96 protein-coding genes, 3 tRNA genes and 3 rRNA genes (2 of these 102 only partly in view) are annotated in these 115343 nt (G+C 53.3%); 61 read left to right on the top strand and 41 right to left on the bottom strand.

Translation table 11 applies throughout. The features are described from left to right. The 4 genes from lpxC to mutT all read left to right on the top strand — a co-directional run. Positions 1–594, top strand: the 3' portion of a protein-coding gene (gene lpxC / locus ACUY4Q_RS20175; protein ID WP_437431186.1) for a UDP-3-O-acyl-N-acetylglucosamine deacetylase. It extends 324 nt beyond the left edge of the window; 594 of the gene's 918 nt are visible here — the last part of the coding sequence; its start codon lies beyond the left edge, outside the window; it ends in the stop codon at positions 592–594. A gap of 286 nt (positions 595–880) precedes the next feature. Next, positions 881–1381 carry a secA translation cis-regulator SecM gene (gene secM, locus ACUY4Q_RS20170; RefSeq protein ID WP_458044461.1) on the top strand — a complete coding sequence of 167 codons (501 nt, stop codon included), beginning with the start codon at positions 881–883 and terminating at the stop codon, positions 1379–1381. Between the two features lie 57 nt (positions 1382–1438). Next, positions 1439–4144 (top strand): preprotein translocase subunit SecA, encoded by a 2706-nt coding sequence (gene secA, locus ACUY4Q_RS20165; protein ID WP_458044460.1) that lies wholly within the window; start codon positions 1439–1441, stop codon positions 4142–4144. Between the two features lie 58 nt (positions 4145–4202). Beyond that, on the top strand, positions 4203–4604 hold the full coding sequence (gene mutT, locus ACUY4Q_RS20160; protein ID WP_458044459.1) for an 8-oxo-dGTP diphosphatase MutT: 402 nt from the start codon (positions 4203–4205) through the stop codon (positions 4602–4604). 46 nt (positions 4605–4650) lie between these two features. Here mutT and yacG read toward each other — a convergent pair whose 3' ends face one another. Genes yacG through coaE form a run of 3 tightly spaced genes read right to left on the bottom strand, consistent with a single transcriptional unit; the run spans position 4651 to position 6218 of the window. After that, a complete protein-coding gene (gene yacG / locus ACUY4Q_RS20155; protein ID WP_458044458.1) occupies positions 4651–4845 on the bottom strand; it encodes a DNA gyrase inhibitor YacG in 195 nt (64 codons plus the stop codon). A 9-nt stretch (positions 4846–4854) separates the two neighbouring features. After that, a complete protein-coding gene (gene zapD / locus ACUY4Q_RS20150; RefSeq protein ID WP_458044457.1) occupies positions 4855–5598 on the bottom strand; it encodes a cell division protein ZapD in 744 nt (247 codons plus the stop codon). Further along, positions 5598–6218: a dephospho-CoA kinase gene (gene coaE, locus ACUY4Q_RS20145; RefSeq protein WP_458044456.1), complete on the bottom strand. Its 621-nt coding sequence runs from the start codon at positions 6216–6218 to the stop codon at positions 5598–5600. The genes zapD and coaE overlap by 1 nt, the downstream gene beginning before the upstream one ends. A 329-nt stretch (positions 6219–6547) precedes the next feature. Between coaE and ACUY4Q_RS20140 the strand changes: the two genes are divergently transcribed. Beyond that, positions 6548–7591: a GMP reductase gene (locus tag ACUY4Q_RS20140; protein ID WP_458044455.1), complete on the top strand. Its 1044-nt coding sequence runs from the start codon at positions 6548–6550 to the stop codon at positions 7589–7591. Positions 7592–7622: 31 nt separating this feature from the next. Here ACUY4Q_RS20140 and hofC read toward each other — a convergent pair whose 3' ends face one another. From hofC to nadC, 4 genes are all read right to left on the bottom strand, one after another. Next, positions 7623–8825, bottom strand: a complete 1203-nt coding sequence (hofC, locus tag ACUY4Q_RS20135; protein ID WP_458044454.1) for a protein transport protein HofC — start codon at positions 8823–8825, stop codon at positions 7623–7625. Further along, positions 8815–10200 carry a type II secretion system protein GspE gene (gene gspE / locus ACUY4Q_RS20130; protein WP_458044453.1) on the bottom strand — a complete coding sequence of 462 codons (1386 nt, stop codon included), beginning with the start codon at positions 10198–10200 and terminating at the stop codon, positions 8815–8817. Before gspE ends, hofC begins: the two co-directional genes overlap by 11 nt. Before the next feature lie 10 nt (positions 10201–10210). Beyond that, positions 10211–10660, bottom strand: coding sequence for a prepilin peptidase-dependent pilin (gene ppdD, locus ACUY4Q_RS20125; protein ID WP_458044452.1), 450 nt, complete (start codon positions 10658–10660; stop codon positions 10211–10213). 180 nt (positions 10661–10840) lie between these two features. Continuing rightward, positions 10841–11734, bottom strand: coding sequence for a carboxylating nicotinate-nucleotide diphosphorylase (gene nadC / locus ACUY4Q_RS20120; protein WP_458044451.1), 894 nt, complete (start codon positions 11732–11734; stop codon positions 10841–10843). Positions 11735–11876: 142 nt separating this feature from the next. Here nadC and ampD point away from each other — a divergent pair, with 142 nt between their 5' ends. Both ampD and ampE read left to right on the top strand, forming a co-directional pair. Further along, positions 11877–12440, top strand: coding sequence for a 1,6-anhydro-N-acetylmuramyl-L-alanine amidase AmpD (gene ampD, locus ACUY4Q_RS20115; RefSeq protein WP_458044450.1), 564 nt, complete (start codon positions 11877–11879; stop codon positions 12438–12440). Then, entirely contained in the window at positions 12437–13291 is an 855-nt protein-coding gene (gene ampE / locus ACUY4Q_RS20110) for a beta-lactamase regulator AmpE (protein ID WP_458044449.1), read from the top strand. The genes ampD and ampE overlap by 4 nt, the downstream gene beginning before the upstream one ends. 141 nt (positions 13292–13432) lie before the next feature. Here the strand turns inward: ampE and ACUY4Q_RS20105 are convergent, their stop codons facing one another. From ACUY4Q_RS20105 to aroP, 3 genes are all read right to left on the bottom strand, one after another. Further along, positions 13433–14383: a glycoside hydrolase family 43 protein gene (locus ACUY4Q_RS20105; RefSeq protein WP_458047400.1), complete on the bottom strand. Its 951-nt coding sequence runs from the start codon at positions 14381–14383 to the stop codon at positions 13433–13435. After that, positions 14380–15783 carry a glycoside-pentoside-hexuronide (GPH):cation symporter gene (locus tag ACUY4Q_RS20100; RefSeq protein WP_458044448.1) on the bottom strand — a complete coding sequence of 468 codons (1404 nt, stop codon included), beginning with the start codon at positions 15781–15783 and terminating at the stop codon, positions 14380–14382. Before ACUY4Q_RS20100 ends, ACUY4Q_RS20105 begins: the two co-directional genes overlap by 4 nt. Before the next feature lie 169 nt (positions 15784–15952). Further along, positions 15953–17326 (bottom strand): aromatic amino acid transporter AroP, encoded by a 1374-nt coding sequence (aroP, locus tag ACUY4Q_RS20095; RefSeq protein ID WP_458044447.1) that lies wholly within the window; start codon positions 17324–17326, stop codon positions 15953–15955. A 534-nt stretch (positions 17327–17860) separates the two neighbouring features. Here aroP and pdhR point away from each other — a divergent pair. From pdhR to ACUY4Q_RS20055, 8 genes are all read left to right on the top strand, one after another. After that, positions 17861–18628, top strand: a complete 768-nt coding sequence (gene pdhR / locus ACUY4Q_RS20090; RefSeq protein ID WP_458044446.1) for a pyruvate dehydrogenase complex transcriptional repressor PdhR — start codon at positions 17861–17863, stop codon at positions 18626–18628. Between the two features lie 284 nt (positions 18629–18912). Beyond that, positions 18913–21576, top strand: a complete 2664-nt coding sequence (gene aceE, locus ACUY4Q_RS20085) for a pyruvate dehydrogenase (acetyl-transferring), homodimeric type (RefSeq protein ID WP_458044445.1) — start codon at positions 18913–18915, stop codon at positions 21574–21576. A gap of 14 nt (positions 21577–21590) precedes the next feature. Continuing rightward, entirely contained in the window at positions 21591–23498 is a 1908-nt protein-coding gene (aceF, locus tag ACUY4Q_RS20080; RefSeq protein ID WP_458044444.1) for a pyruvate dehydrogenase complex dihydrolipoyllysine-residue acetyltransferase, read from the top strand. Positions 23499–23694: 196 nt separating this feature from the next. Then, a complete protein-coding gene (gene lpdA, locus ACUY4Q_RS20075; RefSeq protein ID WP_458047399.1) occupies positions 23695–25119 on the top strand; it encodes a dihydrolipoyl dehydrogenase in 1425 nt (474 codons plus the stop codon). A 156-nt stretch (positions 25120–25275) separates the two neighbouring features. Then, positions 25276–26700: a hypothetical protein gene (locus ACUY4Q_RS20070; protein WP_458044443.1), complete on the top strand. Its 1425-nt coding sequence runs from the start codon at positions 25276–25278 to the stop codon at positions 26698–26700. Positions 26701–26968: 268 nt separating this feature from the next. Further along, positions 26969–29566: a bifunctional aconitate hydratase 2/2-methylisocitrate dehydratase gene (gene acnB, locus ACUY4Q_RS20065; RefSeq protein WP_458044442.1), complete on the top strand. Its 2598-nt coding sequence runs from the start codon at positions 26969–26971 to the stop codon at positions 29564–29566. Between the two features lie 290 nt (positions 29567–29856). Beyond that, positions 29857–30219, top strand: coding sequence for a protein YacL (gene yacL / locus ACUY4Q_RS20060; RefSeq protein WP_458044441.1), 363 nt, complete (start codon positions 29857–29859; stop codon positions 30217–30219). Positions 30220–30361: 142 nt separating this feature from the next. Next, a complete protein-coding gene (locus tag ACUY4Q_RS20055; protein ID WP_458044440.1) occupies positions 30362–30535 on the top strand; it encodes a hypothetical protein in 174 nt (57 codons plus the stop codon). Between the two features lie 81 nt (positions 30536–30616). Here the strand turns inward: ACUY4Q_RS20055 and speD are convergent, their stop codons facing one another. The 3 genes from speD to ACUY4Q_RS20040 form a co-directional block, all read right to left on the bottom strand. Then, positions 30617–31411, bottom strand: coding sequence for an adenosylmethionine decarboxylase (speD, locus tag ACUY4Q_RS20050; protein ID WP_458044439.1), 795 nt, complete (start codon positions 31409–31411; stop codon positions 30617–30619). A 15-nt stretch (positions 31412–31426) separates the two neighbouring features. Continuing rightward, a complete protein-coding gene (gene speE, locus ACUY4Q_RS20045; protein WP_458044438.1) occupies positions 31427–32293 on the bottom strand; it encodes a polyamine aminopropyltransferase in 867 nt (288 codons plus the stop codon). Between the two features lie 96 nt (positions 32294–32389). Further along, positions 32390–32737, bottom strand: a complete 348-nt coding sequence (locus ACUY4Q_RS20040; RefSeq protein ID WP_458044437.1) for a YacC family pilotin-like protein — start codon at positions 32735–32737, stop codon at positions 32390–32392. 155 nt (positions 32738–32892) lie between these two features. On the opposite strand from ACUY4Q_RS20040, the gene cueO reads away from it, so the two are divergent. After that, positions 32893–34461 (top strand): multicopper oxidase CueO, encoded by a 1569-nt coding sequence (cueO, locus tag ACUY4Q_RS20035; protein ID WP_458044436.1) that lies wholly within the window; start codon positions 32893–32895, stop codon positions 34459–34461. A gap of 281 nt (positions 34462–34742) precedes the next feature. On the opposite strand, the gene ACUY4Q_RS20030 is transcribed toward cueO, so the two are convergent. Continuing rightward, positions 34743–37133 carry a glucose/quinate/shikimate family membrane-bound PQQ-dependent dehydrogenase gene (locus ACUY4Q_RS20030; RefSeq protein WP_458044435.1) on the bottom strand — a complete coding sequence of 797 codons (2391 nt, stop codon included), beginning with the start codon at positions 37131–37133 and terminating at the stop codon, positions 34743–34745. A 208-nt stretch (positions 37134–37341) separates the two neighbouring features. On the opposite strand from ACUY4Q_RS20030, the gene hpt reads away from it, so the two are divergent. Then, complete coding sequence (gene hpt / locus ACUY4Q_RS20025) at positions 37342–37878, top strand: hypoxanthine phosphoribosyltransferase (RefSeq protein WP_458044434.1); 537 nt, start codon at positions 37342–37344, stop codon at positions 37876–37878. A gap of 65 nt (positions 37879–37943) precedes the next feature. Here the strand turns inward: hpt and can are convergent, their stop codons facing one another. Next, positions 37944–38606 (bottom strand): carbonate dehydratase, encoded by a 663-nt coding sequence (gene can, locus ACUY4Q_RS20020; protein WP_458044433.1) that lies wholly within the window; start codon positions 38604–38606, stop codon positions 37944–37946. 107 nt (positions 38607–38713) lie between these two features. On the opposite strand from can, the gene ACUY4Q_RS20015 reads away from it, so the two are divergent. The 4 genes from ACUY4Q_RS20015 (at position 38714) to ACUY4Q_RS20000 (ending at position 42272) form a co-directional block, all read left to right on the top strand. After that, on the top strand, positions 38714–39640 hold the full coding sequence (locus ACUY4Q_RS20015; protein WP_458044432.1) for an ABC transporter ATP-binding protein: 927 nt from the start codon (positions 38714–38716) through the stop codon (positions 39638–39640). Beyond that, a complete protein-coding gene (locus ACUY4Q_RS20010; RefSeq protein WP_458044431.1) occupies positions 39637–40407 on the top strand; it encodes an ABC transporter permease in 771 nt (256 codons plus the stop codon). Before ACUY4Q_RS20015 ends, ACUY4Q_RS20010 begins: the two co-directional genes overlap by 4 nt. A 117-nt stretch (positions 40408–40524) precedes the next feature. Then, complete coding sequence (locus ACUY4Q_RS20005; protein WP_458044430.1) at positions 40525–40965, top strand: PTS sugar transporter subunit IIA; 441 nt, start codon at positions 40525–40527, stop codon at positions 40963–40965. A gap of 62 nt (positions 40966–41027) precedes the next feature. Then, positions 41028–42272, top strand: coding sequence for a polysaccharide deacetylase family protein (locus ACUY4Q_RS20000; protein ID WP_458044429.1), 1245 nt, complete (start codon positions 41028–41030; stop codon positions 42270–42272). 378 nt (positions 42273–42650) lie between these two features. Here the strand turns inward: ACUY4Q_RS20000 and panD are convergent, their stop codons facing one another. From panD to thpR, 9 genes are all read right to left on the bottom strand, one after another. Further along, entirely contained in the window at positions 42651–43031 is a 381-nt protein-coding gene (gene panD / locus ACUY4Q_RS19995) for an aspartate 1-decarboxylase (RefSeq protein ID WP_039078406.1), read from the bottom strand. 137 nt (positions 43032–43168) lie between these two features. Continuing rightward, positions 43169–44020, bottom strand: a complete 852-nt coding sequence (panC, locus tag ACUY4Q_RS19990) for a pantoate--beta-alanine ligase (RefSeq protein WP_458044428.1) — start codon at positions 44018–44020, stop codon at positions 43169–43171. An 11-nt stretch (positions 44021–44031) separates the two neighbouring features. Further along, positions 44032–44826 (bottom strand): 3-methyl-2-oxobutanoate hydroxymethyltransferase, encoded by a 795-nt coding sequence (gene panB, locus ACUY4Q_RS19985; protein WP_458044427.1) that lies wholly within the window; start codon positions 44824–44826, stop codon positions 44032–44034. Between the two features lie 116 nt (positions 44827–44942). After that, positions 44943–45428: a 2-amino-4-hydroxy-6-hydroxymethyldihydropteridine diphosphokinase gene (folK, locus tag ACUY4Q_RS19980; RefSeq protein WP_458044426.1), complete on the bottom strand. Its 486-nt coding sequence runs from the start codon at positions 45426–45428 to the stop codon at positions 44943–44945. Positions 45429–45495: 67 nt separating this feature from the next. Then, entirely contained in the window at positions 45496–46890 is a 1395-nt protein-coding gene (pcnB, locus tag ACUY4Q_RS19975) for a polynucleotide adenylyltransferase PcnB (protein WP_458047398.1), read from the bottom strand. 54 nt (positions 46891–46944) lie between these two features. Further along, positions 46945–47841 carry a tRNA glutamyl-Q(34) synthetase GluQRS gene (gluQRS, locus tag ACUY4Q_RS19970; protein WP_458044425.1) on the bottom strand — a complete coding sequence of 299 codons (897 nt, stop codon included), beginning with the start codon at positions 47839–47841 and terminating at the stop codon, positions 46945–46947. Between the two features lie 126 nt (positions 47842–47967). Then, positions 47968–48423: an RNA polymerase-binding protein DksA gene (gene dksA, locus ACUY4Q_RS19965; RefSeq protein WP_012016093.1), complete on the bottom strand. Its 456-nt coding sequence runs from the start codon at positions 48421–48423 to the stop codon at positions 47968–47970. Positions 48424–48596: 173 nt separating this feature from the next. Then, positions 48597–49301 (bottom strand): DNA/RNA nuclease SfsA, encoded by a 705-nt coding sequence (gene sfsA / locus ACUY4Q_RS19960; protein WP_458044424.1) that lies wholly within the window; start codon positions 49299–49301, stop codon positions 48597–48599. 13 nt (positions 49302–49314) lie between these two features. Then, positions 49315–49845, bottom strand: coding sequence for an RNA 2',3'-cyclic phosphodiesterase (thpR, locus tag ACUY4Q_RS19955; protein ID WP_458044423.1), 531 nt, complete (start codon positions 49843–49845; stop codon positions 49315–49317). 141 nt (positions 49846–49986) lie between these two features. Between thpR and hrpB the strand changes: the two genes are divergently transcribed. From hrpB to fhuB, 6 genes are all read left to right on the top strand, one after another. Beyond that, the gene (gene hrpB, locus ACUY4Q_RS19950) at positions 49987–52416 is read left to right on the top strand and encodes an ATP-dependent helicase HrpB (RefSeq protein ID WP_458044422.1); all 2430 of its coding nucleotides are present in this window, start codon (positions 49987–49989) and stop codon (positions 52414–52416) included. 379 nt (positions 52417–52795) lie between these two features. Next, positions 52796–55339, top strand: a complete 2544-nt coding sequence (mrcB, locus tag ACUY4Q_RS19945; protein WP_458044421.1) for a bifunctional glycosyl transferase/transpeptidase — start codon at positions 52796–52798, stop codon at positions 55337–55339. Between the two features lie 256 nt (positions 55340–55595). Next, the gene (fhuA, locus tag ACUY4Q_RS19940; protein ID WP_458044420.1) at positions 55596–57857 is read left to right on the top strand and encodes a ferrichrome porin FhuA; all 2262 of its coding nucleotides are present in this window, start codon (positions 55596–55598) and stop codon (positions 57855–57857) included. Between the two features lie 47 nt (positions 57858–57904). Beyond that, positions 57905–58702, top strand: coding sequence for a Fe3+-hydroxamate ABC transporter ATP-binding protein FhuC (gene fhuC / locus ACUY4Q_RS19935; protein ID WP_458044419.1), 798 nt, complete (start codon positions 57905–57907; stop codon positions 58700–58702). Next, positions 58702–59592 (top strand): Fe(3+)-hydroxamate ABC transporter substrate-binding protein FhuD, encoded by an 891-nt coding sequence (gene fhuD, locus ACUY4Q_RS19930; protein WP_458044418.1) that lies wholly within the window; start codon positions 58702–58704, stop codon positions 59590–59592. The genes fhuC and fhuD overlap by 1 nt, the downstream gene beginning before the upstream one ends. Then, positions 59589–61571, top strand: a complete 1983-nt coding sequence (gene fhuB / locus ACUY4Q_RS19925; RefSeq protein ID WP_458044417.1) for a Fe(3+)-hydroxamate ABC transporter permease FhuB — start codon at positions 59589–59591, stop codon at positions 61569–61571. The genes fhuD and fhuB overlap by 4 nt, the downstream gene beginning before the upstream one ends. Before the next feature lie 513 nt (positions 61572–62084). On the opposite strand, the gene hemL is transcribed toward fhuB, so the two are convergent. Continuing rightward, a complete protein-coding gene (gene hemL, locus ACUY4Q_RS19920; RefSeq protein WP_458044416.1) occupies positions 62085–63365 on the bottom strand; it encodes a glutamate-1-semialdehyde 2,1-aminomutase in 1281 nt (426 codons plus the stop codon). Between the two features lie 193 nt (positions 63366–63558). Between hemL and erpA the strand changes: the two genes are divergently transcribed. Then, a complete protein-coding gene (gene erpA, locus ACUY4Q_RS19915) occupies positions 63559–63903 on the top strand; it encodes an iron-sulfur cluster insertion protein ErpA (protein ID WP_458044415.1) in 345 nt (114 codons plus the stop codon). A gap of 46 nt (positions 63904–63949) precedes the next feature. Here the strand turns inward: erpA and ACUY4Q_RS19910 are convergent, their stop codons facing one another. Genes ACUY4Q_RS19910 through mtnN form a run of 3 tightly spaced genes read right to left on the bottom strand, consistent with a single transcriptional unit; the run spans position 63950 to position 66079 of the window. Beyond that, positions 63950–64573: a TRIC cation channel family protein gene (locus ACUY4Q_RS19910; protein WP_458044414.1), complete on the bottom strand. Its 624-nt coding sequence runs from the start codon at positions 64571–64573 to the stop codon at positions 63950–63952. A 14-nt stretch (positions 64574–64587) separates the two neighbouring features. Beyond that, positions 64588–65388: a vitamin B12 ABC transporter substrate-binding protein BtuF gene (btuF, locus tag ACUY4Q_RS19905; protein WP_458044413.1), complete on the bottom strand. Its 801-nt coding sequence runs from the start codon at positions 65386–65388 to the stop codon at positions 64588–64590. Continuing rightward, positions 65381–66079: a 5'-methylthioadenosine/S-adenosylhomocysteine nucleosidase gene (gene mtnN / locus ACUY4Q_RS19900; RefSeq protein WP_458044412.1), complete on the bottom strand. Its 699-nt coding sequence runs from the start codon at positions 66077–66079 to the stop codon at positions 65381–65383. Before mtnN ends, btuF begins: the two co-directional genes overlap by 8 nt. Positions 66080–66187: 108 nt before the next feature. Between mtnN and dgt the strand changes: the two genes are divergently transcribed. From dgt to cdaR, 3 genes are all read left to right on the top strand, one after another. After that, positions 66188–67702: a dGTPase gene (dgt, locus tag ACUY4Q_RS19895; RefSeq protein ID WP_458044411.1), complete on the top strand. Its 1515-nt coding sequence runs from the start codon at positions 66188–66190 to the stop codon at positions 67700–67702. 136 nt (positions 67703–67838) lie between these two features. Then, on the top strand, positions 67839–69278 hold the full coding sequence (gene degP / locus ACUY4Q_RS19890) for a serine endoprotease DegP (RefSeq protein ID WP_458044410.1): 1440 nt from the start codon (positions 67839–67841) through the stop codon (positions 69276–69278). Positions 69279–69437: 159 nt separating this feature from the next. Then, the gene (gene cdaR, locus ACUY4Q_RS19885; RefSeq protein ID WP_458044409.1) at positions 69438–70595 is read left to right on the top strand and encodes a DNA-binding transcriptional regulator CdaR; all 1158 of its coding nucleotides are present in this window, start codon (positions 69438–69440) and stop codon (positions 70593–70595) included. Between the two features lie 100 nt (positions 70596–70695). Here cdaR and ACUY4Q_RS19880 read toward each other — a convergent pair whose 3' ends face one another. The 4 genes from ACUY4Q_RS19880 to map form a co-directional block, all read right to left on the bottom strand. Beyond that, complete coding sequence (locus ACUY4Q_RS19880; protein WP_458044408.1) at positions 70696–71085, bottom strand: DUF3461 family protein; 390 nt, start codon at positions 71083–71085, stop codon at positions 70696–70698. A 121-nt stretch (positions 71086–71206) separates the two neighbouring features. Then, a complete protein-coding gene (gene dapD / locus ACUY4Q_RS19875; RefSeq protein ID WP_458044407.1) occupies positions 71207–72031 on the bottom strand; it encodes a 2,3,4,5-tetrahydropyridine-2,6-dicarboxylate N-succinyltransferase in 825 nt (274 codons plus the stop codon). Between the two features lie 32 nt (positions 72032–72063). Further along, positions 72064–74739 (bottom strand): bifunctional uridylyltransferase/uridylyl-removing protein GlnD, encoded by a 2676-nt coding sequence (gene glnD / locus ACUY4Q_RS19870; RefSeq protein WP_458044406.1) that lies wholly within the window; start codon positions 74737–74739, stop codon positions 72064–72066. A gap of 276 nt (positions 74740–75015) precedes the next feature. Then, the gene (gene map / locus ACUY4Q_RS19865; RefSeq protein ID WP_458044405.1) at positions 75016–75807 is read right to left on the bottom strand and encodes a type I methionyl aminopeptidase; all 792 of its coding nucleotides are present in this window, start codon (positions 75805–75807) and stop codon (positions 75016–75018) included. Positions 75808–76207: 400 nt separating this feature from the next. Here map and rpsB point away from each other — a divergent pair, with 400 nt between their 5' ends. The 20 genes from rpsB (at position 76208) to tilS (ending at position 99655) form a co-directional block, all read left to right on the top strand. Next, the gene (gene rpsB / locus ACUY4Q_RS19860) at positions 76208–76933 is read left to right on the top strand and encodes a 30S ribosomal protein S2 (protein WP_437433359.1); all 726 of its coding nucleotides are present in this window, start codon (positions 76208–76210) and stop codon (positions 76931–76933) included. A 117-nt stretch (positions 76934–77050) separates the two neighbouring features. Then, complete coding sequence (gene tsf / locus ACUY4Q_RS19855) at positions 77051–77902, top strand: translation elongation factor Ts (protein ID WP_437433358.1); 852 nt, start codon at positions 77051–77053, stop codon at positions 77900–77902. Between the two features lie 146 nt (positions 77903–78048). After that, entirely contained in the window at positions 78049–78774 is a 726-nt protein-coding gene (gene pyrH, locus ACUY4Q_RS19850) for a UMP kinase (RefSeq protein ID WP_035891961.1), read from the top strand. Between the two features lie 151 nt (positions 78775–78925). Next, positions 78926–79483 carry a ribosome recycling factor gene (gene frr, locus ACUY4Q_RS19845; protein ID WP_458044404.1) on the top strand — a complete coding sequence of 186 codons (558 nt, stop codon included), beginning with the start codon at positions 78926–78928 and terminating at the stop codon, positions 79481–79483. A gap of 93 nt (positions 79484–79576) precedes the next feature. Further along, the gene (gene ispC, locus ACUY4Q_RS19840; RefSeq protein ID WP_458044403.1) at positions 79577–80776 is read left to right on the top strand and encodes a 1-deoxy-D-xylulose-5-phosphate reductoisomerase; all 1200 of its coding nucleotides are present in this window, start codon (positions 79577–79579) and stop codon (positions 80774–80776) included. A gap of 182 nt (positions 80777–80958) precedes the next feature. Beyond that, positions 80959–81717 carry a (2E,6E)-farnesyl-diphosphate-specific ditrans,polycis-undecaprenyl-diphosphate synthase gene (ispU, locus tag ACUY4Q_RS19835; RefSeq protein WP_458044402.1) on the top strand — a complete coding sequence of 253 codons (759 nt, stop codon included), beginning with the start codon at positions 80959–80961 and terminating at the stop codon, positions 81715–81717. A 12-nt stretch (positions 81718–81729) separates the two neighbouring features. Then, positions 81730–82587 carry a phosphatidate cytidylyltransferase gene (cdsA, locus tag ACUY4Q_RS19830; protein ID WP_458044401.1) on the top strand — a complete coding sequence of 286 codons (858 nt, stop codon included), beginning with the start codon at positions 81730–81732 and terminating at the stop codon, positions 82585–82587. 11 nt (positions 82588–82598) lie between these two features. Continuing rightward, a complete protein-coding gene (rseP, locus tag ACUY4Q_RS19825) occupies positions 82599–83948 on the top strand; it encodes a sigma E protease regulator RseP (protein ID WP_458044400.1) in 1350 nt (449 codons plus the stop codon). Between the two features lie 31 nt (positions 83949–83979). Next, the gene (bamA, locus tag ACUY4Q_RS19820; protein ID WP_458044399.1) at positions 83980–86394 is read left to right on the top strand and encodes an outer membrane protein assembly factor BamA; all 2415 of its coding nucleotides are present in this window, start codon (positions 83980–83982) and stop codon (positions 86392–86394) included. A gap of 108 nt (positions 86395–86502) precedes the next feature. Continuing rightward, on the top strand, positions 86503–86997 hold the full coding sequence (gene skp / locus ACUY4Q_RS19815) for a molecular chaperone Skp (RefSeq protein WP_458044398.1): 495 nt from the start codon (positions 86503–86505) through the stop codon (positions 86995–86997). 3 nt (positions 86998–87000) lie between these two features. Continuing rightward, entirely contained in the window at positions 87001–88029 is a 1029-nt protein-coding gene (gene lpxD / locus ACUY4Q_RS19810; RefSeq protein ID WP_458044397.1) for a UDP-3-O-(3-hydroxymyristoyl)glucosamine N-acyltransferase, read from the top strand. 102 nt (positions 88030–88131) lie between these two features. Next, positions 88132–88587: a 3-hydroxyacyl-ACP dehydratase FabZ gene (fabZ, locus tag ACUY4Q_RS19805; RefSeq protein WP_006173598.1), complete on the top strand. Its 456-nt coding sequence runs from the start codon at positions 88132–88134 to the stop codon at positions 88585–88587. A gap of 3 nt (positions 88588–88590) precedes the next feature. Continuing rightward, on the top strand, positions 88591–89379 hold the full coding sequence (lpxA, locus tag ACUY4Q_RS19800) for an acyl-ACP--UDP-N-acetylglucosamine O-acyltransferase (protein WP_458044396.1): 789 nt from the start codon (positions 88591–88593) through the stop codon (positions 89377–89379). Beyond that, positions 89379–90527 (top strand): lipid-A-disaccharide synthase, encoded by a 1149-nt coding sequence (lpxB, locus tag ACUY4Q_RS19795; RefSeq protein ID WP_458044395.1) that lies wholly within the window; start codon positions 89379–89381, stop codon positions 90525–90527. Before lpxA ends, lpxB begins: the two co-directional genes overlap by 1 nt. Beyond that, on the top strand, positions 90524–91120 hold the full coding sequence (rnhB, locus tag ACUY4Q_RS19790; RefSeq protein WP_458044394.1) for a ribonuclease HII: 597 nt from the start codon (positions 90524–90526) through the stop codon (positions 91118–91120). Before lpxB ends, rnhB begins: the two co-directional genes overlap by 4 nt. Positions 91121–91152: 32 nt before the next feature. Beyond that, a complete protein-coding gene (gene dnaE, locus ACUY4Q_RS19785; RefSeq protein ID WP_458044393.1) occupies positions 91153–94635 on the top strand; it encodes a DNA polymerase III subunit alpha in 3483 nt (1160 codons plus the stop codon). A 12-nt stretch (positions 94636–94647) separates the two neighbouring features. Then, positions 94648–95607, top strand: a complete 960-nt coding sequence (accA, locus tag ACUY4Q_RS19780) for an acetyl-CoA carboxylase carboxyl transferase subunit alpha (RefSeq protein WP_437433345.1) — start codon at positions 94648–94650, stop codon at positions 95605–95607. A gap of 104 nt (positions 95608–95711) precedes the next feature. Beyond that, on the top strand, positions 95712–97850 hold the full coding sequence (locus ACUY4Q_RS19775) for a lysine decarboxylase LdcC (RefSeq protein ID WP_458044392.1): 2139 nt from the start codon (positions 95712–95714) through the stop codon (positions 97848–97850). A 56-nt stretch (positions 97851–97906) separates the two neighbouring features. Then, a complete protein-coding gene (locus tag ACUY4Q_RS19770) occupies positions 97907–98296 on the top strand; it encodes a VOC family protein (RefSeq protein ID WP_458044391.1) in 390 nt (129 codons plus the stop codon). A 63-nt stretch (positions 98297–98359) separates the two neighbouring features. Beyond that, entirely contained in the window at positions 98360–99655 is a 1296-nt protein-coding gene (tilS, locus tag ACUY4Q_RS19765) for a tRNA lysidine(34) synthetase TilS (protein ID WP_458047397.1), read from the top strand. A gap of 30 nt (positions 99656–99685) precedes the next feature. Here the strand turns inward: tilS and rof are convergent, their stop codons facing one another. After that, positions 99686–99946 carry a Rho-binding antiterminator gene (rof, locus tag ACUY4Q_RS19760; protein WP_458044390.1) on the bottom strand — a complete coding sequence of 87 codons (261 nt, stop codon included), beginning with the start codon at positions 99944–99946 and terminating at the stop codon, positions 99686–99688. Further along, positions 99933–100133 carry a YaeP family protein gene (locus ACUY4Q_RS19755; protein ID WP_458044389.1) on the bottom strand — a complete coding sequence of 67 codons (201 nt, stop codon included), beginning with the start codon at positions 100131–100133 and terminating at the stop codon, positions 99933–99935. Before ACUY4Q_RS19755 ends, rof begins: the two co-directional genes overlap by 14 nt. Before the next feature lie 193 nt (positions 100134–100326). Between ACUY4Q_RS19755 and ACUY4Q_RS19750 the strand changes: the two genes are divergently transcribed. From ACUY4Q_RS19750 to nlpE, 3 genes are read left to right on the top strand one after another with little or no spacing between them, the layout of a single operon-like run. Beyond that, on the top strand, positions 100327–100872 hold the full coding sequence (locus tag ACUY4Q_RS19750) for a YaeQ family protein (RefSeq protein ID WP_458044388.1): 546 nt from the start codon (positions 100327–100329) through the stop codon (positions 100870–100872). Further along, positions 100869–101291, top strand: coding sequence for an alternative ribosome rescue aminoacyl-tRNA hydrolase ArfB (arfB, locus tag ACUY4Q_RS19745; RefSeq protein ID WP_458044387.1), 423 nt, complete (start codon positions 100869–100871; stop codon positions 101289–101291). Before ACUY4Q_RS19750 ends, arfB begins: the two co-directional genes overlap by 4 nt. Before the next feature lie 35 nt (positions 101292–101326). Continuing rightward, positions 101327–102025 (top strand): envelope stress response activation lipoprotein NlpE, encoded by a 699-nt coding sequence (nlpE, locus tag ACUY4Q_RS19740; RefSeq protein WP_458044386.1) that lies wholly within the window; start codon positions 101327–101329, stop codon positions 102023–102025. A gap of 42 nt (positions 102026–102067) precedes the next feature. Here the strand turns inward: nlpE and proS are convergent, their stop codons facing one another. From proS to metN, 6 genes are all read right to left on the bottom strand, one after another. Further along, complete coding sequence (proS, locus tag ACUY4Q_RS19735) at positions 102068–103786, bottom strand: proline--tRNA ligase (protein ID WP_458044385.1); 1719 nt, start codon at positions 103784–103786, stop codon at positions 102068–102070. Positions 103787–103898: 112 nt separating this feature from the next. Beyond that, positions 103899–104606 (bottom strand): tRNA (N6-threonylcarbamoyladenosine(37)-N6)-methyltransferase TrmO, encoded by a 708-nt coding sequence (gene tsaA / locus ACUY4Q_RS19730; protein WP_458044384.1) that lies wholly within the window; start codon positions 104604–104606, stop codon positions 103899–103901. Beyond that, positions 104603–105007, bottom strand: a complete 405-nt coding sequence (rcsF, locus tag ACUY4Q_RS19725) for an envelope stress sensor lipoprotein RcsF (protein WP_458044383.1) — start codon at positions 105005–105007, stop codon at positions 104603–104605. Before rcsF ends, tsaA begins: the two co-directional genes overlap by 4 nt. A gap of 106 nt (positions 105008–105113) precedes the next feature. Further along, on the bottom strand, positions 105114–105929 hold the full coding sequence (gene metQ, locus ACUY4Q_RS19720; protein ID WP_458044382.1) for a methionine ABC transporter substrate-binding lipoprotein MetQ: 816 nt from the start codon (positions 105927–105929) through the stop codon (positions 105114–105116). 40 nt (positions 105930–105969) lie between these two features. Further along, a complete protein-coding gene (locus ACUY4Q_RS19715; protein WP_458044381.1) occupies positions 105970–106623 on the bottom strand; it encodes a methionine ABC transporter permease MetI in 654 nt (217 codons plus the stop codon). Then, positions 106616–107647 (bottom strand): methionine ABC transporter ATP-binding protein MetN, encoded by a 1032-nt coding sequence (metN, locus tag ACUY4Q_RS19710; protein ID WP_458044380.1) that lies wholly within the window; start codon positions 107645–107647, stop codon positions 106616–106618. Before metN ends, ACUY4Q_RS19715 begins: the two co-directional genes overlap by 8 nt. A 189-nt stretch (positions 107648–107836) precedes the next feature. Between metN and gmhB the strand changes: the two genes are divergently transcribed. The 7 genes from gmhB (at position 107837) to ACUY4Q_RS19675 (ending at position 114200) form a co-directional block, all read left to right on the top strand. Then, entirely contained in the window at positions 107837–108403 is a 567-nt protein-coding gene (gmhB, locus tag ACUY4Q_RS19705; RefSeq protein ID WP_458044379.1) for a D-glycero-beta-D-manno-heptose 1,7-bisphosphate 7-phosphatase, read from the top strand. Positions 108404–108775: 372 nt separating this feature from the next. Beyond that, positions 108776–110315, top strand: a 16S ribosomal RNA gene (locus ACUY4Q_RS19700). A gap of 71 nt (positions 110316–110386) precedes the next feature. Continuing rightward, positions 110387–110463, top strand: a tRNA-Ile gene (locus ACUY4Q_RS19695). 111 nt (positions 110464–110574) lie between these two features. After that, a tRNA-Ala gene (locus tag ACUY4Q_RS19690) sits at positions 110575–110650 on the top strand. Positions 110651–110858: 208 nt separating this feature from the next. Further along, positions 110859–113764 (top strand): 23S ribosomal RNA (locus tag ACUY4Q_RS19685). 191 nt (positions 113765–113955) lie between these two features. After that, positions 113956–114071, top strand: a 5S ribosomal RNA gene (gene rrf / locus ACUY4Q_RS19680). Together the 16S, 23S and 5S rRNA genes with 3 tRNA genes alongside form the textbook arrangement of a ribosomal RNA operon. Positions 114072–114123: 52 nt before the next feature. Beyond that, positions 114124–114200: transfer RNA gene (locus tag ACUY4Q_RS19675), tRNA-Asp, on the top strand. Between the two features lie 104 nt (positions 114201–114304). Here ACUY4Q_RS19675 and fabF read toward each other — a convergent pair. After that, on the bottom strand, positions 114305–115343 hold the 3' portion of the coding sequence (gene fabF / locus ACUY4Q_RS19670) for a beta-ketoacyl-ACP synthase II (protein ID WP_458044378.1). Its footprint extends 239 nt past the window's final position; only the last 1039 of its 1278 coding nucleotides appear in the window; its start codon lies beyond the right edge, outside the window; its stop codon occupies positions 114305–114307.

The following is a 115343-nucleotide window of genomic DNA, read 5'->3' as shown; positions in this document are numbered from 1 at the left end:
GCACCGTTCGTTTATCTTCTGCTGGATGCCGGCGTTGAAGAGCTGCGAAGTGCGAAGAAATTCGTCCGTATCAAAGAGACGGTGCGTGTTGAAGACGGCGATAAATGGGCAGAGTTCAAACCGTACAACGGTTTCTCTCTGGACTTTACTATCGACTTTAACCATCCGGCGATCGATGCCAGTACTCAGCGTTATGCGATGAACTTCTCTGCCGATGCATTCATGCGCCAGATTAGCCGTGCGCGTACGTTTGGTTTCATGCGCGATATCGAATACCTGCAGTCACGTGGTTTGTGCCTGGGCGGGAGCTTCGATTGTGCCATCGTTGTTGACGATTATCGCGTACTGAACGAAGACGGTTTACGTTTCGAAGATGAATTTGTGCGCCATAAAATGCTGGATGCAATTGGTGACTTGTTCATGTGTGGTCACAATATTATCGGTGCATTTACCGCGTTCAAATCCGGTCATGCCCTGAACAACAAATTGTTGCAGGCAGTCCTGGCAAAACAGGAAGCCTGGGAATACGTGACTTACGAAAACGATGCTGAACTGCCACTGGCATTTAAAGCGCCTTCACTGGTTCTCGCATAAATCTAACGTAACACGTTAGATATAAATTCGACTGGTCTTTCTGGCAAACTCTCTCCTGCCAGAAAACCAGTCGTTTTTTTATTTCCTTCCCGTTTAATTTTTACTTGTCATGCCCAACATGCTCTCTAAGGCATGAACGCGTTCGATTGCTGGTTTCCTGGCCAATTTATCCCGCTTAGCGCCTTATTATCGCTGCCGTTGTTGTGCATTAATGGTAATATCGGTGCGCAAAATAACGCGTTCCGAAGTTAATACGGGCAAGTTTGAATCATTTTTGGTGGATTGAGTGAGCGGAATACTGACGCGCTGGCGACAATTTGGCAGACGTTATTTCTGGCCGCATCTCTTATTAGGGATGGTCGCGGCAAGCTTTGGCTTGCCTGCGCTCAGCAGCACCGAACACACCGAGCCTGCGAGAGCGACTACCCGTAATCATGAAGGCTCAGGCACGGTCAACTTTACCAATCTGGCACTGCTGGAAGGTAGCCGTCGTCCTAACTTTACCGTGGATTACTGGCATCAACATGCCATTCGAACCGTTATACGTCATCTCTCTTTCGCGATGGCGCCTCAAGCGCTGCCGGTCGTGGAAGAAGCCTTACCCATTCAGGCACATCATCTCGCCCTGTTGGACACGCTCAGTGCTCTTCTGACTCAGGAGCGCAGACCGCCGACTGCCGTTAATCAGCCATTTTATGCTGATTTCTCATCGCACTCCGTTTTTACCGTCCGTGCCTGGATAAGCCAGGTGCAGGGCATCCGCGCCGGACCTCAACGCCTTAGCTGAAAAAATAACCTTCAACTAATTTTTGCCTCCGCAGAGCGGAGCGTTTGAGATTTTATTATGCTTATTAAATTATTAACAAAAGTATTCGGTAGCCGTAACGATCGTACATTGCGTCGTATGCGCAAAGCGGTCACATTAATCAACTCCATGGAACCTGCCATGGAGAAGCTCACTGATGATGAGCTGAAAGGCAAAACTGCAGAATTTCGTGCGCGTATCGAAAAAGGTGAGACGGTTGAGAGCCTGATCCCGGAAGCCTTCGCGGTTGTACGTGAAGCCAGTAAACGTGTGTTCAATATGCGTCACTTTGACGTGCAACTGCTCGGCGGTATGGTATTGAACGAACGTTGCATCGCAGAAATGCGTACCGGTGAAGGTAAAACGCTGACCGCGACGCTGCCAGCTTACCTCAACGCCCTGAGTGGTAAAGGCGTACACGTGGTAACGGTCAACGACTACCTTGCCCAGCGTGATGCAGAAAACAACCGCCCTCTGTTTGAATTCCTCGGTTTAACCGTCGGTATTAACTTACCTGGAATGCCTGCCCCGGCGAAGCGCGCTGCCTATGCTGCAGACATTACCTACGGAACGAACAACGAATACGGCTTCGACTACCTGCGTGACAACATGGCGTTTAGCCCGGAAGATCGCGTTCAGCGTAAGCTGCATTATGCGCTGGTCGATGAGGTGGACTCCATTCTGATCGATGAAGCGCGTACGCCGCTGATTATCTCCGGTCCGGCGGAAGACAGCTCTGAGCTGTACCGTAAAGTGAACAAAATCATTCCTCATCTGGTGCGCCAGGAGAAAGAAGATTCTGACACCTTCCAGGGTGAAGGCCACTTCTCGGTTGACGAAAAATCTCGTCAGGTAAACCTGACCGAACGCGGTCTGGTAATGATTGAAGAGCTGCTGGTCAATCAGGGCATTATGGATGAAGGCGAGTCTCTCTACTCCCCGACTAACATTATGCTCATGCATCATGTGACGGCGGCATTGCGTGCCCATGCACTGTTTACTCGCGACGTTGACTACATCGTAAAAGATGGCGAAGTCATTATCGTTGATGAACATACCGGTCGTACCATGCAAGGCCGTCGCTGGTCAGATGGCCTGCACCAGGCTGTTGAAGCGAAAGAAGGGGTGGATATTCAGAACGAGAACCAGACGCTCGCCTCCATCACCTTCCAGAACTATTTCCGTCTGTATGAAAAACTGGCCGGTATGACCGGTACAGCGGATACCGAAGCCTTCGAGTTCAGCTCTATCTATAAACTCGATACCGTCGTGGTACCGACAAACCGCCCGATGATCCGTAAAGATATGCCGGATCTGGTCTACATGACTGAAGCTGAAAAAATTCAGGCGATTATCGAAGACATCCGTGAACGCACCGCGGCGGGTCAGCCGGTTCTGGTGGGGACCATCTCCATCGAGAAATCCGAAGTGGTTTCTAATGAACTGACCAAAGCAGGCATCAAGCACAACGTACTGAACGCCAAATTCCATGCGAAGGAAGCCGATATCGTTGCGCAAGCCGGTTATACCGCAGCAGTGACCATCGCAACCAACATGGCGGGTCGTGGTACTGACATCGTGCTGGGCGGGAGCTGGCAGTCCGAAGTCGCTGAACTGACCGACCCGACGCCAGAGCAGATTGCTCAGATCAAAGCCGACTGGCAGATTCGCCATGACGCCGTACTGGCGGCTGGTGGCTTGCACATCATCGGTACCGAGCGCCATGAATCTCGCCGTATTGACAACCAGCTGCGTGGCCGTTCTGGCCGTCAGGGCGATGCCGGTTCTTCACGCTTCTACCTGTCTATGGAAGATGCGCTGATGCGTATTTTTGCCTCGGATCGCGTGTCGGGCATGATGCGTAAACTGGGGATGAAACCAGGCGAAGCCATTGAGCACCCGTGGGTCACCAAGGCCATTGCCAATGCGCAGCGTAAGGTGGAAAGCCGTAACTTTGATATCCGTAAACAGCTGCTGGAATACGATGATGTGGCGAACGATCAGCGTCGTGCGATCTACACTCAGCGTAATGAGCTGCTGGATGTTTCTGATGTTAGCGAAACCATCAACAGTATCCGTGAAGATGTCTTTAAAGCGACCATTGATGGTCATATTCCGCCGCAGTCACTGGAAGAGATGTGGGATATTCCCGGCTTGCAAGAGCGTCTGAAAAACGACTTCGATCTTGATCTGCCGATTGCCGAATGGCTGGACAAAGAGCCAGAACTGCATGAGGAGACGCTGCGTGAGCGTATTCTGGAGCAGGCCGTCGAGGTTTATAAACGCAAGGAAGAGATCGTTGGCGTAGAAATGATGCGTCACTTCGAAAAAGGCGTCATGCTGCAAACGCTGGATTCCCTGTGGAAAGAGCATCTGGCGGCGATGGATTACCTGCGTCAGGGCATCCACCTGCGTGGTTATGCACAAAAAGATCCGAAGCAGGAATACAAACGTGAATCCTTCTCGATGTTTGCGGCGATGCTGGAGTCATTGAAATATGAAGTGATCAGCACGTTGAGCAAAGTCCAGGTGCGTATGCCGGAAGAAGTTGAAGCAATGGAGCAGCAGCGCCGGGAAGAAGCAGAGCGTCTGGCACAGATGCAACAGCTCAGCCACAGCGATGACCATGCAGAAGCGGCGGCGGATCTGGCCGCGCAAACGGGCGATCGTAAGGTGGGGCGTAACGATCCTTGTCCTTGTGGGTCCGGTAAGAAATTCAAACAGTGCCATGGCCGCTTGAGCTAAAAGGTACGAATAAAAAGAGAGGCGCAGAAATCTGCGCCTTTTTTATGGAGTTATCACCATGAAAATACTGCAAATTGCTGTGGGAATCATTCGCAACCCACAACATGAAATCTTTATCACCCAGCGTGCTGCTGATGCCCATATGGCAAATAAATGGGAATTCCCTGGCGGGAAAATTGAGCAGGGAGAGACTCCTGAGCAAGCGGTTATCCGTGAGCTTGAAGAGGAAGTGGGAATTATCGCACGTGCTCCGCAACTGTTTGATACCCTGGAATATGCATTCCCGGATCGCCACATTACGTTATGGTTCTATCTGGTTGAACAGTGGGAAGGGGAACCCTGGGGAAAAGAAGGACAACCCGGCAGTTGGGTTGTACTGACTGAAGACGATGCTGAAAAGTTTCCCCCGGCAAATGCACCCATCATCACAAAATTAATGCAGCAACGATTGGGCAACTGATTCATGAAACCGTACGGGCTATCATTACCCGTACGGTAACCCTGTCTTAGCGCTGTTCTTCACTCCAGTCATCGCTATCGGTAAGGTCCCCTGAGCTGGGGATACGCTTCTCTTCTGCCGCCCATTCGCCTAAATCGATCAACTGACAACGTTTCGAGCAGAAGGGGCGAAACGGGCTGGTTTCGTTCCACACCACGGATTTGCCACAATTGGGGCAATTAACGTGCATAATTTCAGACATTTCAGCTCCTTAGCAGCAGGCCAGTTCGAAATCCAGTCGTTCCGGGACGACACCGTGTTCGCTGTCGAGCGGCAAGAAACGAATAGCAAAACGGCTTTTATGACCTGAGATTTGAGGGAAGAGTTGAGTGGCCAGATCCAGCTTCAGGCGCAGCAGATCGGCATCTTCACCGTTGTCCTGGTAGAAACCATTGAGGCTGGTCTGTTTACGAAACTCGGCCGAATTACGAATAAGATCCAGAATCAATGACAGGGTATGCATAAGCGGTGCGAGGCTATCAAGCCAAACTTTAACCTGAGCGTCGCGGTGCTCCTGGGGCATATGAAGCCAGACATGAAGCGTAGGCAGGTCAAAGCTACAGCAACCGCCGGGGATACTTAAGCGCTGGCGCACAAGGCCAATCAGCCTGTCTTCACGCATCAGTTGCCCCACGCGTGGGGCGCTCATCAGCATACTACTCATCTCTTTCAATTGCAGGCGAATAGCCTCAATCCTGCTTAAATCAACACCAGGGACTTCAACCCAGGCTTTCAGCTTTCTCTGCTGGCGCTCAAGTTCTTTTAGCAACTCGGTACGGATATCACCGCGCTCAAACACATCCAACAGTTCCCCTGCATTACGGAAAAAATGTAACGCATCGGCATGATCGGCGAGAGGCAGACGGACGGTGAGTTGCTGGAGTAAAAACTCGATACGCAGCCAGGTACGCATCTTTTCATTAAGGGGGTGTTCAAATAATACGTCGGTCTGCATTAGGGAGTTTCCTGTGATACAGCCTGTGATGCAAAACCCAGATAGGTTGCATGCAGGCGGGCAACATCCGATGCGATTGCATCTGGTGCGCCATTATTGTCAATAACATCATCCGCGACGGCGAGCCGTTCTTCACGGGTGGCCTGCGCGGCAAGAATTTGCTCAGCATGCTCCCGGCTTACGCCGTCACGCTGCATGGTTCGTTGGATTTGTACTTCAGGCGAGACATCAATCACCAGGACTCTGTCGGCTTTTGTTTGTAATTGATTTTCAACCAGTAAGGGCACAACCCAAAGTACGTAAGGCGAAGTGGCTTCAGCCAACAGGCGTTGCGTCTGCTGATGAATAAGCGGATGCAGCAGCCCGTTGAGCCAGCTTTTTTCGAAAGGAGAGGCAAATACCCGGTCACGCAGTGCACGACGGTTAAGCGTGCCATCCTGATGAAGGATTTCTGTACCGAAATGTTTTTCGATTTCTGCTAGTGCTGGCGTTCCGGGTTCCACGACCTCGCGAGCAATAACGTCGGCATCCACAATATTGATGCCCTGTCTGGCAAACGCATCGGCAACCGTACTTTTTCCGCTGCCAATCCCGCCGGTTAATGCGACCGTGTAACCCATTGCGTTCTTTCTCAAAAAAATGTCTGCCCTGAAAATTAAACTGGCCTGTTTTTCACATCATCCGGTTGGCAATATAGCCAGCGTGAACAAGCGAAGCGCGGGAAGGGAATATGTATTTCCATGTTGAATCAATAGGTTGTAATTTAATCAATACAACACGATGTAATAACCCGAACAACCGCTCTTTCAACAGGTAAATTTATAGGATTGTAGCGTAAAAAAAGAGAATTTCGCAGTCTTGCGGAGTCCTTATTAGTGCGTATGATAGCGTCACTGGAGTTGTGTGTTTGCAAGTCTGCATTGTTCGCCATTAACCCCAGGAATCCGAAATGCGTATTGAAGAAGATCTGAAATTAGGTTTTAAAGACGTTCTTATCCGCCCTAAACGTTCTACCCTCAAAAGCCGTTCCGATGTTGAGCTGGAGCGCGAATTTACCTTTAAGCATTCAGGCATGCGCTGGTCTGGCGTACCGATTATCGCGGCCAACATGGATACCGTGGGTACCTTTGCGATGGCGAAAGCGCTGGCATCCTTTGATATCCTGACTGCGGTACATAAGCACTACTCTGTTGAAGACTGGAAAAGCTTTGTACAAAGCGAAACCGAATCCGTGCTGCGCCATGTGATGGTCTCTACGGGGACTTCTGATACGGATTTCGAAAAAACTAAACAGATTCTGGCACTGCATCCGCAACTGAACTTTGTCTGTATTGACGTTGCTAACGGCTATTCAGAGCACTTCGTACAATTTGTGGCAAAAGCGCGTGAGGCCTGGCCAACCAGAACCATCTGCGCGGGCAACGTTGTCACCGGCGAGATGTGTGAAGAGCTGATACTGTCGGGTGCTGATATTGTCAAAGTGGGTATTGGCCCAGGGTCCGTGTGCACCACACGTGTTAAAACGGGCGTCGGCTATCCACAGTTGTCTGCGGTCATCGAGTGTGCTGATGCGGCGCATGGCTTGGGTGGTCAGATTGTCAGTGATGGTGGCTGTACCGTGCCTGGTGACGTGGCGAAAGCTTTCGGCGGCGGCGCTGATTTCGTTATGCTCGGCGGTATGCTGGCAGGTCATGAAGAGAGTGGCGGCACCGTGGTTGAAGAAAACGGTGAAAAAGTCATGCTCTTTTATGGCATGAGCTCTGAGTCTGCGATGAACCGCCATGTTGGTGGGGTTGCGGGTTATCGTGCTGCGGAAGGCAAAACGGTCAAACTGGTTCTGCGTGGACCGGTGGAGAATACCGCCCGCGATATTCTTGGTGGTCTGCGCTCCGCCTGCACGTATGTAGGGGCCTCCCGCCTGAAAGAACTGACCAAACGTACAACCTTTATTCGCGTTCAGGAGCAGGAAAACCGCGTTTTCAATAGCCTCTGACCGTTCGCAGGCGTAGCGCTCTACGCCTGCTTCACCCTACGCCGCTCATTGCATCTCCTAAATGAAATATCGGCAGATACATCGCCACTACCAGTGTTCCAATGATGATGCCCGTCACTACGAGAAGCAGGGGTTCAAGCAGTGACGCCAGATTATCTGCCTGATGTGAGGTTTGCTCACTATGATGTTGCGCCAGATTTTGCAGCATAGTATCCAGCGCACCTGACGCTTCTCCCGTTCTCACCAATTGAATACAAAGCGGTGTAAACATGCCGCTGGCGTTCAGTGCTGTCGAAATGGCCTGGCCCTGCACAATCTCCTGATGTACCTCCCGGATTTTGTCCTGCCACCAGGGGCAGGTCAGGGTATTCACCACGCTTTCAAGGCCTTGCAGGAAGGTGATGCCCGAGCGCTGGGTCAGCGCCAACACCGTGAAAATCTGGCTTAATCGTTGCCCGCGAATCAACTGACCCATCTGCGGGCAGGCGAGAAGCACGCGCTGTCGATAACGCCGCCATCCCTGATGACGCCTTAACCCTGACAGTACGCTCACTCCCACGATGGTCAATAGCAGCAGCGGGATGCTGCACTGTTGCATAAGATCTGCAAAGGCGATGACACCGCGCGTCAGGGCAGGGAGGGGCGTATTGAAGGTCTGATAAATGGTGGCAAACTCCGGAAGCACCAGGTACACCATCGCCAGCACGACCACGAACGCCAGCGTGAGAATAATCAACGGATAACGCAGGGCTTTTTTCACTTTTCGGGAAAGCAGAAGTTGGGCTTTTTGCTGATCCGCAAGCTTAAAGCAACATTCGTCCAGGTTACCCGTTAACTCGCCCGTGTTCACCATCGTCAGGTAAAGAGGCGGAAAGACATCGGGCCACTGCGCCAGGGCCGTAGAAAAAGGTTCGCCCATCTCCAGTTTACTCGCCAGGGTATGCAGCAGTGCCTGCCATTGTAAAGAGGACTGCTGATTTGCCAGTAACGTCAGGCCTTCGGGAAGGGGTAAACCCGCCTGTAAAAGCGTGGCTAACTGACGCATGATCTCGCAGCTGTACTCGCCTCGCCATAACCTTGTGCGGACCGAATGGCGCTTGAGTGAGAGCGGATGAATGTGCTGCTGGTGCAAGTCGAGCATAACGTCCTGCCGTTGCGCCTCCCAGCTTGTACCCTGTACGAGTTGCCCTTCGCTATTCATTCCCGACCAGTGCCAGAGCGCTTTAGTGGCCATCAGGCATCCCCAGAACCCGCACCAATTCTTCAATACTGGTCAAGCCTGATTCAACGGCCTGGCACCCATTCTGAAAAAGCGTTGTCATTCCAGCCTGCCGGGACAATGTTTCGATTTCGGCAGCAGGCAGGCCACCGGCGATGGCATGACGGAGGGCGCTATTCACCTCCAGCACTTCAAATAATGCCACCCGACCATAAAACCCGTGATAACAGCGATCGCAACCTGATGCCTGCCAGTGTGGTAGCGGTCGGGGCCAGATAGAAGGGGGGACATGCGCGCTCTCCGTCATCCGTTGCCGACAATGCGGGCACAATTTTCTAACCAGCCGCTGCGCAATAACCAGTGACAACGCTGACGAGATCATCCAGCGAGCCACCCCCATTTGCTGGATACGTACCAGCGTTTCGGTCGTGGAATTTGTGTGCAGTGTAGAGAGTACCAGATGGCCAGTTTGCGCAGCTTTGATCGCAATTTCTGCTGTTTCACCGTCGCGGATCTCACCGATCATAATAATATCGGGATCCTGGCGGAGCAGCGCTCTGAGTACCGTCTGAAACGTCAGGCCAGCACGCGGGTTGATTTGGGTCTGATTCAAGCCCGGAAGGGGAATTTCCACCGGGTCTTCCACACTGCAAATATTGACGCCAGCATCGTTTCGGGCCTGTAAGGCGCTGTAGAGCGTCACGGTTTTACCGCTCCCGGTTGGTCCGGTCACCAGCATCAGCCCCTGAGGTTTATTCAGCGCTTCTTTAAACTGCGCAAGCTGCGGTTGCGTCATGCCGAGCTTAGTCAGATCCAGCGACTGACTAACCTGATGCAGCAGACGAAGCACTACCTTTTCTCCATGGCGGCAGGGCAGCGTGGCAATACGAAAAGAGACCTCCTGACCGGCGAGCATTACGCTGAACTGACCATCCTGCGGTACCCGGCGCTCAGCGATATCCAGATTCCCCAGCACCTTAAGGCGTGCTGTCAGTGTGCCTGCCAGCGTGCTGGAGAGGGGCGGCAAAGGGTGCAGCACCCCGTCAACGCGTAAACGGATACGGTAGTGGTGTTCACCGGGTTCGAAATGAATATCGGAGGCGCGTTGGGCCAATGCCTGTTCCAGCGTCTGGTTCAATAATGTCACTGCGGAACCGTTTTCTTCTGAAGCCGTTATCTGCGGCGCATCATTCGCCAGTTGAAAATGGCTGTCCATCTGCTCCTGGGTCCAGCACTCAATATCCACGCGTCGCTGAGTGGCGAATCGCAAGGCTTCCAGCAGTTCCGTTGAGGGTTCTCCAACAACGGCAATGTTGAGCATGTGGGCGTCGCTGGTGAGTAATATTGCCCGGTGGCGCTTACATAAGGTGTGCAGTTTGTCCTGTTGCATAGCGCTCTCCTTACTGGCTATTCACACGAAAAACATCTTCACAGGCCTGTTTTAGCGAGGTGTTATCGGTGGTTTCGCAGGTGCGGGACCAGCCGGACATGCCATCACTACCGCTCCACTGTGGCGTCATCACTACGCGCAAGCCATTGAGACTCTCCTGCCCCGTCAGCGTGATAACGCCTTTCGTCACCGTCATGGCGGAGACGTAACGGGTGGTTGCCGGGCTGGGGATGCCGTTGGCGCCACTATTGCAACTGTCTACGCCACCGTGATCCAACGCGCACAGTTCTACCGCTGTCCGATAGGGGACAAAGGTTTGCAACATATCGGTCATGGCGGCTTTGCGCAGGTAGTTCTGATAGGCGGGGATGCCGATGGCACTCAGGATGGCGATAATGCCGATCACCACCATCAGTTCAATTAAGGTGAATCCACGTTCTCTGTCCCTGTTCTGCTTCATATTCTGCTCCTTGTGTTAGTACAAACCACTCTGGCAGCAGAAGAGAAAACGAACGAGAAGGGAAAAACAGAACGTGGAAGGGGGTTCCACCGTTTTTAACGTCGTTACTGCGCGGTACAGAAAAATGACGAGGCGTCTCGCAAAAACCCTCTCCAGAAAGAGAGAGGGTCATGTCATTGTTCAGCGAAAACGCATGGATAAATCCAGCGCGCGCACATGCTTAGTCAGTGCGCCAACGGAGATAAAATCAACACCGGTCTCGGCGAACTCTCGAATCGTGTCGAACGTGACGTTGCCGGACACTTCAAGCCGGGCCTGACCGCGTGTGCGTTTTACCGCTTCGCGCATCTGTTCGGTTTTAAAGTTGTCGAGCATGATGATATCGGCACCGGCTTTTAAGGCATCGTCCAGTTCTTCAAGGGATTCAACTTCGACCTCAACCGGCACATCCGGGTGCAGCCAGAACGCTTTCTCTACCGCCTGACGTACTGAGCCTGAAGCGATGATGTGGTTTTCTTTAATCAAAAATGCATCGGAGAGGCCCAGGCGGTGATTCGCGCCGCCTCCGCAAAGCACCGCATATTTCAGCGCCGTACGCAGACCCGGCAGCGTTTTTCGTGTATCAAGCAGTTGGGTTGTGGTGCCTTCCAGCAGCGTCACGTAGCGGCGAACTTCGCTTGCAACGCCAGACAAGGTCTGCACGAAATTAAGCGCGGTACGTTCACCGGTCAGCAGAACGCGCGACGGACCCTGTAACTCAAACAGCGGCTGATTAGGCGTCACGGCATCGCCATCTGCCACATGCCAGGTTATCTGCACGTCATCGCCCGCAAGCTGAATGAAGACCTCTTCGACCCAGCGTTTCCCGCAAAACACGCCCTCTTCACGGGTGATGATCACCGCATGGGAGTGGTTGTCTGCCGGCAACAATTGCGCGGTAATATCATTACTGGCATCGACTTCACCACCCAGATCTTCGCGCAGGGCTTGCGCGACGGCGGCGGGGATGTCCAGCTCAATGCGTTGCAAAAGGGCGTCACGTCGGCTGTCAGGGTTATAACGGCGAGGCGGCATGATAAAACTCCAAAAAAGGTAGCTAATCAGAAAGTTAGAGTGTGTTCTGCGATTGAGGAGGTACTCAACTTACACTGACAGAACAGCGTCTGAACATGCTACTCTAGAGCGTGTATGAGCACCATAAATAAGGAGATCCTGCATGCTGTTAAATAAGGGCTGGCTGGTGGATGCGCGGCATGTGCCGTCCCCCCATTATGATTGCCGCCCCGATGACGAAACGCCTTCGCTGTTGGTGGTTCACAATATCAGTTTGCCGCCGGGGGAGTTTGGCGGTCCGTGGATTGACGCGCTATTTACCGGCACGCTGGATCCTGCTGCTCATCCTTTTTTTGCTGAGATTGTTCACCTGCGGGTCTCGGCACACTGCTTAATTCGCCGCGATGGCGAAATCGTTCAGTATGTCCCTTTTGATAAGCGTGCGTGGCATGCCGGTGTGTCGGTGTATGAGGGCCGCGAACGGTGTAATGATTTTTCAATCGGCATTGAGCTGGAAGGCACTGATAATCTGGCCTATACCGACGCGCAATATGCTCAACTGGCAAACGTGACCCGTGCACTTATCGCTAGTTATCCTAAGATTGCCAGTCACATGACCGGGCATAGCAACATTGCCCCTGTCCGCAAGACCGATCCTGGCCCGGCGTTTGACTGGGACCGTTTTCGCACACTTGTGGCGGATAACACAGAGAAGGAGAGTCCATGACATTGTTTACTATGCTGCTGGTGTTGATAGCCGAGCGGCTGTTTAAACTCGGTGAGCACTGGCACCTGGACCATCGGCTGGAAGTGGTGTTCCGCAAAATTAAGCGCTACTCCGTCTTCAGCACACTGCTCATGACCGCCTGCGCAATGTCGGTGACATTCCTCATTCTGCGGGCGCTGACCGGGCTCTTTTTCAATGTGCCGCTGCTGGTGGTCTGGATTCTACTGGGATTGCTGTGTATCGGGGCGGGAAAGGTGCGTATGCATTATCACGCGTATCTGAAAGCAGCCTCACGCAATGATGAACATGCGCACAACGCTATGGCGAGCGAACTGACGCTGATTCATGGTGTGCCGCCAGGGTGCAGTGAGCGTGAATATCTGCGTGAGCTACAAAATGCGCTGTTGTGGATTAACTTTCGTTATTATCTCGCGCCACTGTTCTGGTTCATTGTCGGCGGCGTTTGGGCACCCGTAACGCTGGTGGGTTACAGCTTCCTGCGCGCCTTGCAGTCCTGGCTTGCGCGCTATAAAACGCCCAATGAGCGCCAAAAATCAGGTATTGATGCCATTCTGCACGTGCTTGATTGGATCCCGGTTCGCCTGGCGGGCGTATTTTACGCGTTGATCGGCCACGGTGAAAAAGCGTTACCCGCCTGGTTCGCTTCTCTGGCTGACAGGCACTCTTCTCAGTATCAGGTACTGACGCGGCTGGCGCAGTTTTCGCTGGCGCGTGAACCTCATCTTGATAAGGTTGAGACGCCGAAAGCCGCCGTCTCGATGGCCAAAAAAACCTCGTTTGTGGTGGTCGTGGTGGTCGCCTTACTCACCATTTACGGCACGCTGATTTAACCGCGTGCCGTTATAATCGTCATACTTCAGGCTGCATGTGCGTTGGCTACGTCAGCGCACCCCAGTCGCCTAGTTAGCTATGCTGCTGGGGACTGACTGACTTGCCGCCTTCCTGCAATCAGAATTATTTAGAGTATAAATTTATTGCGTATCCGCAGACGGGATGCCGAAGTCGGGCATCCCGTTTTCTTGCCAGCGCACCAGCTTAAGACGGGTATGACGATTGGGGTCATACAGCGGGTCGCCTTCGATTTCCGTATAATTTCGCGCGTGATACACCAGCACGTCTTCACCTGACTCCGTTTGCGTAAAGCTGTTATGACCGGGGCCGTACTGACGGTTTTCATAGCTGGTTCTGAATACAGGATCCGCTGCTTTGTGCCAGTTCGCAGGATTTTGTGGATCGGCGCTGATATCAATCCACAGCAGCCCCATGCAGTAGTTTTCATCGGTGGCGCTGGCGGAGTAGCTGATAAACAGTTTGTCGCCGTGGAAGAGCACTGCCGGGCCTTCATTGACCAGAAAACCCCGGCACTCCCAGTCGTACTCGGGTTTGCTCAGCATGACGGGCTCGCCTTTGAGGGTCCAGGGATTCTCCATCTCTGCCAGATAGAGGTTTGAGTTACCGGCAATATGCGGTGATTTCTGCGCCCAAAGATACCAACGTTTTCCCTGATGAACGAAGGTGGTGGCGTCGAGTGCGAAGGTATCGAAAGGCGTTTTAACCTGACCTTTTGCAACCCAGGTTCCGCTCAAAGGATCGACGTCGGTACACTCCAGTACAAACATCCGGTGCTGGAACATGTTCAACTCATCCAGCGCTTTCGTCCAGGTAGCAGCAAAGTAGAGATACCACTTGCCATCGATATGATGCAGTTCTGGTGCCCAGATAAGTTCGCTCATTGGGCCGCTATCCGGCTTCCGCCAGACGGTGACCCCCTGCGCATCACGCAGACCTGCCAGGGTATCGGCTCTGCGGATTTCCAGGCGGTCATACTCCGGCACAGAGGCGACGAAATAATAGGTTCCCTCGTGATAGAGGATGTACGGATCGGCACGCTGTTCAATAAAGGGATTAGGCCAGTTCATTATGCTTTCCTTACTTGTTCCGCCGGTACGGTCTGGGTTTCACTCAGTTCGTGATAATTCACGCGGCGTTTTTCCAGGTCGGCCTGAATAGTTTTCATTAACTCACGATCCACTTTCAGCAAGCGAACCACCCCTGCTGTAATCAGGTAGCCCACACCCGGAATAATGGTGAACAACAACATAATGCCATTGATGGCGCTCGGGCTCTGCGCTTTGGCACCTGCGTCATAACCGTACCAGGAGAGCAGGAAGCCGACCATTGCTCCCGCAACCGCCAGCCCTACTTTCAGGAAGAACAAGTTGCCGGAGAAGCTGATGCCCGTAATACGTTTGCCGGTTTTCCATTCGCCGTAGTCGTCGACATCCGCCATCAGTGACCAGTGCAGTGGTGATGGGATCTGGTGCAGAATGTTAAGCAGGAAGTACAGCACCACAATCATCATGGTAGCTTTCGGATCGAAGAAGTAAAAAGCGCAGGAGAAAATTGCCAGCGCGATGTTGGTCCAGAAGAAGACTTTCAGTTTGCACCAGCGGTCGGTCAGCACCTTCGCCAGCATACTGCCGATCATCATGCCCACAACACCGAGGCTGATAAAGATCGTAGCGAAGTGGGTGCTTTCACCCATCACCCAGGTAACGTAATACATCGTGGCGGCCATACGGATAAAGCCGGGGCAGACGTTGCTCAACGTGAGGAGCAGTATCCGCACCCACTGGTCGTTCTTCCACACGTCTTTCATGTCTTTCTTCATGTCGTCATGGGTCGGCACTGCCGGACGAACACGCTCGCGCACCGTGGCGAAGCAGAAGAGGAACATGCACATGCCGATAAATGCCAGCACCGTCATCGCCATCTGGTAGCCTTTGGCTTTATCTTCGCCACCGAACCATTCCGCCATCGGCAGCAGCGTCAACGACAACAGCAGGGTCGCAATGCCCACCATCACAAAGCGGTAGGACTGACAGGCGACACGCTCTTTCGGATCGTTGGTGATCACGCCGCCCAATGAGCAGTAAGGAATATTGATGGCGGTATAGGTTAATGACAGCAGGAAGTAGGTGATGAAGGCATAGATAACCTTGCTATTGTAGGTCCAGTCAGGCGTGGTAAACATCAACACACTGAACACCGCATAAGGAAGCGCTATCCATAAAAGCCAGGGGCGAAAACGGCCATATTTACTTTGCGTACGGTCAGCAAGCGCCCCCATGATGGGGTCAGTGACGGCATCAATGACGCGGATGGAGAGCAACAATACGCCAACCAGGGCCGGTGCCAGCCCGAAAATATCAGTATAAAAATAGTTAACAAACAACATTATGGCGCCAAAGATGATGTTACATCCGGCGTCACCCATGCCATAGCCGATTTTCTCTTTAACAGACAGTTTAGTCGCGTCCATTGGCGATACTCCCAGTGAGATGTGGGAATAATTATTCGCCTGCTACACATAATTTGCGTTACAGGATGCTGGCAGAGACATGGACAAAACGGCTATGTAAAGGAAAGTGTGAGGAAGGTAACATTAGGGTAACAACCCTCTCCCGAATGGGAGAGGGGAGGGAACGGCATTAATGCGCTTTGGCTACTTTCGCCGTTTTCTTTTTGAACATATAACCGATGCCCAGGATCACCAGCCAGACCGGGATCAGGTAGACGGAGATCGCCATACTGTCGGTCATCAGCATGATCACCAGAACTGCCGCCATGAAGACCAGGCAGACCCAGTTGCCCAGCGGGTAAAGCAGTGCCGGGAAGCGAGTGGTGACGCCCTGTTGCTGTTTTGCACGACGGAACTTCATATGCGCCAGGCTTATCATCGCCCAGTTGATGACCAGCGCGGAGACCACCAGCGCCATCAGCAGACCAAATGCGGATTCTGGTGCCATGTAGTTGATTAACACACACAGTGCGGTAACCAGAGCAGAAACGATGATGGTGTTGACCGGAACGCCACGTTTATCCACGCTCAGCAGGGCTTTCGGTGCGTTGCCCTGTTGGGCCAGGCCGAACAACATACGGCTATTACAGTAAACGCAGCTGTTATAAACGGAGAGCGCGGCGGTTAATACCACGATGTTCAGTGCGTTAGCCACGAAGGTGTCCCCCAGTTCGTGGAAGATCAGGACGAACGGACTGGTATCGGCAGTGACGCGGGTCCACGGCATCAGGGAGAGCAGGACGGCCAGAGAGCCTACATAGAAAATCAGGATGCGGTAAATCACCTGATTGGTCGCTTTAGGAATGCTTTCGTGCGGGTTGTCGGCTTCTGCTGCGGTAATACCGACCAGCTCAAGACCGCCGAATGAGAACATGATGATCGCCATCATCATCACCAGCCCCGAAAGACCATTTGGCAGGAATCCACCCTGTTCCCACAGGTTACGTACCGTGGCCTGCGGGCCAGCATTACCGCTAAACAGCAGCCAGCCGCCGAACAGGATCATGGCAACCACAGCCACCACTTTAATAATGGCGAACCAGAACTCCATTTCGCCAAATACTTTTACGTTTGTCAGGTTAATGGCGTTGATAGCAATAAAGAAGACAGCCGCTGAAGCCCATGTGGGTATTTCAGGCCACCAGAATTGAATATATTTACCCACCGCGGTTAATTCTGCCATGGCGACCAGAACATACAGAACCCAATAGTTCCAGCCAGACGCGAAACCGGCGAAACCGCCCCAGTATTTATAGGCGAAGTGACTAAAAGAACCGGCCACCGGTTCTTCAACCACCATTTCGCCCAGCTGGCGCATGATCAGAAAAGCAATAAAGCCTGCAATGGCATAACCCAGAATAATACCCGGGCCTGCTGATTTAATGACTGACGCGCTGCCCAGAAACAGGCCAGTCCCGATAGCTCCGCCCAGCGCGATAAGCTGTATATGGCGGTTCTTAAGGCCGCGCTTAAGCTGATCGCCGTGCTGTTGACCTTCCATCATGAAACCTCGTGTGTGGTTATTATATGTACGCTGTCGTTTGCGTGTAATTAAGTAATTCCATTTTTTGTATTGTTTTATTTACGAAGCGCTGTTGTGAATTTTCATCCATCCCTTTCGTAAGGCTCAGAATAGTGATAAGCGCCTGCGTTTGCACCTGCTTTGTGAAGGGTTGATGACGACTTGAATAAAAAGAAACCATTTGTAAATCGCTTCGTTTTTGCCTGAAAAATAAGCATTGGATTTTTTATTCATTAATTTGACATAAGAATGCATATTTATTGATGCTGAACCGGTTCAAATTCGTTTGGAGGCGTTTCATTTTCGTTAAAACTGCCCCTTAAGTAGTAAAGGAGAGATTTGTGCAACGTTACATGTTTGAAACGTTATTTCTGTAACGTTGTTAAAATGTGCAGGGTTTACTGATTTCAATCAAAACCTGTATGGACATAAGGTGAATACTTTGTTACTTTAGCGTCACGAATATGAAATTGGTAAGACCAATTTACTCCGGGCGAATGGTAGAGACAGGGAACAATGGCCTACAGCAAAATCCGCCAGCCAAAACTATCCGATGTGATTGAGCAGCAACTGGAGTTTTTGATTCTTGAGGGGACGCTACGTCCCGGTGAAAAACTCCCTCCAGAACGTGAACTGGCTAAACAGTTTGACGTTTCTCGTCCTTCATTGCGTGAGGCCATCCAGCGTCTCGAAGCGAAAGGGCTCCTGCTTCGTCGCCAGGGTGGCGGTACCTTTGTTCAAAGCAGCCTCTGGCAGAGCTTCAGCGATCCACTCGTCGAATTGCTCTCCGATCATCCCGAATCCCAATTTGATCTGCTTGAGACACGTCATGCGCTGGAAGGCATTGCTGCTTATTACGCCGCATTGCGCAGCACGGAAGAAGACAAGGTCAGGATTGGAGAACTGCATCAGGCGATTGAGCTTGCGCAGCAGTCCGGTGACCTCGACGCGGAATCCAGTGCCGTCGTGCAGTATCAAATCGCTGTAACCGAAGCGGCGCATAATGTGGTGCTTTTGCATCTGCTACGCTGCATGGAGCCGATGTTGGCACAAAACGTTCGTGAAAACTTTGAATTGCTCTACGCGCGCCGCGAAATGCTGCCGCTGGTGAGCAAGCATCGCAGCAGTATTTTCGCTGCGATCATGGCCGGTGAACCGGAAGAGGCGCGTGAAGCCTCCCATCGCCACCTGGCCTTTATCGAAGAGATTTTGCTGGATCGCAGTCGTGAACAAAGCCGTCGTGAACGTTCACTACGTCGACTGGAACAGCAGCGAAAGAATTAGCATTTTCTGGTGGAGTTTGAGCCGGAAGAGTTGTAACTGAGAGCGCCAAATTCAGAGCGCGGCAACTAAACGCAGAACCTGTCTTATTGCACTTTTAGTTGTTCAAAATAATTTTGGCTGTATCGCGGCGGCAAGCGCGCGAATCCCACGGAGCATAGTGAACTATGTGACTGGGGTGAGAAAGCGAAGCCAACAAAGAGACAGCCAGAAGTATGAAGAACAAAGAGTGCAATGGGACAGGTTCCAGCTAAATCAACGTATTAGATAGATAAGGAATACCCCCCATGTCAGAACGTTTACAAAATGACGTGGATCCGATTGAAACTCGCGACTGGCTACAGGCGATCGAATCGGTAATCCGTGAAGAAGGTGTTGAGCGTGCTCAGTATCTGATTGACCAGCTGCTTTCCGAAGCCCGTAAAGGCGGTGTGAAAGTTGCCGCTGGTACCGGAGCTGGCAACTACGTCAACACTATTGCCGTTGAAGACGAACCGGAATACCCGGGGAATCTGGAGCTGGAACGCCGTATTCGTTCGGCCATTCGCTGGAACGCCATCATGACGGTTCTGCGTGCTTCCAAAAAAGACCTCGAGCTGGGCGGCCACATGGCGTCCTTCCAGTCTTCCGCAACTGTTTATGAAGTGTGCTTCAACCACTTCTTCCGTGCGCGCACCGAGAAAGACGGCGGCGATCTGGTTTACTTCCAGGGCCATATCTCTCCGGGCGTCTATGCACGTGCTTTCCTGGAAGGTCGTCTGACTGAAGAGCAGATGAACAACTTCCGTCAGGAAGTTCATGGCAAAGGCCTGTCTTCCTACCCGCACCCGAAACTGATGCCGGAATTCTGGCAGTTCCCGACCGTTTCTATGGGTCTGGGTCCTATCGGTGCAATCTACCAGGCTAAATTCCTGAAATACCTGGAACACCGTGGCCTGAAAGATACCTCTGAGCAGACCGTTTACGCCTTCCTCGGCGACGGTGAAATGGATGAGCCGGAATCCAAAGGTGCGATCACCATCGCCACCCGTGAGAAACTGGACAACCTGTGCTTCATCATCAACTGTAACCTGCAGCGTCTGGATGGTCCGGTAACCGGCAACGGCAAGATCATCAACGAACTGGAAGGCATCTTCGCAGGTGCTGGCTGGAACGTGATCAAAGTGATGTGGGGCGGTCGTTGGGATGAGCTGCTGCGTAAAGACACCAGCGGTAAACTGATCCAACTGATGAACGAAACCGTTGACGGCGACTATCAGACCTTCAAATCCAAAGACGGCAAATACGTGCGCGATCACTTCTTCGGTAAATACCCGGAGACCGCAGCCCTGGTTGCTGACTGGACTGATGAGCAAATCTGGGCACTGAACCGTGGTGGTCACGATCCGAAGAAAGTCTACGCTGCACTGAAAAAAGCGCAGGAAACCAAAGGCAAAGCAACAGTAATCCTGGCCCATACCATCAAAGGTTATGGCATGGGTGACACCGCCGAAGGTAAAAACATTGCGCACCAGGTTAAGAAAATGAACATGGACGGCGTGCGTTATATCCGCGACCGCTTCAATGTTCCGGTAACCGATGAGCAAGTTGAAAAACTGTCTTACATCACCTTCCCGGAAGGTTCTGAAGAGCACACCTATCTGCACGCCCAGCGTCAGAAGCTGAACGGCTACCTGCCGTCTCGTCAGCCTAACTTCACCGAGAAGCTGGATCTGCCTGCGCTGGCTGACTTCAAACAGCTGCTGGAAGAGCAGAACAAAGAGATCTCCACCACTATCGCTTTCGTTCGTGCCCTGAACGTGATGCTGAAGAACCCGTCTATCAAAGACCGTCTGGTTCCGATCATCGCCGATGAAGCGCGTACTTTCGGTATGGAAGGTCTGTTCCGTCAGATTGGTATTTACAGCCCGAACGGCCAGCAGTACACCCCGCAGGACCGTGAGCAGGTTGCTTACTACAAAGAAGACGAGAAAGGCCAGATTCTGCAGGAAGGGATCAACGAGCTGGGCGCAGGCGCATCCTGGCTGGCTGCTGCGACCTCTTACAGCACCAACAACCTGCCGATGATTCCGTTCTACATCTACTACTCCATGTTCGGTTTCCAGCGTATCGGTGACCTGTGCTGGCAGGCTGGCGACCAGCAGGCTCGCGGCTTCCTGGTAGGTGGTACTTCCGGTCGTACGACCCTGAACGGCGAAGGTCTGCAGCACGAAGATGGTCACAGCCATATTCAGTCTCTGACTATCCCGAACTGTATCTCTTATGACCCATCTTACGCGTACGAAGTGGCAGTCATCATGCATGACGGTCTGACTCGTATGTACGGTGAAGCGCAAGAGAACGTTTACTACTACATCACTACGCTGAACGAAAACTACCATATGCCTGCGATGCCGGAAGGCGCCGAGGAAGGTATCCGTAAAGGTATCTACAAACTGGAAACCGTTGCAGGTTCCAAAGGTAAAGTTCAGCTCTTAGGCTCCGGTTCTATCCTGCGTCACGTTCGTGAAGCGGCACAGATCCTGGCCAACGACTATGGCGTAGGTTCTGACGTTTATAGCGTCACTTCCTTCACTGAACTGGCGCGTGATGGCCAGGATTGTGAGCGCTGGAACATGCTGCACCCGCTGGAAACGCCACGCGTTCCGTACATCGCTCAGGTGATGAACGACGCGCCGGCTGTAGCATCTACTGACTATATGAAACTGTTCGCTGAGCAGGTTCGTACTTACGTACCGGCCGATGATTACCGCGTACTGGGTACTGACGGCTTCGGTCGTTCTGACAGCCGTGAAAACCTGCGTCACCACTTCGAAGTTGATGCTTCTTATGTGGTTGTTGCAGCACTGGGCGAACTGGCTAAACGTGGCGAAATCGACAAGAAAGTGGTGGCAGAAGCAATCACCAAGTTCAACATCGATGCAGATAAAGTTAACCCGCGTCTGGCATAAGAGGTAAAAGAACAATGGCTATCGAAATCAATGTACCGGACATCGGGGCTGATGAAGTTGAAATCACCGAGATCCTGGTCAAAGTTGGCGACAAAGTAGAAGCAGAACAGTCGCTGATCACCGTAGAAGGCGACAAAGCCTCTATGGAAGTCCCGTCTCCGCAGGCTGGCGTCGTAAAAGAGATCAAAGTCTCTGTCGGCGACAAAACTGAGACGGGCAAACTGATTATGATTTTCGATTCCGCCGACGGTGCAGCAGAAGCTGCACCTGCCAAGGCAGAAGAGAAGAAAGAAGCGGCTCCAGCGGCAGCACCTGCTGCTGCAGCGGCGAAAGAAGTTAACGTACCGGACATCGGTGGCGACGAAGTTGAAGTCACTGAAATCATGGTTAAAGTGGGCGACACCGTTGCTGCTGAACAGTCTCTGATCACCGTGGAAGGCGATAAAGCCTCTATGGAAGTGCCGGCTCCGTTCGCGGGCGTCGTAAAAGAGATTAAAATCAGCACGGGTGACAAAGTGTCTACCGGCTCCCTGATTATGGTCTTCGAAGTAGAAGGCGCTGCGCCTGCTGCTGCACCGGCTCAGGCTGCTGCACCGGCACAAGCTGCCGCACCGGCTGCCGCTGCGGGTCCAAAAGACGTCAACGTACCGGATATCGGTGGTGATGAAGTCGAAGTGACCGAAGTGATGGTGAAAGTGGGCGACAAAGTTGCCGCTGAACAGTCACTGATCACCGTAGAAGGCGACAAAGCGTCTATGGAAGTGCCTGCGCCGTTCGCGGGTACCGTTAAAGAGATCAAAATCAACACTGGCGACAAAGTGTCTACCGGTTCGCTGATCATGGTCTTCGAAGTGGAAGGTGCCGCACCTGCTGCGGCTCCGGCTAAACAAGACGCTGCTGCTCCGGCACCGGCTGCTGCACCGGCTCAGGCTGCTAAACCTGCTGCTGCCCCTGCGAAAGCAGAAGGCAAATCTGAGTTCGCTGAAAACGACGCGTACGTTCATGCGACCCCGCTGATTCGCCGTCTGTCTCGCGAATTCGGTGTGAACCTGGCGAAAGTGAAAGGTACAGGTCGTAAAGGCCGTATCCTGCGTGAAGACGTTCAGGCTTACGTGAAAGACGCTATCAAACGTGCTGAATCTGCACCCGCTGCGGGCGCTGCAACCGGTGGTTCTCTGCCAGGTCTGCTGCCGTGGCCGAAAATTGATTTCAGCAAGTTTGGTGAAGTTGAAGAAGTGGAACTGGGCCGTATCCAGAAAATCTCTGGTGCTAACCTGAGCCGTAACTGGGTTGTTATCCCGCACGTTACCCACTTCGACAAAACCGACATCACTGACCTGGAAGCGTTCCGTAAGCAGCAGAACGCAGAAGCTGAGAAGCGTAAACTGGATGTGAAATTCACCCCAGTGGTCTTCATCATGAAAGCCGTTGCTGCGGCCCTTGAGCAGATGCCACGCTTCAACAGCTCTCTGTCTGAAGACGCACAACGTCTGACGCTGAAAAAATACATCAACATCGGTGTTGCGGTTGATACGCCAAATGGTCTGGTTGTTCCGGTCTTCAAAGACGTGAACAAGAAGAGCATCACTGAGCTGTCTCGTGAACTGACCGTGATCTCCAAGAAAGCGCGTGATGGTAAGCTGACTGCTGGCGAAATGCAGGGCGGTTGCTTCACCATCTCCAGCATCGGTGGCCTGGGTACGACCCACTTCGCCCCGATTGTTAACGCGCCGGAAGTGGCAATCCTCGGTGTCTCCAAGTCTGCAATGGAGCCGGTCTGGAATGGTAAAGAGTTCGTACCGCGTCTGATGATGCCGATCTCTCTGTCCTTCGACCACCGTGTGATTGACGGTGCTGATGGTGCGCGCTTTATCACCATCATCAACAACACCCTGAGCGATATTCGCCGCCTGGTGATGTAACTGAAAAGCCGGCCAGTCGGCCGGCTTTTTACCTCTTAACCTTGCAGTGTCTGTGAGGTTATTAGCGAAACGAGAATTCGTGAGCCGTTTGTTGTTTCAAAATTGTTAACATTTTTGTAAACTGCGGGCGGATAGAACGTCCCGGTGGATAAAGGGCGACAAGTACCTGACTGCCGGAAATCAATAAGAGGTCATGATGAGTACTGAAATCAAAACTCAGGTCGTGGTACTTGGGGCAGGCCCGGCAGGTTACTCTGCGGCCTTCCGTTGCGCTGATTTAGGTCTGGAAACCGTTATCGTAGAACGTTACAACACCCTCGGTGGTGTTTGTCTGAACGTTGGCTGTATCCCTTCTAAAGCGCTGCTGCACGTTGCGAAAGTTATCGAAGAAGCCAAAGCGCTGGCTGAACACGGTATCGTCTTCGGCGAGCCGAAAACCGATATCGACAAGATTCGTACCTGGAAAGAGAAAGTTATCACTCAGCTGACCGGCGGCCTTGCTGGCATGGCGAAAGGTCGTAAAGTCAAAGTGGTTAACGGTCTGGGTAAATTTACCGGTGCCAATACCCTGGAAGTTGAAGGCGAAAACGGCAAAACCGTGATCAACTTCGACAACGCGATCATCGCGGCGGGCTCCCGTCCGATCGAACTGCCGTTTATTCCTCATGAAGATCCGCGCGTATGGGACTCCACCGACGCACTGGAACTGAAAACCGTTCCTAAACGCCTGCTGGTTATGGGTGGCGGTATTATCGGTCTGGAAATGGCTACCGTGTACCATGCGCTGGGTTCAGAGATTGACGTGGTTGAAATGTTCGACCAGGTTATCCCGGCTGCAGACAAAGACATCGTCAAAGTCTTCACCAAACGCATCAGCAAGAAATTCAACCTGATGCTGGAAACCAAAGTGACTGCCGTTGAAGCCAAAGAAGACGGTATTTATGTTTCCATGGAAGGTAAAAAAGCCCCTGCTGAAGCACAGCGTTACGATGCTGTACTGGTGGCAATCGGCCGTGTGCCGAACGGTAAAAACCTCGACGCAGGCAAAGCTGGCGTAGAAGTTGATGACCGTGGCTTCATCCGCGTTGACAAACAGCTGCGCACTAACGTGCCGCACATCTTTGCTATCGGCGATATCGTCGGTCAGCCGATGCTGGCGCACAAAGGTGTTCACGAAGGCCACGTTGCCGCTGAAGTTATCGCCGGTAAGAAACACTACTTCGACCCGAAAGTGATTCCGTCCATCGCGTACACTGAGCCAGAAGTTGCCTGGGTAGGTCTGACTGAGAAAGAAGCGAAAGAAAAAGGCATCAGCTACGAAACCGCCACCTTCCCGTGGGCTGCTTCTGGCCGTGCTATCGCTTCCGACTGCGCAGACGGTATGACCAAACTGATCTTCGACAAAGAGACTCACCGTGTCATCGGTGGTGCGATTGTTGGCACCAACGGCGGCGAGCTGCTGGGTGAAATCGGTCTGGCGATCGAAATGGGCTGTGACGCAGAAGATATCGCGCTGACCATCCACGCGCACCCGACGCTGCACGAGTCCGTTGGCCTGGCAGCCGAAGTGTTCGAAGGTAGCATCACCGACCTGCCGAACCCGAAAGCGAAGAAAAAATAATTTCGCTTCAGACTAAGCGCCTCTTCGGAGGCGTTTTTTTTATCTGCAATTTAGTGACTCACCGCGAATTATTTCTTCTCTGGTATAAATTTCGTCCACCTTCTGCCGATGTAACAATACTGAATCTCTATCGACGAAAGAGGGAGTTTTATCGTCATGGTTACCGGTATTAAATCGCCTTTGTCGACGATGTTATCGAATATGTCGTCTGCCACCCGCGTGGGCACGCCGCGGGTAACCAGTACTGCTGCGTCACCCACTGCGGCAAACGCCTCCACCAAAGTCACTTTTGGCAGCCAGACGCAGGACATCGCTGCCATTTACAGCCTGTCACCGCAAAAAATCAGCGCCAGCGCCTCCACGCAGGCAAATTCAATGATTACGGATCTGATGCAGTCGGCACGAGGTGGCGCTTCCGTTTCATCCTTCAGCGGCCTTGGGAGCGCACTGCTTGAGAATCTGAAGGAAAACCGGGGGGATTTCACACAAGCATTGACGGGAACCAACGCTGAGGCGAGCGTGGGATCGGTTGGCAAATCTGCGCTCTCGTTAGATATCACCACCCGTTCAGGCGCCACGGTGCATCTCACCCTGACGCAGCAAGATGATGGCATTGCGGTCTCCGTCAAAACCGAGGGTAATCAGCTTAATGATGAAGAAGCGGAAGCGGTGGCCTCGCTAGGTAAAGCATTCCAGTCGGTAGTCGATGGGCTGGGCAAACAGCCGCCTGAACTCGATATCTCAGGGCTGACGAAATTTAACAGCAGCGTGCTCAAGTCAATTGACTTGAAAACCGATGTCCGCAACGGAGACGACTCACTTCAGTCGCTCAACTTCCACACCGACAGCAGTGAAAGTTGGATAGCGTATCAGGATGCTGACTTCTCCCTGAAAATGACCAGCGATCGCAGCGCCAGCAACGACCCGGGTGACCGGGTGGCCCAGCAAATTGCGCTTGCCGCCTACGATAAGCAATTTGATAAAGCGCGAATCGACGGGCACGGTGACAGAAACCAGATGGATCTGTTGAAGTCGGTGTTCCATGCGTTAAACACGCCGCAGAGCGAAAGTATTGATGTCACCGGCAAGTCCGCAGAAGTGCGTACGGGGGCAAGCAGCAGTTCACCTGCAAAAGGGTTGAATGATTTTTCCCTTTCACTGACTCAAACGTCGAAGTCGATCAACCCGGCGCGTGCGGATGAAAAAGAGAGCTTCTCGTACCAGGCTTCACAAACCACTGAAGAGAGCCTGAGTTATGACGGCTCTCGCAGCGTGAAACAGACGGCGCATAACCACTTAAGCGCCTCATGGTACCAACAACTGGACCCGTCTATTCCGCTGTCGTTGAACAAAGACAAGACGTCACAAAACTACATTTATCACACGCTGGAAAATGACGAAGTCAATACCACTACCCTGAACTACAACAGCAAAGGGCAACTGGCGAGCGTCAGGAATCAGATTCAGGTGAATAACCTGGAGACGATGAAGAAGTATGTGATGGGCGATCTGATGGATGAGATAAATACGCCGGAAAAATACAACCGTGAGACGGTTAAAAAGCTACTGAGTGATTTGTAAGCCAATGAGAAATGGTCCTTCGGGGCCATTTGCTCTGGTTTTTAACGTGTAATCTGTTTCCACAAAACCGTATTTCCTCTGCTTTATTCTGCCCTTAACGATTCAGCTAATTTTTAATGTTGCTTTTTTGTAAACAGATTAACACCCCCTATAAATCCTGCTATGCTGCCGTCGCGGTATCGCGGATTTACCCTACAAACTGCTGTCTCACAGGAGCGTGAAGAGAATCGCCTGCCGCATTATGACAATGAGAGCGAGGAGAACCGTCGTGCTAGTAGAATACCGTAAGCACGTAGCCGAACGTGCCGCTGAGGGGATTGCGCCAAAACCATTAGATGCAACCCAAATGGCCGCACTCGTAGAGCTGCTGAAGAACCCGCCTGCTGGCGAAGAAGATTTCCTGTTAGACCTCTTAACCAACCGTGTCCCGCCAGGCGTTGATGAAGCCGCCTATGTCAAAGCGGGTTTCCTTGCTGCTATCGCCAAAGGCGAAGCCACCTCCCCACTGGTCAACGCAGAGAAAGCGATTGAACTGCTGGGCACGATGCAGGGTGGTTACAACATCCATCCTCTGATTGACGCCCTGGACGATGCCAAACTGGCACCGATTGCGACCAAAGCCCTGTCCCATACGCTGCTGATGTTCGACAACTTCTATGATGTAGAAGAAAAAGCTAAAACGGGCAACGCGTATGCCCAGCAGGTGCTGCAATCCTGGGCTGATGCTGAGTGGTTCCTGAGCCGTCCGGCTCTGGCGGAAAAAATTACCGTTACCGTCTTTAAAGTGACGGGTGAAACCAACACCGACGATCTCTCTCCGGCACCGGATGCCTGGTCCCGCCCGGATATCCCGCTGCACGCCCTGGCGATGCTGAAAAACGCCCGCGAAGGCATTGAACCGGATCAACCCGGTGCCGTTGGCCCGATCAAGCAAATCGACGCGCTGGCGAAAAAAGGCTTCCCGCTGGCCTACGTTGGTGACGTTGTGGGTACCGGTTCTTCCCGTAAGTCTGCAACCAACTCTGTTCTCTGGTTCATGGGCGATGATATCCCTCATGTGCCGAACAAACGCGGCGGCGGTCTTTGCCTCGGTGGCAAAATTGCGCCTATCTTCTTCAACACCATGGAAGATGCGGGCGCGCTGCCAATCGAAGTGGACGTAAACGACCTGAATATGGGCGACGTCATTGACGTTTATCCATTCAAAGGTGAAGTGCGTAACCACGAAACCAACGCCCTGCTGGCGACCTTCGAACTGAAAACCGATGTGCTGATCGACGAAGTCCGCGCCGGTGGCCGTATTCCGCTGATTATCGGCCGTGGGCTGACCACCAAAGCACGTGAGTCGCTGGGTCTGCCGCACAGTGAGGTGTTCCGTCAGGCGAAAGACGTGGCGGAAAGCAGCCGTGGCTACTCGCTGGCGCAAAAAATGGTCGGTCGCGCATGCGGCGTGAAAGGTATCCGTCCGGGCGCCTATTGCGAACCGAAAATGGCCTCCGTAGGTTCTCAGGACACCACCGGTCCAATGACCCGTGATGAACTGAAAGACCTGGCGTGCCTGGGCTTCTCTGCCGATCTCGTGATGCAGTCGTTCTGCCACACGGCGGCTTATCCGAAGCCGGTTGACGTGACCACGCACCATACGCTGCCGGACTTCATCATGAACCGTGGCGGTGTGTCACTGCGTCCGGGCGATGGGGTTATCCACTCCTGGCTGAACCGCATGCTGCTGCCGGATACCGTAGGTACCGGTGGTGACTCTCATACCCGTTTCCCGATCGGTATCTCCTTCCCGGCAGGTTCTGGGCTGGTGGCCTTTGCCGCAGCGACCGGCGTAATGCCGCTGGATATGCCGGAATCTGTTCTGGTGCGCTTTAAAGGCGAAATGCAGCCGGGTATTACTCTGCGCGACCTCGTACATGCTATTCCGCTGTACGCCATCAAGCAGGGCCTGCTGACCGTTGAGAAGAAGGGCAAGAAGAACATCTTCTCTGGCCGTATCCTCGAAATCGAAGGGCTGCCGGATCTGAAAGTTGAGCAGGCTTTCGAGCTGACCGATGCGTCTGCTGAGCGTTCTGCTGCAGGCTGTACCATTAAGCTGAACAAAGATCCGATCATTGAATACCTCAACTCCAACATTGTTCTGCTGAAGTGGATGATCGCGGAAGGCTACGGCGATCGTCGTACGCTGGAGCGTCGCATTCAGGGCATGGAAAAATGGCTGGCGGATCCGCAGCTTCTTGAAGCAGATGCGGATGCCGAATACGCCGCGGTGATCGACATCGATCTGGCCGACATTAAAGAACCTATTCTGTGTGCGCCTAATGACCCGGACGATGCACGTCTGTTGTCTGATGTTCAGGGCGCGCAGATTGATGAAGTGTTCATCGGTTCCTGCATGACCAACATCGGCCACTTCCGTGCGGCTGGTAAACTGCTGGATGCCCATAAAGGCCAGCTGCCGACCCGCCTGTGGGTTGCGCCGCCGACGCGTATGGACGCCGCGCAGTTGACCGAAGAAGGCTACTACAGCGTGTTTGGTAAGAGCGGTGCGCGTATTGAAATTCCGGGCTGTTCCCTGTGTATGGGCAACCAGGCGCGCGTAGCGGACGGTGCAACGGTGGTCTCCACCTCGACCCGTAACTTCCCGAACCGTTTAGGGACCGGCGCGAACGTCTATCTGGCCTCTGCGGAGCTGGCGGCGGTCTCTTCTCTGCTTGGCAAGCTGCCGACGCCGGAAGAGTACCAGACCTACATTGCGCAGGTTGATAAGACGGCGGTGGACACCTACCGTTATCTGAACTTTGACCAGTTGAACCAGTACACCGAAAAAGCCGACGGGGTTATTTTCCAGACGGCGGTGTAAGGGGCTCCCCTCACCCTGACCCTCTCTTTGTGGGAGAGGGGCTGGTGGTGATTTTCTCCCTCTCCCTGTGGGAGAGGGCTGGGGTGAGGGCATCCCGCTTTTCTCCCTCTCCCTGTGGGAGAGGGCTGGGGTGAGGGCATCAGACTGCACCCAAGCTAAAGCTAAAGCTAAAAGCGGAGAGCCTTCTCCGCTTTTTTATTGCATCCTTCCCATCGCCACGCTTTTTTTCTTCCGTTGTGCTGCGATAATTAACAGATGGGCTGACGCTAAGCCTGCATGAGGAAGAAATTATGGATTATGAATTTTTGCGTGACATTACCGGTGGGGTAAAAGTCCGTATGTCGATGGGCCACGAAGTCGTGGGGCACTGGTTCAATGAAGAGGTGAAAGAGAACCTAGCGCTGCTGGATGAAGTGGAACAAGCGGCAAAAACCGTGAAGGGCAGTGAGCGCTCCTGGCAGCGTACCGGCCACGAATACACTCTATGGCTGGACGGGGAAGAGGTGATGGTGCGTGCCAACCAGCTCGAGTTTTCCGGCGATGAAATGGAAGAAGGAATGAACTATTACGATGAGGAGAGCTTCTCGCTTTGCGGCGTTGAAGACTTCCTGCAGGTTGTCGCTGCGTACCGTAAATTCCTGAGCCAGCGCTAGTCTCTTCCGTCGGGCAATGAGGCCAGTGCGTGCTCGTTGCCGCCCGACATACATCTACTGAAAAACGTCAGACGTTTTTCGCATTTCCCTTTGGCCTTAAATTACGTTTTTATGGTCTTCCGGACACGTCACGGAGACGATCATGAAAGCGTTTATTTCTCGTTATTTTTTGGGTAACACCGCGCGTGAACAGCGCGATGATGCGGAACATAATAGTCGGCGCGTCATGGAATCGCTCCTGGCCGTGGCCAGCCTTTATGGCGTAGACATTGCGAATGTGGACGTGGAGTGGTTCCATGACCAAACAACACGCTGAGCATCGCTTCACGCGAGAAATGTACTGGAATGAGCGATGCGCTCTGGCTGAACCTCTGGCGCTTCCCTGCGCCAGCGTGTCTTACACGGCGGGAATATTGCGACCGTAGTAAATTTCTCGCATTTCTTTCCATAACGCCGCGGTAATCTCTTTGCGCTCCTGCGCGGTCAGATCTTCCGGGCGGGTATGAAACATGTAGTGTTTCAAATCAAACTCTTTGAGTAACATCTTGGTATGAAAGATGTTTTCCTGGTAAACATTCACATCCACCATGTCATACAGCGACTTCATATCATCGGACATAAAGTTCTGAATCGAATTAATTTCATGATCGATAAAATGCTTCATGCCGTTCACGTCGCGCGTAAAGCCCCGCACGCGGTAATCCACGGTGACAATATCGGATTCCAACTGATGAATCAGGTAGTTCAGCGCTTTTAGCGGTGAAATGACGCCACAGGTCGAGACCTCAATATCCGCACGGAAAGTACAAAGTCCGCCTTCTGGGTGGCTTTCGGGATAGGTGTGCACGCAGATATGGCTTTTATCAAGATGGGCGACCACGGCTTCCGGCAGCGGGCCCGGATGCTCTGTTTTATCTATAAGCTGCGGATCAACGGGCTCTTCACTCACCAGTATGGTGACGCTTGCCCCCTGAGGTTCATAATCCTGACGGGCGATGTTGAGAATATTGGCACCAATGATATTGCAGGTCTCGGTCAGGATCTCCGTCAGGCGATTGGCGTTGTACAATTCGTCGATATAGGCGATGTAACCGTCGCGCTCTGCTTCTGTTTTGGCGTAACAGATGTCATAAATACAAAAACTCAGACTTTTCGTCAGGTTGTTAAAGCCATGCAGTTTCAGTTTTTTCAATTTCTTCTCTTCTCCCTAAGACAACGATGACGAGAGCGCGTCTTGCAGGTACTGAGGTAAGGCGAAAGCAGCAGTGTGAATAGCCGGGGTGTAATAACGGCAGGTTAAACCTGCAGCGTGGAACCGCGCCTGAATAATTTCAGTGGAGAGGGTGCGCAGCGCTTCGTTATCCGTTGCCCATGCAAAGGTCATAATGCCGCCATAATATGTTGGGATAGCCGCCTGGTAAAAGCTCACGTCAGCAAAGTAGTGGCCGAGTTTACGGTGGCTGTCGAGTGCCTCATCCTGCTGCAGGAAGCAGACGCCATTCTGCGCCACAAAAACGCCACCGGGGTTCAGGCAGCGCTTGCAGCCTTCATAAAAAGCTGAGGTGAAGAGGCTTTCACCAGGGCCGACCGGATCGGTGCAGTCAGAAATGATCACATCAAACGTTTGTGTCGTTTGGGTGACGAAATTAACGCCATCATCAATCACCAACTCAAGACGGGGATCGTCAAAGGCACCGGCATTGTGTTTAGGCAGATACTGACGGCAGAAAGAGACCACGCCGGCATCGATTTCCACCATGGTGATGGTTTCGATATTTTTGTGGCGGCTCACTTCACGCAGCATGGCACCATCGCCACCGCCGATGATCAGCACATGTTTGGCGCGACCGTGGGCCAGCAGCGGTACGTGGGTCATCATTTCGTGATAGATGAATTCATCGCGCTCGGTGGTTTGCACCACGCCGTCCAGCGCCATTACGCGGCCAAAAGCAGCGTTTTCGAAGATGATAAGGTCCTGGTGCTCGGTTTTTTCATGATACAGCACCTGGTCTACAGCAAAGTATTGTCCAAACTGATCGTGCAGCGTTTCATGCCACAGGGTATTGTCGGCCATCGGTTGCTCCTTTGTTAACATCTGCTCAAACAAGGCGCAACATCATAGCTAACTCTGACCGTTGTTGCACGGCCAGGGCGTCAACACACGAAGAGATTACTTGACGTAGGCGAGCAGGCTGAGTGAGTCGCGCGCCAGCGCTTTGCACTTTTTAGCGGTAGGAATGCCAATACCACTCAGATCGCGATAGCTCTCTTCGCCCAGGGATTTCATATCCCAGGTGTCGTAGTTCGTGAGATCCCACTGATTCTGTTGCGCGAAAAAGACCAGCGCGCGGCGGATTTGGCCATTAGGCAGGTTATTGTAGCCGCAATCATTTTTCAGAAAGACAAATACCGCCGTAAGATCGGCCATATCTTCCGCTTCGGATTCATTAAGGGCATAGCTATTAGCGGAGACAGCCAGCAGGCTGCCAAACAGGACTGATCTGAAAAGCGTCTTCATTGTTCATACCACGGCGTAACGGAAATTAAACGTTAGCACACTGCAGGCGAGGCGACGATATTTATTATTGTCCGATAATGACCTCTTTTCTTGACCTTCCGCCAGGGGGAGGGTTTATGCTCAAAACCTCGCCTGCAAAAGAAAAGGAAGCGCAGATGCAACGTCGTGATTTTTTGAAATATTCTGCCGCACTGGGCGCGCTCAGTGCGCTACCGCTCTGGAGCCGAACGGCGCTGGCGGCTGACAGACCCGTGTTAGCCATTCCTGAATTGTTGCTGCCCGATGCGCAAAACCACATCCAGCTTAGCGTGCAGGCGGGCACGTCGACCTTTGCCGGTAAACCCGCAACCACCTGGGGCTATAACGGCAACCTGCTGGGGCCGGCACTCAGATTACGCCGGGGCAAAGCGGTTAAGGTTTCCATACGTAACACCCTTGCTGAGGAGACAACGCTTCACTGGCACGGGCTTGAAATCCCCGGCGAGGTGGACGGCGGGCCGCAGGGTGTGATTAAACCTGGCACCAGCCGCACGGTCAGTTTCACACCTAATCAGCCTGCGGCAACCTGCTGGTTTCATCCCCATCAGCATGGCAAAACCGGTCGCCAGGTGGCGATGGGACTCGCAGGCCTGGTAGTGATTGATGATGATTATAGCCAGACGCTGCGTCTGCCCCAGCAGTGGGGGATCGATGATATTCCCGTCATCATGCAGGACAAAAAATTCACCGCCGACGGGCAGATTGATTACCAACTGGATGTAATGAGTGCCGCGGTGGGCTGGTTCGGTGACACCTTGCTGACCAACGGCGCTATCTACCCCCAACATGCGGCCCCGCGCGGCTGGCTGCGTCTGCGTTTGCTCAATGGTTGTAATGCCCGCTCGCTGAATATTGCTACCAGCGATAATCGTCCGTTATATGTGGTTGCCAGCGACGGCGGACTACTCGCGGAGCCGGTCAAGCTCAGCGAGCTGGCGATACTGCCCGGCGAGCGTTTTGAAGTGCTGGTGGAAAACCGCGACCGCGCGCCCTTTGATATTGTCACCTTGCCGGTGACCCAGATGGGCATGGCGGTTGCTCCTTTCGATAAACCACACCCACTATTGCGCATTCAACCGCTGATGGTGACGGCGTCTGCAACCCTGCCTGATACGCTGGTAACCGTCCCTGCCATCCCCGGACTTGATGGTGTTAGTCAACGCACGCTGCAACTTTCCATGGATCCCATGCTCGACATGATGGGGATGCAGGCGTTGCAGCAAAAATATGGCGATGCGGCAATGGCTGGCATGAGTATGCACCACGGTCAAATGAATCACGGCCAGATGAGTCATGGCCAAATGAATCATGGTCAAATGGAACACGGTAAGAGCGGGTTCGATTTCCACAACGGCAACCGGATCAATGGCAAAGCTTTCGATATGACGACCCCGGCATTTGCCGCAGAACAAGGCACCTGGGAGCGTTGGGTGATTTCAGGCGAAGGGGACATGATGCTGCATCCGTTCCATATTCACGGTACGCAGTTCCGTATTTTGTCGGAGAACGGTAAGCCGCCTGCCGCTCATCGCTCTGGCTGGAAGGATATGGTGAATGTGGAAGGGGCGCGCAGCGAAGTGCTGGTGAAATTTAATCATCACGCCCCGAAGGAATCGGCTTATATGGCGCACTGCCATCTGCTGGAGCACGAAGATACGGGGATGATGGTAGGGTTTACGGTTTAAAATGGGGGAGGCCTGATGCCCTCACCCCGGCCCTCTCCCACGGGGAGAGGGAGAAAACACTAAAAAAGGCAACTTACGTTGCCTTTTTGCTTTTGACCCTGTGCGGCCTGATGCCCTCACCCCGGCCCTCTCCCACGGGAGAGGGGGAAAACACTAAAAAAGGCAACTTACGTTGCCTTTTTGCTTTTGACCCTGTGCGGCCTGATGCCCTCACCCCGGCCCTCTCCCACGGGGAGAGGGAGAAAACACTAAAAAAGGCAACTTACGTTGCCTTTTTGCTTTTATTTCGTGTCGTCCGGCAGTGCGTAGGCAACAATATAGTCGCCCATTTTGGTACCAAACGAACCGTGACCGCCGGCGGAGATGACAACGTACTGCTTGCCATTCACTTCATAGGTCATCGGCGTTGCCTGACCACCCGCAGGCAGACGGCCCTGCCACAGTTTTTCGCCATTGCTCATATTGTACGCGCGCAGGTAGTTATCTGCGGTTGCGGCAATAAACAGCACGTTACCGGCGGTGGAGATCGGGCCGCCCAGCATCGGCATACCCATATTGAACGGCACCGGAACTGGCATCGGGAATGGCATGCTGTCCTGCGGTGTACCAATACGTTTTTTCCACACTACCTGGTTGGTTTTCAGATCCAGGGCAGAAATATAACCCCATGCTGGCTGTTTACACGGCAGACCGAACGGAGAGAGGAACGGATTCAGCGTCACGCCAAACGGCACACCGTACTGCGGCTGAATACCGGATTCGGTACCGCTGCCTTTAGCGTCCTTCGGCTGCTCCATTGGGTTACCCGGACCACGCGGAATCAATTTCGAAACAAACGGCAGGGCCATTGGGTTAGCAATCGCAACCTGACGATTCGGGTCAACGGAAATGCCGCCCCATTCGAACATCCCCAGGTTACCCGGGAAGACCAGCGTGCCTTGCTCTGATGGCGGCGTAAAGATGCCTTCATAGCGCAATTGGTGGAACATCACGCGGCACACCAGCTGGTCGAACATGGTGGCGCCCCACATATCCGCACCGCTCAGATCTTTCTTCGGACGGAAGCTGAGATCAGAGAATGGCTGGGTTTTGGTGACGTAATCGCCTTTGGCTGCACCCTGTGGAACCGGTTTTTCCGGTGCCGGAACAACCAGTTTACCGTTAGTACGATCCAGCACGAAGATGTTACCGGTCTTCGCAGGGGCGTAAATCACGGGGACGGTTTTGCCGTTAACGGTGATATCCGCCAGCGTCGGCTGAGACGGCATATCCATATCCCACAGATCGTGGTGAACGGTCTGATAACTCCAGGACAATTTACCGGTGGTCGCATTCAGCGCCACGATGGAGCTGGCATAACGTTCCTGCTCAGGTGTGCGGTTACCTCCCCAGATATCGGGTGTCGTAACGCCCATCGGCAGATAAACCAGATCCAGTTTCGCGTCATACGCGGCCGGTGCCCAGGAGTTAGGTGAGTTAAAGGTGAAGGTGTGTTCGTCCGATGGAATCGCGTTAGGATCTTTCGCGCCCGGGTCGAAGGCCCACAGCAATTTACCGGTGTTAACGTCAAAACCACGGATAACCCCGGAGGTTTCGCGCGTAGAGAAGTTATCGGTGACTGAACCGGCAATCACGATCACTTTATCGGTGATAATCGGCGGCGAGGTCGGCTCATACAGACCCGGCGTGGTATCCGGCATGTTGGTCTGCAGATTCAGAATACCTTTGTTGGCAAAGGTTTCGCACGGCTTGCCCGTTTCGGCATTCAGAGCAAACAGACGACCATCGTTGACCGGCAGCATGATACGGCGCGGGCAGTCTGCAACGACATCCGGGCTGGCATTTTCAGCACGTGCTTCATGGTAAGAAACGCCACGGCAGGTAACATGCTGGAAGGACTGATTAGCATTCAACTGTGGGTCGAAATGCCACTTCTCCTTACCGGTCGACGCATCCAGGGCAAACAAGCGCTGGTGTGCGGTACACAGGTAAAGGGTGTCGCCCACTTTAATTGGCGTCACTTCGTTGGTCAGTTCACCCGGATCGGTCGGCAGCTTCAGGTCACCGGTGCGGAACACCCAGGCTTCCTTCAGATTTTTGACGTTATCGGCGTTAATTTGCTTGAGCGGGGAATAGCGCTGGCCTTCCTGATTACGACCATAGGCCGGCCAGTCGCCATCAGCCACCTGCGAAATCGCTGCCGCAGGCGTTGAGTCTGCGCTCAGCGTGCCTTTGACTTCCTGGGGATCGTTAAAACCAGCCCAGGTCAGCATTCCGCCGCTGATTAACAGCGCAACCAGCAGCGCGGCAACGGCGCCGCCTGAAGGAATAAACAGTCGACGCCAGACAAAAGGCAAGATCAGCCAGATGCCGAAGAAGACCAGGATATCGCTGCGTGGCGTCAGCGCCCAGAAGTCAAAGCCGACCTCCCATACGCCCCAAATCATGGTGGCCAGCAGGAATGCAGCATAGAGCCACAATGCAGAGCGCTTACGCTTCCATAACAGCGCGGTCACGCCAAGCATCACCACCCCTGCAATAGGGTAGTACCAGGAACCACCGATGGAGACAAGCCAGACCCCACCAATGAGTAAATAAAGCCCGCATAGTGCGGCGAACAACGACGTCAGGGTCACCAGGAGCCCTGACTGTTGCGGTTTTGTTTCTGCCATAGAAAGTTACTCACCAAATTCATTAATGTTTTAGTAGCAACTAAGTATAGGATTTAACAAGTGTGATCGTCATCACAAATTGAGCTTTATCGACAGATAAACATCAGAAATGCGTTTGCTGGTATACTGCACGCCTTGCGCTTCAATAACCGGAACTCTGGTGCCGTTATTGATTGATTTGTTTTTTAAATCATATGGTTAGTTAAAAATGAAACATACTGTTGAAGTGATGATCCCGGAAGCCGAGATCAAAGCGCGTATCGCGGAACTGGGTCGTCAAATCACCGAACATTACCAGGACAGCGGCAGCGAAATGGTGCTGGTAGGCCTGCTGCGCGGTTCGTTCATGTTCATGGCCGACCTGTGCCGTGAAGTGCAGGTCCCTCATGAAGTCGATTTTATGACCGCTTCCAGCTACGGCAGCGGCATGTCCACCACCCGCGATGTGAAAATCCTCAAAGACCTGGATGAGGATATTCGTGGTAAAGACGTTCTGATCGTCGAGGATATTATCGACTCGGGTAACACGCTCTCGAAAGTGCGTGAAATTCTGAGCCTGCGTGAGCCGAAATCGCTCTCCATCTGTACGCTGCTTGATAAGCCTTCACGCCGTGAAGTACAGGTAGAAGTGGAGTATATCGGCTTCTCCATTCCTGATGAATTTGTGGTGGGGTATGGCATTGACTACGCTCAGCGCTACCGTCACCTGCCGTATGTCGGCAAAGTGGTGATGCTGGACGAATAAGCACAAAAAAGCCGGGATTAACCCGGCTTCGTTTTACAGGCCGGCATAATACCGGCTTGAAAGCATTACTTGTGATTGATGTGTTTCTTGCTGAGGTTTGACAAACCCTGGCGATAACGCTGTTCGAGCACGCTGCGGTCGGTTGCTGTCACTTCCAGGTCACGCAACAAACCATCGTGAATACCGTACGCCCAGCCGTGAATCGCCACTTTCTGACCACGCTTCCAGGCTGACTGCATAATCGTCGAGTGGCCGAGGTTATAAACCTGTTCCATGACGTTCAGCTCGCAAAGCGTATCCAGACGACGCTCCTCCGGCATTTCATCGAGCAGTGCGCTGTGTTTGAACCAGATATCACGAATGTGCAGCAGCCAGTTGTTAATCAGCCCCAGTTCCGGGTTTTCTACCGCAGCCTGCACACCGCCGCAGCCGTAGTGGCCACAAATGATGATATGCTCAACTTCCAGTACGTCGACCGCGTACTGCACAACGGAGAGGCAGTTAAGGTCGGTGTGAATGACCAGGTTTGCAACATTTCGGTGTACAAAAAGTTCACCTGGTTCCAGACCAGTGAGACGCTCGGCAGGAACGCGACTGTCAGAACATCCAATCCATAGAAAGCGCGGCTTTTGTGCCTGCGCCAACGTTTCGAAGAATCCTGGATCCTCTTCCACCAGCATTTTTGACCATAGTGCATTGTTGCTGATGAGTGTATCTATGTCTTTCATGGAAGTTAACGACCTGTAACTAAAGAAGTGCGTTGCGCTAATATAGGTCAACTCCATTTTTTTTTAAACCACACATTCGAGTGTAAAAAAAAGGTAAGTGAAAATTCATGACCATTGCACTGGAGCTTGAGCAGCTTAAAAAAACCTATCCGGGCGGCGTCCATGCGCTGCGGGGTATTGATCTTAAAGTAGAAGCGGGTGATTTTTATGCCCTCCTGGGGCCTAACGGCGCGGGCAAATCCACCACTATCGGCATCATCAGTTCGCTGGTGAATAAAACTTCTGGTCGGGTCAGTGTCTTTGGTTACGACCTTGAAAAAGATGTCGTCAATGCCAAACGCCAGCTTGGCCTGGTGCCACAAGAGTTCAACTTCAACCCCTTTGAGACCGTTCAGCAAATCGTCGTGAACCAGGCCGGTTATTACGGCGTTGAGCGTAAAGACGCGCTGGAACGCAGCGAAAAATACCTTAAACAGCTCGATCTGTGGGAAAAACGCAACGAACGTGCGCGAATGTTATCAGGGGGGATGAAACGTCGCCTGATGATTGCACGTGCGCTAATGCACGAGCCTAAACTGCTTATTCTTGATGAGCCCACGGCAGGTGTGGATATCGAGCTGCGTCGCTCCATGTGGGGATTCCTCAAAGATCTCAATGATAAAGGCACCACCATTATCCTCACTACGCACTATCTTGAAGAGGCGGAGATGCTGTGCCGTAACATCGGCATCATTCAAAGCGGTGAGTTGGTCGAAAATACCTCGATGAAGTCGCTGCTGGCGAAGCTGAAATCGGAAACCTTTATCCTCGATCTGGCCAGTAAAAGCCCGTTACCCAAACTTGAAGGCTACGATTACAGGCTGGTGGATACGTCAACGCTTGAAGTGGAAGTGCTGCGTGAGCAGGGGATTAACAGCGTGTTTAGCCAGTTAAGTGCGCAGGGGATTCAGGTATTAAGTATGCGTAACAAGGCTAACCGTCTGGAAGAGCTGTTCGTCGCGCTGGTTCACGATAAAAAAGGAGATCGCGCATGATGCAGCTTTATTGGGTCGCGCTCAAAAGTATCTGGCATAAAGAGATCCAGCGCTTCATGCGTATCTGGATCCAGACCCTGGTGCCGCCCGTCATTACCATGACGCTCTACTTTATCATCTTCGGCAACCTGATTGGTTCGCGCATCGGTGAAATGCATGGCTTTACCTACATGCAGTTTATTGTGCCAGGGCTCATCATGATGGCGGTGATCACCAACGCCTACGCTAACGTCGCTTCCTCATTTTTCAGCGCCAAGTTCCAGCGCAACATTGAGGAACTTCTGGTGGCACCGGTGCCAACGCATGTCATTATCATTGGTTACGTTGGCGGCGGCGTCGCGCGCGGGATTTGCGTCGGGGTGCTGGTCACTGCCGTATCGCTGTTTTTCGTGCCGTTCCAGGTACACTCGTGGGTGTTTGTCGCCTTAACGCTGCTGTTGACCGCGGTGCTGTTCTCGCTGGCGGGATTACTGAACGCCGTGTTTGCCACCACCTTTGATGACATCAGCCTGATCCCTACCTTTGTGCTGACGCCACTGACCTATCTGGGCGGCGTATTCTACTCGCTAACGCTGCTGCCACCCATCTGGCAAACCTTGTCGCACCTGAACCCTATCGTTTATATGATCAGCGGGTTCCGCTTTGGTTTCCTCGGTATCACCGATGTGCCCCTGTTTACTACCGTTGGCGTTCTGGCGGTCTTTATCGTCGTGTTTTATGCCCTTTGCTGGTACCTAATCCAGCGTGGTCGTGGCCTGCGTAGCTGATTCTCTCTGCCCGGCGGGCGTTGTTCGCCGGGCCTTCCCGCTCCGCCATTCTATGATATCTGTCACCGACGGCTGAGGGTCACTTAGCTAAACTGCAAGTCAGCTAAGGAGACAGGTATGCTGGGATGGGTTATTGCTTGCCATGATGAGCGGGCGCAGGAACTGTTAAACGATCTGGAAGCGCAGTTTGCGCCGCTGGTGCAATGCCGGGCGGTTAACTTTCATCGTGGGTTAAGCACCAATATGCTGAGCCGGATGATGTGTGATGCGCTGCATGAAACAGATTCGGGTGATGGCGTTGTCTTTCTTACTGATATTACCGGTGCGCCACCCTATCGGGCCGCGGCCCTGTTGAGCCATAAGCACGATAATTGCGAAGTCATTTCCGGCGTCGACAGTGCCTTGCTGCTGGCGTTGTATCCGCTACGAGAAACATTCAGCAGCAGTGATTTTCGCGATGAGATGGTGAAGAGAGGCGGACCGACGGTAAGCAGCCTCTGGCATCAGCAGCAAAAAAACCCGCCCTTTGTATTACTGCATGATTTGTACGAAAAATAGTCATTGGTATTGATTTTTCTTTTGTTACAATACCGCCAATTTTTTACCGTTCGGTTGGTCTGATGCCTCGTTTATTCATCATTGTTCTGCTCTTTTTTTCCTGTGCGGCCTCAGCTCGTCTGGTCAGTGATAATCCTGAGCCCGCACGCTATATGCAGGTCACTGAGGATGCAGATATCTGGGGGCAAATCGGCAATAACGTCGTCACCGTCGGTCATATCCGCGCCGGGCAAATTATCGCCGTGGAGCCTGGCGTTGAGGACTACTACGCGTTTCGTTTTGGCTTTGGTCATGCCTGGATAGATAAAGGTCACCTGGGCACGCTGCGGGGAAATGAGCGGGTGGAAGACAGCCTGGGCGACCTCAATAAGCCGCTCAGCAACCAGAACCTGATTACCTGGCAGGACACGCCGATGTACAACGCGGCAGATATCAAGAGCACGCCTTTCGGCGTACTGGCCGCCAATCTTCGCTACCCTATTATCAGTAAACTCAAGGACAGGCTGAATCAAACCTGGTTTCAGGTTCGTGTTGGCGATCGTCTGGCATGGATAAGCAGTCTGGATGCGCAGGAAGATAATGGTATTCCGGTGCTGACCTATCACCATATTCTGCATGATGAAGAGAACACTCGTTTTCGCCACACTTCCACCACCACATCCGTGCGCGCATTTACCAACCAGATGACCTGGCTGCGTGACCAGGGCTATACCACCCTGAGCATGTATCAACTGGAAGGATATGTACGAAACCGTATGAACCTACCGGCTCGTTCCGTCGTCATCACCTTTGATGATGGTCTGAAATCGGTTAGCCGTTACGCGTATCCGGTGCTGAAGGAATACGGTTTCAAAGCGACCGCCTTTATCATTTCGTCCCGCATCAAACTGCGCCCACAGACATGGGACCCGAAGTCTTTGCAGTTTATGAGCGTCTCAGAATTAAACCAGATTGCCAGCGTGTTCGATTTTCAGTCGCATACACACTTTCTTCATCGGGTAGATGATGCCAGACATCCGATTTTACTCAGCCGCAGCTATGAAAATATCCTGATGGATTTCAAGCACTCACGCCGTGCGCTGTCTCAGTTTAATACCCATGTCTGGTTCCTCTCCTATCCCTTTGGCGGCTATAACGATAAAGCCGTACAAGCGGCAGAAGACGCAGGTTTCCATCTGGCGGTAACCACGGTACGCGGAAAGGTGAAGCCGGGAGATAACCCGATGCTGCTAAAGCGGTTATATATTTTAAGAACCGATTCGCTGGAAGAGATGTCGAGGTTAATCAGTAATCAACCTCAGGGATAAAATCAGGGGTAGAAGGCTATCTTATTTGCCATTTTGCCCTTAGGGGCTGAGGGATCCCCACAAAAAATGCGGGCACGATCGGTCCCCTCGCCCCTGCGGGGAGAGGGCCAGGGTGAGGGGAAACATGCGGCTCTGAGGGTCATTCCGTTCACCTTATGTTCCTTGCTTATCTGTCACGCCAGAACCCGTGAACGTGCCAGGGCGGTTCACCGCCACCGCCCAAACATCGCTTTAACTGTTGTATTCTCATTGCGCGGCGTTATCGCTGTAAAACGTAATATTACTGGCGATTCCTCAGCCCGGGGGGGCCAAACTGACTGCACCTATAACGCCTTCTAACTCCTGATTGGGGCAATGATGCGCTACCCCTCGGATGGCTTATGCCACCTGCACCGGTACCGCTTTGGCGGTGCGTTTCATTTCGTTGTCGCCATCGAAATAGGCCACTTTGGGCTGCCAGCTACGTGCCTGCTCATCGGGCATGGTGACGTAGGAGGCAATGATCAGAATATCGCCGACATCCGCGCAGTGTGCCGCCGCGCCGTTAACCGAAATAATGCGTGAGCCACGCTCACCGGCAATGGCATAAGTTGAAAAACGCTTACCGTTGGTCACGTTGTAGATATCAATGGCTTCGTATTCCAGAATACCAGCCGCCTCAAGGAAATCCTGGTCAATGGCGCAGGAACCTTCGTAATGCAGGTCAGCCTGAGTCACTTTGACGCGGTGGAGCTTGCCTTGCAGCATAGTGCGAATCATAAATTGAACCTTTGTTACTGATAATAAATGCTAAAGGAAGGGCAGCTCCCTGCGATTCACCCTTGCATTTCCCCGCGCCAGCGCTGGCGCAGGGAGTGTCAGAGCGGGAGTGTTGCCCGATTTTTAACCAAAGTCTACTACACCAAATCCACTACCGTATTATCGATTAAACGCGCCTGACCGAGCCAGGCGGCCATCAAAATTACCGCACGTTTGCTGCTACCGGTTACCGGCATCAGCGTGTCGGCATCGCGAATCTGCATATCGTCAGCGCGGAAACCGCCGTCGTTGAGCGCCTGCTCAGCGATGGCAATCATCTCTTCAAAATTACGGTCGCCCGCGCGGAGTTTGGCGGCCATGCCATTCATCGCTTTGCTTAAGCCAGGCGCGATTTTACGCTGGTCGGCGGTGAGGTAGCCATTACGGGAGCTCAGCGCCAGACCATCTTTTGCGCGCACGGTGGGGACGCCGACGATCTCAATGTCATACCCCATGTCGGCAACCATTTTGCTGATGAGCATTAACTGCTGGTAATCTTTTTGCCCAAAGCAGGCGACGTCCGGCTGCACAAGGTTGAAAAGCTTGCTGACGATAGTGGAAACACCGCGGAAATGACCCGGGCGGCTGGCCCCTTCCAGCATGGTGGAGATGCCTGGCACGTCGACAAAGGTCTGCGTATCCGTACCTGCGGGGTAGATATCCGCCGACGCCGGAGCAAAAACGAAATCCACTTTGCGTTTGTTGAGCTTTTCACAATCTTCCTGCAACGTACGCGGATAGCGCGCCAAATCGTCTGCACGATCGAACTGCATCGGGTTGACGAAAATACTGACCACCACAACATCCGCACGCGCTTTAGCTTCATCGACCAGCGTCATATGCCCATCGTGCAGGTTACCCATGGTGGGCACTAACGCAATGCGTTTGCCTTCCTGACGTAAACGGCGGATATGCTGGCGCAGCAGCGGTAGCGTTTCGATAATCAACACAACGACACTCCTTAATGGAAACTGTGTTCTTCGCCCGGATAGACACCGGACTCAACGTCGGCAACATACTGGCGCACGGCAGCGCGCATGTCACCGGCTTGTGTGAGGAAGTTTTTGGCAAATTTAGGGATATGGCCGCCGGTGATACCAAAGGCATCATGCATCACCAGAATCTGTCCGTCGGTCACGTTACCTGCGCCAATGCCAATCACTGGGATTGTCAGCGCCTCGGTGATGCGTTTTGCCAGTTCAACCGGGACGCACTCCAGCACCAGAAGCTGAGCCCCTGCGGCTTCCAGCGCCAGTGCATCATCAAATAGCGTTTGCGCGGCATCCTCGCCACGGCCCTGCACTTTATAACCGCCGAAGATATTGACGGACTGCGGGGTTAGCCCGAGGTGTCCACATACCGGTACGGCACGCTCGGTGAGCATTTTCACCGTGTCGCTCAGCCAGCGGCCCCCTTCGATTTTGACCATGTTGGCCCCGGCACGCATCACCGCCGCCGAGTTTTCAAAGGCCTGCTCGGGGGTGGCGTAAGCCATAAAAGGCAGGTCAGCCAGCAACAGGCAGTTCGGGGCCCCCCGGCGTACGGCGCGGGTGTGATAGGCAATGTCGTCTACCGTTACGGGCAGGGTTGAATCATGACCTTGTACCGTCATCCCTAACGAGTCGCCAACCAGCATCACGTTGATGCCTTCTTCAGCGAACAGCTTCGCAAAGCTGTAGTCGTAGGCGGTGATGGTGGCGAAGCGTTTTTTTTCCTGTTTGCATTTAAGCAGCAGGGAGAGGGTGGTTGGTTTCATAACGTTTCCTGATGGCTAAAAACGAATCCTGGCGCATTCTAGCAGCCTGACTCAGGTGAACAATGATTTTAGGCAATCGTTCAACCGTGATCACACTGCGGCGGCAGAAAAGGGTTTTACCATAAGGCGGGTTTATCTGCACCGCATTGCGTGAGGCGTTCGGTTAGCAGCGCGCCGTCAGGAAAACGTAGCCCGGGAGCGATTTCAAACAAGGGCCACAGCATAAAACCACGGTTATGCATGTCGTAGTGCGGAACGGTCAGGCGTGCGGTCTGAATCACCTCGTCGCCGAACAGCATGATATCGAGATCCAGCGTACGGGGCCCCCAGCGTTCCGCTTTACGCACGCGCCCTTGCTGCAGCTCAATACGTTGCGTGTTATCCAGCAAATCCTCTGCGGCAAGGGTAGTCTCCAGCGCGACAGCGGCGTTGAGATAATCGGGCTGATCCTGCGGCCCGAGCGGTGGCGTTCGGTAGAGCGAAGAAACGGTAATTACGCGGGTTTGAGGAATCTCAGCCAGTGCGGCAATAGCCGCGTTAACCTGTTCCAGCGGAGAGGCAAGGTTACTGCCAATAGCGATGTAGCAAAGCGTCGGGGACATGTCGGCTCCTGATACGGATTCTGTAAAGCATCAGGCCTGCACATGGCAGGCCTGAAAATCGAATGTCTTATGCGCCTTCACGACGCGGTGCGCGTTTGCGCGGGCGACGATGACGACGACGTTCAGCGGGCTCATCACCCAGGTCGTCCAGCATGCCTTTTTGATCCGGTGGCGCGGAAACCTGAAATTCTCCCCACCATTTCGCCAGACGCTGTAACTCGACGTTACGTTCGATTTCGGCGCGCAGTGCGAGCAGATCGTAAGCGGCGCGGAATTTAGGGTGCTCCATCAGTTTCCAGGCGCGTTTGCCCTGGCGACGGGACATTCGCAGCTGCAGCTGCCAGATATCACGCACCAGCGAGGTGATGCGTTTCGGGATAGCCAGGGTACGGCAGGCTTCGTCCAGCACGTCATTCATTGCCAGCGCGAAGGCGTCGTAGTAAGCCAACCCGCTCTCCTGGGCGATCCGTTGTGCCGTTTCCAGTAGCGGATACCAGAACATCGCGGCAAACAGGAACGCCGGATTGACACGCATATCGTTGTGAATACGGGTATCGGTATTCCTGAGCACCTGCGCAATGATGCGCTCCATCGAACTGTCACCGTTTTCAGTGAAGTAGCGACAGAGGGTCGGGAAGAGGGGCTGGAACAGATTATATTCACGCAGCAGCGTATAGGTGTCGAAGCCGTAACCGGCCTGCAACAGTTTTAGCGCTTCTTCAAACAGACGGGCAGGGGGCACATCGTTGATCAGCGTCGCCAGACGCGGGATCGGCTCAGCGGTCTCTGCACTGATACTCATGCCCAGCTTAGCGGCAAAGCGAACCGCACGGAGCATGCGCACCGGATCTTCCCGATAGCGGGTTTCCGGATTGCCGATCAGGCGAATCACGCCATCTTCCAGGTCACGCATGCCGCCGACATAATCGCGGACGGTAAAATCGGCAACGCTGTAGTACAGGCTGTTGATGGTGAAATCGCGGCGCTGAGCATCTTCTTCGATCGAACCGAAGATGTTGTCACGCAGCAACATACCGTTTTGCCCACGCTGTGACGTGGTACGATCGGCTTCGGTATCTTCATGGTGACCACGGAAGGTGGCAACCTCAATGATTTCCGGGCCAAACATCACATGTGCCAGACGGAAACGGCGGCCAACCAGACGGCAATTGCGGAACAGTTTACGCACCTGATCCGGCGTGGCGCTGGTGGTCACGTCAAAATCTTTTGGTTTCTTGCCCAGTAATAAGTCACGCACACCGCCACCTACAAGGTAGGCGTCGTAACCCGCTTTATTCAGCCGATAGAGCACTTTGAGCGCGTTTTCACTGATATCTTTGCGGGAAATAGCGTGCTGCTCACGCGGAACAACCGTCATCTGAGGTTGTACAACAGCCTCAACGACCATGCTTTCTTCGCGGCTTAGCACCTTACGGCAAAAATTAGCGACTCGGGTAAAAATAGTGCACCTCGTAGTGTCAAACGTCGGGACAAAAAAATAGCGGCTAATCATAGCTCAGCGCGAAGCGTTTGAGAATGCTGTATTCGCATCCACTGCACCAGGCACCCGAGAAAGCGTCCAGTTTGCCACCGCCAGGGAGAGCAAATCGTCTATGTTGAGATCCTGCCATTCGTCTGTAGCGTGTTGGTTTAGGAACTGTAACGCCCTGATTATTATGGGGCGCGGATCGCCGCCCGGCAAGGCGGGCGCGTGGTTTTGCTTGGAGAGTTTATCCCCCGCGCTGTTCAGCGCCAGCGGGAGATGAATGTAGTCAGGGGCGGGCCAGCCAAGGTGTTTATAGAGCGATAACTGTCTCACGGTGGGGTCGATTAAATCTGCACCACGCACAATTTCCGTCACCCCCTGATAATGGTCATCCACCACGACGGCAAGATTATAAGCAAACAGGCCATCCCGGCGGTGGATAATAAAGTCTTCTCCCGCCAGATGCGGGTCGACATGAATATCGCCGCGTAGCTTGTCATGAAATTGCGTAACCGGATGGTGTTGCAAGATACGGACGGCTGCGTTTTCCGGGCCGTGATTCAACGTGCGGCAATGCCCGTCGTAAAATCCGCCCACGCTCTGAATGCGTGCGCGGGTACAGGTGCAGTAATAACTGAGGTGCTGCGCGTTAAGCCAGGCCAGTGCTTCGCGGTAAGCCGCATGACGTTGAGATTGCCAGAGCACCTCGCCATCCCAGTGAAGACCATAATGCTCAAGCTGACGCAAAATGGTGTCTGCAGCGCCAGGAACTTCGCGTGGAGGATCGATATCTTCGATGCGAACTCGCCAGACACCCTGGTTGGCACGCGCCTGCAGATAACTGCCCAGTGCGGCAATCAATGAGCCGAAATGAAGATCACCAGAGGGTGATGGCGCGAAGCGCCCGATATAGTGGGGTTCAGACATATTGACAGGCAAAAAGACCAATACGGGAAAAAATTTTCCCGACTATAGCACAGCCTGGATTGATGGCGCAGGCTGATATCAGCGCTGCGCCGTCAGAGGGTTGACCGGCTGCCGGTCATCAAAAACTTAACCCGCCATCTGTTTTTCGCGGATTTCAGCCAGCGTTTTGCAGTCGATGCACAGGTCGGCAGTCGGACGCGCTTCCAGGCGACGAATACCGATCTCTACGCCGCAAGACTCGCAGAAGCCAAAATCTTCGTCTTCTACTTTTTTCAGCGTTTTTTCGATCTTTTTGATCAGTTTACGTTCGCGGTCACGGTTACGCAGTTCGAGGCTGAACTCTTCTTCCTGGGCCGCGCGGTCTACCGGGTCCGGGAAGTTTGCTGCTTCATCCTGCATGTGGGTGACGGTGCGATCGACTTCATCCCTAAGTTGATTACGCCATGCTTCAAGAATGCGCTTGAAGTGCGACAGCTGGGCTTCGTTCATATACTCTTCGCCCGGCTTCTCTTGATACGGCTCCACCCCAGCGATGGCGAGAATACTCAGGGACGATGTTTTACGGTTTTGCCCTTCTTGCATGTTGTTTCTCCTTAACACGCACTATCGATCCCCGTGTTCGGGGGAAAATCAGGCCGCTATAAATAGCAGATGCTTTTGAGGATGGCAAATATCTAAACGTAACACTTGACAAGCCTGTGAAGAAAAGCGTATTTGCGCACGCGACCAGAACACTTAATAATCATTGTTTTCCTTCATAACGCGAAGGGTAGCGGAAATCTCAGAGTCATATTTTTAGCAGAAAGTTCCGCTTTATAAGCCAGAATTTCTACGCCCTGACGGTGTGCGTCATTTAACAATTGTGCGTATTGCTCATCAATATGGCGCGCTGGAGAGAAATGTTCAACGGCTGAATGCAGAACGGCGAAGAGGATAACGGCACGTTCGCCATTAGCTGCCACACCCATTAACTCACGCAGATGTTTTTGACCGCGCAAGGTCACCGCATCAGGGAAGAAACCGTTCCTTTGCTCAGCGAGCGTTACTGATTTCACTTCAATATAGCAGTTGCGGCGATCCTCTGCCTGTAACAGGAAATCAATTCTGCTGGCTTCAGAACCGTATTTTACCTCGCTTTTCAGCACGCTATAGCCGGCCAGTTCTGGCAGTTGGTTATGCAGAATCGCTTCTTTAGTCAGGCTATTTGCCCGGAGCGTGTTAACACAAATATATTCACCCTGCTGGGTTTGAGTTAATTCCCAGGTGTGCGGATATTTGCGTTTAGTACTTTCTGATGTCGAATACCAGACGGTGTCACCGGGGGTGGCGCAACCGGTCATTGCACCCGTATTCGGGCAATGAATGGTGAGCGTTTCTCCCTCCGGGGTAACAATATCGGCGAGAAACCGCTTATATCGCTGGATGAGCGTGGCGGGTTTCAGGGCAGGGGAAAACTCCATGAGGCGGTCCTTGTTATGTTTTCAGTGTCCAACGATTCAATGGGGCGTAGCGCAGGCGACCAGCGGTAAAATGAGACTCATAGAGCACAAACGCCTTCACCGGCACCGTCCAGCTAAAACCCGGCGGCGGCAGTGCGACCGTATGGGGTGTGTCACGCAACAGAGTGATGTGCGGATGAAACGGGGTCGGGCTCTGGTAACACCCACTTCGCGATGCCTGGGCGCGAAGCATATCGGCTAACTGAATAAGCCCGCGAGGCGACTGGCGGCACCCCAGCCAGACCACGCGAGAACGCAGCCACTGCCCGGCGTCATCCAGCCGCAGGGTGAAACCGGGTTGCGTAATCCGCCCGGCCATCGCCTCCAGCGCTTTCTGCTTCTCGGCACTGACTTCACCGAGGAAAGCCAGCGTCAGGTGCAGATTCGCCCCTGCCACCGGTCGACCGGCATCCTGCGCTAAATGGTCGGCTCGCCAGCGCACGATATCCTGACGGGTCTCATCGGGCAGGTCGAGGGCAAAAAACAGCCTTTTCGATTCGGGCATAGCGGGCTCTCCATAAATATCTGCTGGGATGCTACAGCGATGGGCCGTAACCCGCAAATGTGAAGGGACTGCAAAGGCACCGAGTTGATGTACAATTGCGTTCCACTGCCTTTTTTCAACGTTATCTCTCTGGAGCCTTGCGTGTCCTCTTTGCCGGTTGCTGCCGTCCTGGCCGATCTTTTCGCCGCTTTACACCGTGCGCCGCAGGTGCTGCTTATTGCACCGACGGGGGCAGGGAAATCCACCTGGCTGCCATTACAACTGCTGCAGCAACAGGAAGGCCAGGGGCGAATTCTGCTGCTCGAACCGCGCAGGCTGGCGGCGCGAAATGTCGCGCAGCGGCTGGCGGAGCAGCTTAATGAGCAGCCTGGCGAGACGGTGGGGTATCGTATGCGGGCGCAAACCTGTGTTGGGCCCACTACCCGTCTTGAGGTGGTTACCGAAGGCATCCTCACCCGCATGATCCAACAGGATCCTGAGCTCAGCGGCGTTAGCCTCGTGATCCTTGATGAATTTCATGAACGCAGCCTGCAAGCGGATCTGGCCCTGGCGCTACTACTGGATGTACAGCAAGGGTTACGCGACGACCTTAAACTGCTGGTGATGTCCGCAACGCTGGATAACACGCGATTACAAACGCTGTTGCCGGACGCACCGCTTATTGTCTCCGAAGGCCGTATGTTTCCGGTCGAGCGCCGTTACCAGCCGCTCAATAGCCATGCCCGTTTTGATGAGGCCGTGGCCTTAGCGACGGCTGAACTGCTGCGTTCTGAAACCGGTTCTCTGCTGTTGTTCTTGCCCGGCGTGGGCGAAATTCAGCGTGTGCAGGAGCAACTGGCTTCTCGCGTTGGCAACGATGTTCTGCTCTGCCCCTTATATGGCGCACTGGCGCTGAATGAACAGCGTAAAGCGATTTTGCCTGCCCCGAGCGGGCTTCGTAAAGTCGTGCTCGCCACCAATATTGCCGAAACCAGCCTGACCATCGAAGGGATCCGGCTGGTCGTAGACTGCGGTCAGGAACGTGTGGCACGTTTTGATCCCCGAACAGGGCTCACCAGGCTTATCACTCAGCGCATCAGTCAGGCCTCGATGACCCAGCGGGCAGGGCGCGCCGGTCGTCTTGAATCCGGTATTTGTCTGCACCTGATAAGCAAGGAGCAGGCAGAGCGTGCGGCTGCGCAAGCCGATGCGGAAATGACGCAGAGTGATTTATCGGGTCTGTTGATGGAATTATTACAATGGGGGTGCCAGGATCCTGCGCAGCTTCACTGGCTGGATTTACCTCCTGCGACTAACCTTGCTGCCGCGCGTAAGGTATTAACTCAACTGGGAGCGCTGGAGGGCGAGCGGCTGTCGGCACTGGGGCAAAAAATGGCTTCGCTGGGTAACGACCCACGGCTCGCGGCAATGCTGGCGGGCGCGAAGGGTGCCGATGAAGTCGCTACGGCGGCTAAACTGGCGGCAATCCTTGAAGAGCCCTTACGCGGGGGGAATACCGATCTCAGTGCGGCTTTTGCCCGTCATCAGCCGCAGTGGCAGCAGCGCGCCAGGCAGTTTGTTCGTCGCCTGAAAAGTGCGGATGGCGAGCCGGACGCTGCGCTCGTTGCCCCCTTACTGGCCCGCGCATTTGCCGATCGTATTGCAAGACGACGTGGCCAGGACGGGCGTTATCAATTAGCAAACGGCATGGGGGCGATGCTTGATCCTGACGATGCGTTGAATCGTCATGAATGGCTGCTTGCCCCGTTGTTGTTACAGGGAAGTCAGTCGCCGGATGCCCGTATTTTACTGGCGTTACCCATAGATATTGATGCGTTGATTGCGGCATGTCCGGCGATTTTGCAGCAGTCTGACACCGTTGAATGGGATGATGCCCAGGGCACCTTAAAAGCCTTTCGTCGTCGCCAGATTGGCCAGTTGACGGTGAAGGCGCAGCCGCTGGCAAAACCTTCGGAAGACGAGTTGCATCAGGCGATGCTAAACGGCATTCGCGAGAAAGGCCTCAACGTGCTGAACTGGACGCCGGACGCCATCCAGCTGCGTTTACGTCTTCATTGCGCCGCGAAATGGCTGCCGGAAGCGGCGTGGCCGGCGGTAGATGATGAAGCGCTACTGGCTGAGCTTGAGAGCTGGTTACTGCCGCAGATGAAGGGGGTACATTCTCTGCGTGCCCTGAAGGGGCTGGATATGAAAGGCGCTTTGCTGAGCTGGCTTCCCTGGCCTTTGCGTCAACTGCTGGAGAGTTCGTTGCCTGCGCATTACACTGTGCCGACGGGAAGCCAGATTGCCATTCGATATCATGAAGATAATCCTCCGGCGCTGGCGGTGCGTATGCAGGAGATGTTCGGCGAAGCCTCGACGCCCACCATTGCACAAGGGCGCATTGCGCTGGTGCTGGAACTGCTGTCGCCAGCCCAGCGGCCGCTGCAAATTACCCGTGATTTGGCGGCGTTCTGGCAGGGGGCCTATCGCGAGGTGCAAAAGGAGATGAAGGGACGCTATCCCAAACATGTCTGGCCGGACGACCCGGCGAATACGGCACCGACCCGACGTACCAAAAAGTATTCCTGATTGCGGTTTAGATGAGTGCGGTGTGATGCCCTTACCCCGGCCCTCTCCCACAGGGAGAGGGAGCAAAGACTATAAGATTTTCTCGTTGAGAAAATCTTGCTGTTTAGATGAGTGCGGTGTGATGCCCTCACCCCGACCCTCTCCCACTGGGAGAGGGAGCAAAGACTATAAGATTTTCTCTTTGAGAAAATCTTGCTGTTTAGATGAGTGCGGTGTGATGCCCTCACCCCGGCCCTCTCCCACAGGGAGAGGGAGCAAAGACTATAAGATTTTCTCTTTGAGAAAATCTTGCTGTTTATTTTGAGAGATTTCTTCTTCCTCCACCTGGAGCAAGAACTGAGAATCGGGCCTTTGCGCCTGAATGTTGCGGAGAGAGAGCATGGCGGGGAATGACCGCGAGCCAATTGGACGTAAGAGTAGAACGACGCGTCCGGCGAAAGAGAAAATCAGTCGTCGTCGAGCCAGAGAAGAGCAATACGACGACTATGACGATGAGGATGGCGACGAAGCGCCAGCCCCACGTAAAGGTAAAGGTCGGGGCGGTAAACCGCGGGGCAAGCGCCGCTGGTTGTGGTTGCTGCTGAAGATCTGTCTTGTCGGTGCGGTCCTGTTAGCCATTTACGGCGTCTATCTTGATCAAAAGATCCGCGCGCGTATTGATGGCAAAGTCTGGCAGCTTCCGGCAGCGGTCTATGGCCGGATGGTCAACCTTGAGCCGGATATGCCCGTCAGCAAGAATGAAATGGTCAAACTGCTGGAATCCACCCAGTACCGCCAGGTGACGAAGATGACGCGTCCTGGCGAATTTACCGTTCAGGCCAAAAGTATTGAGATGATCCGCCGCCCGTTCGATTTCCCGGACAGCAAAGAGGGGCAGGTACGCGCACGTCTGACCTTTGATGGCAACAGGCTTGATACGATTGAGAACATGGACAGCAACCGCCAGTTCGGTTTCTTCCGTCTCGACCCGCGTTTAATCACCATGCTCTCCTCGCCTAACGGTGAGCAGCGCCTGTTTGTGCCGCGCAGTGGCTTCCCGGATTTGCTGGTTGATACCCTGCTGGCGACCGAAGACCGCCACTTCTATGAGCACGACGGTATCAGTTTCTACTCCATCGGCCGTGCGATGCTGGCAAACCTCACTGCCGGACGCACCGTACAGGGCGCGAGTACGCTGACTCAACAGTTAGTGAAAAACTTGTTCCTGAGCAGCGAGCGCTCATACTGGCGTAAGGCCAATGAGGCCTTAATGGCGCTCATTATGGATGCCCGATACAGCAAGGATCGCATCCTTGAACTGTACATGAATGAGGTTTACCTCGGTCAGAGCGGTGACAATGAGATCCGTGGCTTCCCGCTGGCAAGCTTGTATTACTTTGGCCGTCCGGTTGAAGAGTTAAGCCTTGACCAGCAGGCGATGCTGGTGGGGATGGTGAAAGGGGCGTCCATCTATAATCCGTGGCGCAACCCGAAACTGGCCCTCGAACGCCGCAACCTGGTGCTTCGTCTGATGCAAGAGCAGAAGGTGATCGATCAGGAACTGTATGACATGCTGAGTGCCCGTCCGCTTGGCGTCCAGCCGCGCGGTGGCGTTATCTCTCCGCAGCCTGCATTTATGCAGATGGTGCGCCAGGAGCTGCAGGCTAAGCTCGGCGATAAAGTCAAAGACCTCTCAGGGGTGAAGATTTTCACTACCTTTGACTCGCTGGCTCAGGATGCGGCAGAAAAAGCGGCGGTAGAAGGGATCCCGGCGCTGATCAAACAGCGCAAACTGGACGATCTTGAAACCGCAATGGTCGTGGTGGATCGCTTTAGCGGTGAAGTTCGCGCCATGGTTGGCGGCGCCACGCCGCAGTTCGCAGGTTATAACCGTGCGATGCAGGCGCGCCGCTCCATTGGTTCTCTGGCGAAGCCGGCGACTTACCTGACCGCGTTGAGCCAGCCGGACAAGTACCGTCTGAACACCTCAATTGCCGATGCCCCCATCTCTCTGCGCCTCTCTAACGGGCAGGTATGGGCACCGCAGAACGACGATCATCGCTTCAGCGGACAGGTGATGTTGGTGGATGCGCTGACCCGCTCCATGAACGTGCCTACCGTAAACCTGGGTATGGCATTGGGCCTGCCTGCGGTGACCGATACCTGGCTGAAACTGGGTGCGCCGAAAGATCAGCTGAACGCGAACCCGTCGATGCTGCTGGGCGCGCTGAACCTGACACCTATTGAAGTGGCCCAGGCGTTCCAGACGATCGCCAGCGGTGGTAACCGTGCCACCTTGTCTGCGTTGCGATCGGTGATTGCCGAGGACGGTACAGTGCTTTATCAGAGCTTCCCACAGTCTGAGCGAGCGGTGCCAGCTCAGGCCGCCTATATGACGTTATGGACCATGCAGCAGGTCATTCAACGTGGTACCGGGCGTCAGCTCGGCGCTAAGTATCCGAACCTGCATCTGGCAGGGAAAACCGGGACCACCAACAATAACGTGGACACCTGGTTTGCGGGTATTGATGGGCGTGAAGTGACCATTACCTGGGTAGGGCGCGATAACAACCAACCGACCAAGCTTTATGGTGCAAGCGGGGCGATGGCGATTTATCAGCGCTACCTGGCGAATCAGTCGCCTATTCCGTTGGACCTGACGCCGCCGGAAGACATTACCACCATGAGCGTCGATGACATGGGCAACTTCATGTGTGCCGGCGGTGGGACGAGATCGTTGCCGGTATGGACGACCAATCCGGATGCCTTGTGCCAGCAAAGTCAGATGCTGATGCAGCAACAACAGCAGCAGCAACAGCAGGGCAATCCTTTTGATCAGTCTGCACAGCCGCAACAGCAGCCGCAACAGCAGCAACAGCCGAAGCAAGAAGAGAAAAGCGATGGCGTAGCGGGTTGGATCAAAGACATGTTTGGCAGTAATTAATCCCTCGAACCCTCAGTCAACAGACTGAGGGTTTTTTCTTACCACCCCGGCATTGCAAACAACTTTATAACCTCGTTTTAAACAACAGATCATTCTTCATTAACGCCCTGCATTTCCTCTGGTTATTTCTTGTGCCTGCTCGCCGCTGAGCGCCCCTTATTGCTTGCTATAGCGATAATGGTTCGCATATTATGCTGCCGTCATAATAATAATTATCGTTTACGTTATCATTCACTCATCGTCAGAGAAAACTATCATGGCGCGTCCAAAAACTGCTCAGCCAGTCAACATCTCACTGCGTAAAATCGCAGTAGTTGTAGCCACAGCGGTTAGCGGCATGTCTGTTTATGCACAGGCTGCTACGACCCAAAAAGAAGATACCATCACCGTTAATGCTGCCGCCGCTCCGCAGGAGAGTGCGTGGGGGCCGGCTGCGACCATTGCGGCACGGCAATCCGCAACGGCGACCAAAACGGACACCTCTATTGAGAAGGCGCCGCAGTCTATCTCGGTGGTGACCAGCGAAGAGATGGCGTTGCACCAGCCAAAGTCGGTTAAAGAAGCCTTAAGCTATACACCGGGTGTGGCCGTGGGGACCCGTGGCGCCTCTAATACCTATGACTACCTGGTCATTCGTGGTTTTGCCGCTGATGGACAGAGCCAGAACAACTACCTCGACGGTATGAAGATGCAGGGCAACTTCTATAACGACGCGGTGATTGATCCTTATATGCTTGAACGTGCCGAAGTCCTGCGTGGGCCGTCTTCCGTGCTGTACGGAAAGAGCAGCCCGGGTGGACTGCTGAATATGGTCAGCAAGCGTCCAACTACGACGCCGCTGTACGAAGTGCAGTTCAAAATGGGCACCGATAATCTCTACCAGACCGGGTTCGATTTCAGCGATGCGCTGGATGATGACGGTGTTTATTCTTACCGTTTAACCGGTCTTGCACGTTCAGCTAATGCGCAGCAGGAAGGCGCAAAAGAGCAGCGTTATACCATTGCGCCCTCATTTAGCTGGCGTCCGGATGACAAAACGAACTTCACCTTCCTCTCTTATTTCCAGAACGAGCCGGATACCGGTTATTACGGCTGGTTGCCAAAAGAGGGTACGGTTCAACCGCTGCCGAATGGCAAACGCCTCTCCCGGGATTTCAACGAAGGCGCGGAAAACAATACCTACTCTCGTAATGAGAAAATGGTGGGCTACAGCTTCGAACACGGCTTTGATGACACCTTCACCGTGCGCCAGAACCTGCGCTTTGCAGAGAACAAAGTGGCGCAGAACAGTGTGTACGGCTACGGAATGTGTTCCGATAAGTTGTATACCAAAGATGCCGCGTCGCTTGAGAAAAGTCCTTGTCTGAGCGTTCCGCAGTCTGACTGGGATCACACGCTGACCCGTCAGTATGTGATTGACCGCGAGAAACTGCAGACCTTTACCGTTGATACCCAACTGCAGAGTAAATTTGCGACCGGCGCCATCGATCACATCCTGCTGACCGGTGTCGACTTCATGCGCATGCGGAACGATATCAACTCATACTTTGGCTATGCAGGCTCTGTCGCGCCGTCAGATATTTATCATCTCGATCGCAGTGATTACGACTTTGGTGCACATGACGGGCCGTCTGGTCCTTACCGGGTGCTTCTAAACCAGAAGCAGACCGGTGTTTATGCCCAGGATCAGGCGCAGTGGGATAAGGTCCTGGTCACGCTGGGTGGCCGCTACGACTGGGCGAAGCAGGATTCCTTTAACCGTGACTATGGCACTCAGGCCGCACGTGACGATAACCAGTTCACCTGGCGTGGTGGTGTGAACTACCTGTTTGATAACGGTGTCACCCCGTACTTCAGCTACAGCGAATCCTTCGAACCGGCCTCTACAACCGGTGCTGATGGTGCAATTTTTGCGCCGTCTAAAGGTAAGCAGTATGAAGCCGGCGTGAAATACGTGCCGAAGGATCGCCCTATTGTGTTAACCGGTGCTGTATATCAGTTGACCAAAAGCAACAACCTGATGGCCGACCCGGCGGGTTCCTCATGGTCCGTTGAAGGCGGCGAAATTCGCGCGCGCGGCGTTGAAGTGGAAGCGAAAGCGGCACTGTCCGCCAGCATTAACGTGGTCGGCTCTTATACCTACACCGACGCTGAGTACACCACCGATACCAACTACAAAGGCAATACACCTGCTCAGGTGCCAAAACACATGGCGTCTGCGTGGGGCGATTACACCTTCTATGATGGCGCACTGTCTGGCCTGACGTTAGGGACGGGCGCGCGCTTCACCGGTTCCAGCCAGGGCGACCCGGCGAACAGCTTCAAGGTGGGCAGTTATACCGTTGTTGATGCGCTGGTGCGTTACGACCTGGCACGCGTGGGTATGGCGGGTTCTAACGTAGCGGTACACGTAAATAACCTGTTCGACCGTGAATATGTTGCAAGCTGCTTCAACTCTTACGGCTGCTTCTGGGGCGCTGAGCGTCAGGTGGTGGCAACAGCAACCTTCCGCTTCTAATCTCTCTTCGGGCACGGTTCGCCGTGCCCTTTTATAAGTTGGCACTCATGCAGGAAAACATCGCGCTTCCCGATACTACATTTCAACTCGCCGACCTCACCTTTAGGGTGCCTGGTCGTACGCTGCTTCACCCGCTCTCGCTGACCTTCCCGGTCGGAAAAGTGACGGGGTTGATTGGCCACAACGGTTCCGGTAAATCCACGCTGCTCAAAATACTTGGTCGTCATCAGCCCCCGTCGGACGGTGAGGTGCTGCTTGATGGTCAACCGCTCGCAAGCTGGAACAGCAAGTCCTTTGCCCGCAAAGTCGCTTATCTGCCGCAGCAGTTGCCGCAGGCTGAAGGCATGACCGTACGCGAACTGGTGGCGATTGGACGTTATCCGTGGCATGGCGCGCTGGGGCGCTTTGGCGTTGCTGACCGTGAGAAAGTGGAAGAGGCGATTACGCTGGTGGGTCTGAAGCCACTGGCGCATCGTCTGGTGGATAGCCTGTCAGGGGGGGAACGTCAGCGTGCGTGGATCGCCATGCTGGTGGCGCAGGACAGCCGCTGCCTGTTGCTTGATGAGCCGACCTCTGCGCTGGATATTGCCCATCAGGTGGATGTGCTGGCGCTGGTACACCGTTTAAGTCAGCAGCGTGGGCTTACGGTGATTGCCGTTCTGCACGACATCAACATGGCGGCTCGCTACTGCGACTATCTGGTGGCGCTGCGCGGGGGCGAAAAGATTGCAGAAGGGACGCCGGAGGCACTCATGCGTGCCGAAACCCTCGAGCAAATTTATGGTATTCCGATGGGAATACTCCCTCACCCGTCAGGGGCTGCACCGGTGAGCTTTGTCTACTAATGGATGGTTTTAATCAGATTAGCCGCCGTCGTCTGCTGACGATGATGGCACTTTCCCCCCTGCTGTGGCAGATGCGCAGCGCGCAGGCCGCTGCCATTGATACTCAGCGTATTGTCGGCCTGGAGTGGCTGCCGGTCGAACTGATGCTGGCGTTGGGGATTAAGCCTTACGGCATTTGCGACATTCCCAATTACAACATGTGGGTTAATGAACCTGCGCTCCCGGACGGAGTGATTGATGTTGGGCTACGCACCGAACCGAACCTTGAACTGCTGACCCAAATGAAACCGTCATATCTCATGTGGTCTGCGGGTTACGGCCCTTCAGCCGACATCCTGGCAAAAATTGCGCCGGGTCGCGGTTTTAGCTTTAGCGACGGTAAAAAGCCGCTGGCAACCGCCAGAAAATCGCTTAATGAGATGGCACAACTGTTGAATATGGAGGCGGCGGCGCAAAAGCATCTGGATGAATTTGACCGCTTTATTGCCAGCAGAAAGCCGCATTTTGCCGGACGAGGCGAACGTCCGCTGCTTATGGTGACGCTACTGGATGCGCGCCATGTGCTGGTCTTTACCCAGAATTGCCTGTTCCAGGAAGTGATGGATGAGTTTGGTATTCGAAATGCCTGGCAGGGAGAAACTACCTTCTGGGGCAGTACCACCGTGGGCATTGACCGGCTGGCTGCATTTAAAGATGTCGATGTCCTGTGTTTTGATCACGGCAATGACGCGGAGATGAAGACGTTAATGGCCACGCCGCTGTGGCAGGCAATGCCGTTCGTGCGCGCCGGACGTTTCCAGCGTGTGCCTGCCGTCTGGTTCTATGGTGCCACGCTTTCGGCAATGCATTTTGTTCGCGTACTCGATAACGCGCTCGGGGGAAAAGCATGAGAAATCGTATTGCTCCCCTTCCGGCCATTTTGCTCTCGCTACTCTTCATTGCCGGCATCTGGCTGACGTGGGTGAATTTCAACGCCGCACTGCCGCGTGCGCAATGGGCGCAGGCCATGACCGCGCCAGATATCGAGAGTATCGAACAGATGCTGTTCCATTACAGTCTGCTGCCGCGGCTGGCCATCGCGCTGCTGGTAGGGGCAGGGCTGGGTCTGGTCGGGGTGCTGTTTCAGCAGGTCCTGCGTAACCCGCTGGCAGAACCGACGACGCTCGGCGTCTCTACCGGTGCGCAGCTTGGCATTACCATAACCACGCTCTGGACCTTGCCGGGTGCGCTGACCACCCAGTTTGCTGCTCTGGCGGGTGCCTGTGTCGTCGGTGCACTGGTGTTTGGTGTTGCCTGGGGTAAGCGGCTCTCACCAGTGACGCTCATTCTCGCGGGCCTGGTGGTCAGTCTCTACTGCGGGGCGATAAACCAACTGTTGGTGCTTTTTCATCATGATCAACTGCAAAGCATGTTCCTCTGGAGCACCGGGACGCTCACGCAAACCGACTGGAGTGGAGTAGAGCGCTTATGGCCGCAACTGCTCGGTGGCGTGGTGTTGACGCTGCTGCTGCTACGTCCGCTGACGTTAATGGGGCTGGACGACGGCGTGGCGCGCAACCTGGGGCTGGCGCTCTCTTTAGCCCGCCTTGGCGCATTAACGCTGGCAATTGTGCTCAGCGCACTGCTGGTCAACGCCGTGGGGATTATCGGTTTTATCGGCCTGTTTGCGCCGTTACTGGCAAAAATGCTGGGCGCGCGGCGTTTGCTGGCCCGGCTGATGCTGGCCCCGTTAATCGGTGCCCTGATCCTGTGGCTCTCTGACCAGCTTATTTTGTGGCTGACCCGCGTGTGGATGGAAGTTTCCACCGGTTCAGTGACGGCGCTGATTGGCGCGCCGCTCCTGTTATGGCTGTTGCCGCGTCTGCGCAGCATGAGCGCGCCGTCAATGGACGCAGGGGACAACGTACCCAACGAGCGCGGAAACGTGCAGTGGTTTGCCCTTGCAGGGGTGATGGTTCTGCTGCTGGGGATGTGGGTCGCGCTCTCCTTCGGGCGTGACGCTGAAGGCTGGCGCTGGTTAACGGGTTCGCTACTCAATGATGTCATACAGTGGCGTGTGCCGCGTATCGCCGCCGCGCTGACCGCCGGGGTGATGCTGGCGGTGGCGGGCTGCATTATCCAGCGCCTGACCGGTAACCCCATGGCGAGCCCGGAAGTGTTAGGTATCAGTTCGGGTGCTGCGTTTGGTGTCGTGGTGATGCTGTTCTTTGTACCCGGCAATGCCTTTGGCTGGCTAATGCCTGCCGGAAGCCTGGGCGCCGCCATTACGCTGTTCATTATCCTGGTTGCCGCTGGACGTGGCGGTTTCTCGCCACACCGGATGCTGCTTGCCGGGATGGCGCTGAGTACCGCATTCACTATGCTGCTGATGATGCTGCAGGCAAGCGGTGACCCGCGCATGGCGCAGATCCTGACCTGGATCTCCGGTTCGACCTACAATGCAACCTTTGGGCAGGTTGCGCGTACCGGCCTGATAATGGTTGTGCTCTTAGCGATGGTGCCGCTGTGCCGACGTTGGTTGACGGTATTGCCGCTGGGGGGCGACACGGCGCGTTCGGTGGGGATGGCGCTGACGTCATCGCGTATCGCGCTGCTACTGTTAGCTGCCTGCCTTACCGCTGCGGCGACCATGACCATTGGCCCGCTGAGCTTTATCGGTCTGATGGCCCCGCATATCGCGCGCATGATGGGGTTCCGACGTACGATGCCGCATATCGTTATGTCGGCGCTGGTGGGAGGATTACTGCTGGTGATCGCAGACTGGTGCGGGCGGATGATGATGTTCCCGTATCAGGTTCCGGCAGGCTTGCTGTCGACCTTTATCGGCGCACCCTACTTTATCTATCTGCTGAGAAAGCAGAGTCGTTAATATGTCATCCCTCTCCCAATGGGCTGAGGGATACCTAGTAATATTACGTTTTACAGCGATAACATTGCGCAATGAGAATAAAACTGTCACCGCGATGACTGGGTCCGGCTGAAAATCGACGAAGCGTATCCGTAAGGCCGGGGCGCCGCGCAGGGATGCGCGGCGAGGGCGACTTTACACGGACGTTACCTTCGCCCGTCCCCGATAAGCCTGAAGGAGAAGCTGAGTGGACCGCGCCAGCGGCGATTTTCCTGGCCGGGAGCCCGGGTCGCCAGGGTGGTGGCGGTGAGCCACCCTGGCACGTTCACAGGTTCTGGCGCTACAGAAAAGCAAGGAACATAAGGTGAACGGAATAACCATCAGAGTCGCATGTTTCCCCTCACCCTAACCCTCTCCCCGGTGGGGCGAGGGGACCAGGCCGGCTCGCAATTTTTTGTGGGGATTCCTCAGCCCAGTGGGAAAGGGCCGGGGTGAAGGCATCAGGCCGCACAAATCTGACCTGATGCACCCCGCTTATAGCTTCGCGAACACCCGACGCGCCGCGTCGACGGTGTTGCGAATGTCTTCTTCGCTATGGGCGACGGACATGAAACCCGCTTCGAAAGCAGACGGCGCCAGATACACGCCCTCTTCAAGCATCAGATGGAAGAAGCGCTTAAAGCGTTCGACATCGCATGCCATCACATCCTGATAGCTTGAGACTTCCAGCGCATCCGTAAAGAAAATGCCGAACATGCCGCCGACGTGGTTCACCACCAGCGGGATATCTTTGTCGCGCGCAGCATCGAGTAAACCGTCAGCCAGCAGTGCCGTTAAGTCATTCAGGGTTTCGTGAACGCCAACCTGCGACACTTCAGTTAAGCAGGCGTAACCCGCGGCCATCGCAATCGGGTTGCCTGAAAGCGTACCCGCCTGATAAACCGGGCCGGTTGGCGCCAGCGCCTCCATGATGTCGCGACGGCCGCCAAAGGCTCCCACTGGCATACCGCCGCCGATGATTTTGCCAAGGCAAGTCAGGTCTGGCGTCACGTCGTAGTAAGCCTGGGCACCGCCCAGCGCGACGCGAAAGCCGGTCATCACTTCATCAATAATCAGCAGGGCGCCAAACTCATCGCACACGTCGCGCAGACCTTGCAGGAAGCCCTCTTTCGGCGGAATGCAGTTCATGTTGCCCGCAACCGGTTCAACGATGATGCAGGCTATCTCCTGCGGGTACTGTTCGAAGGCTTCACGAACGGAGGCGAGATCGTTATAGGTGCAGGTCAGCGTGTGTTTAGCAAAATCTGCCGGGACGCCCGGTGAGTTCGGCTGGCCCAGCGTCAACGCGCCGGAACCGGCTTTGACCAGCAGGCAGTCAGCATGGCCATGGTAGCAGCCTTCGAATTTGATGATTTTGTCGCGCCCGGTAAAGCCGCGCGCCAGGCGAATCGCGCTCATTGTCGCTTCGGTGCCGGAGTTCACCATACGCACCATGTCCATGGATGGCACCAGTTCGGTGACCAGTTCCGCCATTTTGACTTCCATCTCCGTCGGCGCGCCAAAGCTCAGGCCGCGTTCAGCCGCTTCTATCACGGCGCTGCGAATGGCCGGGTGGTTATGGCCCAGCACCATCGGACCCCAGGAGCCGACGTAGTCAATATAGGCTTTGCCATCGGCGTCGTAGAGATAAGCGCCGTCAGCACGCTCAATAAACAGCGGAGTGCCGCCCACGCCGGTAAAAGCACGAACCGGAGAGTTCACACCTCCCGGAATAAGCTTACGAGCGGCGCTGTAGAGGTTTTCTGACTTACTCATGAAATCGTTCCTGGTGAATTTTCGAAAGTGGGGGTCATTCTAAGGGATCCGGCGATCGTTATAAAAGTTTTGCGCACGGAAAGGATAGACAAGGCAGGGGGAGAAGACTTGAAGGATTAGTGTCTGTGATGGATAATAGCCGAAAAGATCGGGTCACTATTTGCCCAGATCGCAGTATGAATGGGAGCAAAAAATGAGTGATGACGTAGTGCTGCCGCTGCAGTTTACCGATGCAGCCGCCAGCAAAGTAAAGCATCTGATCGCAGATGAAGAAAATCCAAACCTGAAACTGCGTGTCTACATCACCGGCGGTGGGTGTAGCGGCTTCCAGTATGGTTTCACGTTTGATGACCAAATCAACGATGGCGACATGACCATTGAGAAGCAGGGCGTGGGCCTTGTTGTCGACCCGATGAGCCTCCAGTATCTGGTGGGTGGTGCCGTTGATTACACCGAAGGCCTGGAAGGTTCTCGCTTCGTGGTGACCAACCCGAACGCGACCAGCACCTGCGGCTGCGGTTCTTCCTTCAGCATCTGATTTTTAGGATGTGACAAAAAAGCCGTGTCAATGATACGGCTTTTTGCTATCTGCCATTCTCGTCCAGCGCAAAGGTGGGCAGCTTGAGGTGCCAGCGAATCGCTGCGAGACGAATAGCCAGCGTCACCACCATTCCGACCATACTGGCGGCTTCCAGCGGCATATCGAAGCCGTAAAAGGCGGTCGCATGAACAATCCCACCGGCGATGCAGGCCGTTGCATAGATTTCCGTGCGCAGGATCATCGGCACTTCACGGGCAAGGACATCGCGAATAATCCCACCGCCGACGCCAGTTAATACGCCCATGCAAATGGCGACCAGGGGGCCGGTGCCGGCCAGAAACGCTTTGTTAACCCCAATGCCAACGAACACCGCGAGCCCGACTGCATCCAGCACGGGTAATACCCACTTCGGCAAACGGCGTGGCTGACGAACTAACAGAATAGTCAGCATGCAGGTGACCATGGCGACCACCAGATCGGTGGGATCTTTCACCCAGAAAACCGGGCCGTGGGCCAGCGCCATGTCGCGAATAGTGCCACCGCCGACGGCGGTGACCACACCCAGAACCAGCACGCCAAAGGGATCCATCCGGAGCTTGCCGGCCAGTAACACACCTGATATCGCAAAAACAGCGGTGCCGACAATATCCAGCCAGTAGACGAGCATGGTTCGATCCCCGGTTATTTCACCTGCGCAAGGGCAGAGCAGAGTTGTTGAGCGGCGAGGATAATACGCGGGCTGGCACGTTCAAACCAGTCGCCGGTGAGAGGAATGACCGGAATATCGAGCTGTTTGCGCCAGAATTGTTCAATTTTAGGAATCTCACTCGCACCGCCTGCCACCACAATGGCCTGAGGCTGACGTGCCAGCACCTGCTCGCGGCTGACCTGAGGCCAGGGTACCCGGCTGGCGGCAAAGATATTTTCGCCGCCACACAGTTCCAGTACCTCGTTTTGCAGTGACCCTTTGCCACTGGTGAAAAGCGGTTCGCCGCCAAATTGCAGGAAAACACGTTTTGTCGGCTGGCTGGCATACTGTTTTTTCAGTGCGTTGTACTGCGCGAGAAGCGTGGCCGCAGCCTCTTTTGCCTGTTCCGGGTGCGGGCTATAATGTGCCAGTTGATTCAGAGACTCCGCGACCTGTTCAATGGTCACAGCATCAATCCACATGACCGTAATGCCCAGCCGCTCTAGCTGATTGACCTGACGTTCAGCATTACCGCCGCGCCAGGCAAGCACCACATCAGGCTTTAACGCCACAATACGTTCAACGTTCATGCCCTGCCAGGTAGCGACCTGTTCAATACCCTCGGCTTCGGCAGGGTAGTCGGAATAGCTGCTTACAGCCACGGGCGTAATACCGGCTGCGAAAGCGAGTTCAGTATTACCGGGAGAGAGGGAAATGACGCGTGGCGCAGCGTAGAGCCACACGGGCAAAAGGAGAAACAGGGCGGCCAGCGCCCTGAAAAAATGCTTAGCCACGAGCCAGGTTCTGCACCAGCGTCTCAACCATCAGGCTGGACTGTTTCGCAGCGACCACCAGGAACTCGTCAAAGCTGAGGTGGGATTGTTGATCGGCAACGTCAGAGATGGCGCGAACCACTACAAACGGAATACCAAAGTTGTGGCAAACATGCGCAATCGCCGTCGCTTCCATTTCAACCGCGGCCGCTTGCGGGAAGTTATGCCGGATTTTAGCCAGGCCCACCGAGCCATTAATAAACGCATCACCGCTAACAATCAGGCCACGCACGGCATTCAGGTTGAGCTGTTTAATGCAGGCTTCCGCCGCAGCAACCAGTTTCTCATCGGCTTTGAAACCAGCCGGACAGCCCGGAAGCTGGCCAAGTTCGTAACCAAAGGCAGTGACGTCGGCGTCGTGGTAACGCGCTTCGTCAGAGACCACGATATCGCCCACTTTCAGGGTCGAGGCCAATCCACCGGCGGAACCGGTATTAATAATCACGTCTGGCTTGCAGTGTTCCAGCAGCAGCGTTGCGCCCATGGCTGCGGCTACTTTACCAATGCCGGATTTCAGCAGGGCCACTTCTGTACCATTCAGCGTACCGGTGTAAATTTCACAGCCGCCCATAGTCAGCGTCTGACGATTGTCGATTTTGTCACGCAGCAGCGTAACTTCTTCTTCCATTGCACCAATAATACCAATTTTCATGGAGATACTCGCTAAAGTGATAAGACAGGATTACGTTTACAGGGCATAGTCTATCATGGCATACAGAATTGCATGTCATCCCGTGACGCCTCGCTGACAGGAGAGGAAATGACAGAGATCGATTTTCGAAAAAAAATAAACTGGCACCGTCGCTATCGCTCCCCGCTGGGGGTGAAAACCGAACGTGAAATCCTGCGCATTTTCGAAAGCGATCGTGGGCGAATCATTAATTCGGCAGCCATTCGCCGCCTACAGCAAAAAACCCAGGTCTTCCCGCTTGAGCGTAATGCGGCGGTGCGTACGAGGTTGACCCATTCGCTTGAGGTACAGCAGGTTGGGCGTTATATCGCCAAAGAGATTCTCAGCCGCCTGAAAGAGATGCGCTTACTCGAAACCTACGGGCTGGATGAACTGACCGGGCCGTTTGAGAGCATTGTCGAAATGGCGTGTCTGATGCACGACATCGGCAACCCGCCCTTTGGTCACTTTGGTGAGGCCGCCATCAATGACTGGTTCCGCCAGCGTCTTGTGCCTGACGATGCCACCAGCCAACCGCTGACGGACGACCGCTGCGAAGTGGTTACGCTGCGCCTGCGCGAAGGCGAAGAGAGTCTTAACGCATTGCGGCGTAAAGTGCGCCAGGATCTCAGCCATTTCGAAGGTAATGCACAGGGTATTCGCCTGGTGCATACGCTGATGCGCATGAATCTCACCTGGGCGCAGGTGGGCTGTATTTTAAAATACACTCGTCCTGCGTGGTGGACGGGGGAAACCCTGGCAACGCACAGTTATTTAATGAAAAAACCGGGCTTCTATTTTTCTGAAGAGGCCTATGTTGCACGGCTGCGTAAAGAATTGGATCTCGACACTTACAGTCGCTTCCCATTGACCTGGATTATGGAGGCGGCGGATGACATTTCCTATTGCGTGGCCGATCTTGAGGATGCGGTCGAGAAACGTATTTTCTCAGCTGAACAGCTTTATCAGCATCTTTATGAAGCATGGGGAGAGCATACAAAGGGTTCTCTCTTTTCTCAGGTCGTGGAAAATGCCTGGGAGAAATCCCGCGCCAATACCCTGAGTCGCAGTGCCGAAGATCAGTTTTTTATGTATTTACGGGTGAATACGTTAAATAAACTGGTGCCTTATGCGGCCCAGCGGTTTATCGATAATTTGCCGCAGATTTACCGTGGCGAATTCAATCATGCGCTGCTCGAGGACGACAGCGATTATAGCCAGCTCCTTGAATTATATAAAAACGTCGCCATTAAAGAGGTGTTCAGTCATCCTGATGTTGAACAACTGGAGCTGCAGGGCTATCGGGTGATTAGCGGCTTGCTGGAGATTTATCGTCCGCTGTTGCAATTACCCTTAGCTGATTTTACAGAGCTGGTGGAAAAAGATCGCGTACGCCGTTTACCCATTGAATCGCGACTGTTTCAAAAGCTCTCTACCCGCCATCGACTGGTTTATGTAGAAGCGGTGAGCAAATTATCCAGGGAGGACGCCGAGTATCCAATAATGGAATATTACCACCGTTGCCGTCTCATCCAGGACTATATCAGCGGTATGACCGATTTATATGCGTGGGATGAATACCGTCGCCTGATGGCAGTGGAATAACGAGTCGGGAATTGTAAAGAGAAACAATAAATTTTTACTTTTTCCAAAAACTTAATCCCGGAACTTCACGTTATAAAACGACTCTGAGTGACACATACACAGCCGTTTTGCGTTATCTGTAAAGAGATTGAGAGACATGAAAAAAACTACGTTAGCAATGAGTGCTCTGGCGCTGAGCTTAAGTCTGGCGCTGACCCCGATATCTTCCATGGCGGCTGAAACAGCCTCGTCAACAGCGACGTCGCAACAACTTCCAAGCCTCGCCCCGATGCTCGAAAAAGTGATGCCATCGGTAGTGAGTATCAACGTGGAAGGCAGCACGACGGTTAATACGCCGCGCATGCCGCGCAACTTCCAGCAGTTCTTTGGTGATGATTCCCCGTTCTGCCAGGAAGGGTCTCCGTTCCAGAGCTCGCCGTTCTGCCAGGGTGGACAAGGTGGACAGGGTGGCGCACCGGGTGGCGGTCAGCAGCAGAAGTTTATGGCGTTAGGTTCTGGCGTCATCATTGATGCGGCAAAAGGTTATGTGGTGACCAATAACCACGTTGTCGATAACGCAACGACCATTAAGGTTCAACTGAGCGACGGACGTAAATTCGATGCGAAGGTGGTGGGTAAAGACCCGCGTTCTGATATCGCCCTGATTCAGATTCAGGAGCCGAAAAACCTGACGGCTATTCAGTTGGCTGATTCTGACGCACTGCGCGTGGGTGACTATACGGTCGCTATCGGTAACCCATTTGGCCTGGGCGAAACTGTCACCTCGGGTATCGTTTCTGCACTGGGTCGTAGCGGTCTGAACGCTGAAAACTACGAGAACTTTATTCAGACGGATGCGGCGATTAACCGCGGCAACTCTGGCGGTGCGCTGGTCAATCTGAACGGTGAGCTGATCGGCATTAATACCGCGATTCTGGCACCGGACGGCGGCAACATTGGGATTGGGTTTGCTATCCCAAGCAACATGGTGAAAAGCCTGACGGCGCAAATGGTGCAGTATGGTCAGGTTCGTCGTGGCGAACTGGGGATTCTGGGCACCGAGCTGAACTCTGAGCTGGCGAAAGCGATGAAAGTCGATGCACAGCGCGGGGCATTCGTGAGCCAGGTGATGCCAAACTCAGCCGCCGCGAAAGCGGGCGTGAAAGCCGGTGATGTCATTACCTCGTTGAATGGAAAAGCGATTGGCAGTTTTGCTGCCTTGCGTGCCGAAGTGGGCTCCATGCCGATTGGTAGCAAAGTAACACTGGGGCTGGTTCGCGATGGTAAGCCGGTCAATGTGAGCATCGAGCTGCAACAGAGTAGCCAGACGCCTGCTGAAGCGGCCACTGTGTTCAGTGGTATTGAAGGCGCTGAAATGAGCAACAAAGGCAAAGACGAAGGTGTGGTGGTCAATGATGTTAAAGCCAATTCGCCGGCTGCCCGCATTGGCCTGAAGAAAGGTGACGTGGTGATAGGTGCAAACCAACAACCCGTGAAGAACCTTGGCGAACTGCGCAAAATTCTCGACAGCAAGCCTTCCGTGCTGGCATTGAACATTCAGCGCGGCGACACTTCCCTCTATCTGCTCATGCAATAATCGCTTTAACCCTCTTCTCCCGTCCGGGAGGGGAGGGCTTCCCTCAGATTTTGTGAGGCCTTCCACAACTCCATACTTCTGATTCCTGCTTTGTGCATATGCACAATGCGCGGCATGGTTTTCTCCCATATGCTTGGGCTCTGCTCACGGGAGGGTTACATGGCTGGCTGGCATCTTGATACTAAAATGGCGCAGGATATCGTGGGACGCACAATGCGTATCATTGATACAAACATTAACGTGATGGATGCACGTGGGCGCATCATTGGTAGTGGGGATCGCGAACGTATTGGGGAATTGCACGAAGGTGCACTGCTCGTACTCGCCCAGGGTCGCGTAGTGGATATCGACGATGCCGTAGCCCGCCATCTGCACGGGGTACGCCAGGGCATCAACCTGCCGCTGCGTCTTGAAGGGGAGATCGTGGGCGTTATTGGCCTGACGGGAGAACCCGAATCGTTACGTAAGTACGGCGAGCTGGTGTGCATGACTGCCGAAATGATGCTTGAGCAATCCCGTTTGATGCACCTCCTTGCGCAGGATAGCCGCCTGCGTGAAGAGCTGGTCATGAACCTGATTCAGGCTGAAGAGCACACGCCAGCACTCACCGAATGGGCCCAGCGTTTAGGTATTGATTTGAATCAGCCGCGTGTGGTTGCCGTGGTGGAAGTCGACAGCGGTCAATTAGGCGTAGACAGCGCCATGGCCGAGCTTCAGCAACTGCAAAACGCGCTGACCACCCCCGAACGCAACAATCTCATCGCGATTGTTTCTCTGACGGAGATGGTGGTGCTCAAGCCTGCGCTCAATCAGTTTGGCCGTTGGGATGCCGAAGATCATCGTAAACGCGTTGAGCAGCTTATTCAGCGCATGAAAGAAAACGGTCAATTGCGTTTTCGTGTCTCGCTGGGAAATTACTTTACCGGGCCGGGAAGTATCGCCCGTTCATACCGTACCGCGCGCACCACCATGATGGTGGGTAAACAGCGTATGCCGGAAAGCCGCAGCTACTTCTATCAGGATTTAATGCTGCCTGTATTGCTCGACAGCCTTCGCGGTGGCTGGCAGGCCAACGAACTCTCTCGTCCACTTCAGCGACTTAAAGCAATGGACAACAACGGGCTGTTGCGCCGGACGTTGTCGGCATGGTTCCGTCATAACGTGCAGCCCCTGGCAACCTCAAAAGCCCTCTTTATTCACCGTAATACGCTGGAATATCGGCTGAACCGTATTTCTGAGTTAACGGGATTAGATTTAGGCAATTTTGATGACAGACTGCTGCTGTACGTGGCACTGCAGCTGGATGAGCAGCGTTAGGTAAAAGTAAAACGGCAGCCGCAGGGCTGCCGTTTTGCTGTTGGCACCTTCTCCCGAGGGAGAGGGCCGAGGTGAGGGCATCAGACTGCACCCCTCCCCATTACTTATTGCGCGTGAGTTTTTCCAGGTCAGATTCAATTTCATTGATCTTGTTGGCAACCACGCTTTCAAGATGGCGGAGATCGTCAAGGATCTTGCGTTTCAAATCCACATCAGTGCGATCGCGCTGGCAAATCTGGTCAAGCTCATCAATCACATAGCGCAGGTTTGGACTGATCTCCTGCACTTCCTTGTAACCCTGACCGATACCATCCGCGACCACCGTCTTACGCTGACGAGGGTATTTAAACTTTACGCTTTTAGCAAAAAACTCGCCTTTGTCCTTGTGAAAATAGATTTTCAGGATGTCGTTATTCGCTTCCTGGCGGAGGCTGTAACGGTCAATTTCATCAGGATTGGTAATGCCTAAACTTTTCAGATTATCGTACATAGCGGTACCCTTAAGCTCAACATAACCTATGAATAATTAACGAAAAAATCTATTTTCGCCACTGTAATATGTTAAAAAGGCGGTATATGTCACCCTCTCCCGAACTGGAAGAGGGTATGACTTAATCGATGGTGCGCAGCAGTTCGTTGATGCCCACTTTGCCACGCGTTTTCGCATCGACTTTCTTAACGATCACAGCACAGTACAGGCTGTATTTACCGTCTTTGGACGGCAGGTTGCCGGAAACGACAACGGAGCCCGCCGGTACACGGCCATAGTGCACTTCACCGGTTTCACGATCGTAAATACGGGTGCTCTGTCCAATATAGACGCCCATGGAGATAACGGAACCTTCTTCAACGATAACACCTTCAACAACTTCAGAACGTGCGCCGATGAAGCAGTTATCTTCGATAATGGTTGGGTTAGCCTGCAGCGGCTCCAGAACACCGCCGATGCCGACGCCACCGGACAGGTGAACGTTTTTACCAATCTGCGCACAGGAACCCACTGTCGCCCAGGTATCTACCATGGTGCCTTCGTCGACGTAAGCGCCAATGTTGACGTAGGACGGCATCAGCACGGTATTACGTGCAATAAAAGCGCCCTGACGAACGGCTGCAGGAGGAACGACGCGGAAGCCTTCTTTCTGGAAGCGCGCTTCGTCATAGTTGGCAAATTTCATCGGCACTTTATCGAAGTAGCGGCTTTCCGCACCGTCGATAACCTGATTATCGTTAATGCGGAACGAGAGCAGAACTGCCTTCTTGAGCCACTGGTGAGTAACCCACTGGCCGTCAATCTTCTCTGCGACGCGCAGTGCGCCTGAATCCAACAGGGAGATAACCTGCTTAACCGCTTCACGGGTAACGGTATCTACGTTTGCTGGGGTGATCTCTGCGCGACGCTCGAAAGCGGCTTCAATAACGTTCTGTAACTGCTGCATTATGACTCTTTCCATCTCTGTAAAAAAAAACGTTACCCTTTATCGTTTGGATTGAGGGCCTCTGTCAACCGTTGTTGTACCTCGCGTTGCAGCTCATTATTAAGGCCACGCCGGTCGGCTGTCGCGATTATAAATAAATCTTCTACTCGCTCACCAATTGTCGTAATTCGCGCCCCGTGCAGTGAAATACCCAGGTCGGCAAAAACTTTCCCTACGCGGGCAAGTAGCCCTGGCTGGTCAAGGGCAATCAGCTCCAGGAAGGTGCGTCTGTCGGTATGTGTGGGCAGGAAATTGACCTCAGTATCAACATTAAAGTGGCGCAATTTGGCCGGTTGGCGACGCGGCTGCGGTGGCTGCCAGGAGTGCTGCGTAATGGCCTGTTCAAGGCCAAAGCGGGTTGCTTCGTGCCGATCGGCAGAAAGCGGGCTACCGTCGGGCTCCAGCACGATAAAGGTGTCCATCGCCATGCCGTCGCGCGTCGTGAAAATTTGTGCATCGTGAACGCTCAGGTTGCGCCGGTCCAGCTCAGCGCAGACCGCAGCAAACAGATAGGGTCTGTCCGGACTCCAGATAAAAATCTCGGTTCCGCCGCGTGTTGCCTGAGGACTAAGCAAAATCAGCGGCTTGCTGAGGTCGTGCTTAAGCAGGTGCCGCGCATGCCAGGCCAGTTGATTTGGGCTGTGGCGGACAAAATAGTTGGCGCGACAGCGTGCCCAAATCTGATGCAGTTTTTCTTCATCAATATTATCCATGCGCAACAGCGCCAACGCCTGCAATTGATGATGGCGCACGCGTTCGCGCATATCCGGCGTATTTTGCATACCACGACGGAGCTGCTTCTCCGTGGCGAAATAGAGTTCGCGCAGCAGGCTCTGCTTCCAGCTATTCCAGAGGGTTTCGTTGGTCGCGCAGATGTCGGCCACCGTCAGGCAAACCAGGAAACGCAGACGATTTTCCGTTTGCATCTCCTCGGCGAACTGCTTGATGACTTCCGGATCCTGAATGTCGCGACGCTGGGCGGTGACCGACATTAACAGATGATTGCGCACAAGCCAGGCGACCAGTTGGGTCTCCCTGGAATTAAGGCCGTGGAGTTCGGCAAATTTCAGTACATCCTGCGCACCCAGTACCGAATGGTCGCCGCCCCGTCCTTTGGCGATATCATGGAATAATGCGGCGATTAAAATGAGCTCAGGGTGGGTCAGACGTGGCCAGAGGTCGACACAAAGCGGATGGCGGGGACGCGTGGCTTCATCGGCAAAGGTTTCCAGTTTAAGCATGACCCGGATGGTGTGCTCATCAACGGTATAGGCGTGAAAAAGATCAAACTGCATCTGACCAACAATGTGCGACCACTGCGGCATATAGGCCCACAACACGCTGTGGCGATGCATCGGCAAGAGCCCACGTTTTACCGCACCTGGATGACGCAGCAGGCTGAGGAAAATCGAACGCGCTTCCGGGATGTAGCACAATGGCTGGGTCAGGTGTCGGCGTGCGTGGCGCAGATGGCGAAGCGTGGTCGAGTAGATCCCGGTGATGCTGCTATTGCGCACCATAATATAGAACATACGCAGTATCGCCTGCGGTTCTCGAATGAACAGCGTTTCATCACGGAGATCAATCAGTGACCCCCGTAGCTGAAACTCATCATCAATGGCGCGTGGTTTTTCATCCGTCGTCAGCGCCAGTATGGCTTCATCGAACAGCTGCAACAGCATCTGGTTCAGTTCGGTAACCCGGCGCGTGACACGGTAGAAATCCTTCATCATATGTTCGACGGGCTGATTGCCTTCGCCGACGTAATTCAGACGCTGCGCAACGCTGAGCTGACGGTCGAACAGCAGTCGGTTGTCGTAACGGTTGAGTTCAAGGTGAAGAGCAAAGCGTATCCGCCAGAGCAGGTGCAGGCATTCGTTGAGTTCATTACGCTCGGCTTCGGTCAGGAAGCCAAAGCCGACCATCTCATCCATTGAGGTGGCGCCAAAATGGCGGCGTGCAACCCACTGCAGGGTGTGAATATCACGCAGTCCGCCGGGGCTGCTTTTAATATCAGGTTCCAGATTGTAGCTCGTACCGTGATAACGCTGGTGGCGATCGTTCTGTTCCACGACTTTTGCCGGGAAGAACTTTTCCGATGGCCAGAATGACTCGCTGAAGATGTGTTTTTGCAGCTCCAGAAATAGCGCGACATCACCGATGAGCAGGCGCGATTCAATCAGGTTGGTGGCCACGGTTAAATCGGATAATCCTTCCAGCAGGCACTCTTCTAAGGTGCGCACGCTGTGCCCCACTTCCAGCTTCACATCCCAGAGCAGAGTGAGTAATTCACCAATCTTTTGTGCCCCTTCATCGGAGAGTTTTGCCCGACTCAAAATCAGCAAATCAATATCAGAAAGGGGATGTAGCTCACCACGGCCATAGCCGCCGACGGCAACCAGGGCAATGTCACTTTGCTCACCAAAGCCGTAGTCCAGCCACAGTCGTTGCAGCAACTGGTCAATAAATTCAGTCCGTGCCTCAATGAGTTGCTCTGCTGACAACCCGGCATCAAAAACATGCCCCAGCCACTGCTGGAAGCTGTCTATACGGGCTTTGATTGTCGCGACGGTCAGTTCACTTGATGACCAGTCGCCGGGATAAGCAGGCTGACCTGGTAACGTGGGTTTTAGCGTACTGACAAATTGTTCAGAAAATGTATTGCTCATTAACAGGCCACCCTAATCTATGGGACAGCAAATCACGACACGGGGCGTAAATATGTCGGTGCGGACAAAACGTATTCAGTAAAGGTTAAGACATGCATTTCATCAGACAAGTTAAAAGAGATAACCGGAAATGAAAAGACGTTTATCTTTATGAAGCATGGCAGGAAATATAAGGGAAAATTGTGCGTGCTTACGGAAGAAATAAGCAAGTTTTCTGAGCGGGTCAATAAAAAAGCGGCCCCTTACAGGCCGCTTCATGAACGCATACGTAAGAGATTATTCCGCAGTGAGGATTGCCGGGATAGTGTCGTCTTTACGCAGGGTCAGGATCTCGCAACCGTTCTCAGTCACAACAATGGTATGTTCATATTGCGCTGACAGGCTGCGGTCTTTTGTTTTCACCGTCCAACCGTCTTTCATGGTACGGATGCGGTAATCACCGGCGTTTACCATCGGTTCGATGGTGAACGTCATGCCCGCCTGCAACACCACGCCGCCATCGTCCGCGTCGTAGTGCAGCACCTGGGGCTCTTCGTGGAAAACACGGCCAATACCGTGACCACAATATTCGCGTACAACGGAGAAACCTTCGCCTTCAACGTATTTCTGAATGGCAGCACCCAGCGTGCGCAGGCGAATGCCAGGTTTAACCATACGAAGGGACAAATAGAGGCTGTCCTGAGTGACGCGGCACAGGCGTTCGCCGAGAATCGTAGGCTTGCCTACGATAAACATTTTGGAGGTATCGCCGTGATAGTCGTCTTTAATGACGGTCACGTCGATGTTCACGATATCGCCATCTTTCAGCAGTTTTTCGTCATCCGGGATACCGTGGCAGACCACTTCGTTAATGGAAATACACACGGATTTCGGGAAACCGTGATAGCCGAGGCAAGCCGAAACTGCATGCTGCTCATTCACGATGTAATCGTTACAAATACGATCCAGTTCGCCAGTGCTTACGCCAGGTTTGATGTGTTGCTCGATCATTTCCAGCACTTCAGCGGCAAGGCGGCCAGCCACGCGCATTTTTTCGATTTCTTCTGGGGTCTTAATTGAGATAGCCATTGATTCTGTCCATCAGTGCCGATTTTCGACATTATTTAGTTCAAGTACCGCTAATGGTAACAGTCAGGCCCGCCCGCTGCCAAATTGAGAATCATTTTGCCAGGCGCCTTTTGTGCCGCATCCGTGTTCGAGGTGCTACGCTTTGCTGCGGGATGGCGCGTGTTTGTCACATGAAATTCACTGTTCAGCCGCGCGTTCTCCGTTAACAATGATTGGAGTCTGGCTGCTGTTTGTGGTATAAAGCGCGCCGGACTCACGTTCCTCTTCGGAACGAAGTCGACAAATCTCACTTTGTGTAAATAACACACACGTATCGACACATATTCCGGGGTGCCCTTAGGGGTCGGTAATATGGGATACGTGGAGGCATAACCCCAACTTTTATATAGAGGTTCTAATCATGGCAACTGTTTCCATGCGCGACATGCTCAAGGCTGGTGTTCACTTTGGTCACCAGACCCGTTACTGGAACCCGAAAATGAAGCCTTTCATCTTCGGCGCACGTAACAAAGTTCACATCATCAACCTTGAGAAAACTGTACCGATGTTCAACGAAGCTCTGGCTGAACTGAACAAGATCTCTTCTCGTAAAGGCAAAATCCTTTTCGTTGGTACTAAACGCGCTGCGAGCGAAGCGGTGAAAGAAGCAGCTAACAACTGCGATCAGTTCTTCGTGAACCATCGCTGGTTGGGCGGCATGCTGACTAACTGGAAAACTGTTCGTCAGTCAATCAAACGTCTGAAAGATCTGGAAACTCAGTCTCAGGACGGTACTTTCGACAAGCTGACCAAGAAAGAAGCGCTGATGCGTACTCGTGAACTGGACAAGCTGGAAAACAGCCTGGGCGGTATCAAAGACATGGGCGGCCTGCCGGACGCACTGTTCGTTATCGACGCTGACCACGAACACATCGCGATCAAAGAAGCAAACAACCTGGGTATCCCGGTATTTGCTATCGTTGATACCAACTCCGATCCGGACGGTGTTGACTTCGTTATCCCGGGTAACGACGACGCAATCCGTGCAGTTAGCCTGTATCTGAATGCTGTTGCTGCTACCGTACGTGAAGGCCGTTCTCAGGATCTGGCTGTTCAGGCGGAAGAAAGCTTCGTAGAAGCTGAATAATAAGGTCCATCCCTTATTAGTACCGAGTATGGATAGGGGCCACTTTTGGGCCCCTTTTTCACTTTTAAACCTGTCTGGCTGATTGCCGGGCAGGTCATCTCTCCCGAGGATTAAAGAATGGCTGAAATTACCGCATCCCTGGTAAAAGAGCTGCGCGAGCGTACTGGCGCAGGCATGATGGATTGCAAAAAAGCACTGACTGAAGCTAACGGCGACATCGAGCTGGCAATCGAAAACATGCGTAAGTCCGGTGCTATCAAAGCAGCGAAAAAAGCAGGCAACGTTGCTGCTGACGGCGTGATCATCACTAAGATCGACGGTACCTACGGCATCATTCTGGAAGTAAACTGCCAGACTGACTTCGTTGCGAAAGATGGCGGTTTCCAGGCATTTGCTAACAAAGTTCTGGACGCAGCTGTTGCTGGCAAAATCACTGACGTTGAAGTTCTGAAAGCACAGTTCGAAGAAGAACGTGTCGCGCTGGTTGCTAAAATCGGTGAGAACATCAACATCCGTCGTGTTGCTGCTCTGGAAGGCGAAGTGCTGGGTTCTTACCTGCACGGTGCGCGTATCGGTGTTCTGGTTGCGGCTAAAGGCGCTGATGAAGAGCTGGTTAAACAGCTGGCAATGCACATCGCTGCAAGCAAGCCTGAATTCGTTAAACCGGAAGACGTGTCTGCTGAAGTTGTTGAGAAAGAGTTCCAGGTTCAGCTGGACATCGCCATGCAGTCTGGCAAGCCGAAAGAAATCGCAGAGAAAATGGTTGAAGGCCGCATGAAGAAATTCACCGGCGAAGTTTCTCTGACCGGCCAGCCTTTCGTTATGGATCCGAGCAAAACTGTTGCTCAGCTGCTGAAAGAGCACAACGCTGACGTGACTAACTTCATCCGCTTCGAAGTGGGTGAAGGTATCGAGAAAGTTGAGACTGACTTCGCAGCAGAAGTTGCTGCAATGTCCAAGCAGTCTTAATAAAAAGAAGAAGCCGCCTGAGGGCGGCTTCTTTTTGCGCCCATCTTGTAAATTCAGTTAACCCTTATAGTGGTTGCGCTGAAAAGCGACGTACAATGTCGCCGGAATTAACTCATTTCAATCGTTGACAGTCTCAGGAAAGAAACATGGCTACCAATGCAAAACCCGTCTACAAACGTATTCTGCTTAAGCTGAGTGGTGAAGCTCTTCAGGGTACGGAAGGCTTCGGTATTGACGCAAGCATCCTTGATCGTATGGCTCAGGAAATCAAAGAACTGGTGGAACTGGGCATTCAGGTTGGTGTGGTGATTGGTGGCGGTAACCTGTTCCGTGGTGCAGGGCTCGCGAAAGCGGGTATGAACCGCGTTGTGGGCGACCACATGGGCATGCTGGCGACTGTGATGAATGGTTTGGCCATGCGCGATGCGCTTCACCGCGCCTATGTGAACGCCCGCCTGATGTCCGCTATTCCATTGAATGGCGTGTGTGACAATTACAGCTGGGCTGAAGCAATCAGCCTGCTGCGCAACAACCGCGTGGTTATCCTGAGCGCGGGTACAGGTAATCCGTTCTTTACCACCGACTCCGCAGCCTGTCTGCGCGGCATCGAAATTGAAGCCGATGTGGTACTGAAAGCGACCAAAGTGGATGGTGTCTTTACTGCCGATCCGGCAAAAGATCCTACTGCGACCATGTACGAGCAACTCACCTATACCGAAGTGTTGGATAAAGAGCTGAAAGTCATGGATTTGGCCGCATTTACGCTGGCGCGTGACCATAAGTTGCCTATCCGTGTCTTCAACATGAACAAGCCTGGCGCGCTGCGCCGCGTTGTGATGGGCGAAAAAGAAGGCACGTTGATTACGGAATAATTCCCGTAGGCAACAAATAAAGGTAAGATTCCGCTTTATAATTTAGCGATTGTGGCAGGCATCTTTCACGGTGCCTTGTACCGAACGAGACTATACTCACCACACTGGTGATGTATGGTTTGCCCGAGACAAGTTTTCAAGGATTCGTAACGTGATTAACGACATCAGAAAAGATGCTGAAGTACGCATGGAAAAATGCGTAGAAGCGTTCAAAACCCAAATCAGCAAAATTCGTACCGGCCGTGCTTCCCCAAGCCTGCTGGATGGCATCGTCGTGGAATACTACGGCACACCGACCCCGCTGCGTCAGCTGGCACAGGTCACGGTAGAAGATACCCGCACGCTGAAAATCAACGTATTCGACCGTTCAATGGGCCCGGCTGTTGAGAAGGCCATCATGGCCTCCGATTTAGGTCTGAACCCAAGCTCTGCGGGAACCGATATCCGCGTTCCGCTGCCAGCACTGACAGAAGAGCGTCGTAAGGACCTTATTAAAGTGGTTCGTGGTGAAGCAGAGCAGGGCCGTGTCTCCGTGCGTAACGTGCGTCGCGATGCAAACGACAAGGTAAAAGCGTTACTGAAAGATAAAGAAATCAGCGAAGATGACGATCGTCGTTCTCAGGACGATGTCCAGAAACTGACTGACGCAGCAATCAAGAAAATTGATGCGGCGCTGGCAGATAAAGAAGCTGAACTGATGCAGTTCTAAGACTGCTATCCATTAAAACGCCGTACAGAGAGCTGCCATGCGGCTTTGCTGACGGCGTTTTGCTTTTTATCCGCGCAATAGTGTGAGCGTTTCATGAAGCATATAACCCTTCTGGGCTCAACAGGTTCTATTGGTTGCAGCACGCTCGATGTGGTTCGCCACAATCCCGACCGTTTTTCCGTCACGGCTCTCGTTGCTGGTAAAAATGTTGCTCGTATGGTTGAACAGTGCCTGGAGTTCAGGCCGCGTTTCGCCGTGATGGATGATGAAGCCAGCGCGCGCGAATTGCGTACCACATTGCAGCAGCACAATAGCGGTACAGAAGTGATGAGCGGTCAACAGGCTGCCTGCGAAATGGCTGCGCTTGATGATGTTGATCAGGTCATGGCGGCGATTGTGGGGGCTGCCGGTCTGGTACCGACCCTTGCTGCCATTCGTGCCGGCAAAACCGTACTGCTCGCCAATAAAGAATCTCTGGTGACCTGTGGTCGTCTTTTTATGGAGGCGGTGCAGGCGAGTGGGGCGCAGCTTCTTCCGGTAGATAGCGAACATAACGCTATTTTTCAGAGTTTGCCGGAAACAATTCAACACAACCTGGGGTACGCTGATTTAAAGCAGAACGGCGTAATGTCGATTTTGCTTACCGGGTCAGGTGGCCCATTTCGAGAGACGCCTTTGTCTGAACTGGCCGCAATGACGCCGGATCAGGCTTGCCGCCATCCGAACTGGTCAATGGGACGAAAAATCTCCGTTGATTCAGCCACCATGATGAACAAAGGTCTGGAATACATTGAAGCGCGCTGGTTGTTTAATGCCTCTGCTCGCCAGATGGAAGTGTTGATCCATCCGCAATCGGTGATCCACTCCATGGTGCGTTATCAGGACGGCAGCGTGTTGGCACAACTGGGTGAACCGGATATGCGCACACCAATCGCACACACGATGGCATGGCCGGGTCGTGTGCCTTCAGGTGTGAACACCCTCGATTTCTGTAAGCTCAGCGCCCTGAGTTTTGCCGCGCCCGATTACGAACGTTACCCCTGTCTGAAGCTGGCGATTGATGCTTTTGCTGAGGGGCAGGCCGCAACGACGGCGCTGAATGCAGCGAACGAGGTGACAGTGGCAGCATTCCTGGCATCGACAATTCGCTTTACGGATATCGCTGCCCTTAATTTATCTGTGCTTGAACAGATGACGTTGTGTGAACCGCAAAGTATTGACGATGTTTTGGCCATAGATCGTATGGCTCGTGAAGTCGCACAAAAACAAGTGATGCGCCTCGCAAGCTGGTGATAATCCAGCCACTCTCAGTCATGCTATTTGTTAGCGTTAGGCTTCAGTGATATAGTCTGCGCACCCGATTGCCAGATTCATCTCTGGCTCTGAGGTGAAGCCGTGGTTAACACGGCTTTTTTGCGTAAGGGCTTTTGTATTCCTGAGTACCGCTAAATCCTTTTCAGGGACTAAAACGCGTTATGTTGTCTGCTAATCAACCAATAAGCGAAAATTTGCCTGCGCATGGCTGCCGTCATGTTGCAATAATCATGGACGGCAATGGTCGCTGGGCGAAGAGACAAGGGAAAATCCGTGCCTTTGGGCACCGAGCGGGCGCGAAATCGGTTCGCCGTGCGGTCTCTTTCGCCGCAAACAGTGGAATCGATGCGCTGACGCTGTATGCGTTTAGTAGCGAGAACTGGAATCGTCCGCCGCAAGAAGTGACCGCGTTGATGGAACTGTTTGTGTGGGCATTAGATAGCGAAGTTAAAAGCCTGCACCGTCACAACGTGCGTTTACGGATTATCGGTGACACAAGTCGTTTCAATACGCGTTTGCAGGAGCGCATTCGTAAAGCGGAGGCGTTAACGGCTCAGAATACCGGGCTGACGCTAAATATCGCGGCGAATTACGGCGGACGCTGGGATATCGTACAGGGAGTACGGCAATTGGCCGTTCAGGTTCAGGAAGGGCTGTTGCACCCTGACCAAATTGATGAAGAGGCGCTGAGTCAGCAAATCTGCATGCATGAACTGGCTCCCGTAGATTTAGTGATTAGGACTGGTGGGGAACATCGCATAAGTAACTTTTTACTTTGGCAAATTGCTTACGCCGAACTTTACTTTACAGATGTTCTTTGGCCCGATTTCGATGAACAAGACTTTGAAGGTGCGCTGCATGCCTTTGCCAATAGAGAGCGTCGCTTCGGCGGCACCGAGCCCGGCAGCGACAATGCCTGATGGGGGTAGCTTTTGCTGAAGTATCGCCTGATTTCCGCGTTTGTATTGATTCCTGTTGTCATCGCAGCGCTGTTTTTGCTGCCGCCGATGGGTTTTGCGATTGTGACATTGGTCGTTTGTATGCTGGCTGCATGGGAATGGGGGCAACTGAGCGGTTTCACCTCCCGTACACAACGCGTCTGGCTCGCAGTGTTATGCGGCTTTGTACTGGCTGCCATGTTGTTAGCTATTCCAGAGTACCATCATAATATTCATCAGCCCGTTGTTGAGCTCTCTCTTTGGGCATCATTGGGCTGGTGGGTTGTCGCGCTGCTGCTGGTGTTAGGTTATCCGGCATCAGCGGGAGTCTGGCGACATTCGAAAATTCTGCGTCTGATTTTCGGCATCCTGACGATTATTCCCTTTTTCTGGGGCATGCTGGCATTACGCGCCTGGCACTATGATGAAAACCACTACAGCGGTGCGTTGTGGTTGTTATACGTTATGATTCTGGTCTGGGGTGCGGACTCTGGCGCTTACATGTTTGGTAAACTCTTCGGTAAACATAAGCTTGCACCGAAGGTTTCACCGGGTAAAACCTGGCAAGGATTTATAGGTGGTTTGTTTACTGCCGCGATAATCTCCTGGGTATACGGTGCGTGGGCGAACCTTGAGGTTGCCTCCTCAACCTTATTCATTTGTTCCGTTGTTGCAGCACTGGCATCAGTGCTGGGCGATTTAACGGAAAGTATGTTCAAGCGTGAAGCGGGAATTAAAGATAGTGGTCATCTAATTCCGGGTCATGGCGGTATACTGGATCGCATCGACAGCCTTACGGCAGCAGTACCTGTTTTTGCTTGCCTGTTATTGCTGGTTTTCAGGACGATTTGACGGAAGGTTTTATGCTGAGCATTCTCTGGAATCTGGCGGCGTTTATTGTTGCGCTTGGTGTGCTCATTACTGTGCACGAATTTGGCCATTTCTGGGTTGCTCGCCGTTGCGGCGTCCGGGTTGAACGCTTTTCTATTGGTTTTGGTAAAGCGCTCTGGCGTCGTTACGATAAGCAGGGCACTGAGTTTGTTGTCGCCCTCATTCCCCTCGGCGGCTACGTCAAAATGTTGGATGAGCGCGTTGAACCGGTAACGCCGGAGATGCGCCACCATGCTTTCAATAATAAGACGGTCGGCCAGCGTGCAGCGGTTATTGCTGCCGGCCCGATTGCCAATTTCCTGTTTGCTATTTTCGCTTATTGGCTGGTGTTTATCATCGGCGTCCCTGGCGTTCGTCCGGTTATTGGTGAAATAACACCCGATTCCATCGCTGCGCATGCTCAAATTACGCCCGGAACGGAACTTAAAGCAATTGATGGTATCGAAACGCCTGATTGGGATGCAGTACGTTTACAGCTGGTGTCAAAAATCGGTGATAAACAGACTACGCTCAGTGTGGCACCGTTCGGTAGCGAAGGCCGTCAGGATAAGGTTCTTGATTTAGGCCAGTGGCACTTTGAGCCTGACAGAGAGGATCCTGTCGCCTCATTGGGGATTCGTCCTCGTGGTCCGCAGATCGAACCGGTGCTTGCTGAAATACAATCAGGTTCTGCTGCAAGTAAAGCAGGTTTGCAAGCTGGCGACAGGATCGTTAAAGTCGATGGTCAGCAATTAACGCAGTGGATGACGTTTGTCACTCTGGTGAGAGATAATCCGGGCACACCGCTAGCGCTGGACATCGAAAGGCATGGGAGTTCCTTGTCTTTAACGCTGATACCGGATACAAAGCCGGGTAGCAAGGCAGAAGGGTTTGCGGGTGTTGTGCCAAAAATCATTCCGCTGCCAGATGAATACAAGACAGTACGCCAGTACGGGCCGTTCAGCGCCATTGTCGAGGCCACGGACAAGACATGGCAGTTAATGAAGTTGACGGTCAGTATGTTGGGGAAATTGATAACCGGTGACGTAAAACTGAACAACCTCAGTGGGCCGATTTCGATCGCTCAGGGGGCTGGGATGTCAGCAGAGTTCGGGGTGATTTACTACCTGATGTTCCTCGCCTTAATCAGCGTGAACCTCGGGATTATCAACCTGTTTCCACTTCCTGTCCTGGACGGGGGGCATCTGCTGTTTTTGGCGCTTGAAAAGCTGAAAGGTAAACCGGTATCCGAGCGAGTTCAAGACTTTAGCTACCGCATTGGCTCGATTTTGCTGGTGTTGTTAATGGGGCTTGCACTTTTCAATGATTTCTCTCGGTTGTAAGAGAGTTTGTTAGGAAGAACGCATAATAACGATGGCGATGAAAAAGTTGCTCATAGCGTCGCTGCTGTTTAGCAGCGCCACCGTATACGGTGCTGACGGGTTCGTAGTGAAGGACATTCATTTCGAAGGCCTGCAGCGTGTCGCCGTTGGTGCGGCCCTCCTCAGTATGCCGGTCCGTCCAGGCGATACGGTGAATGATGAAGACGTCAGTAACACCATTCGTGCCTTGTTTGCCACTGGTAACTTCGAGGACGTTCGCGTACTCCGCGACGGTGATACCCTTCTTGTTCAGGTAAAAGAACGCCCAACAATCGCGAGCATCACTTTCTCCGGCAACAAAGCGGTGAAAGATGACATGCTGAAGCAGAATCTTGAGGCCTCTGGCGTACGTGTTGGCGAATCACTCGATCGCACCACGCTCGCCGATATCGAAAAAGGGCTGGAAGATTTCTACTATAGCGTGGGTAAATACAGTGCCAGCGTGAAGGCTGTCGTTACTCCACTGCCGCGCAACCGTGTTGACCTCAAACTGGTCTTCCAGGAAGGCGTTTCTGCGCAGATCCAACAGATCAATATTGTCGGGAACCATGCGTTCAGCACCGAACAGTTGATCTCCACCTTCCAGCTTCGTGATGAAGTTCCCTGGTGGAACGTGGTCGGCGATCGTAAATATCAGAAACAGAAACTGGCGGGCGATCTCGAATCCCTGCGTAGTTACTATCTGGATCGTGGCTATGCGCGTTTTAATATCGATTCCACACAGGTGAGCCTGACGCCGGATAAAAAAGGCATCTACATCACCGTTAACGTGACGGAAGGCGATCAGTACAAACTCTCTGGCGTTCAGGTTACTGGCAACCTCGCGGGTCACTCTGCTGAGATTGAAAGCCTGACGAAGATTGAGCCGGGCGAGCTGTATAACGGCGCCAAAGTGACCAAAATGGAAGATGAAATTAAAAAGCTTCTGGGTCGCTATGGCTATGCCTACCCGCGCGTTCAGTCACAACCGGAAATCAACGACACGGATAAAACCGTTAAGCTGCATGTGAACGTGGATGCGGGCAACCGCTACTACGTGCGTAAAATTCGCTTTGAAGGCAACGATACCTCCAAAGATGCCGTGCTGCGTCGTGAAATGCGTCAAATGGAAGGTGCCTGGTTAGGCAGCGACCTGGTGGATCAGGGCAAAGAGCGTCTGAACCGTCTGGGCTACTTCGAGACCGTTGATTCCGAAACGCAACGTGTGCCAGGTCGTCCGGATCAGGTGGATGTCGTTTATAAAGTGAAGGAGCGTAACACCGGTAGCTTCAACTTCGGTGTGGGCTACGGCACGGAAAGCGGCGTAAGCTTCCAGGTCGGTGTTCAGCAAGATAACTGGTTGGGTACGGGTTATTCTGTTGGTATCAACGGTACCAAGAACGACTACCAGACCTACTCCGAATTCTCCGTTACCAACCCGTACTTTACGGTTGATGGCGTGAGTCTCGGCGGTCGTATCTTCTACAATGACTTCAAAGCTGATGATGCAGACCTGTCCTCCTACACCAACAAAAGTTACGGTGTGGATGGCACGCTTGGCTTCCCGATTAACGAATACAACACCCTGCGTCTGGGCTTAGGCTACGTCCATAACGACCTGTCTAACATGGAACCGCAAGTGGCGATGTGGCGTTATCTGGATTCTGTCGGCCAGACATCCAGCACGACCAGCGATAACAATGGCTATAATGCCAATGACTTCACCTTCAACTATGGTTGGACATATAACAACCTTGACCGCGGTTATTTCCCGACTAAGGGTTCGCGCGTCAACCTGAACGGTAAAGTGACGATCCCTGGTTCGGATAACGAATTCTATAAAGTCACGGTAGACACGGCGTCCTACTTCCCCATTGATGAAGACCATAAATGGGTTGTTCTGGGACGTACTCGTTGGGGTTATGGCGACGGTTTAGGCGGCAAAGAGATGCCGTTCTATGAGAACTTCTATGCCGGTGGTTCAAGCACTGTTCGTGGCTTCCAGTCCAATAACATTGGTCCGAAAGCGGTGTACTACGGTGGAAGCGGCCTGGATAACTGTAATACGACCTCGGCGAAATACTGTAGTTCTGATGATGCCGTCGGTGGTAACGCAATGGGTGTTGCCAGCCTCGAATTCATTACGCCAACGCCGTTTATCAGTGAAAAATATGCAAACTCGGTACGTACATCCTTCTTCTGGGATGCCGGTACCGTGTGGGACACCAACTGGCAGGATACTGCTGATATGAAAGCCCTGGGTGTTCCGGACTATAGTGACCCAAGCAATATCCGTATGTCTGCGGGTATCGCATTACAATGGATGTCCCCATTGGGGCCGTTGGTATTCTCCTACGCCCAGCCGTTTAAAAAGTACGATGGAGACAAGGCAGAACAGTTCCAGTTTAACATCGGTAAAACCTGGTAACGTACCGCTGCGATGGAATGCATGATGTAGTGATGGTTGGGCGGTGATATTCACCGCCCGCCAACGAACGGTACCTCTTGGTACAATTGGGATGGTGAGGAGTTTATTGTGAAAAAGTGGTTATTAGCTGCAGGTTTCGGTTTAGCAATGGCATCTTCTGCTCAGGCAGCTGACAAAATTGCTGTGGTAGATATGAACAGCCTGTTCCAACAGGTTGCGCAGACTTCCGGCGTTTCTCAGACAATGAAAAACGAATTCGGTAGTCGTGCCAGCGAATTGCAGCGTCTGGAAACTGACCTGCAGACCAAAATGCAGCGCTATCAGCGTGACGGTTCTACCATGAAAGCGGCAGATCGTTCCAAACTGGAAAAAGACATCCAGGCACAACGTCAGTCTCTGGCGCAGAAAGGCCAGGCCTTCGAGCAGGATCAGGCTCGTCGTTCTAACGAAGAACGTGGCAAGCTGATGACACGTATTCAGGCTGCAGTGAAGAAAGTGGCTGCGGATCAGAACGTGGACCTGGTTATCCCGGCTAACGCTGCTATCTACAACAGCAGTGACGTTAAAGACATCACCGCTGATGTACTGAAACAGGTTAAATAAGTAATGCCTTCAATTCGACTGTCTGATTTAGCTCAACAGTTGGATGCAGAACTACACGGTGATGGCGATCTCGTCATCACCGGCGTTGCGTCCATGCAATCTGCTAAAGCAGGTCAAATCACCTTCATGGTTAATCCTAAATACCGTGAAAACCTGAATGACTGCCAGGCGTCTGCTGTCGTCATGACGCAGGACGATCTTCCTTTTGCCAAAAGCGCTGCCTTGATTGTGAGAAACCCTTATCTCACCTATGCACGTTTGGCCCAAATTCTTGATACCACGCCGCAGCCGGCCGAGCACATTGCACCGAGTGCAGTGATCGATGCGAGTGCGAGCTTGGGTAACAACGTTTCCATTGGTGCTAATGCCGTTATCGAATCCGACGTTATCCTGGGTGATAACGTGGTCATCGGCCCGGGTTGCTTCGTTGGGAAAAAGACGAAAATTGGTGCAGGTTCGCGTTTGTGGGCCAATGTCACCATTTACCACGAGATTGAGATCGGCGAAAATTGCCTGATTCAGTCCAGCACGGTGATCGGTGCTGATGGTTTTGGTTATGCGAATGATCGCGGAAATTGGGTTAAGATCCCGCAACTTGGTCGGGTGATCATTGGCGATCGCGTTGAGATTGGCGCCTGTACAACCATTGATCGTGGCGCACTCGATGACACGCGTATTGGTAACGGCGTTATCATTGATAACCAGTGTCAGATTGCACATAACGTTGTGATTGGCGACAATACTGCCGTTGCGGGCGGCGTCATCATGGCGGGTAGTTTGAAAATTGGCCGTTATTGTATGATTGGCGGTGCCAGCGTTATCAATGGGCATATGGAAATTTGCGACAAGGTCACCGTAACGGGGATGGGGATGGTAATGCGTCCTATCACTGAGCCTGGCGTCTATTCCTCGGGTATCCCGCTGCAACCAAATAAAGTGTGGCGTAAAACCGCTGCGCTGGTAATGAACATTGATGATATGAGCAAGCGCCTCAAAGCTGTTGAGCGCAAGGTCAATAAAGAAGACGAATAGCTCGCTCATTAACACCTAAACTTCGCGGCCTGTAGGCATTCTCATGATTGCCTCGGGCCGTGTTATTATTGCCTTTTAGTATATTTAGACAGGAAGAGTATTTTGACTACTGACACTCATACTCTGCACATTGAAGAGATTCTGGAGCTTCTGCCGCACCGTTACCCGTTTTTGCTGGTAGACCGTGTGCTGGATTTTGAAGAAGGTCGTTTTCTGCGCGCAGTGAAAAATGTCTCCGTAAATGAGCCGTTTTTTCAGGGACATTTCCCTGGTAAACCCATCTTCCCAGGCGTGTTGATTCTGGAAGCGATGGCGCAGGCAACGGGTATTCTGGCGTTTAAAAGCGTCGGAAAACTGGAGCCGGGAGAGCTCTACTATTTCGCAGGTATCGATGAAGCGCGCTTTAAGCGCCCGGTGGTACCTGGCGATCAAATGATCATGGAAGTCACCTTTGAGAAGACGCGCCGTGGACTGACTCGCTTTAAAGGCGTTGCAACGGTTGACGGTAAAGTTGTTTGCGAAGCTACTATGATGTGTGCACGTAGCCGGGAGGCCTGATACGTGATTGATAAAACCGCCTTTATTCATCCTTCTGCCATTGTTGAAGACGGTGCCATTATTGGTGCTAATGCTCACATTGGCCCGTTTTGTATTGTTGGTGCTAACGTCGAGATTGGCGAAGGCACCGTACTGAAGTCTCATGTCGTGATAAACGGCCACACCAAAATTGGTCGTGATAACGAGATTTATCAGTTCGCTTCCATCGGGGAAGTTAACCAGGACCTGAAATACGCTGGTGAACCGACTCGTGTGGAAATTGGCGATCGCAACCGCATTCGCGAAAGCGTCACCATTCACCGTGGCACGGTACAAGGCGGCGGATTAACGAAGGTGGGCAGTGACAACCTGATGATGGTTAATACGCACGTTGCGCATGACTGTACAGTGGGTAATCGCTGCATCCTCGCGAATAACGCTACGCTGGCAGGGCATGTCTCCGTTGATGATTTTGCGATCGTCGGCGGGATGACCGCAGTGCACCAGTTCTGCATCATCGGGGCGCACGTTATGGTGGGCGGCTGCTCCGGCGTCGCTCAGGACGTGCCGCCGTACGTGATTGCTCAGGGCAACCACGCAACACCGTTCGGCGTGAATATCGAAGGGTTGAAGCGCCGCGGCTTTAGTCGTGAAGCGATTCATGCGATTCGTAACGCGTACAAGCTGCTTTACCGCAGTGGAAAAACGTTTGATGAAGCGAAACCTGAAATAGCCGAACTGGCGGAGCAGCATCCGGAAGTGAAAGCCTTCACTGAATTCTTTGAGCGCTCCACGCGTGGCCTGATTCGGTAATGGTCGAGCATCGCCCGTTAACGATTGCCCTCGTCGCCGGAGAAACCTCCGGCGATATTCTTGGTGCCGGTCTTATCCGTGCGCTACGTGCGCGTGTACCCAATGCCCGCTTTGTTGGAGTCGCGGGTCCATTAATGCAGGCTGAAGGGTGCGAAGCCTGGTATGAAATGGAAGAGTTGGCCGTCATGGGGATTGTCGAGGTGCTTGGACGGTTGCGTCGTTTGTTGCATATTCGCGCCGATCTTACTCGCCGCTTCACAGCGCTCCAGCCCGACGTCTTTGTCGGCATTGATGCACCTGATTTCAATATCACCCTTGAAGGGAATTTGAAAAAGCAGGGTATCAAAACCATTCACTATGTCAGCCCGTCTGTGTGGGCCTGGCGACAGAAACGTGTTTTCAAAATAGGCAGATCCACCAATCTTGTTCTGGCATTTCTGCCTTTCGAAAAAGCGTTTTACGACAAATTTAATGTGCCTTGCCGCTTTATCGGCCACACCATGGCGGATGCCATGCCACTGGACCCGGATAAAAATGCGGCGCGGGACACGTTAGGCATTCCTCACGACGCCCATTGCCTCGCATTACTGCCGGGCAGTCGTGGCGCTGAAGTCGAAATGCTCAGCGCTGACTTCCTGCGCACGGCACAAATTCTGCGTCAGCATTATCCTGACCTCCATGTTGTCGTGCCGTTGGTCAATGCCAAAAGGCGTGAACAGTTCGAGCGTATTAAGCAGGAGACTGCCCCTGATTTGCAGGTCCATATGCTTAACGGCATGGCGCGGGAAGCGATGATCGCCAGTGATGCTGCGCTGCTGGCATCCGGCACCGCTGCGCTGGAATGTATGCTGGCGAAGTGTCCGATGGTGGTGGGCTATCGCATGAAACCGTTCACTTTCTGGCTGGCGAAACGGCTGGTGAAAACCGAATACGTTTCCTTGCCGAATTTGCTCGCCGGGCGTGAACTGGTCAAAGAGCTGCTGCAGGAAGAGTGTCAGCCCCCGTTGCTGGCAGAAGCGTTGCTCCCGCTGCTGGCAAATGGCAAGGCGCACCATGCAATGCATGACATTTTCCGCGAGTTGCATCTGCAAATACGCTGTAACGCCGATGAACAGGCCGCTGAAGCCGTACTGGAGTTGGCACAATGATAGAATTTGAGTACCCACACACGCATCTGGTTGCGGGTGTGGATGAAGTCGGTCGCGGGCCGCTGGTGGGCGCCGTGGTGACCGCTGCGGTCATCTTAGATCCTGCACGTCCCATCATTGGGCTTAATGACTCCAAAAAATTATCTGAGAAGCGCCGCCTGGCGCTATTTGATGAGATTAAAGAGAAGGCGCTGGCCTGGAGTCTTGGCCGTGCAGAACCGTGTGAAATCGACGAGCTGAACATTCTGCATGCCACTATGCTGGCGATGCAGCGTGCCGTTGCGGGCTTGCAGATTGTGCCTGAATATGTGCTTATCGACGGCAATCGCTGCCCGACGCTGCCCATGCCGTCTCTGGCGGTGGTAAAGGGAGACAGCCGGGTGCAGGAAATCAGCGCGGCGTCTATTCTTGCCAAAGTATCGCGTGATGCGGAAATGGCAGCTCTGGATTTAACCTTCCCGCAGTATGGTTTTGCGCAGCACAAAGGCTACCCGACCGCTTTTCATCTGCAGAAGCTGGTTGAACATGGCGCAACCGAACATCACCGGCGCAGTTTTGGCCCGGTCAAACGCGCGTTGGGCCTTGTGTCCTGATTCTTGTCACAAGTTAACACCGGAATCTGAAAATGGCTGAACCACGTTTCATACACCTGCGGGTGCATAGCGACTATTCCATGATTGACGGGCTGGCGAAAACCGGACCGCTGGTAAAAAAGGCGGCCGCGCTCGGCATGCCTGCGCTGGCGATCACCGATTTTACTAACCTGTGTGGTCTGGTGAAGTTTTATGGAACAGCCCATGGCGCGGGTATGAAACCCATCGTCGGCGCTGATTTTCATGTGCAGAGCGAAGTGCTTGGCGATGAACTGACGCAACTCACGGTGCTCGCGGCCAACAACGACGGTTATCAGAATCTGACGCTACTTATCTCGCGTGCTTATCAGCGTGGATATGGCGCTGCAGGCCCCTGGATTGACCGCGACTGGCTTATCGAGCACAAAGAGGGGCTGATCCTGCTTTCCGGCGGCCGCATGGGCGATGTGGGACGAAGCCTGCTGCGTGGCAACGCCCCCCTGGTCGATCAATGCGTCAGCTTCTACGAAACGCATTTCCCGAACAGCTACTATCTGGAACTGATCCGTACCGGACGTGCGGATGAAGAGAACTATCTGCATGCTGCGGTAGAGCTGGCGGAAGCGCGCGGCCTGCCCGTGGTTGCGACCAACGATGTCCGCTTCATTGACGGCGGTGACTTCGACGCCCACGAAATTCGTGTTGCCATCCATGACGGCTTTACCCTCGACGATCCCAAGCGTCCTCGTAATTATTCGGCGCAGCAATACATGCGCACCGAAGATGAGATGTGTGAGCTGTTTGCCGACATCCCTGAAGCGCTGCAAAACAGCGTGGAAATCGCCAAGCGTTGTAACGTCACCGTGCGCCTCGGTGAGTACTTCCTGCCGCAGTTCCCAACGGGTGACATGACTACCGAAGACTTCCTGGTGGCCAAATCGAAAGAGGGGCTGGAAGAGCGTCTGGAGTTCCTGTTTCCGGACCCGGCCGTTCGCGCTGAGAAGCGCCCGGAGTACGACGAGCGTCTGGACATTGAGCTTCAGGTTATCAACCAGATGGGGTTCCCTGGCTACTTCCTGATCGTTATGGAGTTTATCCAGTGGTCAAAAGACAACGGTGTGCCTGTAGGGCCCGGACGCGGTTCTGGTGCGGGCTCGCTGGTGGCGTACGCGCTGAAAATTACCGACCTCGACCCGCTGGAATTTGATCTGCTGTTCGAACGTTTCCTCAACCCGGAACGTGTTTCCATGCCTGACTTCGACGTTGACTTCTGTATGGAGAAGCGCGATCAGGTCATCGAACACGTATCGGAAATGTACGGGCGTGATGCGGTTTCGCAAATTATTACCTTTGGTACGATGGCGGCGAAAGCGGTTATCCGCGACGTAGGCCGTGTGCTGGGGCACCCGTACGGCTTCGTTGACCGTATCTCCAAACTGGTGCCGCCCGATCCGGGCATGACGCTGGCAAAAGCCTTTGAGGCAGAGCCACAACTGCCGGAAATCTATGAGGCTGACGAAGAAGTTAAAGCGCTCATCGATATGGCACGCAAGCTGGAAGGGGTGACGCGTAACGCCGGCAAGCATGCGGGTGGGGTTGTTATCGCCCCCACCAAAATTACCGATTTTGCGCCGCTTTATTGCGATGAAGCGGGTCATCACCCGGTAACCCAGTTTGATAAAAACGATGTTGAGTACGCAGGGCTTGTGAAGTTCGACTTCCTCGGTCTGCGTACATTGACCATCATCGACTGGGCGTTAAAGATGATCAACCCACGGCGGATAAAGCAGGGGCTTGAACCTATCGATATCGCCGCTATCCCGCTGGACGATAAGAAAAGTTTCGATATGCTGCAACGCTCGGAGACCACGGCGGTCTTCCAGCTTGAATCCCGCGGCATGAAAGATTTGATCAAACGTCTGCAGCCAGACTGCTTCGAAGACATGATCGCACTGGTGGCCCTGTTCCGTCCAGGCCCGCTGCAGTCCGGGATGGTAGATAACTTTATTGACCGTAAACACGGCCGTGAAGAGATCTCGTATCCGGACGTGCAATGGCAGCATGAATGCCTTAAGCCGGTACTCGAACCCACCTACGGCATTATCCTGTATCAGGAACAGGTCATGCAGATTGCTCAGGAACTCTCCGGTTACACCCTCGGCGGCGCGGATATGCTGCGTCGTGCGATGGGTAAGAAAAAGCCGGAAGAGATGGCCAAGCAGCGTGGCACCTTCGAAGAAGGGGCGAAGAGCCGCGGCGTTGACGGTGAGCTGGCGATAAAAATCTTCGACCTGGTGGAGAAATTCGCCGGTTACGGATTTAACAAATCGCACTCTGCTGCCTATGCTTTAGTCTCCTACCAGACGCTGTGGCTCAAAGCCCACTTTCCCGCTGAGTTTATGGCGGCGGTCATGACTGCCGATATGGATAACACGGAAAAAGTGGTGGGTCTGGTAGATGAATGCTGGCGAATGGGGCTTAAAATCCTGCCGCCGGACATTAATTCCGGTTTGTACCACTTCCATGTCAATGATGACGGGGAAATCGTGTATGGTATCGGCGCGATTAAGGGCGTGGGTGAAGGCCCAATCGAAGCGATCATCGAAGCGCGTAACGAAGGTGGGTACTTCCGCGAGTTGTTTGATCTCTGTGCCCGCACCGACACCAAAAAACTGAACCGCCGGGTGCTGGAAAAACTGATCATGTCCGGGGCATTTGACCGCCTTGGACCGCACCGCGCCGCGTTAATGAACTCATTAGGCGACGCGTTGAAAGCGGCCGATCAGCATGCCAAAGCGGAGGCCATTGGCCAGGCAGATATGTTTGGCGTGCTGGCCGAAGAGCCGGAGCAGATTGAGCAGTCTTATGCGAATTGTCAGCCCTGGCCGGAACATACAGTACTGGAAGGTGAGCGTGAAACCTTAGGACTCTATCTGACGGGTCACCCCATCAACCAGTATTTGAAAGAAATCGATCGCTATGTCGGCGGCCTTAGGCTAAAAGACATGCACCCAACCGAGCGTGGCAAGGTCACCACGGCGGCGGGGCTCGTGATTGCTGCAAGGGTAATGGTCACCAAACGCGGCAATCGTATCGGCATCTGTACTCTGGATGACCGTTCCGGGCGATTAGAGGTGATGCTATTCACCGAAGCGCTGGAAAAGTACCAGCATTTGCTGGAAAACGACCGCATACTTATCGTCAGCGGACAGGTCAGCTTTGATGACTTCAGCGGTGGGCTTAAAATGATGGCCCGTGAAGTGATGGATATTGACGAAGCCCGTGAAAAATATGCTCGCGGGCTTGCTATCTCGCTGACGGACAGGCAAATTGATGACCAGCTTTTGACCCGACTCCGTCAGTCTCTGGAACCCCATCGCTCGGGGACAATTCCAGTACATCTCTACTATCAGAGGGCGGATGCACGAGCACGATTGCGTTTTGGCGCGACGTGGCGTGTCTCTCCGAGCGATCGTTTATTAAACGATCTCCGTGGCCTTATTGGTTCGGAGCAGGTGGAACTGGAGTTTGACTAATACAGGAATACTATGAGTCTGAATTTCCTTGATTTCGAACAGCCGATTGCTGAGCTGGAAGCGAAAATCGATTCTCTGACCGCGGTGAGCCGTCAGGATGAAAAACTGGATATTAACATTGACGAAGAAGTGCATCGTCTGCGTGAAAAAAGCGTAGAACTGACGCGCAAAATCTTCGCCGATCTCGGCGCATGGCAGGTAGCCCAGCTGGCACGCCATCCGCTGCGTCCATACACCCTGGATTACGTCCGCCTTGCGTTTGATGAGTTTGACGAACTGGCTGGCGATCGTGCTTACGCTGATGACAAAGCCATCGTGGGCGGTATTGCTCGCCTTGACGGCCGTCCAGTGATGATCATTGGTCATCAGAAAGGTCGCGAAACCAAAGAAAAAATTCGTCGTAATTTTGGTATGCCTGCACCAGAAGGCTACCGTAAAGCGCTGCGCTTGATGGAAATGGCCGATCGTTTCAACATGCCGATTATCACCTTCATCGACACGCCGGGTGCTTATCCGGGTGTCGGTGCGGAAGAACGTGGTCAGTCTGAAGCGATTGCCCGTAACCTGCGTGAAATGTCTCGCCTGAACGTGCCGGTCATTTGTACCGTCATTGGCGAAGGCGGTTCCGGCGGCGCGCTGGCGATTGGGGTGGGTGATAAAGTGAATATGCTGCAGTACAGCACCTATTCCGTTATCTCTCCGGAAGGCTGTGCCTCCATTCTGTGGAAGAGCGCAGATAAAGCCCCTCTGGCCGCAGATGCAATGGGTATCATTGCCCCGCGTCTGAAAGAGCTGAAACTGATCGACTCCATTATTCCGGAACCGTTGGGCGGCGCCCATCGTAACGCGGAAGCGATGGCGGCTTCTTTGAAAGCACAACTGATCGCCGATCTGGCCGATCTTGATGTGCTGAGCAAAGAGGATCTGCGTAATCGTCGTTACCAGCGTCTGATGAGCTACGGTTACGCCTGATTTGCGCGAAAGATCATTCTGAAAAGCCACACTCCGGTGTGGCTTTTTTTATATCGATGGTTTACCTCAACTATGCTTAACGCATGTTTTTTAAGGAGGTAGGCGTGAATATTATTGCCATCATGGGGCCGCACGGCGTTTTCTACAAAGACGAGCCCATCAAGGAGCTTGAACAGGCGCTTGAGAAACAAGGCTTTCAGCTTATCTGGCCACAAAACAGTAATGACCTGCTGAAATTTATTGAGCATAACCCGCGTATTTGCGGCGTCATTTTTGACTGGGATGAATACGACCTCGAATTATGTAGTGAGATTAATCAGCTCAACGAGTATCTGCCGCTGTATGCCTTTATTAATACGCATTCGACAATGGACGTCACTGCTCAGGATATGCGAATGGCGCTGTGGTTCTTTGAGTATGCGCTGGGAATGGCAGAGGATATTGCGACGCGTATTGAGCAGTACACGCGTGAATATCTCGACAACATTACCCCGCCTTTCACCCGAGCCTTGTTCAATTATGTGAAAGAGGGGAAATATACCTTCTGCACGCCCGGGCATATGGGCGGTACGGCTTACCTCAAAAGCCCGGTGGGGTGCCTGTTTTACGATTTCTTCGGTGGGAATACGCTCAAGGCGGACGTGTCCATCTCGGTGACTGAACTGGGATCGCTGCTGGATCACAGTGGTCCGCATCTGGAGGCGGAAGAGTACATCGCCCGCACCTTTGGCGCAGAGCAGAGCTATATGGTCACCAATGGTACCTCTACGTCGAACAAAATTGTCGGGATGTATGCCGCGCCCGTGGGCAGTACTTTGCTCATCGATCGTAACTGCCACAAATCTCTCGCACATTTGTTGATGATGAGCGACGTCACGCCGATTTGGCTAAAGCCGGGGCGGAACGCGCTGGGTATTCTGGGCGGTATTCCGCGCCAGGAGTTTACCCACGCCAGTATTGAACAAAAGGTCGCGACAACGCCGGGAGCGAGCTGGCCTGCCCATGCGGTGATCACCAATTCGACTTACGATGGCCTGCTCTACAACACCGACTGGATTAAAAAGACGCTGGATGTCCCCTCGATTCATTTCGATTCAGCCTGGGTGCCGTACACCAACTTTCATCCCATCTATGCTGGCAAAAGCGGAATGAGCGGAGACCGAGTGCCGGGCAAGGTGATATTTGAGACCCAGTCGACGCACAAAATGCTGGCGGCGTTATCGCAGGCCTCACTGATTCATGTGAAAGGCGATTATGACGAAGACACCTTCAATGAAGCCTTTATGATGCACACCTCCACCTCGCCCAGCTACCCGCTGGTGGCCTCTATTGAGACAGCGGCGGCGATGCTGCGGGGGAATCCTGGTAAACGCCTGATTAACCGCTCGGTAGAGCGTGCGCTGCATTTTCGCAAGGAGGTCCAGCGTCTCAAAGATGAAGCTGATAGCTGGTTCTTCGATATCTGGCAGCCGGAAGAGATTGATGAGGCGGATTGTTGGCCGGTTGCGCCCGGCGCGGAGTGGCACGGATTCCGCAATGCTGATGCGGATCATATGTTCCTCGATCCGGTGAAGGTGACCATCCTGACGCCCGGCATGGACGAGCAAGGTAACATGAGCGAAGAGGGGATCCCCGCTGCGCTGGTGGCAAAGTTTCTCGACGAACGCGGTGTGGTGGTGGAAAAGACGGGCCCCTATAATCTGTTGTTCCTGTTCAGTATTGGCATCGATAAAACCCGCGCCATGGGGTTGCTACGCGGCCTGATGGAATTCAAGCGCGCTTATGATTTGAACCTGCGGGTGAAGAATATGCTGCCGGATCTCTATGCTGAAGATCCAGATTTCTACCGCAACATGCGTATCCAGGATCTGGCGCAGGGGATCCACAAACTGATCCGCCAGCACGATCTTCCTCAGCTTATGCTCAGGGCCTTTGACGTCTTACCTGAAATGAAGATGACGCCTCATCAGGCATGGCAGAAACAGATCCGTGGTGATGTGGAAACCATTGAACTGGAAAAACTCACCGGACGCATATCCGCCAACATGATCCTCCCCTATCCGCCAGGTGTGCCGTTACTGATGCCAGGGGAAATGATCACTGAACAGAGTCGCTCGGTGCTCGATTTTCTGTTGATGCTCTGTGCAATAGGCCGCCATTACCCTGGCTTTGAAACGGATATCCATGGGGCGAAGCGGGGTGAGGACGGCGTGTATTGGGTACGTGTCTTAAAAAAACCCTAGCCTCTTGCGGGTCATCTCTCCCAAAGGTAACGTGCTGCAAGATAACAGGAGGCACTATGCTGGGTTTAAAACAGGTACACCATATCGCCATCATTGCGACAGACTACAAAAAGAGCAAAGCATTCTACTGCGACATTCTGGGCTTTTCGCTGCAAAGTGAATTCTATCGGGAAGAGCGTGATTCATGGAAAGGTGATCTGGCGCTGAATGGGCAATATGTGATTGAGCTCTTTTCATTTCCGTTCCCGCCTGCACGAGCCAGCGGGCCTGAATCCTGTGGATTACGCCATCTGGCATTTAGTGTGGAAGATATCGATCGGGCGGTGGCGCATCTTGAGGCGAACCATGTTCCCTGTGAAGCCATTCGCATTGATCCCTTTACCGGTAAACGGTTTACCTTTTTCAAAGATCCAGACAATCTACCGCTGGAGCTCTACCAGCAGTAACTCTTGCCACTTCTTGCAATGCCCGGTAACGTGCCGGGCATGAACCTCATTTCGGTTAGCGCTATGACCCTGCCATTACTGACTCATCTTCCTGCTTCGCAGCGCCAGTTTCTGGTGGCCTTTAGCGGTGGGCTGGATTCCACGGTCTTGTTGCATCGGTTGGTGTTATGGCGCAAACAACGTCCCGACATCAGCCTGCGCGCCATTCATATTCACCATGGTCTGAGCCCTCATGCAGATAGTTGGGCCGAACATTGCCAGCGGTTATGCGAACACTGGCAGGTTCCATTGGTCGTGCGTCGAGTTCAGCTCGTGGACGAAGGCAAGGGCGTTGAGGCGCAGGCAAGAAAAGCGCGTTACAGCGCATTTGAAGATGCAATTTTGCCAGGCGAAGTGCTGCTTACGGCGCAACATCTTGACGATCAATCCGAGACCTTTCTGCTGGCGTTAAAGCGCGGTAGCGGTCCGGCAGGGCTGGCCAGTATGCCAGAGGCGATGCCCTTTGCAGCAACGCAGTTGTTAAGGCCGTTATTGCATGTAACGCGCGCATCACTGGTCAACTGGGCACAACGCCACGACTTACGGTGGATTGACGACGAAAGTAATGCCGACGACCGCTACGATCGTAATTTCCTGCGGCTGCACGTTCTACCGCAGCTCACTACCCGCTGGCCGCATTTTGCCGACGCGGTGGCCCGCAGCGCGGCATTATGTGGAGAGCAGGAGCAGCTACTCGACGAGCTTCTGGCAGAGGAACTGGCCGCTGCAATGGACCATGACGGCGGGCTGCTGATTGCGGCGTTAAGGCCGTTAAGCGCAGTCAGGCGAAGTGCTCTCTTACGCCGCTGGCTGGCATCGCAGCGTGCGCCGATGCCGTCGCGAGAAATGCTTACCCGGATCTGGGACGAGGTCGCCCTTGCCAGAGACGATGCCGAACCTTGCCTGCGCCTGGGGCGTCTCGATCTTCGCCGCTATCAGGGGCGATTATGGCTGGTGAAGGGGCTACCGATTCTGCGTGAAAAAGTTATCGACTGGCCTTCTCCGTATGCACCGCTGGTGCTGCCGGAGGGGTCTGGTACGCTCTCGCTTGTTCCGGGCGTAGAAGTGCGTCTCCCCTTGGCGGAAGAGCGCGTGACCATTCGCTTTCAGGCGAGTGGCACATTGCACATCGTGGGTCGTAACGGTGGGCGTAAACTCAAAAAGATCTGGCAAGAACTCGGCGTAGCGCCCTGGCTTCGCGACACGACGCCATTGTTGTTTTATGGCGAAACGCTGATTGCGGCGGCCGGGCATTTTGTGACGCGGGAAGGGGCGGTACAGACGGGAGAAAACGGCTTACAACTGCAGTGGGAAAAGTAACGGGCAGTCTCAGCTGCCCGCAGGAGAACGTCAGGATTCACTCACCACAACGGTGCCGATTTCCGGGTGACTGAAGCTGGCGATTTTGTCGAGGCGCAGTTCACGCGTCGCCCCGGCTGTTTCAACCAGCAGATACTCCACGTTTTTACGCGAGACCAGATCGCTGGCTTTCGCCTGCAACTCTTCACCATCTTTCAGCGTCAGCGTCAGTAAGAGATGATGCTGACAGGCGAGTTCCAGGTTGTCATAGTCATCACAATTGATGGGTTGATAGGTATCATTCATTGACATAATCGCTCACCAGTAAGTTCGCGGCAGCATATGCCGCCTTTTCCCTGACCGACTCTGAAACGGTATCGTCCGATGCCATCTCATTCAAAACGTTCAATACGCATCCCAGTGCATCCGGTATATACCCCAAATCTCCGCTGGCAATTTCCGCATAACGCTTACGTATTAGTTCACAATAATTTCCCACATGTCCTCCTGTAAGCGCTCTGGCTTTGCTGTGAGATACCATTAAGCCTACGAAGATACGCTCTGTTTCGCAAGGTGACTATACCACAGCCAGCTAATCATTATCAGAGCGATGAATCGTATGAAGCATAAGAGATAACAGCGCGTTATAGCTTTATTCGCTACAATAGCGGCTGTTTTGCTCAGGAGGCGGTATGGCATTAAAAGCAACAATTTATAAAGCGACAGTGAATGTGGCTGATTTGGATCGTAATCAATTTCTGGATGCCACCCTGACGCTTGCTCGTCATCCTTCCGAAACGCAGGAGCGTATGATGCTGCGCCTGCTGGCGTGGTTAAAATTCGCTGATGAGCGGTTGCAGTTCACCCGTGGGTTGAGCGCGGAAGATGAGCCTGAGGCGTGGCTGAGAAACGATCATTTGGGTATCGATTTGTGGATTGAGTTGGGACTACCCGATGAGCGGCGAATCAAAAAAGCCTGTAGCCAGTCTCAGGACGTCGCGCTGTTTACCTATAATGACAGGGCGGCACAAATCTGGTGGCAGCAGAATCAGACAAAACTCGCCGGATTTAAAAATCTGAGCATCTGGTATCTCGATGATGAACAGCTCGCGAAATTGAGCGCGCTGGCCGGGAGGACGATGACATTACAGGCAACGATTCAGGACGGAACTATCTGGCTCAGTGACGCTCAAAACAATCTGGAAATTCAGTTTACGACCTGGCAGCATCACCAATGATTGAGATATCCCGTCATGCCAGCATTGCGGATGACGAGCTGGAAATAACGGCCGTTCGTGCCCAGGGCGCAGGCGGTCAGCATGTGAACAAAGCCTCGACGGCGATTCACCTGCGTTTTGATATTCGTGCCTCCAGCCTGCCTGATTTTTATAAAGAGCGGTTGCTTGGGGCCTCGCATCATCTCATCACTGCCGAAGGGGTGGTGATCATCAAAGCCCAGGAGTACCGCAGTCAGGAGATGAATCGTGAAGCCGCAGTTGCCCGGCTGGTCGCACTCATTAAAGAGCTGACGGTGGTACAAAAAAGCCGTCAGGCAACGCGCCCAACGCGCGCCTCGAAAGAGCGGCGTCTGGCGACAAAGTCACAAAAATCTTCCGTTAAAGCGCTACGTGGAAAAGTCCGTCGTCCACCTGAGTGATGGACGCAGACAGAACGATTCATAAGGAATAGAGAGTGAAAAAAGCGATTTTGTCACTGGCGGCGGTCATGACACTCTTCGGACTGATGGGATGTAATAACCGGGGAGAAGTCCAGGTTGTCTCACCTGCGCAACAACAAGAACTCAAACCGATGCAGCAAAGCTGGCGGGGGACTCTACCCTGTGCCGACTGTGAAGGGATTGATACCTCACTTTTTCTTGAGAAAGACGGCACCTGGGTAATGAATCAGGGCTATCAGGGCGGGAAAGCCGCTGCAGAATTTGCCGCCTATGGCGCCTGGGCGCGCACGGCGGACAAACTGGTCTTAACGGATGCAAAAGGCGAAAAGCTGTACTTCCGGGTTAAAGGCGACGCGCTGGAAATGTTAGATCGTGAAGGTAACCCGATTGATTCTCAACTTAATTACACGTTGCAGCCGATGAAATCGTCATTGCCATCAACGCCAATGGCGATGCGGGGGATGTACCTTTACTCAGTGGGTGCTGCCACGTTTACGGACTGCGCCACCGGTAAACGGATCGCGGTTAATCCTGATACTCAGCTTGAACAGAAGTTTAGTGAGGCGCGGGGCAACCGTCATCAGGCGGTATTATTGGAAGTGGAAGGGCACTTTACCCAGAAACCCAACCCGGACACCGGTGCACTGGTGAAAACACTGGTGGCGGATAAAAACGCGACATTCCTTGCGGGAAAAGAGTGTAATCATCCATAAAAAAAGGCCTCGCATGCGAGGCCTTTTTACTACCGGCGCGGGTTAGCCTTTAATGGCGTTAACCAGGAAGTTCATGATGTCACCCGTCTTGATCATTTGCTTCTCGCCGCTGCGACGGTATTTGTATTCAATATCGTCGCTATCAAGGTTGCGGTCACCAATAACGATGGTGTGAGGAATACCAATAAGCTCCATGTCTGCAAACATGACGCCTGGACGCTCTTTACGATCGTCCATCAGTACATCGATACCCTGCGCACGCAGTTCGTTATAGAGCTTCTCTGCCAGTTCTTGTACACGGTAAGATTTGTGCATGTTCATTGGCAAAATGGCTACCTGGAACGGCGCAATAGCTTCTGGCCACAGGATGCCACGATCGTCAAAGTTCTGCTCAATGGCGGCGGCCACTACGCGAGTTACCCCGATGCCGTAGCAGCCCATGGTCAAGGTCTGGTTACGCCCATCTTCACCCTGCACGGATGCTTTCATCGCTTCGGAGTACTTAGTACCTAGCTGGAAGATGTGGCCCACTTCGATACCGCGTTTGATCAGCAGCGTACCTTTACCGTCTGGGCTTGGGTCACCGGCAACCACGTTACGAATATCAGCCACTTCTGGCGTAGCAACATCGCGATCCCAGTTGATGCCGAAGTAGTGTTTTCCGTCGATATTAGCGCCGGCCGCGAAATCGCTCATCACAGCAACGGTACGGTCGATAATGACCGGAACCGGCATTTTGATTGGGCCGAGAGAGCCTGGACCGGCTTTCACCAGCGCACGAATCTCTTCTTCCGTTGCGAAGGTCAGCGGGCTGGCAACCTGTGGCAGCTTTTCCGCTTTCACTTCGTTCAGCTCGTGATCGCCGCGAACCAGCAGGGCAACCAGCGGAGACTTGCTACCTTCTACCGCTTTCACCAGCAGCGTTTTCACGGTTTTCTCGACTGGCAGATTGAACTGCTCAACCAGCTCAGCGATGGTTTTCGCGTTTGGCGTATCAACCAGCGTCATTTCCTGAGTGGCGGCTGCGCGAGGCTCTTTCGGTGCCACGGCTTCAGCGAACTCGATGTTTGCCGCGAAGTCGGATGAGTCAGAGAAGATCACATCATCTTCGCCGCTCTGCGCCAGCACCTGGAATTCGTGGGAAGCGCTGCCGCCGATAGAACCTGTGTCAGCCTGTACCGCGCGGAAATCCAAACCCATACGGCTGAAGATTTTGCTGTAGGCGGCATACATTGCGTCGTAGGTTTCCTGCAGGGATTCCTGAGAGGTATGGAAAGAGTACGCATCTTTCATCAGGAATTCGCGGGAACGCATCACGCCGAAACGTGGACGCACTTCGTCACGGAATTTGGTTTGGATCTGATAGAAGTTCAGCGGCAGCTGTTTGTAAGAGCTAAGCTCGTTACGAATCAGATCGGTGATCACTTCTTCGTGTGTCGGGCCGAGTACGAATGGACGCTCGCCACGGTCGGAAATACGCAGCAGCTCCGGGCCATACTGCTCCCAACGACCGCTCTCTTGCCACAGCTCAGAAGGCTGAACCACCGGCATTAACACCTCGATCGCACCGGCGTTATTCATCTCTTCACGCACGATGTTTTCGACTTTTTTCAGGACGCGCACGCCGGTCGGCAGCCAGGTGTATAACCCGGAGGCCAGCTTGCGGATCATCCCGGCGCGCAGCATCAGCTGATGACTGATAACCTCGGCGTCGGCAGGTGTCTCCTTCAGAGTGGAGAGCAGGTATTGGCTAGTACGCATGTTGTTACGTTTCCAGTTGGACGAGTAGAACAGACTCAAAGGGAGCCTGATTTAAAAAAAGTGCTTCAGTTTACCAGCGAGGCCGGAATGTCAAAAGTAGAGGCAGGAGAAATTAACGGTCTTCCAGCGCAAAGACTTCGAAACCCGCTTCGGTTACCCGCCAGCGAACATTGAAATCCAGTAGCCAGACGGCATAGGTTTTTCCCTGTTCTTCACCTTTTCGGTAGGCTGGACGAGGATCCTGGGCCAGCACTTCGCAAATAAAGGATGAAAGGCGAGGGTAACGCTTTTCAAGCCCCGGTAACAGTGCTTCAACCTCTGGACTGAACATGACGGGCATTTCGGCACCAGGAGCATGTTGCGCGTAACTGGCCCGTGCGTCGGGAAGGGCTTCAGCGAACGGTAGATAGGGTTTGATATCGACAACGGGTGTGCCATCGACCAGGTCCAGGCTGCCAAGCTGCAATATGACCTGATCCTTTTCGCAGCGAATACCGTTGAGCTCAACCAGCGACATGCCAACAGGATTAGGACGGAAGGTCGAACGGGTAGCAAAAACGCCCATTCTGGCGTTTCCTCCCAGACGGGGAGGTCGAACGGTTGGCCGCCAGCCACCGTCCATCGTCTGGTGGAAAATAAACAAAACCCACAGATGGCTGAATGCTTCAAGTCCGCGAACGGCCTCGGCGTGGTTATAAGGGGCGATAAGATGCAATTCGCCGCTTCCCGCCTTGACCAGTCCAGGCTGACGGGGAACGGCAAATTTTTCTTTATACGGGGAGCGAATGACGCCTATCTGTTCAAAAGAAAACGCGGTCATTTCGCCGATACGTTAAGGGCGGATCCCACACATACGGCCTGACGATAACAACCCGGCGTACCGCTGGTGACTTCGCAGCTATGCAGCAGAACCGCGTTTGCTTTCATTTTAGAGGCGTTAATTTGCAGACGTTTGCGCGCAGTTGGGATATTCGGTGGCGAATCCTGATTGCTGGCCTGGCAAGAATCACCGGTGACTTCTCCTAAATCGCGAAACGTTTTACCCACTAAGTCTTCAGCGTTAGTAATGATTCTGACAGGAGCTTGACGCGGCGGTTTTGGTTTTGCCGGTTCCACTTTTGGAGGCGTCGCGGTGCTTTTAACGGGTTCGACGGGAGATCTGCTTAGCATTGAACAGCCGCTCAGCATGAGTGCCAATAAACAGATCGGTAAAGCACGCATAATATATCCTCAGTAAAATTCTCAACGTCGCTTATTGAATCAGGTGCTTGAGCAAATGACAAGACGGGCTTACGCCCGTCCTGAAGGATAATGCAGAAGAGGGAAATTACCAGCCTTTAACTGCACCACCATTGAATACTTTGTTTGCAGCTTCGTATACTTCATCCGACTGATAAGCCTGGACAAATTTCTTCACGTTTTCAGCGTCTTTATTATCTTCGCGGCTAACGATCAGGTTTACGTATGGGGAATCTTTGTCTTCAACGAAGATGCCATCTTTCGCTGGGGTCAGGTTGATCTGGCTGGCATACGTGGTGTTAATCACCGCCAGGGCAATTTGAGCATCGTCCAGAGAGCGCGGCAGCTGCGGGGCTTCCAGTTCAACAATCTTCAGGTTTTTTGGGTTCTCAGTGACGTCCAGAACGTTCGGCAGCAAACCAACACCTTCTTTCAGTTTGATCAGGCCCTGTTTTTGCAGCAGCAGCAGGGAGCGGCCAAGGTTTGTTGGGTCATTTGGTACGGCAACCTGCGCGCCTTCCTGCAGTTCATCAATAGATTTAATTTTCTTGGAGTAGCCTGCAATCGGGTAAACGAAGGTATTGCCCACGCCGACCAGCTTGTAACCACGATCTTTAATCTGCTGATCCAGGTATGGCTTATGCTGGAAAGCGTTAACATCGATATCGCCTTTGCTCAGCGCTTCGTTCGGCAATACGTAGTCGTTGAACGTAACCAGTTCTACGTCCAGGCCATATTTCTCTTTTGCTACTTTTTGGGCAACTTCAGCAACCTGCTGTTCTGCACCAACAATCACGCCCACTTTGATGTGGTTAGGATCCTTTTCATCCTGACCGCAGCCCACCAGGGCCAGCGAGCCAATCAGCGCACCTACTGCCGCAAAGGTTTTGAATTTAAACGCCATGTGTTTTTCCTTTCTCAGAGTCGTTGTGTTGTGAACCACATTATTTATGCGTAACAGAGCGAACGATACGATCGCCTGCAAACTGAATTAAGTAAACCAGAATCACCAGCAGGGCCAGCACGGTGTTCATCACTACCGCGTTATAGCCGATGTAGCCGTACTGATAGCCAATTTGCCCCAGGCCACCCGCACCCACGGCTCCTCCCATCGCGGAGTAACCGACCAGGGTAATCAGGGTGATGGTTGCGGCGTTCACCAGTCCCGGTAATGCTTCCGGCAGCAGCACCTTGCGTACAATTTGCATCGGTGTCGCACCCATAGCGCGGGATGCCTCGATAAGACCGGTGGGGATCTCCAGCAGGGCATTTTCTACCATACGGGCAATAAAGGGTGCTGCACCAACCGTTAACGGCACAATCGCTGCCTGCAGACCGATGGAGGTACCGACTACAATACGGGTGAATGGGATCATCCAGACCAGTAAGATAATAAAAGGAATAGAACGGAAGATATTCACCAGCGCGGATATTGTGCGGTACAGCTTCGCGTTTTCAGAAATTTGCCCGGGACGCGTGACATAAAGGAGTACGCCGACCGGTAGGCCTAATACAAAACCGAAAAAGCCGGACACGAAGGTCATTGCCAGCGTTTCCCAGACACCCTTCACCAGTAACCACATCATTGGCTCAGACATAACCCAGCACCTCTACTTTTACATGGTGTTCTTTAAGCCAGGTAATGGCCGCTTGCGTATCCTGCTGAGTGCCATGCATTTCGGTCAGCATGATGCCGAACTTAACGCCACCGGCGTAATCCATCTGCGCGCTAATAATGTTGTTATTCACATTAAAGCGGCGAGCTGTTTCGGACAGCAGCGGCGCATCTACTGACTGGCCGGTAAATTCCATACGCAGCATCGGTACGCTGTCTGCCAAAGGCTGCTCTTTCAGGCGCTGCAGATAGTCTTCTGGAATGTCGAGGTGCAGTGTCGATTGAATAAACTGCTGCGCCAGCGGCGTTTTGGGATGTGAGAAGACTTCACTCACCGTGTCCTGCTCAATCAATTCACCATTGCTGATGACGGCAACGCAATCACAAATGCGTTTTACGACATCCATTTCATGGGTGATCAACAGAATCGTCAGGCCGAGACGGCGGTTAATGTCTTTAAGGAGCTCGAGAATAGAACGAGTGGTAGCCGGATCCAGTGCGCTGGTGGCCTCATCGCACAGTAACACTTTAGGATTGCTTGCTAATGCACGGGCGATCGCAACACGTTGCTTTTGACCACCGGAGAGATTCGCCGGGTAGCTGTCATGCTTATCACCCAGGCCAACCAGATCAAGCAGCTCTTTCACACGGCGGTTAATTTCTTCACGCGGTGTGTTATCCAATTCTAGAGGCAGCGCGACGTTGCCGAAGACCGTACGAGAGGCGAGCAAATTAAAGTGCTGGAAAATCATGCCAATCTGGCGGCGGGCTTTGGTCAGTTCTGATTCAGAAAGCGCGGTCAGTTCCTGACCACCTACCTGAACACTCCCCTGGGTTGGGCGTTCCAGTAAATTAACGCAGCGAATCAGCGTACTTTTACCGGCACCCGATGCGCCTATGACGCCATAAATTTGCCCGGCAGGAACGTGCAGGCTGACATTGTTCAGTGCCTGAATCGATCTCGTCCCCTGCTGGAACACTTTGGTGATATTCGAAAGTTTAATCATTAGATTATTTTTATCGTATTAAGAGTGAGCCGTGGCATTTTGTTCTGCCGGTTACGGTCATTGACCGTAAACAGAGCGGATGTTAGGGCATCCAGACGTCTAAATCAATCACACCCTGTGAGATGAGCACTTTCCTGCCAGGGGAAACATGAGATAATGAAAGGACATGCCTTATTCAGGAGCAAACCGGTGGCAAAATCAGTACCTGCAGTTTTTCTCGATCGTGATGGCACAATTAATGTCGATCACGGCTATGTCCATGAAATCGACAATTTTGAGTTTATTGATGGTGTCATTGATGCCATGCGTGAACTAAAGGCAATGGGTTTCGCCCTGATTGTAGTCACTAACCAATCCGGCATAGCCCGTGGCAAGTTTACTGAAGCGCAGTTTGAGACGCTCACCGAATGGATGGACTGGTCGCTGGCCGATCGCGACGTTGAATTAGACGGCATCTATTATTGTCCGCACCATCCGCAGGGAACCGTGGAAGAGTTCCGCCAGACGTGCGACTGCCGTAAACCGCACCCGGGGATGTTCATCTCTGCACGCGATCATTTGCACATCGATATGTCTGCTTCTTATATGGTTGGCGATAAAATTGAAGATATGCAGGCAGCAAATGCAGCGCAGGTGGGGACGCGTGTGCTGGTTCGAACCGGTAAACCCGTCACGCCAGAAGCAGAAAGTGCAGCAGATTGGGTGATTAATAGCCTTGCAGAGCTGCCTGCAGCCATCAAAAAGCATCAAAAATAGCCGTTGTGATGAAAAGATGAGCGGTTGAAATAAAAATGCATTTTTCCGCTTGTCATTCATCGGGAGCTCCCTATAATGCGCCTCCATCGACACGGCAGATGTGAATCACTTCACACTAAACAGCCGGTTCGGTTGAAGAGAAAAAATCCTGAAAATCAGGGTTGACTCTGAAAGAGGAAAGCGTAATATACGCCACCTCGCAACGGTGAGCGAAAGCCGCGTTGCACTGCTCTTTAACAATTTATCAGACAATCTGTGTGGGCACTCAAAGTGACATGGATTCTTAATGTCTCCGGACAATAAATGAATACCAAGTCTCAAAGAGTGAACACGTAATTCATTACGAAGTTTAATTCTACGAGCATCAAACTTAAATTGAAGAGTTTGATCATGGCTCAGATTGAACGCTGGCGGCAGGCCTAACACATGCAAGTCGAACGGTAGCACAGAGAGCTTGCTCTCGGGTGACGAGTGGCGGACGGGTGAGTAATGTCTGGGAAACTGCCTGATGGAGGGGGATAACTACTGGAAACGGTAGCTAATACCGCATAACGTCGCAAGACCAAAGAGGGGGACCTTCGGGCCTCTTGCCATCAGATGTGCCCAGATGGGATTAGCTAGTAGGTGGGGTAACGGCTCACCTAGGCGACGATCCCTAGCTGGTCTGAGAGGATGACCAGCCACACTGGAACTGAGACACGGTCCAGACTCCTACGGGAGGCAGCAGTGGGGAATATTGCACAATGGGCGCAAGCCTGATGCAGCCATGCCGCGTGTATGAAGAAGGCCTTCGGGTTGTAAAGTACTTTCAGCGGGGAGGAAGGCGATACGGTTAATAACCGTGTCGATTGACGTTACCCGCAGAAGAAGCACCGGCTAACTCCGTGCCAGCAGCCGCGGTAATACGGAGGGTGCAAGCGTTAATCGGAATTACTGGGCGTAAAGCGCACGCAGGCGGTCTGTCAAGTCGGATGTGAAATCCCCGGGCTCAACCTGGGAACTGCATTCGAAACTGGCAGGCTTGAGTCTTGTAGAGGGGGGTAGAATTCCAGGTGTAGCGGTGAAATGCGTAGAGATCTGGAGGAATACCGGTGGCGAAGGCGGCCCCCTGGACAAAGACTGACGCTCAGGTGCGAAAGCGTGGGGAGCAAACAGGATTAGATACCCTGGTAGTCCACGCTGTAAACGATGTCGACTTGGAGGTTGTTCCCTTGAGGAGTGGCTTCCGGAGCTAACGCGTTAAGTCGACCGCCTGGGGAGTACGGCCGCAAGGTTAAAACTCAAATGAATTGACGGGGGCCCGCACAAGCGGTGGAGCATGTGGTTTAATTCGATGCAACGCGAAGAACCTTACCTACTCTTGACATCCAGAGAACTTAGCAGAGATGCTTTGGTGCCTTCGGGAACTCTGAGACAGGTGCTGCATGGCTGTCGTCAGCTCGTGTTGTGAAATGTTGGGTTAAGTCCCGCAACGAGCGCAACCCTTATCCTTTGTTGCCAGCGGTCCGGCCGGGAACTCAAAGGAGACTGCCAGTGATAAACTGGAGGAAGGTGGGGATGACGTCAAGTCATCATGGCCCTTACGAGTAGGGCTACACACGTGCTACAATGGCATATACAAAGAGAAGCGACCTCGCGAGAGCAAGCGGACCTCATAAAGTATGTCGTAGTCCGGATCGGAGTCTGCAACTCGACTCCGTGAAGTCGGAATCGCTAGTAATCGTGGATCAGAATGCCACGGTGAATACGTTCCCGGGCCTTGTACACACCGCCCGTCACACCATGGGAGTGGGTTGCAAAAGAAGTAGGTAGCTTAACCTTCGGGAGGGCGCTTACCACTTTGTGATTCATGACTGGGGTGAAGTCGTAACAAGGTAACCGTAGGGGAACCTGCGGTTGGATCACCTCCTTACCTTAAAGAACCTGCCTTTGTAGTGCTCACACAGATTGTCTGATGAAAATTAGCAGTAAAGCAATCTCTGCAGGCTTGTAGCTCAGGTGGTTAGAGCGCACCCCTGATAAGGGTGAGGTCGGTGGTTCAAGTCCACTCAGGCCTACCAAATTTTCCCTGAATGCTGCGTTGTGAAACAGCTCGCATACCTCAGTATGCTTCGCCGTTACACGCCTTGCCTCAGGAAAAATTCCGGTAAACAGAGATTCAGTATTACGATGGGGTTATAGCTCAGCTGGGAGAGCGCCTGCCTTGCACGCAGGAGGTCTGCGGTTCGATCCCGCATAGCTCCACCATCCTTTACTGCACATGATAAGAAAACTTCAGAGTGTACCTGAAAAGGTTCACTGCGAAGTTTTGCTCTTTAAAAATCTGGATCAAGCTGAAAATTGAAACGACACATCGTGTCTGTTCTCCGTAATAAGAACAGAATGACGGTGTGTTCGAGTCTCTCAAATTTTCACGACACTGAACGGTGTTTTACGAAACATCTTCGGGTTGTGAGGTTAAGCGACTAAGCGTACACGGTGGATGCCCTGGCAGTCAGAGGCGATGAAGGGCGTGCTAATCTGCGATAAGCGTCGGCGAGGTGATATGAACCTTTGACCCGGCGATACCCGAATGGGGAAACCCAGTGTGTTTCGACACACTATCATGTCATGAATACATAGTGGCATGAGGCGAACCGGGGGAACTGAAACATCTAAGTACCCCGAGGAAAAGAAATCAACCGAGATTCCCCCAGTAGCGGCGAGCGAACGGGGAGGAGCCCAGAGTCTGAATCAGCATGTGTGTTAATGGAAGCGTCTGGAAAGTCGCACGATACAGGGTGAAAGTCCCGTACATGAAAGTGCATATGTTGTGAACTCGAAGAGTAGGGCGGGACACGTGGTATCCTGTCTGAATATGGGGGGACCATCCTCCAAGGCTAAATACTCCTGACTGACCGATAGTGAACCAGTACCGTGAGGGAAAGGCGAAAAGAACCCCGGCGAGGGGAGTGAAAAAGAACCTGAAACCGTGTACGTACAAGCAGTGGGAGCACCTTCGTGGTGTGACTGCGTACCTTTTGTATAATGGGTCAGCGACTTATATTCTGTAGCAAGGTTAACCGTATAGGGGAGCCGCAGGGAAACCGAGTCTTAACTGGGCGTTAAGTTGCAGGGTATAGACCCGAAACCCGGTGATCTAGCCATGGGCAGGTTGAAGGTTGGGTAACACTAACTGGAGGACCGAACCGACTAATGTTGAAAAATTAGCGGATGACCTGTGGCTGGGGGTGAAAGGCCAATCAAACCGGGAGATAGCTGGTTCTCCCCGAAAGCTATTTAGGTAGCGCCTCGTGAATTCATCTTCGGGGGTAGAGCACTGTTTCGGCTAGGGGGTCATCCCGACTTACCAACCCGATGCAAACTACGAATACCGAAGAATGTTATCACGGGAGACACACGGCGGGTGCTAACGTCCGTCGTGAAGAGGGAAACAACCCAGACCGCCAGCTAAGGTCCCAAAGTCATGGTTAAGTGGGAAACGATGTGGGAAGGCACAGACAGCCAGGATGTTGGCTTAGAAGCAGCCATCATTTAAAGAAAGCGTAATAGCTCACTGGTCGAGTCGGCCTGCGCGGAAGATGTAACGGGGCTAAACCATGCACCGAAGCTGCGGCAGCGACGCTTATGCGTTGTTGGGTAGGGGAGCGTTCTGTAAGCCGTTGAAGGTGACCTGTGAGGGTTGCTGGAGGTATCAGAAGTGCGAATGCTGACATAAGTAACGATAAAGCGGGTGAAAAGCCCGCTCGCCGGAAGACCAAGGGTTCCTGTCCAACGTTAATCGGGGCAGGGTGAGTCGACCCCTAAGGCGAGGCCGAAAGGCGTAGTCGATGGGAAACAGGTTAATATTCCTGTACTTGGTGTTACTGCGAAGGGGGGACGGAGAAGGCTATGTTAGCCGGGCGACGGTTGTCCCGGTTTAAGCATGTAGGCGGAGGTTCCAGGTAAATCCGGTACCTTTTTAACGCTGAGGTGTGATGACGAGGCACTACGGTGCTGAAGTAACAAATGCCCTGCTTCCAGGAAAAGCCTCTAAGCATCAGGTAACACAAAATCGTACCCCAAACCGACACAGGTGGTCAGGTAGAGAATACCAAGGCGCTTGAGAGAACTCGGGTGAAGGAACTAGGCAAAATGGTGCCGTAACTTCGGGAGAAGGCACGCTGATGGTAGGTGAAGCGACTTGCTCGTGGAGCTGAACTCAGTCGAAGATACCAGCTGGCTGCAACTGTTTATTAAAAACACAGCACTGTGCAAACACGAAAGTGGACGTATACGGTGTGACGCCTGCCCGGTGCCGGAAGGTTAATTGATGGGGTTATCCGTAAGGAGAAGCTCTTGATCGAAGCCCCGGTAAACGGCGGCCGTAACTATAACGGTCCTAAGGTAGCGAAATTCCTTGTCGGGTAAGTTCCGACCTGCACGAATGGCGTAATGATGGCCAGGCTGTCTCCACCCGAGACTCAGTGAAATTGAACTCGCTGTGAAGATGCAGTGTACCCGCGGCAAGACGGAAAGACCCCGTGAACCTTTACTATAGCTTGACACTGAACATTGAGCCTTGATGTGTAGGATAGGTGGGAGGCTTTGAAGCGTGGACGCCAGTCTGCGTGGAGCCAACCTTGAAATACCACCCTTTAATGTTTGATGTTCTAACGTAGACCCGTGATCCGGGTTGCGGACAGTGTCTGGTGGGTAGTTTGACTGGGGCGGTCTCCTCCTAAAGTGTAACGGAGGAGCACGAAGGTTAGCTAATCCTGGTCGGACATCAGGAGGTTAGTGCAATGGCATAAGCTAGCTTGACTGCGAGAGTGACGGCTCGAGCAGGTGCGAAAGCAGGTCATAGTGATCCGGTGGTTCTGAATGGAAGGGCCATCGCTCAACGGATAAAAGGTACTCCGGGGATAACAGGCTGATACCGCCCAAGAGTTCATATCGACGGCGGTGTTTGGCACCTCGATGTCGGCTCATCACATCCTGGGGCTGAAGTAGGTCCCAAGGGTACGGCTGTTCGCCGTTTAAAGTGGTACGCGAGCTGGGTTTAGAACGTCGTGAGACAGTTCGGTCCCTATCTGCCGTGGGCGCTGGAGAATTGAGGGGGGCTGCTCCTAGTACGAGAGGACCGGAGTGGACGCATCACTGGTGTTCGGGTTGTCATGCCAATGGCATTGCCCGGTAGCTAAATGCGGAAAAGATAAGTGCTGAAAGCATCTAAGCACGAAACTTGCCCCGAGATGAGTTCTCCCTGACCCTTTAAGGGTCCTGAAGGAACGTTGAAGACGACGACGTTGATAGGTCGGGTGTGTAAGCGTAGCGATACGTTGAGCTAACCGATACTAATGAACCGTGAGGCTTAACCTTACAACGCCGAAGCTGTTTTGGCGTGATTTGAGAGATTTTCAGCTTAGATTCAGAGTCCGAAGGATTTTGCGCTGAGACAAGGCGGCAAACGCAGTGACGGAAGGAGCATACTGAGGTATGTGACTGACGTTCACAAGAGCAGCCAACGCAGTATCAGCACAAAAGCCACAGGACAGAGCACAAAGAATTTGCCTGGCGGCACTAGCGCGGTGGTCCCACCTGACCCCATGCCGAACTCAGAAGTGAAACGCCGTAGCGCCGATGGTAGTGTGGGGTCTCCCCATGCGAGAGTAGGGAACTGCCAGGCATCAAATTAGCAGTAAACCGGGGCAATAAACCGGTGTGTGACGAAATTCGGTGGAGCGGTAGTTCAGTCGGTTAGAATACCTGCCTGTCACGCAGGGGGTCGCGGGTTCGAGTCCCGTCCGTTCCGCCACTTATTAAGAGCCGCATCTCATATGAGATGCGGTTTTTTTGCCTTTCAGTCTTTACACTCACCATAAAAAAGACAAGGAGCATTCACTCCTTGCCTTGTATTGATCAGCTATCCCATCGTTTCAGCAGCAAACTGGCATTCACCCCGCCAAATCCAAAGCCATTGGATAGCGCATATTCGATAGCCATAGGTCGGGCCGTAAGCCTTATCATATTCATGCCGGACGCAGCATCATCAGGTTTATGCAGATTTAATGTCGGTGGCGCTATTTGTTCGCGAAGCGCCTGAATAGTAAATATTGCCTCTATGCCTCCGGCTGCCCCGAGCAAATGCCCTGTAGCCGATTTCGTTGAACTAATCGCAACCTGATGATTGTTGAAAAGGTCGCGAATTGCAGCTAACTCCCCCTTATCGCCCACTTGCGTTGAAGTAGCATGTGCGTTGATATGCTGAACCTTTTCCGGCGCAATGCCGGCCTGTTTTAGCGCCGCTTCCATGGCACGCCGTGCACCGTTGCCATCTTCTGGCCCTGCCGTAAGATGATAAGCATCGGCACTGGTTCCATATCCCACCAATTCCGCAAGCGGCGTCGCCCCACGGGAAAGCGCATGTTCCAGTGATTCGATAACCAGCAATCCCGCACCTTCACCCATCACAAAACCATCCCTGTCCTGATCAAACGGACGAGATGCTTCTGCAGGATGTTCATTAAACCCTGATGACAAGGCTTTGGCTGCGGCGAATCCGGCAAGACTAACCCGGTGGATTGCAGCCTCACTTCCCCCACACAAAGCAACGTCAGCTTCGCCAGCACGAATTAATCTGGCTGCATCACCGATGGCCTGCGCTCCCGCAGCACAAGCTGTCACTGGTGCACCAATCGGGCCACGAAAACCATGCGCAATGGAGACATGGCCTGCAGCCAGGTTAGCGAGAAAAGAAGGAATGGTGAAAGGGGATAACCTGCGCGGGCCGCGATGCTCGGTGGTCGTCACTGCATCGGCGATTTGGCTAAACCCACCAATGCCGGTAGCAATAATTGTTGCCGTCCTGTCTTTTGACGCTTGATCCAGAGGGTGCCAGTTCGCCTGCACCAGTGCCTCATGTGCCGCAACCAATGCAAACTCAATAAATCGATCCATT

The organism is Phytobacter cepae (assembly GCF_054165735.1).
This window is presented reverse-complemented; position numbering and strand designations above follow the sequence as displayed.

Excerpts from the sequence above, each read along its gene's own strand:
- mtnN (WP_458044412.1), bottom strand. The coding sequence starts at position 66,079 with ATGAAAATTGGTATTATTGGTGCAATGGAAGAAGAAGTTACGCTGCTG.
- nadC (WP_458044451.1), bottom strand. The coding sequence starts at position 11,734 with ATGCCGCCTCGCCGTTATAACCCTGACAGCCGACGTGACGCCCTTTTG.
- sfsA (WP_458044424.1), bottom strand. The coding sequence starts at position 49,301 with ATGGAGTTTTCCCCTGCCCTGAAACCCGCCACGCTCATCCAGCGATAT.
- ACUY4Q_RS20015 (WP_458044432.1), top strand. The coding sequence starts at position 38,714 with ATGACCATTGCACTGGAGCTTGAGCAGCTTAAAAAAACCTATCCGGGC.
- zapD (WP_458044457.1), bottom strand. The coding sequence starts at position 5,598 with ATGCAGACCGACGTATTATTTGAACACCCCCTTAATGAAAAGATGCGT.
- ACUY4Q_RS20100 (WP_458044448.1), bottom strand. The coding sequence starts at position 15,783 with ATGGACGCGACTAAACTGTCTGTTAAAGAGAAAATCGGCTATGGCATG.
- fhuA (WP_458044420.1), top strand. The coding sequence starts at position 55,596 with ATGGCGCGTCCAAAAACTGCTCAGCCAGTCAACATCTCACTGCGTAAA.
- folK (WP_458044426.1), bottom strand. The coding sequence starts at position 45,428 with ATGTCCCCGACGCTTTGCTACATCGCTATTGGCAGTAACCTTGCCTCT.
- degP (WP_458044410.1), top strand. The coding sequence starts at position 67,839 with ATGAAAAAAACTACGTTAGCAATGAGTGCTCTGGCGCTGAGCTTAAGT.
- cdaR (WP_458044409.1), top strand. The coding sequence starts at position 69,438 with ATGGCTGGCTGGCATCTTGATACTAAAATGGCGCAGGATATCGTGGGA.
- lpdA (WP_458047399.1), top strand. The coding sequence starts at position 23,695 with ATGAGTACTGAAATCAAAACTCAGGTCGTGGTACTTGGGGCAGGCCCG.
- ampE (WP_458044449.1), top strand. The coding sequence starts at position 12,437 with ATGACATTGTTTACTATGCTGCTGGTGTTGATAGCCGAGCGGCTGTTT.
- map (WP_458044405.1), bottom strand. The coding sequence starts at position 75,807 with ATGGCTATCTCAATTAAGACCCCAGAAGAAATCGAAAAAATGCGCGTG.
- dnaE (WP_458044393.1), top strand. The coding sequence starts at position 91,153 with ATGGCTGAACCACGTTTCATACACCTGCGGGTGCATAGCGACTATTCC.
- secA (WP_458044460.1), top strand. The coding sequence starts at position 1,439 with ATGCTTATTAAATTATTAACAAAAGTATTCGGTAGCCGTAACGATCGT.
- ppdD (WP_458044452.1), bottom strand. The coding sequence starts at position 10,660 with ATGAAGCAGAACAGGGACAGAGAACGTGGATTCACCTTAATTGAACTG.
- tilS (WP_458047397.1), top strand. The coding sequence starts at position 98,360 with ATGACCCTGCCATTACTGACTCATCTTCCTGCTTCGCAGCGCCAGTTT.
- hpt (WP_458044434.1), top strand. The coding sequence starts at position 37,342 with ATGAAACATACTGTTGAAGTGATGATCCCGGAAGCCGAGATCAAAGCG.
- ACUY4Q_RS20030 (WP_458044435.1), bottom strand. The coding sequence starts at position 37,133 with ATGGCAGAAACAAAACCGCAACAGTCAGGGCTCCTGGTGACCCTGACG.
- thpR (WP_458044423.1), bottom strand. The coding sequence starts at position 49,845 with ATGCCCGAATCGAAAAGGCTGTTTTTTGCCCTCGACCTGCCCGATGAG.
- metQ (WP_458044382.1), bottom strand. The coding sequence starts at position 105,929 with ATGGCGTTTAAATTCAAAACCTTTGCGGCAGTAGGTGCGCTGATTGGC.
- aroP (WP_458044447.1), bottom strand. The coding sequence starts at position 17,326 with ATGATGGAAGGTCAACAGCACGGCGATCAGCTTAAGCGCGGCCTTAAG.
- pyrH (WP_035891961.1), top strand. The coding sequence starts at position 78,049 with ATGGCTACCAATGCAAAACCCGTCTACAAACGTATTCTGCTTAAGCTG.
- ACUY4Q_RS19910 (WP_458044414.1), bottom strand. The coding sequence starts at position 64,573 with ATGCTCGTCTACTGGCTGGATATTGTCGGCACCGCTGTTTTTGCGATA.
- rpsB (WP_437433359.1), top strand. The coding sequence starts at position 76,208 with ATGGCAACTGTTTCCATGCGCGACATGCTCAAGGCTGGTGTTCACTTT.
- ACUY4Q_RS19750 (WP_458044388.1), top strand. The coding sequence starts at position 100,327 with ATGGCATTAAAAGCAACAATTTATAAAGCGACAGTGAATGTGGCTGAT.
- panD (WP_039078406.1), bottom strand. The coding sequence starts at position 43,031 with ATGATTCGCACTATGCTGCAAGGCAAGCTCCACCGCGTCAAAGTGACT.
- aceF (WP_458044444.1), top strand. The coding sequence starts at position 21,591 with ATGGCTATCGAAATCAATGTACCGGACATCGGGGCTGATGAAGTTGAA.
- fhuD (WP_458044418.1), top strand. The coding sequence starts at position 58,702 with ATGGATGGTTTTAATCAGATTAGCCGCCGTCGTCTGCTGACGATGATG.
- glnD (WP_458044406.1), bottom strand. The coding sequence starts at position 74,739 with ATGAGCAATACATTTTCTGAACAATTTGTCAGTACGCTAAAACCCACG.
- coaE (WP_458044456.1), bottom strand. The coding sequence starts at position 6,218 with ATGGGTTACACGGTCGCATTAACCGGCGGGATTGGCAGCGGAAAAAGT.
- dgt (WP_458044411.1), top strand. The coding sequence starts at position 66,188 with ATGACAGAGATCGATTTTCGAAAAAAAATAAACTGGCACCGTCGCTAT.
- aceE (WP_458044445.1), top strand. The coding sequence starts at position 18,913 with ATGTCAGAACGTTTACAAAATGACGTGGATCCGATTGAAACTCGCGAC.
- ACUY4Q_RS20005 (WP_458044430.1), top strand. The coding sequence starts at position 40,525 with ATGCTGGGATGGGTTATTGCTTGCCATGATGAGCGGGCGCAGGAACTG.
- panB (WP_458044427.1), bottom strand. The coding sequence starts at position 44,826 with ATGAAACCAACCACCCTCTCCCTGCTGCTTAAATGCAAACAGGAAAAA.
- ispU (WP_458044402.1), top strand. The coding sequence starts at position 80,959 with ATGTTGTCTGCTAATCAACCAATAAGCGAAAATTTGCCTGCGCATGGC.
- ACUY4Q_RS20070 (WP_458044443.1), top strand. The coding sequence starts at position 25,276 with ATGGTTACCGGTATTAAATCGCCTTTGTCGACGATGTTATCGAATATG.
- speE (WP_458044438.1), bottom strand. The coding sequence starts at position 32,293 with ATGGCCGACAATACCCTGTGGCATGAAACGCTGCACGATCAGTTTGGA.
- arfB (WP_458044387.1), top strand. The coding sequence starts at position 100,869 with ATGATTGAGATATCCCGTCATGCCAGCATTGCGGATGACGAGCTGGAA.
- tsaA (WP_458044384.1), bottom strand. The coding sequence starts at position 104,606 with ATGACCGCGTTTTCTTTTGAACAGATAGGCGTCATTCGCTCCCCGTAT.
- bamA (WP_458044399.1), top strand. The coding sequence starts at position 83,980 with ATGGCGATGAAAAAGTTGCTCATAGCGTCGCTGCTGTTTAGCAGCGCC.
- mrcB (WP_458044421.1), top strand. The coding sequence starts at position 52,796 with ATGGCGGGGAATGACCGCGAGCCAATTGGACGTAAGAGTAGAACGACG.
- ispC (WP_458044403.1), top strand. The coding sequence starts at position 79,577 with ATGAAGCATATAACCCTTCTGGGCTCAACAGGTTCTATTGGTTGCAGC.
- dapD (WP_458044407.1), bottom strand. The coding sequence starts at position 72,031 with ATGCAGCAGTTACAGAACGTTATTGAAGCCGCTTTCGAGCGTCGCGCA.
- ACUY4Q_RS20040 (WP_458044437.1), bottom strand. The coding sequence starts at position 32,737 with ATGAAGACGCTTTTCAGATCAGTCCTGTTTGGCAGCCTGCTGGCTGTC.
- rcsF (WP_458044383.1), bottom strand. The coding sequence starts at position 105,007 with ATGCGTGCTTTACCGATCTGTTTATTGGCACTCATGCTGAGCGGCTGT.
- ACUY4Q_RS20000 (WP_458044429.1), top strand. The coding sequence starts at position 41,028 with ATGCCTCGTTTATTCATCATTGTTCTGCTCTTTTTTTCCTGTGCGGCC.
- tsf (WP_437433358.1), top strand. The coding sequence starts at position 77,051 with ATGGCTGAAATTACCGCATCCCTGGTAAAAGAGCTGCGCGAGCGTACT.
- cueO (WP_458044436.1), top strand. The coding sequence starts at position 32,893 with ATGCAACGTCGTGATTTTTTGAAATATTCTGCCGCACTGGGCGCGCTC.
- fhuB (WP_458044417.1), top strand. The coding sequence starts at position 59,589 with ATGAGAAATCGTATTGCTCCCCTTCCGGCCATTTTGCTCTCGCTACTC.
- ACUY4Q_RS20055 (WP_458044440.1), top strand. The coding sequence starts at position 30,362 with ATGAAAGCGTTTATTTCTCGTTATTTTTTGGGTAACACCGCGCGTGAA.
- can (WP_458044433.1), bottom strand. The coding sequence starts at position 38,606 with ATGAAAGACATAGATACACTCATCAGCAACAATGCACTATGGTCAAAA.
- ACUY4Q_RS20140 (WP_458044455.1), top strand. The coding sequence starts at position 6,548 with ATGCGTATTGAAGAAGATCTGAAATTAGGTTTTAAAGACGTTCTTATC.
- dksA (WP_012016093.1), bottom strand. The coding sequence starts at position 48,423 with ATGCAAGAAGGGCAAAACCGTAAAACATCGTCCCTGAGTATTCTCGCC.
- pdhR (WP_458044446.1), top strand. The coding sequence starts at position 17,861 with ATGGCCTACAGCAAAATCCGCCAGCCAAAACTATCCGATGTGATTGAG.
- lpxB (WP_458044395.1), top strand. The coding sequence starts at position 89,379 with ATGGTCGAGCATCGCCCGTTAACGATTGCCCTCGTCGCCGGAGAAACC.
- rof (WP_458044390.1), bottom strand. The coding sequence starts at position 99,946 with ATGTCAATGAATGATACCTATCAACCCATCAATTGTGATGACTATGAC.
- ACUY4Q_RS19715 (WP_458044381.1), bottom strand. The coding sequence starts at position 106,623 with ATGTCTGAGCCAATGATGTGGTTACTGGTGAAGGGTGTCTGGGAAACG.
- yacL (WP_458044441.1), top strand. The coding sequence starts at position 29,857 with ATGGATTATGAATTTTTGCGTGACATTACCGGTGGGGTAAAAGTCCGT.
- hemL (WP_458044416.1), bottom strand. The coding sequence starts at position 63,365 with ATGAGTAAGTCAGAAAACCTCTACAGCGCCGCTCGTAAGCTTATTCCG.
- yacG (WP_458044458.1), bottom strand. The coding sequence starts at position 4,845 with ATGTCTGAAATTATGCACGTTAATTGCCCCAATTGTGGCAAATCCGTG.
- ACUY4Q_RS20010 (WP_458044431.1), top strand. The coding sequence starts at position 39,637 with ATGATGCAGCTTTATTGGGTCGCGCTCAAAAGTATCTGGCATAAAGAG.
- erpA (WP_458044415.1), top strand. The coding sequence starts at position 63,559 with ATGAGTGATGACGTAGTGCTGCCGCTGCAGTTTACCGATGCAGCCGCC.
- accA (WP_437433345.1), top strand. The coding sequence starts at position 94,648 with ATGAGTCTGAATTTCCTTGATTTCGAACAGCCGATTGCTGAGCTGGAA.
- lpxD (WP_458044397.1), top strand. The coding sequence starts at position 87,001 with ATGCCTTCAATTCGACTGTCTGATTTAGCTCAACAGTTGGATGCAGAA.
- rnhB (WP_458044394.1), top strand. The coding sequence starts at position 90,524 with ATGATAGAATTTGAGTACCCACACACGCATCTGGTTGCGGGTGTGGAT.
- gluQRS (WP_458044425.1), bottom strand. The coding sequence starts at position 47,841 with ATGTCTGAACCCCACTATATCGGGCGCTTCGCGCCATCACCCTCTGGT.
- ACUY4Q_RS19880 (WP_458044408.1), bottom strand. The coding sequence starts at position 71,085 with ATGTACGATAATCTGAAAAGTTTAGGCATTACCAATCCTGATGAAATT.
- rseP (WP_458044400.1), top strand. The coding sequence starts at position 82,599 with ATGCTGAGCATTCTCTGGAATCTGGCGGCGTTTATTGTTGCGCTTGGT.
- hofC (WP_458044454.1), bottom strand. The coding sequence starts at position 8,825 with ATGGCCACTAAAGCGCTCTGGCACTGGTCGGGAATGAATAGCGAAGGG.
- mutT (WP_458044459.1), top strand. The coding sequence starts at position 4,203 with ATGAAAATACTGCAAATTGCTGTGGGAATCATTCGCAACCCACAACAT.
- ACUY4Q_RS19770 (WP_458044391.1), top strand. The coding sequence starts at position 97,907 with ATGCTGGGTTTAAAACAGGTACACCATATCGCCATCATTGCGACAGAC.
- fhuC (WP_458044419.1), top strand. The coding sequence starts at position 57,905 with ATGCAGGAAAACATCGCGCTTCCCGATACTACATTTCAACTCGCCGAC.
- metN (WP_458044380.1), bottom strand. The coding sequence starts at position 107,647 with ATGATTAAACTTTCGAATATCACCAAAGTGTTCCAGCAGGGGACGAGA.
- gspE (WP_458044453.1), bottom strand. The coding sequence starts at position 10,200 with ATGCAACAGGACAAACTGCACACCTTATGTAAGCGCCACCGGGCAATA.
- proS (WP_458044385.1), bottom strand. The coding sequence starts at position 103,786 with ATGCGTACTAGCCAATACCTGCTCTCCACTCTGAAGGAGACACCTGCC.
- ampD (WP_458044450.1), top strand. The coding sequence starts at position 11,877 with ATGCTGTTAAATAAGGGCTGGCTGGTGGATGCGCGGCATGTGCCGTCC.